General features: G+C 65.4%; 106 protein-coding genes, 1 tRNA gene, 2 pseudogenes and 1 riboswitch (1 of these 110 only partly in view). Of the genes and pseudogenes, 41 read left to right on the plus strand and 68 right to left on the minus strand.

Going from position 1 to position 113136, the window contains the following annotated elements:
• Window positions 1-183: hypothetical protein (locus M3I54_RS14320; RefSeq protein ID WP_254336883.1), on the plus strand; the 183-nt coding region annotated here is incomplete at its 5' end.
• A gap of 219 nt (window positions 184-402) precedes the next feature.
• Here M3I54_RS14320 and M3I54_RS14325 read toward each other — a convergent pair.
• Window positions 403-1179, minus strand: coding sequence for an enoyl-CoA hydratase (locus M3I54_RS14325; protein WP_254336885.1), 777 nt, complete (start codon window positions 1177-1179; stop codon window positions 403-405).
• Window positions 1180-1317: 138 nt separating this feature from the next.
• Between M3I54_RS14325 and paaN the strand changes: the two genes are divergently transcribed.
• The 5 genes from paaN (at window position 1318) to paaK (ending at window position 7015) form a co-directional block, all read left to right on the plus strand.
• A complete protein-coding gene (paaN, locus tag M3I54_RS14330; protein WP_254336887.1) occupies window positions 1318-3018 on the plus strand; it encodes a phenylacetic acid degradation protein PaaN in 1701 nt (566 codons plus the stop codon).
• Window positions 3019-3115: 97 nt separating this feature from the next.
• On the plus strand, window positions 3116-4324 hold the full coding sequence (gene pcaF, locus M3I54_RS14335; RefSeq protein WP_254336889.1) for a 3-oxoadipyl-CoA thiolase: 1209 nt from the start codon (window positions 3116-3118) through the stop codon (window positions 4322-4324).
• Between the two features lie 62 nt (window positions 4325-4386).
• Entirely contained in the window at window positions 4387-5178 is a 792-nt protein-coding gene (paaG, locus tag M3I54_RS14340) for a 2-(1,2-epoxy-1,2-dihydrophenyl)acetyl-CoA isomerase PaaG (RefSeq protein ID WP_254336891.1), read from the plus strand.
• Between the two features lies 1 nt (window position 5179).
• Window positions 5180-5650: a hydroxyphenylacetyl-CoA thioesterase PaaI gene (gene paaI / locus M3I54_RS14345; protein ID WP_254336892.1), complete on the plus strand. Its 471-nt coding sequence runs from the start codon at window positions 5180-5182 to the stop codon at window positions 5648-5650.
• 66 nt (window positions 5651-5716) lie between these two features.
• Entirely contained in the window at window positions 5717-7015 is a 1299-nt protein-coding gene (gene paaK / locus M3I54_RS14350) for a phenylacetate--CoA ligase PaaK (protein WP_254336894.1), read from the plus strand.
• A gap of 85 nt (window positions 7016-7100) precedes the next feature.
• Here paaK and M3I54_RS14355 read toward each other — a convergent pair whose 3' ends face one another.
• Window positions 7101-8369, minus strand: a complete 1269-nt coding sequence (locus M3I54_RS14355; RefSeq protein WP_375542144.1) for a murein transglycosylase A — start codon at window positions 8367-8369, stop codon at window positions 7101-7103.
• Here M3I54_RS14355 and M3I54_RS14360 point away from each other — a divergent pair.
• Window positions 8335-8478: a hypothetical protein gene (locus M3I54_RS14360; protein ID WP_165822966.1), complete on the plus strand. Its 144-nt coding sequence runs from the start codon at window positions 8335-8337 to the stop codon at window positions 8476-8478. The genes M3I54_RS14355 and M3I54_RS14360 overlap by 35 nt on opposite strands.
• Before the next feature lie 52 nt (window positions 8479-8530).
• On the opposite strand, the gene apaG is transcribed toward M3I54_RS14360, so the two are convergent.
• Window positions 8531-8905 (minus strand): Co2+/Mg2+ efflux protein ApaG, encoded by a 375-nt coding sequence (apaG, locus tag M3I54_RS14365; RefSeq protein WP_254336898.1) that lies wholly within the window; start codon window positions 8903-8905, stop codon window positions 8531-8533.
• 214 nt (window positions 8906-9119) lie between these two features.
• Between apaG and rpe the strand changes: the two genes are divergently transcribed.
• The 8 genes from rpe to M3I54_RS14405 all read left to right on the plus strand — a co-directional run bounded on the left by rpe (window position 9120) and on the right by M3I54_RS14405 (window position 16708).
• Window positions 9120-9818: a ribulose-phosphate 3-epimerase gene (gene rpe / locus M3I54_RS14370; RefSeq protein WP_254336900.1), complete on the plus strand. Its 699-nt coding sequence runs from the start codon at window positions 9120-9122 to the stop codon at window positions 9816-9818.
• The gene (locus M3I54_RS14375; RefSeq protein ID WP_254336902.1) at window positions 9815-10522 is read left to right on the plus strand and encodes a phosphoglycolate phosphatase; all 708 of its coding nucleotides are present in this window, start codon (window positions 9815-9817) and stop codon (window positions 10520-10522) included. The genes rpe and M3I54_RS14375 overlap by 4 nt, the downstream gene beginning before the upstream one ends.
• 476 nt (window positions 10523-10998) lie before the next feature.
• A complete protein-coding gene (gene trpE / locus M3I54_RS14380; RefSeq protein WP_254336904.1) occupies window positions 10999-12492 on the plus strand; it encodes an anthranilate synthase component I in 1494 nt (497 codons plus the stop codon).
• Between the two features lie 14 nt (window positions 12493-12506).
• Window positions 12507-13082 (plus strand): aminodeoxychorismate/anthranilate synthase component II, encoded by a 576-nt coding sequence (locus tag M3I54_RS14385; protein WP_254336906.1) that lies wholly within the window; start codon window positions 12507-12509, stop codon window positions 13080-13082.
• 13 nt (window positions 13083-13095) lie between these two features.
• On the plus strand, window positions 13096-14127 hold the full coding sequence (gene trpD / locus M3I54_RS14390) for an anthranilate phosphoribosyltransferase (RefSeq protein ID WP_254337086.1): 1032 nt from the start codon (window positions 13096-13098) through the stop codon (window positions 14125-14127).
• 29 nt (window positions 14128-14156) lie between these two features.
• The gene (gene trpC, locus M3I54_RS14395) at window positions 14157-14942 is read left to right on the plus strand and encodes an indole-3-glycerol phosphate synthase TrpC (protein WP_254336908.1); all 786 of its coding nucleotides are present in this window, start codon (window positions 14157-14159) and stop codon (window positions 14940-14942) included.
• Window positions 14943-14954: 12 nt separating this feature from the next.
• On the plus strand, window positions 14955-15581 hold the full coding sequence (locus tag M3I54_RS14400; protein WP_254336910.1) for a CYTH domain-containing protein: 627 nt from the start codon (window positions 14955-14957) through the stop codon (window positions 15579-15581).
• Window positions 15582-15937: 356 nt separating this feature from the next.
• Window positions 15938-16708 (plus strand): uracil-DNA glycosylase, encoded by a 771-nt coding sequence (locus tag M3I54_RS14405; RefSeq protein WP_375542145.1) that lies wholly within the window; start codon window positions 15938-15940, stop codon window positions 16706-16708.
• Between the two features lie 94 nt (window positions 16709-16802).
• Here M3I54_RS14405 and M3I54_RS14410 read toward each other — a convergent pair whose 3' ends face one another.
• The 4 genes from M3I54_RS14410 to M3I54_RS14425 form a co-directional block, all read right to left on the minus strand.
• A complete protein-coding gene (locus tag M3I54_RS14410; protein ID WP_254336914.1) occupies window positions 16803-17399 on the minus strand; it encodes an FMN-dependent NADH-azoreductase in 597 nt (198 codons plus the stop codon).
• Window positions 17400-17588: 189 nt separating this feature from the next.
• The gene (locus tag M3I54_RS14415) at window positions 17589-19379 is read right to left on the minus strand and encodes a M61 family metallopeptidase (protein ID WP_254336916.1); all 1791 of its coding nucleotides are present in this window, start codon (window positions 19377-19379) and stop codon (window positions 17589-17591) included.
• 135 nt (window positions 19380-19514) lie between these two features.
• Window positions 19515-20246 carry a DsbC family protein gene (locus M3I54_RS14420; RefSeq protein WP_254336918.1) on the minus strand — a complete coding sequence of 244 codons (732 nt, stop codon included), beginning with the start codon at window positions 20244-20246 and terminating at the stop codon, window positions 19515-19517.
• A gap of 187 nt (window positions 20247-20433) precedes the next feature.
• On the minus strand, window positions 20434-21606 hold the full coding sequence (locus tag M3I54_RS14425; RefSeq protein WP_254336920.1) for a UbiH/UbiF family hydroxylase: 1173 nt from the start codon (window positions 21604-21606) through the stop codon (window positions 20434-20436).
• A 282-nt stretch (window positions 21607-21888) separates the two neighbouring features.
• On the opposite strand from M3I54_RS14425, the gene ychF reads away from it, so the two are divergent.
• The 3 genes from ychF to M3I54_RS14440 all read left to right on the plus strand — a co-directional run bounded on the left by ychF (window position 21889) and on the right by M3I54_RS14440 (window position 25990).
• Window positions 21889-22983, plus strand: coding sequence for a redox-regulated ATPase YchF (ychF, locus tag M3I54_RS14430; protein WP_254336922.1), 1095 nt, complete (start codon window positions 21889-21891; stop codon window positions 22981-22983).
• Between the two features lie 37 nt (window positions 22984-23020).
• Window positions 23021-24685, plus strand: coding sequence for an energy-dependent translational throttle protein EttA (ettA, locus tag M3I54_RS14435; protein WP_254336924.1), 1665 nt, complete (start codon window positions 23021-23023; stop codon window positions 24683-24685).
• A 147-nt stretch (window positions 24686-24832) separates the two neighbouring features.
• Entirely contained in the window at window positions 24833-25990 is a 1158-nt protein-coding gene (locus M3I54_RS14440; protein WP_254336926.1) for a DUF748 domain-containing protein, read from the plus strand.
• Between the two features lie 26 nt (window positions 25991-26016).
• On the opposite strand, the gene M3I54_RS14445 is transcribed toward M3I54_RS14440, so the two are convergent.
• From M3I54_RS14445 to M3I54_RS14455, 3 genes are all read right to left on the minus strand, one after another.
• Window positions 26017-26640, minus strand: a complete 624-nt coding sequence (locus M3I54_RS14445; RefSeq protein WP_254336928.1) for an HAD family hydrolase — start codon at window positions 26638-26640, stop codon at window positions 26017-26019.
• Between the two features lie 43 nt (window positions 26641-26683).
• Window positions 26684-28498, minus strand: a complete 1815-nt coding sequence (locus M3I54_RS14450; protein WP_254336930.1) for an aminopeptidase P family protein — start codon at window positions 28496-28498, stop codon at window positions 26684-26686.
• A gap of 79 nt (window positions 28499-28577) precedes the next feature.
• A complete protein-coding gene (locus M3I54_RS14455; protein ID WP_254336932.1) occupies window positions 28578-28835 on the minus strand; it encodes a hypothetical protein in 258 nt (85 codons plus the stop codon).
• A 195-nt stretch (window positions 28836-29030) separates the two neighbouring features.
• Between M3I54_RS14455 and M3I54_RS14460 the strand changes: the two genes are divergently transcribed.
• The 7 genes and pseudogenes from M3I54_RS14460 to M3I54_RS14490 all read left to right on the plus strand — a co-directional run bounded on the left by M3I54_RS14460 (window position 29031) and on the right by M3I54_RS14490 (window position 35378).
• Complete coding sequence (locus tag M3I54_RS14460) at window positions 29031-29777, plus strand: response regulator transcription factor (RefSeq protein ID WP_254336934.1); 747 nt, start codon at window positions 29031-29033, stop codon at window positions 29775-29777.
• Between the two features lie 27 nt (window positions 29778-29804).
• Window positions 29805-31070 (plus strand): annotated as a pseudogene (hemA, locus tag M3I54_RS14465) (glutamyl-tRNA reductase); the annotation flags it as partial.
• Window positions 31071-31298: 228 nt separating this feature from the next.
• Window positions 31299-32381, plus strand: coding sequence for a peptide chain release factor 1 (prfA, locus tag M3I54_RS14470; protein ID WP_254336936.1), 1083 nt, complete (start codon window positions 31299-31301; stop codon window positions 32379-32381).
• A 13-nt stretch (window positions 32382-32394) separates the two neighbouring features.
• Window positions 32395-33264: a peptide chain release factor N(5)-glutamine methyltransferase gene (prmC, locus tag M3I54_RS14475; RefSeq protein WP_254336938.1), complete on the plus strand. Its 870-nt coding sequence runs from the start codon at window positions 32395-32397 to the stop codon at window positions 33262-33264.
• Window positions 33265-33348: 84 nt separating this feature from the next.
• The gene (grxD, locus tag M3I54_RS14480; protein ID WP_028208749.1) at window positions 33349-33660 is read left to right on the plus strand and encodes a Grx4 family monothiol glutaredoxin; all 312 of its coding nucleotides are present in this window, start codon (window positions 33349-33351) and stop codon (window positions 33658-33660) included.
• A gap of 150 nt (window positions 33661-33810) precedes the next feature.
• Complete coding sequence (locus tag M3I54_RS14485; RefSeq protein ID WP_309249611.1) at window positions 33811-34434, plus strand: UbiX family flavin prenyltransferase; 624 nt, start codon at window positions 33811-33813, stop codon at window positions 34432-34434.
• A 149-nt stretch (window positions 34435-34583) separates the two neighbouring features.
• Window positions 34584-35378, plus strand: coding sequence for a class III extradiol ring-cleavage dioxygenase (locus M3I54_RS14490; RefSeq protein WP_254336940.1), 795 nt, complete (start codon window positions 34584-34586; stop codon window positions 35376-35378).
• Between the two features lie 92 nt (window positions 35379-35470).
• Here M3I54_RS14490 and M3I54_RS14495 read toward each other — a convergent pair whose 3' ends face one another.
• Window positions 35471-37066 (minus strand): APC family permease, encoded by a 1596-nt coding sequence (locus M3I54_RS14495; protein WP_254336942.1) that lies wholly within the window; start codon window positions 37064-37066, stop codon window positions 35471-35473.
• A 433-nt stretch (window positions 37067-37499) separates the two neighbouring features.
• Here M3I54_RS14495 and M3I54_RS14500 point away from each other — a divergent pair, with 433 nt between their 5' ends.
• On the plus strand, window positions 37500-37703 hold the full coding sequence (locus M3I54_RS14500; RefSeq protein ID WP_027797379.1) for a cold-shock protein: 204 nt from the start codon (window positions 37500-37502) through the stop codon (window positions 37701-37703).
• A 157-nt stretch (window positions 37704-37860) separates the two neighbouring features.
• Here M3I54_RS14500 and M3I54_RS14505 read toward each other — a convergent pair whose 3' ends face one another.
• The 3 genes from M3I54_RS14505 to M3I54_RS14515 form a co-directional block, all read right to left on the minus strand.
• Entirely contained in the window at window positions 37861-39120 is a 1260-nt protein-coding gene (locus M3I54_RS14505; protein WP_254336944.1) for an Hsp70 family protein, read from the minus strand.
• 191 nt (window positions 39121-39311) lie between these two features.
• On the minus strand, window positions 39312-39914 hold the full coding sequence (locus tag M3I54_RS14510) for a nitroreductase family protein (protein ID WP_254336946.1): 603 nt from the start codon (window positions 39912-39914) through the stop codon (window positions 39312-39314).
• A 173-nt stretch (window positions 39915-40087) separates the two neighbouring features.
• Window positions 40088-41371 (minus strand): MFS transporter, encoded by a 1284-nt coding sequence (locus tag M3I54_RS14515; protein ID WP_254336948.1) that lies wholly within the window; start codon window positions 41369-41371, stop codon window positions 40088-40090.
• Window positions 41372-41545: 174 nt separating this feature from the next.
• On the opposite strand from M3I54_RS14515, the gene M3I54_RS14520 reads away from it, so the two are divergent.
• Window positions 41546-42202, plus strand: coding sequence for a TetR/AcrR family transcriptional regulator (locus M3I54_RS14520; protein WP_254336950.1), 657 nt, complete (start codon window positions 41546-41548; stop codon window positions 42200-42202).
• 4 nt (window positions 42203-42206) lie between these two features.
• A complete protein-coding gene (locus M3I54_RS14525) occupies window positions 42207-42776 on the plus strand; it encodes a DUF1415 domain-containing protein (RefSeq protein ID WP_254336952.1) in 570 nt (189 codons plus the stop codon).
• Between the two features lie 19 nt (window positions 42777-42795).
• Here M3I54_RS14525 and M3I54_RS14530 read toward each other — a convergent pair whose 3' ends face one another.
• Complete coding sequence (locus tag M3I54_RS14530; RefSeq protein WP_254336954.1) at window positions 42796-43659, minus strand: SAM-dependent methyltransferase; 864 nt, start codon at window positions 43657-43659, stop codon at window positions 42796-42798.
• A gap of 371 nt (window positions 43660-44030) precedes the next feature.
• On the opposite strand from M3I54_RS14530, the gene M3I54_RS14535 reads away from it, so the two are divergent.
• Window positions 44031-44351 carry a DNA-binding protein gene (locus M3I54_RS14535; RefSeq protein WP_254337090.1) on the plus strand — a complete coding sequence of 107 codons (321 nt, stop codon included), beginning with the start codon at window positions 44031-44033 and terminating at the stop codon, window positions 44349-44351.
• Window positions 44352-44474: 123 nt separating this feature from the next.
• Here M3I54_RS14535 and M3I54_RS14540 read toward each other — a convergent pair whose 3' ends face one another.
• Complete coding sequence (locus tag M3I54_RS14540) at window positions 44475-45623, minus strand: class I SAM-dependent methyltransferase (protein WP_254336956.1); 1149 nt, start codon at window positions 45621-45623, stop codon at window positions 44475-44477.
• 257 nt (window positions 45624-45880) lie between these two features.
• Here M3I54_RS14540 and M3I54_RS14545 point away from each other — a divergent pair, with 257 nt between their 5' ends.
• Together M3I54_RS14545 and M3I54_RS14550 are read left to right on the plus strand one after the other, a co-directional pair.
• Window positions 45881-48661 carry an Eco57I restriction-modification methylase domain-containing protein gene (locus M3I54_RS14545; RefSeq protein WP_254336958.1) on the plus strand — a complete coding sequence of 927 codons (2781 nt, stop codon included), beginning with the start codon at window positions 45881-45883 and terminating at the stop codon, window positions 48659-48661.
• A 69-nt stretch (window positions 48662-48730) separates the two neighbouring features.
• Window positions 48731-49681 (plus strand): cation diffusion facilitator family transporter, encoded by a 951-nt coding sequence (locus M3I54_RS14550; RefSeq protein WP_254336961.1) that lies wholly within the window; start codon window positions 48731-48733, stop codon window positions 49679-49681.
• 85 nt (window positions 49682-49766) lie between these two features.
• On the opposite strand, the gene M3I54_RS14555 is transcribed toward M3I54_RS14550, so the two are convergent.
• The 7 genes from M3I54_RS14555 to M3I54_RS14585 form a co-directional block, all read right to left on the minus strand.
• Window positions 49767-49842 (minus strand) — tRNA-Thr (locus M3I54_RS14555).
• 18 nt (window positions 49843-49860) lie between these two features.
• On the minus strand, window positions 49861-50376 hold the full coding sequence (locus tag M3I54_RS14560) for a ClpXP protease specificity-enhancing factor (RefSeq protein ID WP_254336963.1): 516 nt from the start codon (window positions 50374-50376) through the stop codon (window positions 49861-49863).
• A gap of 79 nt (window positions 50377-50455) precedes the next feature.
• Complete coding sequence (locus M3I54_RS14565) at window positions 50456-51067, minus strand: glutathione S-transferase N-terminal domain-containing protein (protein ID WP_027797364.1); 612 nt, start codon at window positions 51065-51067, stop codon at window positions 50456-50458.
• Window positions 51068-51181: 114 nt separating this feature from the next.
• Entirely contained in the window at window positions 51182-51967 is a 786-nt protein-coding gene (locus M3I54_RS14570) for a cytochrome c1 (RefSeq protein WP_375542146.1), read from the minus strand.
• 18 nt (window positions 51968-51985) lie between these two features.
• Window positions 51986-53374, minus strand: coding sequence for a cytochrome bc complex cytochrome b subunit (locus tag M3I54_RS14575; RefSeq protein WP_254336965.1), 1389 nt, complete (start codon window positions 53372-53374; stop codon window positions 51986-51988).
• Window positions 53374-53994: a ubiquinol-cytochrome c reductase iron-sulfur subunit gene (petA, locus tag M3I54_RS14580; protein ID WP_254336967.1), complete on the minus strand. Its 621-nt coding sequence runs from the start codon at window positions 53992-53994 to the stop codon at window positions 53374-53376. Before petA ends, M3I54_RS14575 begins: the two co-directional genes overlap by 1 nt.
• A 237-nt stretch (window positions 53995-54231) precedes the next feature.
• Entirely contained in the window at window positions 54232-54978 is a 747-nt protein-coding gene (locus M3I54_RS14585; RefSeq protein ID WP_254336969.1) for a Nif3-like dinuclear metal center hexameric protein, read from the minus strand.
• A 19-nt stretch (window positions 54979-54997) separates the two neighbouring features.
• On the opposite strand from M3I54_RS14585, the gene M3I54_RS14590 reads away from it, so the two are divergent.
• Window positions 54998-56212, plus strand: a complete 1215-nt coding sequence (locus M3I54_RS14590; protein WP_254336971.1) for a Do family serine endopeptidase — start codon at window positions 54998-55000, stop codon at window positions 56210-56212.
• 108 nt (window positions 56213-56320) lie between these two features.
• Here M3I54_RS14590 and tatC read toward each other — a convergent pair whose 3' ends face one another.
• The 28 genes from tatC to M3I54_RS14730 all read right to left on the minus strand — a co-directional run bounded on the left by tatC (window position 56321) and on the right by M3I54_RS14730 (window position 78273).
• Window positions 56321-57103 (minus strand): twin-arginine translocase subunit TatC, encoded by a 783-nt coding sequence (gene tatC / locus M3I54_RS14595; RefSeq protein WP_254336974.1) that lies wholly within the window; start codon window positions 57101-57103, stop codon window positions 56321-56323.
• A 45-nt stretch (window positions 57104-57148) separates the two neighbouring features.
• Window positions 57149-57709: a Sec-independent protein translocase protein TatB gene (gene tatB / locus M3I54_RS14600; RefSeq protein WP_254336976.1), complete on the minus strand. Its 561-nt coding sequence runs from the start codon at window positions 57707-57709 to the stop codon at window positions 57149-57151.
• Between the two features lie 94 nt (window positions 57710-57803).
• Window positions 57804-58046: a Sec-independent protein translocase subunit TatA gene (gene tatA / locus M3I54_RS14605; RefSeq protein WP_254336978.1), complete on the minus strand. Its 243-nt coding sequence runs from the start codon at window positions 58044-58046 to the stop codon at window positions 57804-57806.
• Window positions 58047-58193: 147 nt separating this feature from the next.
• Window positions 58194-58562 carry a histidine triad nucleotide-binding protein gene (locus tag M3I54_RS14610; RefSeq protein ID WP_254336980.1) on the minus strand — a complete coding sequence of 123 codons (369 nt, stop codon included), beginning with the start codon at window positions 58560-58562 and terminating at the stop codon, window positions 58194-58196.
• Window positions 58563-58603: 41 nt separating this feature from the next.
• Window positions 58604-58996 (minus strand): membrane protein, encoded by a 393-nt coding sequence (locus M3I54_RS14615; protein ID WP_028206579.1) that lies wholly within the window; start codon window positions 58994-58996, stop codon window positions 58604-58606.
• A gap of 98 nt (window positions 58997-59094) precedes the next feature.
• Complete coding sequence (locus M3I54_RS14620; protein WP_254336982.1) at window positions 59095-59463, minus strand: phosphoribosyl-ATP diphosphatase; 369 nt, start codon at window positions 59461-59463, stop codon at window positions 59095-59097.
• Window positions 59460-59897, minus strand: coding sequence for a phosphoribosyl-AMP cyclohydrolase (gene hisI / locus M3I54_RS14625; RefSeq protein ID WP_254336984.1), 438 nt, complete (start codon window positions 59895-59897; stop codon window positions 59460-59462). Before hisI ends, M3I54_RS14620 begins: the two co-directional genes overlap by 4 nt.
• 4 nt (window positions 59898-59901) lie before the next feature.
• Window positions 59902-60675, minus strand: coding sequence for an imidazole glycerol phosphate synthase subunit HisF (gene hisF / locus M3I54_RS14630; RefSeq protein ID WP_254336986.1), 774 nt, complete (start codon window positions 60673-60675; stop codon window positions 59902-59904).
• Window positions 60676-60898: 223 nt separating this feature from the next.
• The gene (gene hisA, locus M3I54_RS14635) at window positions 60899-61651 is read right to left on the minus strand and encodes a 1-(5-phosphoribosyl)-5-[(5-phosphoribosylamino)methylideneamino]imidazole-4-carboxamide isomerase (RefSeq protein WP_254336988.1); all 753 of its coding nucleotides are present in this window, start codon (window positions 61649-61651) and stop codon (window positions 60899-60901) included.
• Between the two features lie 174 nt (window positions 61652-61825).
• The gene (gene hisH / locus M3I54_RS14640) at window positions 61826-62467 is read right to left on the minus strand and encodes an imidazole glycerol phosphate synthase subunit HisH (RefSeq protein ID WP_254336990.1); all 642 of its coding nucleotides are present in this window, start codon (window positions 62465-62467) and stop codon (window positions 61826-61828) included.
• Window positions 62468-62723: 256 nt separating this feature from the next.
• Window positions 62724-63311 carry an imidazoleglycerol-phosphate dehydratase HisB gene (gene hisB / locus M3I54_RS14645; RefSeq protein WP_028218451.1) on the minus strand — a complete coding sequence of 196 codons (588 nt, stop codon included), beginning with the start codon at window positions 63309-63311 and terminating at the stop codon, window positions 62724-62726.
• Window positions 63312-63365: 54 nt separating this feature from the next.
• Complete coding sequence (hisC, locus tag M3I54_RS14650; protein WP_254336992.1) at window positions 63366-64442, minus strand: histidinol-phosphate transaminase; 1077 nt, start codon at window positions 64440-64442, stop codon at window positions 63366-63368.
• A gap of 211 nt (window positions 64443-64653) precedes the next feature.
• Entirely contained in the window at window positions 64654-65973 is a 1320-nt protein-coding gene (gene hisD / locus M3I54_RS14655) for a histidinol dehydrogenase (protein ID WP_254336994.1), read from the minus strand.
• 119 nt (window positions 65974-66092) lie between these two features.
• Complete coding sequence (gene hisG / locus M3I54_RS14660) at window positions 66093-66791, minus strand: ATP phosphoribosyltransferase (protein ID WP_254336996.1); 699 nt, start codon at window positions 66789-66791, stop codon at window positions 66093-66095.
• Window positions 66788-68050 (minus strand): UDP-N-acetylglucosamine 1-carboxyvinyltransferase, encoded by a 1263-nt coding sequence (gene murA / locus M3I54_RS14665; RefSeq protein WP_254336998.1) that lies wholly within the window; start codon window positions 68048-68050, stop codon window positions 66788-66790. The genes hisG and murA overlap by 4 nt, the downstream gene beginning before the upstream one ends.
• A gap of 108 nt (window positions 68051-68158) precedes the next feature.
• Window positions 68159-68398: a BolA family protein gene (locus tag M3I54_RS14670; protein ID WP_028206568.1), complete on the minus strand. Its 240-nt coding sequence runs from the start codon at window positions 68396-68398 to the stop codon at window positions 68159-68161.
• Window positions 68399-68413: 15 nt separating this feature from the next.
• Entirely contained in the window at window positions 68414-69169 is a 756-nt protein-coding gene (locus tag M3I54_RS14675; RefSeq protein WP_042269663.1) for an ABC transporter permease, read from the minus strand.
• Window positions 69166-70092 carry an ABC transporter ATP-binding protein gene (locus M3I54_RS14680; protein ID WP_254337001.1) on the minus strand — a complete coding sequence of 309 codons (927 nt, stop codon included), beginning with the start codon at window positions 70090-70092 and terminating at the stop codon, window positions 69166-69168. The genes M3I54_RS14675 and M3I54_RS14680 overlap by 4 nt, the downstream gene beginning before the upstream one ends.
• A gap of 278 nt (window positions 70093-70370) precedes the next feature.
• Window positions 70371-70643: an STAS domain-containing protein gene (locus M3I54_RS14685; protein ID WP_254337002.1), complete on the minus strand. Its 273-nt coding sequence runs from the start codon at window positions 70641-70643 to the stop codon at window positions 70371-70373.
• Window positions 70640-71272: a phospholipid-binding protein MlaC gene (locus tag M3I54_RS14690; RefSeq protein WP_254337004.1), complete on the minus strand. Its 633-nt coding sequence runs from the start codon at window positions 71270-71272 to the stop codon at window positions 70640-70642. The genes M3I54_RS14685 and M3I54_RS14690 overlap by 4 nt, the downstream gene beginning before the upstream one ends.
• Before the next feature lie 178 nt (window positions 71273-71450).
• Window positions 71451-72446 (minus strand): VacJ family lipoprotein, encoded by a 996-nt coding sequence (locus M3I54_RS14695; RefSeq protein WP_254337006.1) that lies wholly within the window; start codon window positions 72444-72446, stop codon window positions 71451-71453.
• 14 nt (window positions 72447-72460) lie between these two features.
• Window positions 72461-73042: an outer membrane lipid asymmetry maintenance protein MlaD gene (mlaD, locus tag M3I54_RS14700; RefSeq protein ID WP_028206562.1), complete on the minus strand. Its 582-nt coding sequence runs from the start codon at window positions 73040-73042 to the stop codon at window positions 72461-72463.
• A 73-nt stretch (window positions 73043-73115) separates the two neighbouring features.
• Window positions 73116-73892 (minus strand): lipid asymmetry maintenance ABC transporter permease subunit MlaE, encoded by a 777-nt coding sequence (mlaE, locus tag M3I54_RS14705; protein WP_254337008.1) that lies wholly within the window; start codon window positions 73890-73892, stop codon window positions 73116-73118.
• Window positions 73889-74710 (minus strand): ABC transporter ATP-binding protein, encoded by an 822-nt coding sequence (locus tag M3I54_RS14710; RefSeq protein WP_254337010.1) that lies wholly within the window; start codon window positions 74708-74710, stop codon window positions 73889-73891. The genes mlaE and M3I54_RS14710 overlap by 4 nt, the downstream gene beginning before the upstream one ends.
• 169 nt (window positions 74711-74879) lie before the next feature.
• Entirely contained in the window at window positions 74880-75992 is a 1113-nt protein-coding gene (gene thiE, locus M3I54_RS14715) for a thiamine phosphate synthase (protein ID WP_254337012.1), read from the minus strand.
• Entirely contained in the window at window positions 75989-76804 is an 816-nt protein-coding gene (locus M3I54_RS14720) for a thiazole synthase (protein ID WP_254337014.1), read from the minus strand. The genes thiE and M3I54_RS14720 overlap by 4 nt, the downstream gene beginning before the upstream one ends.
• 80 nt (window positions 76805-76884) lie before the next feature.
• Window positions 76885-77082, minus strand: a complete 198-nt coding sequence (thiS, locus tag M3I54_RS14725) for a sulfur carrier protein ThiS (protein WP_028206558.1) — start codon at window positions 77080-77082, stop codon at window positions 76885-76887.
• Window positions 77083-77124: 42 nt separating this feature from the next.
• Window positions 77125-78273, minus strand: a complete 1149-nt coding sequence (locus tag M3I54_RS14730; protein WP_254337016.1) for an FAD-dependent oxidoreductase — start codon at window positions 78271-78273, stop codon at window positions 77125-77127.
• Window positions 78274-78530: 257 nt separating this feature from the next.
• Window positions 78531-78645: riboswitch (TPP riboswitch) on the minus strand.
• A 308-nt stretch (window positions 78646-78953) separates the two neighbouring features.
• On the opposite strand from M3I54_RS14730, the gene M3I54_RS14735 reads away from it, so the two are divergent.
• The 4 genes from M3I54_RS14735 (at window position 78954) to M3I54_RS14750 (ending at window position 84459) form a co-directional block, all read left to right on the plus strand.
• Complete coding sequence (locus tag M3I54_RS14735) at window positions 78954-80711, plus strand: ABC transporter ATP-binding protein/permease (protein ID WP_254337018.1); 1758 nt, start codon at window positions 78954-78956, stop codon at window positions 80709-80711.
• On the plus strand, window positions 80708-81475 hold the full coding sequence (locus tag M3I54_RS14740) for an SDR family oxidoreductase (protein WP_254337020.1): 768 nt from the start codon (window positions 80708-80710) through the stop codon (window positions 81473-81475). The genes M3I54_RS14735 and M3I54_RS14740 overlap by 4 nt, the downstream gene beginning before the upstream one ends.
• Before the next feature lie 274 nt (window positions 81476-81749).
• A complete protein-coding gene (locus M3I54_RS14745; protein ID WP_254337022.1) occupies window positions 81750-83045 on the plus strand; it encodes an MFS transporter in 1296 nt (431 codons plus the stop codon).
• 49 nt (window positions 83046-83094) lie between these two features.
• Window positions 83095-84459 (plus strand): D-amino acid dehydrogenase, encoded by a 1365-nt coding sequence (locus tag M3I54_RS14750; RefSeq protein ID WP_254337024.1) that lies wholly within the window; start codon window positions 83095-83097, stop codon window positions 84457-84459.
• Between the two features lie 33 nt (window positions 84460-84492).
• Here the strand turns inward: M3I54_RS14750 and thpR are convergent, their stop codons facing one another.
• From thpR to M3I54_RS14770, 4 genes and pseudogenes are all read right to left on the minus strand, one after another.
• The gene (gene thpR, locus M3I54_RS14755; protein ID WP_254337026.1) at window positions 84493-85053 is read right to left on the minus strand and encodes an RNA 2',3'-cyclic phosphodiesterase; all 561 of its coding nucleotides are present in this window, start codon (window positions 85051-85053) and stop codon (window positions 84493-84495) included.
• A 421-nt stretch (window positions 85054-85474) separates the two neighbouring features.
• Window positions 85475-86941, minus strand: coding sequence for a glutamate synthase subunit beta (locus tag M3I54_RS14760; protein WP_254337028.1), 1467 nt, complete (start codon window positions 86939-86941; stop codon window positions 85475-85477).
• Between the two features lie 119 nt (window positions 86942-87060).
• Window positions 87061-91761, minus strand: a complete 4701-nt coding sequence (locus tag M3I54_RS14765; protein WP_254337030.1) for a glutamate synthase-related protein — start codon at window positions 91759-91761, stop codon at window positions 87061-87063.
• A 652-nt stretch (window positions 91762-92413) separates the two neighbouring features.
• Window positions 92414-93103: pseudogene (locus M3I54_RS14770) on the minus strand (transposase); the annotation flags it as partial.
• A 189-nt stretch (window positions 93104-93292) separates the two neighbouring features.
• On the opposite strand from M3I54_RS14770, the gene M3I54_RS14775 reads away from it, so the two are divergent.
• The gene (locus M3I54_RS14775) at window positions 93293-94012 is read left to right on the plus strand and encodes an OmpW family protein (protein WP_254337032.1); all 720 of its coding nucleotides are present in this window, start codon (window positions 93293-93295) and stop codon (window positions 94010-94012) included.
• Window positions 94013-94388: 376 nt separating this feature from the next.
• Window positions 94389-94763, plus strand: a complete 375-nt coding sequence (locus M3I54_RS14780) for a YqjD family protein (RefSeq protein WP_028206548.1) — start codon at window positions 94389-94391, stop codon at window positions 94761-94763.
• 36 nt (window positions 94764-94799) lie between these two features.
• Here M3I54_RS14780 and ugpQ read toward each other — a convergent pair whose 3' ends face one another.
• The 8 genes from ugpQ to pilM form a co-directional block, all read right to left on the minus strand.
• On the minus strand, window positions 94800-95555 hold the full coding sequence (gene ugpQ, locus M3I54_RS14785) for a glycerophosphodiester phosphodiesterase (protein ID WP_375542147.1): 756 nt from the start codon (window positions 95553-95555) through the stop codon (window positions 94800-94802).
• Between the two features lie 52 nt (window positions 95556-95607).
• The gene (locus M3I54_RS14790) at window positions 95608-96834 is read right to left on the minus strand and encodes a deoxyguanosinetriphosphate triphosphohydrolase (RefSeq protein ID WP_254337036.1); all 1227 of its coding nucleotides are present in this window, start codon (window positions 96832-96834) and stop codon (window positions 95608-95610) included.
• Window positions 96835-96868: 34 nt separating this feature from the next.
• Window positions 96869-97951, minus strand: coding sequence for a 3-dehydroquinate synthase (aroB, locus tag M3I54_RS14795; protein WP_254337038.1), 1083 nt, complete (start codon window positions 97949-97951; stop codon window positions 96869-96871).
• Window positions 97952-98026: 75 nt separating this feature from the next.
• On the minus strand, window positions 98027-98581 hold the full coding sequence (gene aroK, locus M3I54_RS14800) for a shikimate kinase AroK (protein ID WP_254337093.1): 555 nt from the start codon (window positions 98579-98581) through the stop codon (window positions 98027-98029).
• 131 nt (window positions 98582-98712) lie between these two features.
• Complete coding sequence (gene pilQ / locus M3I54_RS14805; protein WP_254337040.1) at window positions 98713-100338, minus strand: type IV pilus secretin PilQ; 1626 nt, start codon at window positions 100336-100338, stop codon at window positions 98713-98715.
• Window positions 100335-101210 (minus strand): hypothetical protein, encoded by an 876-nt coding sequence (locus M3I54_RS14810; RefSeq protein ID WP_254337042.1) that lies wholly within the window; start codon window positions 101208-101210, stop codon window positions 100335-100337. The genes pilQ and M3I54_RS14810 overlap by 4 nt, the downstream gene beginning before the upstream one ends.
• Complete coding sequence (locus M3I54_RS14815) at window positions 101207-101896, minus strand: hypothetical protein (RefSeq protein WP_254337044.1); 690 nt, start codon at window positions 101894-101896, stop codon at window positions 101207-101209. The genes M3I54_RS14810 and M3I54_RS14815 overlap by 4 nt, the downstream gene beginning before the upstream one ends.
• A complete protein-coding gene (gene pilM / locus M3I54_RS14820) occupies window positions 101893-102873 on the minus strand; it encodes a type IV pilus biogenesis protein PilM (RefSeq protein WP_254337046.1) in 981 nt (326 codons plus the stop codon). Before pilM ends, M3I54_RS14815 begins: the two co-directional genes overlap by 4 nt.
• A 276-nt stretch (window positions 102874-103149) precedes the next feature.
• Here pilM and M3I54_RS14825 point away from each other — a divergent pair, with 276 nt between their 5' ends.
• Window positions 103150-105594, plus strand: coding sequence for a penicillin-binding protein 1A (locus M3I54_RS14825; protein WP_254337048.1), 2445 nt, complete (start codon window positions 103150-103152; stop codon window positions 105592-105594).
• Window positions 105595-105678: 84 nt separating this feature from the next.
• On the opposite strand, the gene cyaY is transcribed toward M3I54_RS14825, so the two are convergent.
• Window positions 105679-105996 (minus strand): iron donor protein CyaY, encoded by a 318-nt coding sequence (cyaY, locus tag M3I54_RS14830; protein WP_254337050.1) that lies wholly within the window; start codon window positions 105994-105996, stop codon window positions 105679-105681.
• A gap of 35 nt (window positions 105997-106031) precedes the next feature.
• Between cyaY and M3I54_RS14835 the strand changes: the two genes are divergently transcribed.
• Both M3I54_RS14835 and lysA read left to right on the plus strand, forming a co-directional pair.
• Window positions 106032-106391 (plus strand): lipoprotein, encoded by a 360-nt coding sequence (locus M3I54_RS14835; protein ID WP_254337052.1) that lies wholly within the window; start codon window positions 106032-106034, stop codon window positions 106389-106391.
• A 9-nt stretch (window positions 106392-106400) separates the two neighbouring features.
• Window positions 106401-107672 carry a diaminopimelate decarboxylase gene (gene lysA, locus M3I54_RS14840; RefSeq protein ID WP_254337053.1) on the plus strand — a complete coding sequence of 424 codons (1272 nt, stop codon included), beginning with the start codon at window positions 106401-106403 and terminating at the stop codon, window positions 107670-107672.
• Window positions 107673-107749: 77 nt separating this feature from the next.
• Here the strand turns inward: lysA and msrQ are convergent, their stop codons facing one another.
• The 4 genes from msrQ to M3I54_RS14860 all read right to left on the minus strand — a co-directional run.
• Window positions 107750-108475, minus strand: coding sequence for a protein-methionine-sulfoxide reductase heme-binding subunit MsrQ (msrQ, locus tag M3I54_RS14845; RefSeq protein WP_254337055.1), 726 nt, complete (start codon window positions 108473-108475; stop codon window positions 107750-107752).
• A gap of 12 nt (window positions 108476-108487) precedes the next feature.
• On the minus strand, window positions 108488-109489 hold the full coding sequence (gene msrP / locus M3I54_RS14850; RefSeq protein ID WP_254337057.1) for a protein-methionine-sulfoxide reductase catalytic subunit MsrP: 1002 nt from the start codon (window positions 109487-109489) through the stop codon (window positions 108488-108490).
• A gap of 206 nt (window positions 109490-109695) precedes the next feature.
• The gene (gene ccsB, locus M3I54_RS14855; RefSeq protein WP_254337060.1) at window positions 109696-110940 is read right to left on the minus strand and encodes a c-type cytochrome biogenesis protein CcsB; all 1245 of its coding nucleotides are present in this window, start codon (window positions 110938-110940) and stop codon (window positions 109696-109698) included.
• Between the two features lie 46 nt (window positions 110941-110986).
• Window positions 110987-113136: the 3' portion of a cytochrome c biogenesis protein ResB gene (locus M3I54_RS14860; protein ID WP_254337062.1), read on the minus strand. It continues 88 nt past the right edge of the window; the window shows 2150 of its 2238 coding nt (coding positions 89-2238); its start codon lies off the right edge, out of view; the stop codon is at window positions 110987-110989.

Here is a 113136-nt window from a genome sequence, read left to right on the forward strand (position 1 = left end):
GCTGCTCCCGACAATGCTCCGAAGAACATCATCAGGCCGCCACCGCATCAAGCGCCCACACTTATCGGCTGTAAATTTTTAAAGATCGATCGCGAAGTTGCCGCGCAGTTTCGTTCAGACAACCACTTAACTACCGGCTTCTTTCTGCGTTGCTGCGTCTGCAGCAGAGAAACGAGATTATGAAGAATCTTTTTCGCTTCGTCAACCCCTTTTTTTCGCTCACCGCTTAAAAAAGCTGCCGACTCCTGCATCCGCCGGTTTCCGCGGCGGTCCTCGCTGCCTGACGTCAGAGACATCGAACTGCGAAGGGGGCGAATCTTATCGCCCCCGCCGGCGCTGTGCAAGGGGCTGGCGAAACATAATTTCGACCGCCGCTCGCGGCGATCGAAATCTGTCGAGCCGTTACTTGTTCTTGAACGCGGGCTTGCGCTTCTCGACGAAGGCCGCCATCCCTTCCTTCTGGTCTTCCGTCGCGAAGAGCGAATGGAACATGCGGCGCTCGAAGTGCACGCCTTCCGCGAGCGTGGTCTCATAGGCGCGGTTCACCGACTCCTTGGCCATCATGACGGCGGGCAAGGAGAATTCACAGATGGTCGCCGCCGCCGCTAGCGTTTCGTTCAGCAGCTCTGCGGCCGGAATCACTCGTGATACGAGCCCGGCGCGCTCCGCTTCTTCCGCACCCATCATCCGCGCGGTCAGGCACAGGTCCATCGCCTTCGCTTTCGACACCGCGCGCGGCAGACGCTGCGTTCCGCCCGCACCCGGAATCACGCCCAACTTGATCTCGGGCTGGCCGAACTTCGCCGTATCGGCGGCGAAGATCATGTCGCACATCATGGCCAGTTCGCAGCCACCACCGAGTGCGAAGCCGGCGACCGCAGCGATGATCGGCTTGCGAATCGAGCGGATCGTTTCCCAGTTGCGCGTGATGTAGTCGCCTTTGTACACATCCATGAAGGTGTAGCTCGCCATCATCCCGATGTCCGCGCCCGCAGCGAACGCCTTTTCGCTACCTGTGATGACGATCGCGCCAACCCCCTCGTCGGCGTCGAACGCCTTGAGGGCCGCGCCCAGTTCGTCCATGAGCGCATCGTTTAGTGCGTTGAGCGCCTTCGGCCGGTTCAGCGTGATCAGTCCGACCTTGCCACGCGTCTCGACCAGGATGTTTTCGTACCCCATAGCTCCTCCTTTCATCAAAAAAAAGTCCCCAAAAAAATTTTTTACGCCGAACTTTGACTAATGCTAACATTGGCCAACCAACCGGTCGGTCAATTAATTGACACGAGCCCCGTCCAACCTCTCAGTCAACGTTGAGCCATGACACATTCGCTGTTCGCCAAGCATGAGGGCGCGCTTCAAAAAGCGCTTGCCGCCATCGAGACCCGCGGCTACTGGAGCCCGTTCGCCGAAATGCCTAGCCCCAAAGTGTACGGGGAAACCGCTAGCGCAGACGGCGAAGCCGCGTTCAAGGCCCACCTGAATCGCACCTTCGAACTCGACCAACCGTCGACGGGCGAAACCGTCGGCAGCGAGGCCTCGCCGTTCGGCTTCGCGCTCGGCGCGCGCTATCCGAAGTCGACGCCGGACCAGTTGATCGAAGCCGCGCAGCAAGCCCAGCTCGGCTGGCGCGCCGGCGGCCCGCAGGCATGGGCCGGCGTGAGTCTCGAGATCCTGGAGCGCTTGAACCGCGCGAGCTTCGAGATCGCCTTCAGCGTGATGCACACGACCGGCCAGGCGTTCATGATGGCCTTCCAGGCCGGCGGCCCGCACGCTCAGGACCGCGCGCTGGAAGCCGTCGCCTACGCATACGACCAGCTGCGCCGCATTCCCGCCGATGCGCACTGGGAAAAACCGCAGGGCAAGAACCCGCCCCTCGCGATGCAAAAGCGCTTCACCATCGTGCCGCGCGGCACCGGCCTCGTGCTCGGCTGCTGTACGTTCCCGACCTGGAATGGCTACCCGGGCCTTTTCGCGGATCTCGCGACGGGCAACACGGTCATCGTCAAGCCGCACCCGGGCGCGATCCTGCCGCTCGCGATCACCGTGCGTATTGCGCGTGACGTGCTGCGCGAAGCCGGCTTCGATCCGAACGTCGTGACGCTGCTCGCCACCGATCCCAACGACGGCGCACTCGTGCAGCAGCTCGCACTGCGCCCCGAGATCAAGCTGATCGACTTCACGGGCAGCACGCAAAACGGCGACTGGCTCGAGCGCAATGCGCATCAGGCGCAGGTCTACACGGAAAAGGCCGGCGTGAACCAGATCGTGATCGACTCCGCGGACGACCTGAAGGCCGCCGCCCGCAACATTGCATTCTCGCTCTCCCTTTACTCGGGCCAGATGTGCACGGCCCCGCAGAACATCTATGTGCCGCGCGACGGCATCCGCACCGCTGAAGGCCAGGTGAGCTTCGAGGCCGTCGCCCAGGCGATTGCTGGCGCCGTGCAGAAGTTCGTCTCCGATCCGGCGCGCGCGGTCGAAGTGCTCGGCGCGATCCAGAACGAAGGCGTGACGGCTCGCATCGACGAAGCCCGCAAGCTCGGCACCGTGCTCGCCGACAGCCAGACGCTGGAACACCCGCAGTTCGCCGGCGCGCGCGTGCGCACGCCGCTCGTGCTTTCGCTCGACGCCGCCCGCGACGCCGCCCAGTTCACGCGCGAGTGGTTCGGGCCGATCTCGTTCGTGATCGCCACGGATTCGACCGCCCAGTCGCTCAAGCTGGCCGGCGAGACCGCGCGCGACCACGGCGCGCTCACGCTTTCCGTATACAGCACGGACGACGCCGTGATCGAAGCCGCGCACGAAGCCGCCATCACCGGCGGCGTGGCGCTCTCGATCAACCTGACGGGCGGCGTATTCGTGAACCAGTCGGCTGCGTTCTCGGACTTCCATGGCACCGGCGCGAACCCCGCGGCAAACGCCGCGCTCGCCGACGCCGCCTTCGTGGCGAACCGCTTCCGCGTGGTTCAGAGCCGCGTTCATGTTGAACCGAAAGCGACCCCCGCGGTAGCCAGCTGAACGGCCTATGCCGTTCGGCCGAATGGCGCCCGATTGCCCATCCCACTAGCATGCAAGGCGTGAGCGCACTTTTGCGTTCGCGCCCCAGGAACCCGAGATGACCGAAGCCTATATCTGCGACGCGATTCGCACCCCGTTCGGCCGCTACGGCGGCGCCCTCAAGGACGTCCGCGCGGACGACCTCGCCGCGGTGCCCATCCGCGCGCTCGTCGAGCGCAATCCCGGCGTGGACTGGAGCGCGCTCGACGACGTGCTCTACGGCTGCGCCAACCAGGCCGGCGAAGACAACCGCAACGTCGCGCGCATGGCCGCGCTGCTCGCAGGCCTGCCGACCGACGCGCCGGGCGGCACGCTCAATCGCCTGTGCGGCTCAGGCCTCGACGCCGTCGGCAGTGCGGCGCGTGCGATCAAGGCAGGCGAAGCGCGCCTCATGATCGCAGGCGGCGTGGAAAGCATGACGCGCGCGCCGTTCGTCATGGGCAAGGCGGCTTCGGCGTTTTCGCGTGAAGCGGCCATCTACGACACGACCATCGGCTGGCGTTTCGTCAACGAGCTGATGAAGCAGCAGTACGGTGTCGATTCGATGCCGGAAACGGCGGAAAACGTCGCGGAAGAATTCAGAATCAATCGCGCCGATCAGGACGCGTTCGCGCTGCGCAGCCAACAGAAAGCGGCCCGCGCGCAGAAGGACGGCACGCTCGCGCAGGAGATCGTCGCGGTCGAGATTGCGCAAAAGAAGGGGGACCCCGTGCGCGTGACGCTTGACGAGCACCCGCGCGAGACTTCGCTCGAATCGCTCGGCAAGCTCAAGGGCGTCGTGAAGCCGGACGGCACGGTCACGGCGGGCAACGCCTCAGGCGTCAACGACGGCGCCTGCGCCCTGCTGCTCGCCAATGAGGAGGCCGCAAAGCAGTATGGCCTGCGTCGCCGCGCGCGCGTGCTTGGCATGGCGACCGCTGGCGTCGCGCCGCGCATCATGGGCATCGGCCCCGCACCCGCTACGCAAAAACTGCTCAAGCAGCTCGGCATGACGCTGGATCAGTTCGATGTGATCGAACTCAATGAGGCATTCGCCTCGCAAGGTCTCGCCGTGCTGCGTGCACTCGGCATTACCGACGACGATCCGCGCGTGAACCCGAATGGCGGCGCGATTGCGCTGGGCCACCCGCTCGGCGCTTCGGGCGCACGTCTCGTCACGACGGCGCTCCATCAGTTGGAGCGCACGAACGGACGCTTCGCACTTTGTACGATGTGCATCGGCGTCGGCCAGGGTATTGCCCTCGCGATCGAACGCGTCGAGGCATAACGCGCACAGTATCGACCGGCCGCCGGGCGACGCGTTCGGCGGTTTCAGACAGGAGACAACCGATGCCCTACGATGCGATCCGCGTCGAAATCGACGCATCCACCCGGGTGGCCACGATTACGCTGAACCGCCCGGACAAGCTCAACAGCTTTACGCGCGCCATGCACCGCGAGCTTGCCGCAGCGCTCGACGAGATCGCCGCAGCCGGCGCGCGGGCCCTTGTGCTGACGGGCGCGGGCCGCGGCTTCTGCGCGGGCCAGGATCTCGCCGATCTCGACTTCACGCCGGGTGCGATGAGCGATCTCGGCGACCTCATCGATGAGCATTTCAATCCGCTGATCAAGCGCCTGCAGGCGCTGCCGATGCCCGTGATCGCCGCCGTCAACGGCACCGCGGCCGGCGCTGGCGCCAATCTCGCCCTCGCCTGCGACCTCGTGCTCGCCGCACGCTCCGCAAGCTTCATCCAGGCGTTCGTGAAGATCGGCCTCGTGCCCGATTCTGGCGGCACGTGGTTCCTGCCCAAGCGCGTGGGCATGGCGCGCGCACTCGGACTCGCCATGACCGGCGAAAAACTGAGCGCGGAAAAGGCGGAGACCTGGGGCCTCGTCTGGCAAGTCACCGACGACGCGGAACTCGCGCAAACGGCCGGCGCGCTCGCCGCGCGCCTCGCGCAGCAACCCACGCGCGCCATCGTTGCCACGCGCGAAGCGCTGCGCGCATCGGCCACGAACTCGCTCGACCAGCAACTCGATCTCGAACGCGATCTGCAGCGCGAACTGGGCGCTTCGTACGACTACGCGGAAGGCGTCCAGGCCTTCATCGAAAAACGCGCACCACATTTCGAGGGCCGCTGAGATGTCCACGCAAGTTTCGCAACTTCCGGAGGACAACAGCTTGTCGCCCGACGAACTCGCTCGCGCGGCCGCGCAAGCGATGTACGAATCCGACGGCTGCACTCGCGCGCTCGGTATGGAACTCCTCGAAGTGCGCGCTGGTTACGCGCGCCTGCGCATGGCCGTGCGGCCCGAGTTCCTCAACGGCCATCAGACCTGCCACGGCGGGATGATTTTCTCGCTCGCGGATTCGGCGTTCGCCTTCGCGTGCAATTCATACAGCATCAACACCGTAGCGGCCGGCTGCTCGATCGAGTTCCTGCGTCCGGTCCTGCGCGACGAGGTGTTGACTGCCGAAGCCGTCGAACAGGCGCTATCGGGACGCAACGGGGTCTACGACATCCGCGTGACGAACCGGGCAGGCGAAACCGTCGCGCTATTCCGAGGCAAGTCCGCGCAGATTCGCGGCAATGTCATTCCAGTCGCAACGTGAAGCGGGTTTCCCCTTCTCGATTCCGCACGCGTCACGAGTAAAGTTATTAAGATCCAGGAGACACCCATGAGTACCACGCTGCCGCTCGAACCCATCGAAAAGGCGAGCCGCGACGAGCTTGCTGCTCTGCAGCTCGAGCGTCTGAAATGGTCGCTGAACCACGCTTACGAGAATTCGCCGGTCTATCGCCGCAAATTCGACGAAGCAGGCGTGCATCCGTCCCAGGTGCAGTCGCTCGCCGACCTCGCGCGCTTCCCGTTCACTACGAAGAAGGATCTGCGCGACAACTATCCCTTCGGCATGTTCGCGGTGCCGCAAGACCAGATTTCGCGCATCCATGCGTCGTCGGGTACGACGGGCAAGCCGACCGTAGTGGCCTACACGGCGCGCGACATCGACACCTGGGCGAACCTCGTCGCGCGTTCGGTGCGCGCAGCGGGCGCCAGGCGCGGCGACAAGGTGCACATCAGCTATGGCTATGGACTCTTTACGGGCGGCCTTGGCGCGCACTACGGCGCGGAACGCGCGGGTCTCACCGTCATTCCGTTTGGCGGCGGCCAGACCGAGAAGCAGGTCCAGCTGATCCAGGACTTCCGTCCCGACATCATCATGGTCACGCCGAGCTACATGCTCGCCATCGCCGACGAAATGGAGCGCCAGGGCATTGATCCGGCCACCTGTTCGTTGCGCATTGGCATCTTCGGCGCGGAGCCGTGGACCAATGAAATGCGCAAGGCCATCGAGCAGCGCATGGGCATCACGGCCGTCGACATCTACGGTCTTTCGGAAGTGATGGGCCCGGGCGTCGCCTCGGAGTGCGCGGAGACGAAAGACGGCCCGACGATCTGGGAAGACCACTTCTACCCCGAGATCATCGACCCGGAAACCGGCGAAGTGCTGCCCGATGGCGAATTGGGCGAGCTCGTCTTCACCTCGCTCACGAAGGAAGCGCTGCCCATCGTCCGTTACCGCACGCGCGACCTCACGCGTCTCCTGCCAGGTACGGCGCGCACCATGCGCCGCATGGAAAAGATCACGGGCCGCTCGGACGACATGTTGATCATCCGCGGCGTGAACGTGTTTCCCACGCAGATCGAGGAACTGCTGCTGAAGCAGCCGGCGCTCGCACCGCACTATCAGATCATCCTGACGAAGGAAGGTCCGATGGACGTGATGTCGCTCAACTGCGAACCGTGCCCGGAAGCCGCACCCGACTACGGCGCACTCGACGCGGCAAGCAAGGCGCTCGCTTACGACATCAAGGCGCTCATCGGCGTGACGTGCAAGGTGAACGTGCTGGAAGTGAACGGCATCGAGCGCTCTGTTGGCAAGGCCAGGCGAGTCATCGACAAGCGGCCGAAGTAGCAGCGGCCCGCAACGCGTAGCAAAAGAAAAAGCCGGCAAGCGCCGGCTTTTTCGCTTCACGTGTACAGCGCAAGCGCCACTACGATCAGGAATTCGGGAACAGCAGCCACATGCGGCCGCCCTGCTTCATCTTGCCGGCCAGATCGCCAGCGTCGTCGCCAAGTCCCCAGAAGTAGTCGGCGCGCACGCCGCCCTTGATCGCCGTGCCCGTGTCTTGCGCGAACACGAGCCGGTTGAGCGGCGTATTCGTGAGCGGGCGCGTGGTCTGAAGAAACACCGGCGTGCCAAGCGGAATCGACGACGGATCGACGGCAATTGAGCGTTCCGGCGTGAGCGGCACGCCGAGCGCACCGATCGGGCCATCCGCGCCGCCCTGCGCGTCGCCTTCGGAGCCCGCCATCTCGCGGAAAAACACGAAGCGCGGATTGGTGTCGAGGAGCGCGTCCACGCGCGTCGGGTTCGCGCGTGCCCATGCCTTGATGCCCTGCATGGTCGCCTGCGCGGACGTAAGTTCGCCGCGGTCGAGCAGCCAGCGCCCGATCGACTTGTACGGCTGGTTGTTGGTGCCGCCAAAGCCCACGCGCATCACGCTGCCGTCTTCCATCACGACGCGCCCGGAGCCTTGCACCTGGAGGAAGAACGCTTCGATTGGATCGTCCACCCACACGAGTTCGTTGCCGCCCAGCACGCCCGAACGTTCGAGCTGCGCGCGCGGCGGCATTGCGGTACCCGGACGATTGCCGGACGGCCAGCGATACAGCGCGGTCTGATAGATGCCGTGACGCGTGCGCGAACCATGCAGTAGCGGTTCGTAGTAGCCGGTCACGAGGCCGTCGAGCGTGCCGTCGTTGTTGGCGAACTGATAGGGCGTGAAATACATTTCGAAGAATGCGCGTGCGCTCGACGCGTCCAGGTCGTCGAGCTGCGAGGCTGCAGAGCACGCGCGCTGCCAGCGAGGATCCCGCGCGAGGCGCGTGCAGTTCGCGCGCAGCGCCGCGGTCACGCCGATCAGCGAGTCATCCTGCCAGCCCGGCACCTGCTGCCAGGCGACCGGCGTGAGACGTTGCGCGGCGAGCTGCGAGGGCAGCGTGGGCGCACCCTTGGGCGGCGCGTTGTGCACGTAGCTCGGGCCACCGCATGCGGCAAGCAAAGCCGCCAGCGAAACAGCGCCCAACCAGCCGCCTAACCGGACACCCCCTCGCCGAAGCGCGGCCCCCGCGCAATATCGCACCTTTGTGAATCCCGGCATCACCGGGACATCGAGACCAGAATCGACGTCAAAATCACGCCTACAATATTGGCTCTCGATGGATGCCGCCATGTCAGAACTGCTCGACGAATACCCGATGCTCATGTTTGGTCTGGAAGCGCTCCTTGCGCTGTTCCTGCTGATTTTCATCGTTGTGTGGACCGCGTCGGGCAGGAAGAAGCAAGCCTCGCGCGACGATCGCCGTCAGGACTAGCAGACCCCGAATTCTCGCGGCAGTTCAATCCCCGCAGTTCAATCACGTCACTTCAATGCAGCGTGCGCGGCATGCGCAGCACGAACTCGGGCACGGGCGCCTCGAAGCGCTCGGCGTCCTCGGCCACACAGAAGTACTCGCCGCGCATGGTGCCCACCGGGGTCGCGATCACGGCCCAGCTCGTGTACTCGAACTGCTCGCCCGGCTTCAGAAGCGGCTGATGGCCGACCACGCCCAGCCCCTTCACTTCCTGCACGTAATTTTCGCTGTCCGTGATCACCCAGTGGCGCGCGATCAGCTGTGCGCTCACCTGACCGGTATTGCGAATGGTCAGCGTGTACGCGAAGGCATATTGCCGGCGCTCCGGATCCGATTCTTCGGGCAGGTAGCGCACCTGCGACGTCACGCTGAATTCGTACTGGCTCATCCTTGTTCCATTCGCCCGGGTGCGGCTGCTGAGTCCGTTGACTGAGACGCCCGCGCGGCGCGCTCGCGAGCGCGCCGCGAGGCGCGGCACATCGTTTCGCATTCTGCTTGATGCAACGGACACCCGCAACCCGGCGCGGTCCGTGACGCCCGCCGCGAAACGCTCTCCTACTGACGGTAAAATACGGTTTTCCGACAGTTTTTCGATGGCCGCCATGACGCAATTCCGCATCGCCCCCAGCATTCTCTCCGCCGACTTCGCGCGTCTTGGCGAGGAAGTCCGCAACGTCGTCGCTGCCGGCGCCGACTGGATCCACTTCGACGTGATGGATAACCATTACGTGCCGAACCTCACCATCGGCCCGCTGGTGTGCGAGGCGATCCGCCCGCACGTGAGCGTGCCCATCGACGTGCATTTGATGGTGCGCCCGGTCGACCGTATCGTGCCCGACTTCGCCAAGGCCGGCGCGAACCTCATCAGCTTCCACCCGGAAGGCTCGGACCACATCGACCGCACGCTCTCGCTGATCCGTGACCACGGCTGCAAGGCGGGCCTCGTGTTCAACCCGGCCACGCCGCTGAACTACCTCGACCACGTGATGGACAAGCTCGATCTCGTGCTCATCATGTCGGTGAATCCGGGCTTCGGTGGCCAGTCGTTCATTCCCGAGGCGCTCAACAAGCTGCGCGAGGCGCGCGCGAAGATCGACGCCTACACGGCGCGCACGGGCCGCGAAATCCACCTCGAAGTGGACGGCGGCGTGAAGGTCGACAACATCGCCGAAATCGCGGCGGCTGGCGCGGACACCTTCGTGGCCGGCTCGGCGATCTTCGGCAAGCATGACTACAAGACCGTGATCGACGAGATGCGCGCGCACCTCGCGACCGCAACAAGCGCTGCAAACGCAAAATGAACGCCCCGATCAAGTTCACCGCGCCGCGCATCGAAGCGGCGCTGATCGACCTCGACGGCACGATGGTCGACACCGCAGACGACTTCGCCGCCGGCCTGAACGGCATGCTCGCGCAGCTCGACGCCGAGGAAACCACGCGCGAGGAAGTGATGGGCTACGTGGGCAAGGGCTCGGAGCACCTGATCCGCAGCGTGCTCGCGCCGCGCTTTCCCGCGGGCAACGTGGAGGCGCGCTTTGACGAAGCGCTCGCGCTCTACCAGGATGAGTACGCGAAGATCAACGGCCGCCACACGCATCTGTACCCGGACGTCGAAGCGGGCCTCGCCGCACTGCGCGACCAGGGCATCAAGCTCGCGTGCGTGACCAACAAGCCGCACCGCTTCGCGGTCGAGCTTTTGCAGCAATATGGCCTCGCGCACTACTTCGAAGTGGTGATCGGCGGCGACAGCCTAGCGAAGAAGAAGCCCGACCCGCTGCCGATGCTCACCGCCTGCGAGCGCCTGGGCGTGAAGCCCGCGGCGGCGGTTGCGATCGGCGATTCGGAGAACGATGCGATTGCGGGCCGCGCGGCCGGCATGGCCACGCTCACGGTGCCCTACGGCTACAACCACGGCCAACCTGTACAAAAAATTGAATCGGATGGTATAGTTGCCTCGCTGTTCGACGCCGCCAAGGCGGTCGCAGCGCACAATGATCTGACTTAAGTTCTCAACTGAACGTCAACTATCCTCATGTTTCTGAATAAAAAACGGAGTCTGAGCACGATCGACCGGGGAGCCTGGCCCTGGCGTCGCTGGTCGCGCTAACCTCACCCGAGGTTCGCTGAAGATTGTCTTCGGCACCGTTTTTTACTTCGCTGCGCACTCGCGCGTGTCTCGACTCTAAACTGTTGCAGTAACCCGTCGGCTGGTCTGGCCGTTGGCTTTCGTTGTCCTTGCGTGTCGTTTCGCCGTTCGCGGCGAGGGGCGCGAGGCGCGAGCGGCTACGCCTCACCTTCCGTCGATGTACTGCACGCCGGCCCGGCAAGCGCTTGATCATGAGCGCGACCTCGGGCCGCACGAGCGAGCGCCAGCGGCCATCAAGCACTCAAAAACAAACGCCTCGCGCTCACCGCGCGCCCCGTTTTGAGCCGCACTGGGCCCGCACCCGCCGCGACCGGCAGCACGAACAGGATCGGAACATGACCGAACTCGAATTTCAGTCCCTCGCCAACGAGGGCTACAACCGTATCCCGCTGATCGCCGAAGCGCTCGCCGATCTCGAAACGCCGCTCTCGCTGTATCTCAAGCTCGCGCAGCCCGAGCGCGGCGGCGCCAATTCTTTCCTGCTGGAGTCCGTGGTGGGCGGCGAGCGCTTCGGGCGCTACTCGTTCATCGGCCTGCCGGCGCGCTCGCTGATCCGCACGCGCAACGGCGTTTCGGAGGTCGTGCGCGACGGCCAGGTGATCGAGACGCATGACAGCGATCCGCTCGAATTCATCGCGACGTACCAGGCGCGCTTCAAGGTCGCGCAGCGTCCGGGCCTGCCGCGCTTCTGCGGCGGTCTCGCGGGCTACTTCGGCTACGACGCGGTGCGCTACATCGAGAAGAAGCTCGCCGATACCTGCCCGACCGACGACCTCGGCCTGCCCGACATCCAGTTGCTGCTGACCGAAGAAGTCGCGGTCATCGACAATCTCGCGGGCAAGCTGTATCTCATCGTCTACGCCGATCCGCAAACGCCCGAGGCCTACACCAAGGCCAAACATCGCCTGCGCGAACTCAAGCAGCGCCTGCGCACCACGGTGCAGCCGCCGGTGACTTCGGCGAGCGTGCGCACCGAAACGTTCCGCGAATTCAAGAAGGACGACTACCTCGCCGCCGTGCGCAAGGCGAAGGAATACATCGCCGCGGGCGAGTTGATGCAGGTGCAAGTGGGCCAGCGCCTCACCAAGCCGTATCGCGACAATCCGCTTTCGCTCTACCGTGCGCTGCGCTCGCTCAACCCGTCGCCGTACATGTACTACTACAACTTCGGTGAATTCCACGTGGTGGGCGCGTCGCCGGAGATTCTGGTGCGCCAGGAGAAGCGCGGCGAAGACCGCATCGTGACGATCCGCCCGCTCGCGGGCACACGGCCGCGCGGCAACACGCCCGAGCGCGACGCCGAACTCGCAACCGAACTGCTCAACGACCCGAAGGAAATCGCCGAGCACGTCATGCTGATCGACCTCGCGCGCAACGACGTGGGCCGTATCGCCGAGATCGGCTCGGTTACGGTGACCGACAAGATGATCATCGAGAAGTACTCGCACGTGCAGCACATCGTGAGCTCGGTGGAAGGCAAGCTTAAGCCCGGCATGAACAACTTCGACGTGCTGCGCGCCACGTTCCCAGCCGGCACGCTCTCGGGGGCGCCGAAGGTTCGCGCGATGGAACTGATCGACGAACTGGAGCCGGTGAAGCGCGGCCTCTATGGCGGCGCGGTCGGCTATCTCTCGTTCAACGGCGAGATGGACCTCGCGATCGCGATCCGCACCGGCCTCATCCACAACGGCAATCTGTATGTGCAGGCCGCCGCGGGCGTGGTTGCGGATTCGGTGCCCGAATCCGAATGGCAGGAAACCGAGAACAAGGCGCGCGCCGTGCTGCGCGCCGCCGAGCAGGTGCAGGACGGCCTCGACAGCGACTTCTGAGCGGAGAAAAGACCATGTTGCTCATGATCGACAATTACGATTCGTTTACCTACAACATCGTCCAGTACTTCGGCGAGCTCGGCGAAGACGTTCACACGTATCGCAACGACGAAATCAGCATCGACGAAATCGCGAAGCTCAACCCCGCGCGCATCTGCCTCTCGCCCGGACCGAGCAACCCGCAGCACGCCGGCATCACGCTCGACGTGCTGCGCGAATTTGCAGGCAAGACGCCGATTCTCGGCGTGTGCCTCGGCCATCAGGCGATTGGCGAAGCGTTCGGCGGGCGCGTCGTGCGTGCGAAGACCATCATGCACGGCAAGGTCAGCCAGATCGAAACCGACTGCAAAGGCGTGTTCGCCGACCTGCCGAAGCACTTCAACGTCACGCGCTATCACTCGCTCGCCATCGAGCGCGAGTCGCTGCCGGACTGTCTCGAAGTGTCGGCCTGGACCGACGACGGCGAAATCATGGGCGTGCGTCACCGCGAGCTTGCGGTGGAAGGCGTGCAGTTCCATCCGGAATCGATTCTCTCGGAGCACGGCCACGCGCTGTTCGAGAATTTCCTGAAGCAAACCAAGAGCGCTTAACCCCGAGGCAACCATCATGATTACCCCGCAAGAAGCGCTGCAACGCACGATCGAGCACCGCGAGATTTTTCACGACGAGATGCTGCACCTCATGCGCCTGATCATGCGCGGCGAGCTCTCGCCCGTGCAATCGGCGGCCATCCTCACCGGCCTGCGCGTGAAGAAGGAAACCATCGGCGAGATCACCGCCGCCGCGACGGTGATGCGCGAATTCGCGAATCACGTTGAGGTGCAGGACAACTCGAACTTCATCGACATCGTCGGCACCGGCGGCGATGGCTCGCACACCTTCAACATTTCCACTGCTTCGATGTTCGTGGTCGCGGCTGCCGGCGCGAAGGTCGCGAAGCACGGCAACCGAGGCGTCTCCAGCAAGTCGGGCAGCGCGGACGTGCTCGAAGCGCTCGGCGTGAACATCGACCTGCAGCCGGACCAGGTGGCGGCCTCGATCGCCGAAACGGGCATGGGCTTCATGTTCGCGCCCAACCACCATCCCGCGATGAAGAACATCGCCGCCGTGCGCCGCGAGTTGGGCGTGCGCACGATCTTCAACATCCTCGGGCCGCTCACGAATCCGGCCGGCGCGCCCAATCAGTTGATGGGCGTGTTTCATCCGGACCTCGTCGGCATTCAGGTGCGCGTGATGGAGCGTCTCGGCGCAAAACACGTGTGCGTCGTGTACGGCAAGGACGGCATGGACGAAGTCTCGCTCGGTGCGGCCACGCTCGTCGGCGAACTGAAGGACGGCCAGATTCGCGAGTACGAGATTCACCCCGAAGACTTCGGCATGCAGATGGTGTCGAACCGTTCGCTCAAGGTCGAAAACGCCGACGAGTCGAAGGCGATGATGCTCGGCGCGCTATCGAACGAGGCTGGCACCGCGCGCGAGATCGTCGCGCTGAACGCGGGCACCGCGCTCTACTCGGCGAACGTGGTGGACTCGATCGCAGAAGGCATCACGCTCGCGCGCGAGACTCTCGCAAGCGGGCGCGCGCGCGCCAAAGTCGACGAACTGGTACGCTTCACGCAACAGTTCAAACGCTGATCCAGCACCGTTTTTTGCCTCCGAACATCATGAGTGACATCCTCGAAAAGATCATCGCGGTCAAGCGCGAAGAAGTGCGCGCCGCCGAGCAGAGCGCCCCGCTCGAAGAATTGCGTCTGCAGGCGAGCACGCGTGACCTGCGCGATTTCGTCGGCGCATTGCGCGCGAAGCACGACAACGGCCAGGCCGCCGTGATCGCCGAAGTGAAGAAGGCTAGTCCGTCGAAGGGCGTGCTGCGCGAAAACTTCCAGCCCGCCGAAATCGCGCGCTCGTACGCCGAGGGCGGCGCGGCCTGTCTCTCCGTGCTCACCGACGTACAGTTCTTCCAGGGCAGCGCCGCGTACCTCGAAGGCGCGCGCGCCGCGTGCGATCTGCCGGTGCTGCGCAAGGACTTCATTGTCGATCCGTACCAGATCGTCGAAGCCCGCGCGATGGGCGCCGACGCGATCCTGCTGATCGCCGCCGCCCTCCAGCCCGGCGAAATGCGCGACCTCGAAGCGCTTGCGCATTCGCTCGGCCTTGCGGTGCTCGTCGAAGTGCATGACCGTGAAGAACTCACGCACGCGCTCACGCTGAAGACGCCGCTCATCGGCATCAACAATCGCAATCTGCGCACGTTCGAAACGACGCTGGATACGACCATCGGCATGCTCGACGATGTGCCTGAAGACCGCATCGTCGTGACCGAGTCGGGCATTCTCTCGCGTGCGGACGTCGAGAAAATGCGCGCGCTTTCCGTGCACACGTTCCTCGTGGGCGAGGCGTTCATGCGCGCCGACCAGCCGGGCGCGGAACTCGCCCGCATGTTCTTCTGATCGCGCGGCACGATGGGTATCGAACGCGAAATCAAGCTCGCGCTGCCGCGCGACCAGGTGGACGTGGCGCTGCGTCTCTTCGAGACGCGCGCCGGTAAGCCGGGTCGCGCCATCAGGCTCGAGAACATCTACTTCGACACGCCGGCGCTTGCGCTCGCCCGCGCAAAGAGCGCGCTGCGCCTGCGCCGCGCGCCCGAAGGCTGGCTGCAGACGTTCAAAACTGTGGGTGTGGCGCAAAACGGGCTGCACGCACGGCACGAGTGGGAAATGCCGGTGGCGGGCGAAGCGCTTGAAATCGACAAGCTGCTACATGAGTGCGACGAAGCCGGTGTTTCGACGGCGCTCTCGGATGCCGCCGCGAACCTGATCCCCCTCTTTCGCACCGACTTCACGCGCACGCTGTGGACGCTCGAAGTCGACGGCGCGCAAGTGGAAGCGGCCATCGATCAGGGCGAAGTCATCGCGGAAGTGAACGGCGAAACGCGGCGCGCACCCATCTGCGAAATCGAACTCGAACTGAAGTCGGGCGACGAAGCGGCGTTGCACACGCTCGCCGCGGAACTCACGCAGGCGCTGCCAGGCCTCGCGCCGGACGACATCAGCAAGGCCCAGCGCGGATACAAGCTGCGCGAAGGCTGAGAACGAAGCGGCGCGTCTTCGGAGCGCCGCGCAAAAGCGCCCAATCACTCGAGAAAAGCTCGAAAATGGCGCTGTTAGTTGCAACATCGGCACCGATGCCGCAAAAGGCCGCCCTGTCGGGCGCGCCGGATTGAATCGCCACGCAATTGCTGCGACACTTGCCGCCCATGACCTCCACGAAACGCCCGCGCGTCGCGATGCCGGTGCAAGCCTCGCTGTTCGACGACGATCTGTCCGACACGGCGCAAGCCACGCTCGACGAGCCGCCGCTGCCCGAAGTCGACCCGCGTCAGATCACGATCTTCTCGCTTTTCGGCGCCAACGAATTCCCGGCGCCCGAGCGCACGCACGGCGTTATGTCCGCCCCCGCCATGTCCAACCAACCCGCCATGCCCCAGGCCGCAATCGACACCACTCGCCTCGAAGACCAGTTCGATGCGCTGCCCGCCGCCTGGCGCGAGCTGCTCGCGCCTTTCATCGCGAGCGACGCCTACGCGCCGCTGTGCCGCTTCGTCGACGACGAGCGCGCCGCTGGCAAGACCGTCTATCCCGCAGACGTGTTCCGCGCGCTGCGCCTCACCTCGCCCGACGACGTGAAGGTCGTGATCCTCGGCCAGGACCCGTACCACGGCGACGATCGGGGCACGCCGCAGGCGCACGGCCTGGCGTTCTCGGTGCCACCCTCGGTGCGCCCGCCGCCTTCGCTGCGCAACATCTTCAAGGAGATCGCGGCGAGCCTCGGCATTCAAGCGCCGGCGCACGGCTGTCTCGACGCCTGGGCGCTCCAGGGCGTGCTGCTGCTGAACACGGTGCTGACCGTCGAGCGCGCGAGCGCTGCGAGCCACGCGAAGCGCGGCTGGGAGCGCTGCACCGACACACTGATCCAGGAACTCGCTGCGCGCCACGAGAACCTCGTGTTCATGCTATGGGGCGCGCACGCGCAGAACAAGCGCGCGCTGCTCTCGGGTGCGCATTGCGTGCTGGAAGCGCCGCATCCGTCGCCGCTTTCCGCGCATCGCGGCTTTCTCGGCTGCGGGCATTTTGCGCAGGCCAACGGCTATCTGCAGGCGCACGGCCGCCAGCCGATCGACTGGCGTTTGCCGGAGGAAGGCCTCGTGCTCGCTTGAGCCTCGCGGCGCGACGCGCAATGAAAAACGCCACGAGATCGCTCTCGTGGCGTTTTTGCTTTTACAGCCGTCAAACAGCCGTCAATCGCGAACTTTACGCTGCAGCGATCGCCTCACGCGCGCCCGCGAGCGCTGCGTTTGCCGCGTCCGGGCCCATGTTCAGGCCTTCGGCGTAGATGAAGTTCACGTCGGTCATGCCGAGGAAGCCGAGGAACGACTTCAGGTACGGCGTCTGGCTGTCGTGCGGGGTGCCTTGATACTTGCCGCCGCGTGCCGAAACGACATGCACCTTCTTGCCGTTCACGAGACCTTCGGGGCCATTCGCGGTGTAGCGGAACGTGATGCCGGCACGCGCGATCCAGTCGAAGTACGTCTTGAGTTGCGACGAGACGCCGAAGTTGTACATCGGCGCACCGATCACGATGACGTCTGCTGCCTGCAGTTCCGCGATCAGCGCTTCGCTGCGTGCGGCGATGGCCTGCTGCTCCGGCGTGCGCTGCTCGGCCGGAGTGAAGAACGCGCCGAGCACGGCGTCGTCGAGGTGCGGCAGCGGATCGGCTTGCAGGTCACGCGTGACGATTTGCGCGCCCGGATTCGATTGTTGCAGCCTGGCCGTCAATTCGTTGACGAGCAGCGTCGATTGGGCGCCTTGCGAGCGGGCGGCGGAATTGATTTGCAGGATGGTGGTCATGGTGGCTCCTTCGGGTCTCAGTTGCGCAACGTTGCGCGAGTGAAGCCATTGTGTTTATTTACCGCGCCCCGAAAAAGTAGTCCGCCGATGACGGATTGTTGCAGTGATAGAACAATCGCCCGCATGAAAAAACGGCGCGGGATCAATCACCCACGCCGTTTTTGGTGCCGCCGCGCCCCGCCCCGCGGCTTACGCCGCCAGCCAGCGCTCGCGCAAGCCGCGCGCGGGCGCACGCTTGTCGGAGGCCGCGAGCTTGTAGCGCGCGACTTCGGGCATGTCGAGGGTCAGACGCGCCACACGAAGCTCGTCGCGGCGGAACGCGTGGATATCGACCTTCGTACCCGGCTGGTAGCGCGAGAGCAGCGCGTCGAGATTCGAACCCGTCACGCGCAGGCCGTCGAGCGCTACAAGCGCGTCGCCAGCCGAAAGCCCCGCCTTCTGGGCCGCGCCGCCTTCGTAGACCACGGCAAGCGTCGCTTCGGCGCCGCCACGCAGCCGCGCGCCGAGCGACGGCCTCGCGCCGCGCTCAGGCTCCCCATCGAGCGTCACGCCGAACGGCTCGAACAGCGCCGCGAGCGGCAGGTCGCGCGTGCCGCGCACGGCGTCGCTAAAGAGCGCGCCCAGTTCCACGCCCGTCGCCTCGGCAATCAGCGCCTCGACATCGTCCTCGCCCACGCCCACCGGCTTGCCGCGATAGAAGTCGCGCCCATAGCGCTGCCACAGGAGGCGCATGACGTCGTCGAGCGATTTGCGGCCGTTCGTCTGCGCGCGAATCGCGAGGTCGAACGAAAGCGCCACGAGCGAGCCCTTGGTGTAGTAGCTTACGATCGCATTCGACGCGTTCTCGTCCTGGCGGTAGTACTTCACCCACGCGTCGAACGAGCTTTCCGCGACGCTCTGCTTCAGGCGTCCTGCCCCGCGCAGCACGCCGGCGATCGTCTTGCCGAGCAGGCCGAAGTATTCATCTGCGGAAATGAGCCCGCTGCGCACGAGCATGAGGTCGTCGTAGTACGACGTGAAGCCCTCGAACAGCCACAGCAGCGACGTATAGTCCTCGCGCGTGAGGTCATACGGCACGAACGCCGCGGGCTTGATGCGCTTCACGTTCCAGGTGTGGAAGTATTCGTGGCTGCACAGACCGAGATAGGTGCGATAGCCGTCCGACGTCTCCGGCTTGCCCTTCACCGGCAGATCGGTGCGATTGCAGATAAGCGCCGTCGATGCGCGATGCTCGAGGCCACCGTAACCGTCGCTCACGGCCTGCGTCATGAACACGTAGCGCTCCATTGGCGCGCGCTTCGTGCGTGGCTCGAACAGCGCGATCTGCGCCTCGCAGATCTTCTTCAGGTCGGCGGCGAGACGCTCGGTGTCGAGCGCGACCACGCGGCCAGCGATCACGATGTCGTGCGGCACGCCGTGTGCCTTGAAGCTCGCGAGCGTGAACTCGCCGAGCGTGACCGGATGATCGATCAGTTCGTCATAGTTCGTGGCCGTGTATTCGCCGAAGCCGTAACGCTTGGTGCCGCGCGCCTCCGTGAGCGCCGTGCCCACGCGCCAATGGCGGTACGCGTGCCCGTCCGGACGCTGAATATCGACCGCGTGCTGCGCCTCCTCATGGCCGAGCGCCGCGAGAAACACGCTCGTGCCGTTGAAGAAGCCCACCGTGTCGTCGAGATGCGCCGCGCGCACCGACAGGTCCCACGCGTAGACCTCGTAGCGCAGCGTGAGCGCGCCCTTCACGGGCGCGGCCTGCCACGAGTGCTTGTCGGTCTTCGTCACGCGCACCTTGCGGCCCGCGTCGTTGAAAGCGCGCAGCGTGACGATGTTGCGCGCGAACTCGCGCACCATGTAACTGCCCGGAATCCAGACGGGCAGCATGAAGCGTTGGCCGTCCGGCGCGGGGTCTTCCACGGTGAGCGTCACCTCGAACAGATGCGCGGCGGGATTCTTCGGGACGATGGTGTATCGGATCGGCTTCATCGGCGGGATCGGTGAGAGATTCGGTCAGCAGACGCGGATTGCAAATTCAGTATGCCCGGCAGACAGAAACGGACAAAAAGCGCCGGGCAAAAAAAGCACCGGCCGCGAAAGCGGCCGGCGGGTTTGGGAGAGGCGTCAGTGAGCGCCGTTCAGTCCGCGTTCGAGCCGGTCGGCGCTGACTGCGCCCGGCAGGCGCGTGCCGTCGGCGAGGATCACGGTGGGCGTGCCGGTCACGTTCATCTTCTGGCCGAGCGCGAGATTGCTGTCAATGGCGGCCGTGTCGCACGTGCCGGCTGCCGTGGGTGCCTTGCGGTCCACCATCCACGACTCCCACGCCTTCGCGCGGTCGGACGAGCACCAGATCTGCTTGGCCTTCGCCGTCGAATCAGGCGAGAGCACCGGATACAGGAACGTGTAGACCGTCACGTTGTCCACGGACTTCAGCGTGTTTTCGAGCTGATGGCAGTACGGGCAGTTCGGGTCGGAGAACACGGCCATCTTGCGCTTGCCGTCGCCCTTCACGACCTTGACCGCGTTCTCGAGCGGCAGCTTCGCGAAATCGACCTTGTTGATTTCGTTCAGGCGCGCCTCGGTCAGATTGCGGTGCGCCTTGGTGTCGATGAGTTCGCCGTTGAGCACGTAGTCGCCGTTGGCGTCGCTGTAGACGATCTGCGTGCCGAGGTTGATCTCGTAAAGGCCGGGCATGGGCGCTTTGGTGATGCCCTTGATGTCCCCGGCGTCGATGCCGAGGCGCGTCTGCAGCGCCGACTTGATCTTGTCGGTGGTTTGGTCGGCCTGGGCCGAGCAGCCGAGCGCCGAGGTGGCTACCGCGATCACGAGCGCGGCAAATCGAATACGCGTTTGCATGGGATGCATTCCTGATTCGGGCGCGCCGCGCAGGGGCGACGCGCGCAGAGTTCCGTTGAATGGCCGGGGCGGCATGCGCTGCGGGCGCGGCCAATACACCCATTCTAAGCTGCACCGGGCCTCAAGCAACCGAAATGCCTGCTTGAGCGGCAAATGGGGGGTAAATGAACGATAAAGCCCGGGGATATTATCCGAGCGCCGAGGCCACGAGCCAGCGCTTGAGCAGCGGCTGCGCGCCCACGAATGCCATACCTGTATTGCGCACTGCGCGAGCGAGGGTGCCGGGGAACGAGAAGAGCCGCTGCAGACCGTCGGTGGCAACGACGAGCTTCTGGATGTCCTCACGGCGGCCGCGTTCGTAGCGGCGCAGCAGCACGATGTCGCCGAGATCGCGGAACGCCTCTTTCTTCGTGACGACATCGACGAGCGCGGCAACGTCGCGCAAGCCGAGGTTCACACCCTGGCCCGCAAGCGGGTGAATCAGATGCGCGGCATCCCCAACCAGGGCGACGCGCGGCGCAACGAGCTGGTCGACGGTTTGCAGCGATAGCGGAAAGCCGCGCGCGGGGGTGACGCATTTGAGCGCGCCCAGCTGGCTTTGGGAGACACGCTCGACTTCGGCGGCAAGCTGCTCCGGTTCGAGCTTGAGCAGTTCGTCGGCATGTTCGGTCTGCGCCGACCAGACGAGCGACACGTGCTGATCCGGCAGCGGCAGCAAGGCGACGATCTCGCCCTCGCGGAACCACTGGTACGCCGTTTCGCCGTGCGGCTTTTCCGCCCGGAAATTGGCGACCACCCCGGTTTGCCGGTAATCGCGCCGCTCGACCTTCGAGCCGATCTGCGCACGCACCCACGAATGCGCGCCGTCCGCGCCGATCGCGAGGTCGGCTTCGATCGCGCGGCCATTGGCGAGGCCGATCACGGCCGCGTCGGGCTGCACGTCGAGCGTCTGTGCATGCGTGTCGATCCACGTGAGATTGGGCTGGAAGTGCAGCGCGGCGTCGAGCGCGCGCTCGACGACCGACGACTCGGCAATCCAAGCAAGCTGCGCAACCGACGCCTGGTATGCCGAGAAGTGCAGCTCCGCCGCGGCGTCGCCGAACACCCGCATGTCGTAGACGGGCGTGAGGCGCGCGGCGTCGGCGGCCTGCCAGACCCGCAGCCGCTCGAATAGCGCCTGCGAGCTGCGCGAAAAGGCGTACACGCGCGCGTCGAACACGGCGCCCCCGGGCAGCGGCGCGCACGGCTGCGCGAGCAGCGCCACGCGCAGGCCGCTCTGGGTCAGCGCCAGCGCCGCCGACTTGCCGACGAGCCCGCCGCCGATCACGGCGACATCAAAGGTCTGGTTGCTTGCAGTCATGCGCGCATTATAGCCGCGAGCGCTTGTGCGACCGGGCCGGACGGGCGCGGTGTTGCGGCGCAGCAAGGCGTTGCAGGAAGACCGCCCGGGGGCCCGGCGACGCCCGCGGCTAACCCTCACCCGGACGAGGTTACAATTACGGTTTTCGTGACTCCCCGTCACGTCCCCCGACGTGCCACCTGCGCCGCCCCGCCCGCCGCTTCCGCTTGCGCGAGACGCCCGGCCCCGGGCGCTTCGCGCGCGGCGAGCCGCACGTCACCACCCTGACATGCAGAGATTTACATGAGCCTCCAATGCGGCATCGTCGGCTTGCCTAACGTCGGCAAGTCCACCCTCTTCAACGCGCTGACCAAGGCGGGCATCGCGGCCGAAAACTATCCGTTCTGCACGATCGAGCCCAACGTCGGCGTGGTCGAAGTGCCCGATCAGCGCCTGAAGGCGCTTGCCGAAATCGTCAAGCCCGAGCGCGTCGTGCCGGCCGTGGTCGAATTCGTCGACATCGCGGGTCTGGTCGCGGGCGCGAGCAAGGGTGAAGGCCTCGGCAACCAGTTCCTCGCGAACATCCGCGAAACGGATGCGATTACGCACGTCGTGCGCTGCTTCGAAGACGAAAACGTGATCCACGTGGCGGGCAAGGTCGATCCGCTCTCCGACATCGAAGTCATCAACACCGAACTCGCGCTCGCCGACCTCGCCACCGTCGAAAAGTCGCTCACGCGCTATTCGAAGGCCGCCAAGTCGGGCAACGACAAGGAAGCCGCGAAGCTCGTCGCCGTGCTCGAAAAAGTGCGTGCGCAGCTCGACCTGGCCTTGCCCGTGCGCGCGCTCGACCTGAACGAAGACGAACAGGCGCTCCTCAAGCCCTTCTGCCTGATCACCGCAAAGAAGACGATGTACGTCGCGAACGTGAAGGACGACGGCTTCGAGAACAACCCGTACCTGGACGCCGTGCGCAAGCACGCCGAAGCCGAGGGCTCGCCGGTCGTGGCCGTGTGCGCGGCGATCGAAGCGGAAATCGCCGATCTCGACGATGAAGACAAGATCGCGTTCCTCGCCGACATGGGCATGAACGAGCCGGGCCTCGACCGCGTCATCCGCGCGGGCTTCAAGTTGCTCGGCCTGCAGACGTACTTCACGGCGGGCGTGAAGGAAGTGCGCGCGTGGACGATCCATGTCGGCGATACGGCCCCGCAAGCCGCGGGCGCGATCCACACCGACTTCGAGCGCGGCTTTATCCGCGCGCAGACCATCGCGTTCGACGACTACATCCAGTACAAGGGCGAAACCGGCGCGAAGGAAGCCGGCAAGATGCGCGCCGAAGGCAAGGAATACGTCGTGCACGACGGCGACGTGATGAATTTCCTGTTCAACGTGTAAGCGACACCTTTTTCTTCCCGTTTCCAGAGACACTCTTATGGCCCAATACGTCTTCACCATGAACCGGGTCGGCAAGATCGTGCCGCCCAAGCGTCAGATCCTGAAGGACATCTCGCTGTCGTTCTTCCCCGGCGCCAAGATCGGCCTGCTCGGCCTGAACGGCTCGGGCAAGTCCACGCTCATCAAGATCATGGCCGGCGTCGACAAGGACATCGAAGGCGAAGCCACGCCGATGCCGAATCTGAACATCGGCTACCTGCCGCAGGAGCCGCAGCTCGATCCGGAAAAGACCGTGCGCGAAGCGGTCGAGGAAGGTCTGGGCGACGTGTTCAACGCGCAGAAGAAGCTCGACGAGATCTACGCCGCCTACGCGGAGCCGGACGCCGACTTCGACGCGCTGGCCGCCGAGCAGGCGAAGTACGAAGCGATCCTCGCGACGACCGACGGCAGCGCGGAACAACAGATCGAAATCGCCGCCGACGCACTGCGCCTGCCGGCCTGGGACGCGAAGATCGGCAACCTCTCGGGCGGTGAAAAGCGCCGCGTCGCGCTGTGCAAGCTGCTGCTCGAAAAACCCGACATGCTGCTGCTCGACGAGCCGACCAACCACCTCGACGCCGAATCGGTCGAGTGGCTCGAGCAGTTCCTCACGCGCTTCCCGGGCACCGTGGTCGCCGTGACCCACGACCGCTACTTCCTCGACAACGCCGCCGAGTGGATTCTCGAACTCGACCGCGGCCACGGCATTCCCTGGAAGGGCAATTACTCCAGCTGGCTCGACCAGAAGGAAGAGCGCCTGAAGCAGGAAGAATCGTCGGAATCCGCTCGCCAGAAGGCGATCAAGAAGGAACTGGAGTGGGTGCGCCAGAACCCGAAGGGCCGCCAGGCGAAGTCGAAGGCGCGTATCGCGCGTTTCGAAGAACTGTCGAGCCTCGAGTACCAGAAGCGCAACGAAACGCAGGAAATCTTCATTCCGGCGGGCGAGCGCCTGGGTAACGAGGTCATCGAGTTCAAGAACGTCAGCAAGTCTTATGGCGACCGTCTGCTCATCGACGACCTGAGCTTCAAGATTCCCGCGGGCGCGATCGTCGGCATCATCGGGCCGAACGGCGCCGGTAAATCGACTCTCTTCCGCATGCTCACGGGCAAGGAGCAGCCGGACTCGGGCGAAATCGTGCAAGGCCCGACCGTCAAGCTCGCCTACGTGGACCAGAGCCGCGACGCGCTCGTCGCCGGCAAGACCGTGTTCGAAGAGATCTCGGGCGGCGCGGACGTGCTGACCGTGGGCAAGTACGAAACGCCTTCGCGCGCGTACATCGGCCGCTTCAACTTCAAGGGCGGCGATCAGCAGAAGATCGTCGGCAACCTCTCGGGTGGTGAGCGTGGCCGTCTGCATCTGGCCAAGACGCTGATCTCGGGCGGCAACGTCCTGCTGCTCGACGAACCGTCGAACGATCTGGACGTCGAAACGCTGCGCGCGCTCGAAGACGCCCTGCTCGAATTCGCGGGCTCGGTGATGGTGATTTCGCACGATCGCTGGTTCCTCGACCGTATCGCCACGCACATCCTCGCGTTCGAGGGCGACTCGCAAGTCACGTTCTTCGACGGCAACTATCACGAGTACGAGGCCGACAAGATCAAGCGTCTTGGTGAAGAAGCCGCGCGTCCGAAGCGTCTGCGCTACAAGCCGATCAGCCGCTAATCAGGCGAGATCGATAGCAAACAACGGCGGCCCGCGGGCCGCCGTTGTCGCTCTGAAAGCACGCGCGGCATGGCAGTTGCTCGAAAGCCGCTACGTTTAGGGTCACCTGGGGCCTGAGTTTTGCCCTGCTCCCGCGAGGAATGCCGTATGGCGATACCGCTGCGCAACCGTGTTCTCCTCATCGTGGCGATCGTCGTCGCGCTGCTCGTGCTCGCGGTGCTCGGCACGCTCTACGCGCTGCAGCGCGAGGCGAAGGCGTACGTGGAGCGCGCGCTCGCGCCCGTCGGCACGGCCGCGAGCGTCAACGTCGCGTTCAATCTCTCATCCGTCGAACTCACCGACGTGCGCCTGAAGCCGCCGCCCAACTGGCCCACTGCCGACACGTTGCGCGCCGCGCGCATTACGATCACGCCCGACTTGCGCGCGCTACTCTCGCACCGCGTGCATATTCGCGACGTCACCGTGAGCGATTTCACGATGACGGTGCTGCGCCGGGAAAGCGGCTCGATCCTGCTCCTGCCGAATCTGCGCGAAGAGATGACGCAAAGCGCCACGCCCACGAGCGGCGCGCAGGGAGGAAGCGGCCTGCCGCAGGAAAAGGTCATCGACCATATCGGCTTCGAAAACGGCACATTCGACTTCTACGACCGGGCGATTAGCAATCCGCCGTGGCGCGTCACGGTGAACCGCGCGCAGGCGAGCGTCGACAACGTCCATCTGCCGGCGCTCACGGAGCCGACGCGCGTTTCGGTCGTGGGCAACGTCGTCGGTCCGGAGCACACAGGACGCATGACCTTCAACGGCTGGGTGCAGATCGCGAACAAGGACTCGCAGCTCCACACGACGCTGCGCGGCGTGGATGTGCGCACGATCGATCCCTATCTGCTGAAAAAGGCCGGCGCGAAGGCCAACGTGACGGGCGGCACGCTCGACCTCGATCTCACCTCGACCGTACGCGGCTATCACCTGCACGCGCCGGGCACGGTCACGCTGCACAACCTGCAACTCTCGGAAAGCGGCGACGCGGTGGACACCTTCCTGTCGATCCCGACGCGCGCGGCGGTGGCCGCATTGAAGGCGCACAAGGGCGAGATCACGCTGCATTTCGTGCTCGACGGCAACCTGCGCGACCCGAAGTTCAAGCTCAACGAAAACATGATGACGGAGTTGCGCGCAGGCTTCGCGCAGGCGCTCGGGGTGAGCGCGGAAGGGATGGCGAAGGGCGCCGGGCAAACCGCGAAGGGTATCGCCGACGCGCTGCGCAGCTTGCTGCAGCCGGTGGCGCCGGCGCCCGCTTCGAAATAGCGCGCGGGGCGCCGACTTCCGCCTGGTTAGACCGGCAGGCCGAGCTCGCGCAGCCTGGCGTCGGTGGTGGCGTTGCTCGTGTGGTGCACGCCATGCCAGCCGAGCGCCGTGGCCGCTTCGGCGTTGCCCGCGTTGTCGTCGATGAAAACGAGTTCCTCGGCCTTCACGCCCGGCAACTGTGCCTCGATGCGGCGGAACATCTCGTGGAAGATCTCCGGATCGGGCTTCACGAGCTTCACGCGGCCCGATACGACGATATCGCGGCAGCGCCGCAGGATGCCGAAGCGCTCCCACGCCCACGGAAACGTCTCGGCCGACCAGTTCGTGAGGCCGAAGATCGGCATGCCCGCCGCCTCCAGGCGCTCGAACGTCGCGACGCCCCCGGCGAGCAGTCCGCCGATCATCTCGTGCCAGCGCTCGTAGAACGCGCGTATGAGCGCTTCGTGCGCGGGAAACGCCGCGACCAGTTCCTCAGTGCCCACGGCAATGGGCTCGCCGCCGTCCTGGCGGACCACCCAGTCCATCTTGCAGACGTGCGTGAGAAACCAGCGGCGCTCGTCGTCGTCGGGAATCAGCTTGCGATAGAGATACTCGGGACTCCAGTCCACGAGCACCCCGCCGAAATCGAACACCACTGCCTTGATCGTCATGCGCTTCTCGCTCCGCTTGATCGCTATCTGGATACCGGGGAAATCAGATCGGCTGCGTGCGCTTTTCGAGCCACTCGAGCGCTTCGCCGCTCACGTGCGGCGCCACGCGCACGCGCACCGTCTGGTGGTACGCATTGAGCCACTCGCGCTCGTCCGCACGCAAGAGCGCGAGATCGATGCAACGCGTGTCGATCGGGCAGAGCGTGAGCGTCTCGAAGCTGAGGAAGTCGCCGAATTCGGTGGTTTCAGCGCGCTGGTTGAGCACGAGATTCTCGATACGCACGCCCCACTTGCCCGGCCGGTAGATGCCCGGCTCGACCGAGGTGATCATGCCCTCTTCCATCGCGGTCCAGGGCTCGGCCGGCGCGTAGTGCGAAATGACCTGCGGACCTTCGTGCACGTTCAGGAAGTAGCCCACGCCGTGGCCCGTGCCGTGGCCGTAGTCCGCGCCCGCTTCCCAGATCGGTGCGCGCGCAATGGCATCAAGCATCGGCGAGCGGATGCCGCGTGGGAACTTCGCGCGCGAGAGCGCCATCATGCCCTTGAGCACGAGCGTGAAATCGCGCTTTTGCTCCGCACTCGGCGTGCCCACGGGCACGACGCGCGTAATGTCGGTGGTGCCGTCGAGGTACTGGCCGCCCGAGTCGATGAGCAGCAAACCATTGCCTTCGATCACGCTGTGCGACTCGGGCGTGGCGCGGTAGTGCGGCATCGCGCCGTTCGCGTTGAAGCCCGCGATGGTCGCGAACGAGAGCGACTTGAAGCCCGCGCGGCGCGCACGCGCGGCGGAAAGCTTTTCGTCGATGGTCAGCTCGGTGATGGCATCGCGGCCAAGCGCCGCCTCGAACCACGCGAAGAACTCTGCAAGCGCCGCACCGTCCTGCTCCATGGTCGCGCGCACATGGTCGGCTTCGGCCGCTGTTTTGCGCGACTTGAAGAATGTGCTCGGATTAACCGATTCCACGAGCTTGACCGCCGGCGACACCGCCTGCAGCAAACCATACGTCACGCGGCGCGGATCGACGAGCAGCGCGGCCTTCGCGGGCAGCGCCGCGAGCGCGGCGGCGGCCTCGGCATACGGCGCGACGCGCACCTCGTCTTTCGCGAGCGACTGCACGAGCGCCTCGCTCACCTTGCCGTCGGCGACGAAGAGCGTCGCGTCGTCCGGCCCGATCAGCGCGTGCGCGACGAACACCGGGTTGTAGTTCACGTCCGCGCCGCGCAGGTTGAAGAGCCAGGCGAGGTCGTCGAGCGTGGAGATGAAGTGCCACTGCGCGCCCTTCTCCAGCATCGCGCGGCGCACCTGGTCGAGCTTGCCGGCGCGGCTCGTGTCGGCGTGCGGCGCGACGTGCTCGTACACGGGCTCGAGCGGCAGCGACGGGCGGCCTTGCCAGACATCGTCGAGCAGATCGAGGTCCGTGCGCAGCGCGACCTCGCGCGCCTTGAGCGCCTCGGCCAGCGCGCGCGCCGAGGCTACGCCGAGCACCGCGCCATCCACGGCCACCGCGCCGCCCGCATTCACGTTCTGCGCGAGCCAGTCAATGTGCGGCGCGCTCTGCTGGCCGCCCATCATCTTCATGAGCTGGATGCCGGTGCCGGCCAGCTGCTGCTCGGCCTGCACCCAGTAGCGGCTGTCCACCCACACGCCCGCGAAGTCCTTCGTCACCACGAGTGTGCCCACCGAGCCGGTGAAGCCCGAGAGCCACTCGCGCCCCTGCCAGCGGCGCGGCAAGTATTCGGACAGATGCGGATCGGCGGAGGGTACGAGGGCGGCATCCACGCCAGCGCGCGTCATCGCAGCGCGCAGGGCGGCAATGCGTTCGGGAATCGAGGATGTTTCGGGGAGTCGGGCGTTCATGTTTTCACCTGCGAAGAATTCGAAGCGGAAGATCTGGGTTCGGTCAAAGGCTGCGCCTCGGAGGACCGGCCGCGCGCGACTAGCTCCGCCGCGCGCGCAGCGCCACGCACACGCCTACGAATACGAGCGCGAGCGCCGTGCAAAGCGGCCACTGGAGCAACTCGCCATCGTAGAAAAGACCGGTCGCGCTGCCCGCCGCGTTCGCGAGCGCCGCGCCGAGCACGCCGGCCACGACCGCCAGCGCAAGTCCGTGACGTGCGGCACGGCGCAAGGGATGGAGCCACCATCCCGCACAGCCCACCACCAGACCAAGAATGAGGATACCGGGCCAGCCCATTAAAGACTTGTCCGATAGGTTTTCGGATAAGTCCGATAGGACCACCGAAGCGCGAGAGCTAGCATTTGTAACCTGGTTAGTCTCTTTTAAATCTGGAAAACGGTCGGCTCGGCGCTTCCCGCGTAGCGGTTGAGTGTAGGGGGCAGGATTGCGCAAGGCAAGCGCGTCCGGACCGCCCCGGCCGCACTCTCTCGTATGCGAATCGCCCTTGTCGAACCCGACGCCCGTCAGGCCGAAATCCTCGTCCGCCTGCTCATTGCGGGCGGGCACGCATGCCACCACTTCCCGGTTGGCGCGCAACTTTTCGAAACCCTCGAAGACGAAACCTTCGACCTTCTGATCGCAGCCTGGTGGTGCGGCGACGCCGGCGCCGACGACCTCATCCCCCAAGTGCGCAAGCTGCTCCCGGGTCTGCCCGTCATCGCGCTAATGCTCGCGCCCCATGAAAGCGAAATCGTCACGAGCCTGCAGGCCGGCGCGGATGACTGCATCGCCAAGCCCGTGCGCGGCCCAGAAATGCTCGCGCGCATCGATGCGCTCCTGCGCCGCGCCGGCGTGCGCCGGCCGCGCAACCGAGCCCGTCATGGCTTTGGGGACTACGTCTTCGATTCCGGGCGCTACGAAGCGTCGTTTCGGGGTCACACCGTCACGCTCACGCCCAAGGAATTCCGGTTCGCGCTGCTGCTCTTCACCAATGCATCGCGCCCCGTTTCGCGGGCGCGCATCCTCGAAACCGTGTGGCATTTGACCCGCGACGTTCGGTCGCGCACGCTCGACACGCACGCCTCCCGGCTGCGCAGCAAATTGCAGCTCTGGCCCGAGCACGGCTGGCGTTTGACCACTTTGTACGGTTTTGGCTACCAGCTCGAAAGACTCCCCATATCACCTACCGGAGTGTCGGACTCTGTCGGCGCGAATGTCGGAAGCGAGGAAAAGTTATAATATCCGCCTAAATCTCGCCCCCATGGTATGCAGCTTCTAACGATCGGAATCAATCACCACACCGCGCCCGTCGCCTTGCGCGAACGCGTGGCGTTTCCGCTCGAGCAGATCAAGCCCGCACTCGCCCTGTTCAAGGAAGCGTGGTCCGGCAAGCGTTCGCTGAGCGCGCCGGAAGCCGCCATTCTCTCCACCTGCAACCGCACCGAGCTCTACTGTGCGACCGACGCGCAAAGCTCGCGCGACGCCGCCGTGAGCTGGCTCTCGCACTACCACGGCATCCGCGAAGAGGAACTTGCGCCGCACGTCTATACGCTGCCGCAGTCCGAGGCGGTGCGTCATGCGTTCCGGGTGGCTTCGGGGCTCGATTCGATGGTCCTGGGCGAGACACAGATCGTCGGCCAGATGAAGACTGCGGTTCGCACCGCGACCGAGGCCGGTGCGCTCGGCACCTATTTGAACCAGTTGTTCCAGCGCACCTTCGCCGTGGCGAAGGAAGTGCGCAGCACGACCGAAATCGGCGCGCAGTCGGTTTCGATGGCCGCCGCCGCCGTGCGCCTCGCGCAGCGCATCTTCGACAAGATCGCCAACCAGCGCGTGCTCTTCATCGGCGCGGGCGAGATGATCGAGCTGTGCGCCGCGCACTTCGCCGCGCAGCAGCCGCGCGAACTCGTGGTCGCAAACCGCACCGCCGAGCGCGGGCGCTATGTTGCGGAGCGTTTCGGCGGCCGCTCCATTCCGCTCTCCGATCTGCCCGCGCGCATGCACGAGTTCGACATCATCGTCTCGTGCACGGCGTCCACGCTGCCTATCATCGGTCTCGGCGCTGTGGAGCGCGCGGTAAAGGCGCGCCGTCATCGCCCCATCTTCATGGTCGACCTCGCGGTGCCCCGCGACATCGAGCCCGAAGTCGCCCAACTCGAAGACGTGTTCCTCTATACCGTCGACGATCTCGGCACGATCGTGCGCGAAGGCAATGCCTCGCGCCAGGCTGCGGTCGCGCAGGCCGAGACGATCATCGAGTCGCGCGTGGCGAACTTCATGCAGTGGCTCGACTCGCGCAGCATCGTGCCGGTCATCCGCCACATGCATACCCAGGCCGACGCGCTGCGTCGCGCCGAGCTCGAACGCGCCCGCAAGATGCTCTCGCGCGGCGACGACCCGTCGGCCGTGCTCGAAGCGCTGTCGCAGGCGCTCACCAACAAGCTGATCCACGGCCCGACGCATGCGCTCAACACGTCGAGCGGCGATCAGCGCGACTCGCTCATCGAACTGATGGGCGGCTTTTACCGCCACGGCCAGCCGGTCCGGGCAGACGACGCCGCGCAGCCCGCGGCGGACGTCACGGTCTCGCCGCGTTCCGCCGGCTCTTCCGGCTCTTCCGACTCGTCCGACTCGTCTGGTAGTTCGGACCGTTAGCGACGTTCGGGCTCGGGCGCGCGCCATGCGTGCCCTGCACGACCGGGCCGCACGCCCGCCTCTTCTCTCTCGCAGTCCTATCCGGAGCCCGCTCCGCACCGCCCGATGAAAACGAGCATGCAATCGAAGCTCGACCAGCTGACTACGCGCCTGGCCGAGCTGAACGACCTGTTGAGCCGTCCCGACGTGACCTCGAACCGCGACCAATACCGCAAGCTCACACGCGAGCATTCGGAGCTGGGGCCTGTGGTCGAGCACTACGGGCAGTGGCGTCAGGCAAAAGACGATGAGGCCGCGGCGAAAGACCTGCTCTCCGACGCCTCGATGCGCGACTTCGCCGAAGAAGAGGTGAAAGCCGCGCGCGAGCGGATGGCGCAGCTCCAGCACGAATTGCAGATGATGCTGCTGCCAAAGGACCCCAACGACGACCGCAACGTGTTCCTCGAAATCCGCGCGGGCACGGGCGGCGACGAGTCGGCCCTCTTCGCGGGCGACCTGCTGCGCATGTACCTGCGCTACGCGGAGCGTAGCCGCTGGCAGATCGAGATGATGTCGGCGAGCGAGTCGGATCTGGGCGGCTACAAGGAAGTAATCGTGCGCATTGCGGGCGAGGCGGCGTACTCGAAGCTCAAGTTCGAGTCGGGCGGCCATCGCGTGCAGCGCGTGCCCGCCACCGAAACGCAGGGCCGCATCCACACGTCGGCCTGCACGGTCGCGGTGATGCCGGAAGCCGACGAAATCGGCGAAGTGGAGATCAATCCCTCCGACCTGCGCATCGACACCTTCCGTGCCTCGGGCGCGGGCGGCCAGCACATCAACAAGACCGATTCGGCCGTGCGCGTGACGCACCTTCCGACCGGCATCGTCGTGGAATGCCAGGACGACCGCTCGCAGCACAAGAACAAGGACCGCGCGCTCAAGGTGCTCGCCGCGCGCATCAAGGACAAGCAGTACCAGGAGCAGCACGCCAAGGAAGCGGCTACGCGCAAGAGCCTCGTGGGCTCGGGCGACCGCTCGGAGCGCATCCGCACCTACAACTTCCCGCAGGGGCGACTCACCGATCACCGCATCAATCTCACGCTCTATCGCCTCGAAGCGATCATGGACGGCGACCTCGACGAACTGATCGGCGCGCTCGTCTCCGAGCATCAGGCCGAGCAGCTCGCCTCGCTCGGCGACGCGGATTAAACGCGCACCAGACATGAGCGAAGCCGTTACCGCCGAGGCGCTGCTGCGCGCCACGCCGCTGTCCGCGCTCGAAGCGCGCATTCTGCTGATGCACGTACTCGGCTGGCGCCGCACCGAACTCATCACGCGCGGCGATCAGGCGCTCGAAGCGGCCCGCGTGGACGCTTACCGCGCGCTCGAAGCGCGCCGCGTGCAAGGCGAGCCGATCGCGCAGCTCGTGGGCGCGCGCGAATTCTACGGCCTCGACTTCGACGTGACGCCCGACGTGCTGATTCCGCGCCCCGATACCGAGCTGCTGGTGGAAACGGCGCTCGCGGCGCTCGAAGGCGTCGCACAGCCGCGCGTGCTCGACCTCGGCACCGGCAGCGGCACGATTGCCGTGGCGCTCGCCTCGGCACGCTCCGATGCGCGCGTCTGGGCCGTCGATCGCTCGGCGGCCGCGCTCGAGGTGGCTGCGCGCAACGCCGCGAAGCTGCTCGACGCGCAGCGTCCCGGCGGCCCGCTCGCGTTCGTGGCGGGCAGTTGGTACGACACACTCGATCCGGCGCTGCGATTCGAGGCGATCGTGAGCAATCCACCGTATATCGCGAGCGGCGATCCCCATCTGGAACAAGGCGACCTGCGCTTCGAGCCGCGCGGCGCGCTCACCGACGAAGCCGACGGCCTCACCGCCCTGCGCGCGATCGTCGCGGGCGCACCCGCCCGGCTCGCGCCGGGCGGCGTGCTCTGGATGGAGCACGGCTATGACCAGGCGGCCGCTGTTCGGGCGTTGCTGGAAAACGCCGGTTTCAAGGAGGTGCGCTCCGAGCGCGATCTGGCCGGGATCGAACGCATCAGCGGGGGCTGTCTGCCGCAGCCGGCCGGCCAGGAACGCTCCCGGTAACGCCGGGCTCGCACCGGCGAAATCCGCTATCATTTCATCCTGCATTCCAACGTATTCAGCATCAATTCAATCGCAAGGTCAGTCATGGACACCCAACAACGCATCAAGCAGATCGTCGACGAAAACGCCGTCGTCCTCTTCATGAAGGGCAACGCGCAGTTCCCGATGTGCGGCTTCTCGGGTCGCGCGGTGCAGATCCTGAAAGCCTGCGGCGTCGATCAGTTCAAGACCGTCAACGTGCTCGAGGACGACGCGGTCCGCCAGGGCATCAAGGAATTCTCGAACTGGCCGACCATCCCGCAGCTCTACGTGAAGGGCGAGTTCGTCGGCGGCTCGGACATCATGATGGAGATGTACCAAAACGGCGAGCTGCAGCAGCTTTTCGCCGCGGCGTAATTGCCAGCCACGGGGCGGCATCGGGCGCACGACGTTGCGTCTGTTCCGTCCCGAGCGCGCGGCACGCTACGCCGGCGCTTTTTCACGAGGCGGTGCACGCCTCGGCTTCGCTTCGACCTCGCCTCGCCTACGCTACGACTCCCGCCTGACGTGAATACCGCCTCCCCTGCCTCGTCCGCTATCGCACAACTGCCGAAACGCCGGCTGATCGTCGCGATCACGGGGGCCACGGGCGCGATCTACGGCGTGCGCATGCTCGACACGCTGCGGCGGCTGGGCGGCGTCGAAACGCATCTGCTCGTTTCGGCGGCGGGCTGGCTCAACATCCAGCACGAACTGCAGCTCAGCAAGGACGATCTGCACGCGCGTGCCGATGTCGTGCATTCCGTGCGCGACGTCGGCGCGACCATCGCTTCGGGCTCGTTCGCGACCCACGGCATGATCGTCGCGCCCTGCTCGATGAAGACGCTCGCGAGCGTCGCCCACGGTCTCTCCGACAACCTGATCGCGCGCGCTGCCGACGTCACGCTCAAGGAACGCCGCCGTCTCGTGCTGCTCGTGCGCGAAACGCCGTTCAACCTCGCGCATCTGCGCAACATGACGGCCGTGACCGAAATGGGCGGCGTGATCTTCCCGCCGCTGCCGGCCTTCTACAACCAGCCGGCTTCGATCGACGAGATGGTCGATCACACGGTCGCGCGCGTACTCGACCTGTTCGCGCTCGGACCCGCGCTTTCGCCCGCCTGGCCGGGGCTGCGCGGCACGGACCAATAAGCGCCGACCGCATCTTCGCGCGCCGAGCCGATTATCAATAACGGCGACACAATCAATTCCATTTCGCCCCGTTTAATTCGCGACGGTAGGGTCTTATATTGATCGCAATACGATACTTTCGGACCGCTCCGCGCGGTCAGCCCACGATCATGACCACCCGCACGCCTACCCTTTTCCTCTCGCACGGCGCTCCTACGCTGCCGATCGACCCGTCGCTGCCTTCTGGCGGCTTCGCCGTGCTCTCGGAGCATTTGCCGCGTCCGCAGTCGGTGCTCATGCTCTCCGCGCATTGGGGCACGATGCGCCCCGTGGTGAGCACCGCCACGCAGCCTGAAACGATCCACGACTTCTACGGTTTTCCGCGCGCGCTCTACGAGATCCAGTACCCCGCGCCGGGCGCGCCCGAGATGGCGCAGCGCGCAGCAGCGCTGCTGCGCGAGCAAGGCGTTCCCGTCGATGAGGAAGCGCACGGCCTCGACCATGGCGCGTGGGTGCCCATGCTGCTGATGTTCCCCGACGCGAACGTGCCCGTCGCCCAGCTTTCGATCCAGCCGCGCGCCAACGCCGCCCATCACTTCGCGCTTGGCCGTGCATTGCGCTCGCTGCGCGACGAAGGCGTGATGGTGATCGGCTCCGGCCAGATCACCCATAACCTGCGCGAGGCGGACTTCTCGGCGCGGCCGGAAGACGCCGATCCGCGCGTGGCCGAGTTCACACAATGGTTCGAGAATCACCTCGCCGCGCGCGACATCGACGCGTTGCTCGACTACCGCCAGCGCGCCCCGCATGCGGCGCTCATGCACCCGACCGACGAGCACCTGCTACCCATCTTCGCGGCGCTCGGCGCAGCCGACGACGACTACACGCTCGGGGTGCAGTCGCTCGGCACCTACCAGCGCGCGCTCGCGATGACGAACTACGTGTTCGGCAGCGCCGTGCAATAAAGCCGCCGCGTCCGCTTTGGCTCTAAAGGAAAAAAGCCCGCCTGAATCGCTTCAGGCGGGCTTTTTGTATTGCGCGTCGCTTAGTTCGACACTTAGTGCGCGCCGATACCCTCGAGGACTTCGTCGTGCTCCTGGCGTTCCGCGAGGTACGGCGAGCGGTAGCCCGAATTCACGCCCCAGTAATAGAACACGAGCGCGATCAGCGCGACGATCAGCATGTCCCAGCCGTAGGGCAGCAGACCGGCGCCGCCGAACTGCTTGCTGCCGATCAGCGAGAGGAGCGCCATGATCGGCAGATATGCACACAGCCACCATGCGGCCTTCAGATCCTGGCCCCAACCTTCAAAGCCTTGCTTGCGCTGGAAGTAGAAGTACACCGGCAGCGCGACGACCATCAGCAGAATGATTTCGCCGGTCAGCGGCCACTTCGCCCAGTACAGGATCATCGACGCGCAGACGAATGCGAACGGCGCAATCACTTTCATGAACGGCACGGAGAGCGGGCGCTCGATCTCCGAGGCGGCGCGCTTGAGCGCCATCAGGCTGATCGGACCCGTGAGGTACGAAATCACCGTCGCCACCGAGATCACCGCCGCGAGCGAACTCCAACCGCGGAAGAAGAACATGAAGATGAACGAGACGAGCAGGTTGAACCACATCGCGTTACGCGGCACGCCGTAGAACGGGTGCACGTTGCCGAACATCTTCGGCATCGTGTTGTTGCGCTCCATCGCGTAGATCATGCGCGAGGTCGTCGCCATGTAGGTCGTACCGGTGCCGCTCGGGCTCACGAATGCGTCGACGTAGAGCAGGATCGCGAGCCAGTTCAGGTTCAGCGCGATCGCGAGCTCCGCGAACGGCGACTTGAAGTTGAACGTGTTCCAGCCCTTCGCGACGTCGGCCGGATTGACCGCGCCGATATAGGCGATCTGCAGCAGCACGTAGATCACGAGTGCGCAGAGGATCGAGCCGATCACTGCGAACGGCACGCTCTTGGCGGGATTGCGCGCTTCGCCCGCGAGGTTGATCGGGCTCTGGAAGCCGTTGAACGCGAACACGATGCCGCTTGTGGCAACCGCCGTGAACACCGCCGACCAGCCATACGGCGCGAACGTGGTCGTTTCGCCGAAATTCTCATGGTGGAAGCTTCCAGACATCAGGCCAATGATCGTCAGACCCGGGATGATGAACTTGAAGATCGTGATCGCGCTGTTGGCGCGCGCGAACAGCTTCACGCCCCAATAGTTGAGCATGAAGTAGATGATCACGAGTATCGCGGAGAGCCCGAGCCCTGAATGGGTTAATGACCCGTCGACGAAGAGCGCGTGCGCCCACGTATAGGGCCAGGTGCTCATGTACTGGATCGAGGCTTCGGCTTCGATCGGGATCACCGAGACAATGGCGATCCAGTTGGCCCACGCGCTGATGAAGCCCACGAGTGCCCCGTGCGAGTAGCGGGCGTAACGGACCATCCCGCCCGACTCCGGGAACATCGCACCGAGTTCGGCGTAGGTGAGCGCGATAGCCAGAATGACCACAGCGCCGATAATCCAGGCGCAAACGGCCGCCGGACCTGCAATTTTCGCCGCCTTCCACGCGCCGAACAGCCAGCCCGAACCGATGATTGAGCCGAGGCCGGTGAACATCAGCGCGAATGGGCCGATGTTCCGTTGAATAGAACTTTTCACGTCTTCTCCTGTTTCAAGAGCTGCGCGACACCGCCTCTATCCCGTCTGTTGTGCGGGCGGGTTTCCTGCGGTTGTCGTACCTCCACACGAAAGATTGCGCCTGTAGGCGCAACTTCCGCGCGGCGCGTAGTTTAACCGGTTGCACCATGGAAGGGCTTCAAAAACGCCCGCCTAATATAAAAAAGTCATTTGCTTATCAAGCTTTGTAAGGGTTCATTTGGACCCTGTAGCAAAAAAATAGGAACTTTCCGGGACCCCTAGTTGACCTTCCTCGCATTTAGCCGTATAAAGTTCGGGCAGGATTTCAAGCGGCGAGTGTGAATTGGTCTTTCGTAGTTCGCCCATCAACGGTACTCCGGCTGGTCCCATACCCCTTCCTTGATTTTCGTGCACCTCTCGGGCTTCGGCCTTCATTCATTTTTAGGAAAGTAATATGGAAACCGGTACCGTCAAGTGGTTCAATGACGCAAAGGGCTTTGGCTTCATCACTCCGGACGGCGGCGGCGAAGATCTGTTCGCGCACTTCTCGGAAATCAAGGTTGACGGCTTCAAGACGCTGCAAGAGAACCAGAAGGTTCAATTCGAAGTCCGCACGGGCCCGAAGGGCAAGCAAGCTGCCAACATCAAGCCGGTCTAAGTACTGCGCTCATTGGTCTGCTACGGCTTTTAGGATCTGAACGCAGCTTCAGCGCGGTCCTGACTAGCAAGCTTACCGAAAAACCCCACGCTTCTTCCGGAAGGTGGGGTTTTTTCTTGTCTGGCGCTTTCCAACGGGGTTTAGGCGCCCCGCGCGGTTAGACGAATAAGCGCTGTGCGTGAATGCCCAGTCCCGTCGCCACGCTGGCAAGACGGTCGCCGAACACGGCCTGCGACTGCGGAAACGCCTCTGCCAGCGCCTGCGTCAGGAACAAGAGGCCAGTCGAGCCACCCGTGAAGTAAAGCGCGCTCACCTGCCCCGGCGCGACACCCGCCGCCTGCACCGTTTCACGCGCGGCCTGCACGATGCGCCGCGTCTCCTCGCGACCCGCCTCGACGAGTTGCGTGTCACCGAACGCCAGACGCAAGTCCGCCTCGACGGCTTCGAGGTCGATCATCGTCTCTCCGCCCGCCGAAACGCCGATCTTCGCCTCCTCGGCGCGCGCCGTGAGCGCATGCCCCAGACGCTCGTCGACCACACGCATCAGCCGGTCGTGATGGCGCGTGTCGGGGTAAAGATGGCGCATGAGCTTCAGCTCGGTTGCGCGCTTGGGCGTGTAGATCGTGTTGATGAGGTGCCACGTCGCCAGATCGAAATAGATGCGGTTCGGCACCTCGCGGCCTTCGGGGTCGAGCGACTGGTAGCCCAGTTCGCGCAGGATGGTCGCGAGTTCGACGCGGCGATCGAAGTCGGTACCCGCCACGTGCACGCCGTGGTGCGCGAGCACGTCGTCCTTGCGTTCGAGCCGTGTCGCCCGATCAGGCCCCACGCGCACGAGCGAGAAGTCCGACGTACCACCGCCAATGTCGGCGACGAGCACGAGCCCTTCTTGCGCGAGGCGCGACTCGTAGTCGAACGCCGCCGCGATCGGCTCGTACTGGAACTCGATCTCGCGAAAGCCCACACGGCGCGCTGCGGCTTCGAGCTGGTCCTGGGCGAGCCGGTCGGCGCGCGGGTCTTCATCGACGAAGAACACCGGACGGCCCAGCACCGCGCGCGTGATCGGCGTACCGGAGCAACGCTCGGCGCTGCGCTTCAGGTGCTCCAGAAAGATCGTGATGATCTCGGTATAGGGCATCGCGCTGCCGTCGCCGAGGTCGGTCGTGCTCTCGGCGAGCGGCGAGCCGAGGATGCTCTTCATCGAGCGCATCAGCCGGCCGTCGAAGCCGTCGATATAGGACGCGAGCGCCGCACGGCCGAATTCGCGCGTGTGCTCGTCGACGTTGAAGAACACCGCCGTGGGCAAGGTGGTGTGTGCGCCTTCCACCGGCGCGAGGCGCATCGCGCCGTCGGCCGCTGCCGGGAGCGCCACCGCCGAATTGGAGGTTCCGAAGTCAATCGCGCAGAAGCTGGTCATGGCAAGAGCGCGCCGCAGTGAAAGCGCGCGCAAGTGAGGAAAGGTCGGGGGGATCGGCTTTGTAGCACGAAAGCGCGGCGCGGGGCAACCGCGGGCCCATGATGCGGCCCCGCAAGAAAAAAACGCGCGGGCCGTGCCGCGCGTTTTTGCTGAAGCTCGCAATCCCTGATGGGCGCGGGGCTTCCCCCGACTCAGCCCTTGAACGGCTGCTTCCAGGCGTTCGCGTAGGCGATCTCGCCCACCGCCGAGCGCGTGCGCTCCGCCTTTTCACGGTCGCGCAGCACGGGCTCCAGCTTCTCGAGTTCGCCATAGTGGCCGAGCGAGATGAACGAGAGCGGCTCCACGTCGTTCGGCAGCGCGAATTCGGTGCGGAATGCCTGCACGTCGAAACCGCTCATCTGGTGCGCCGCAAGACCCAGCGCATGCGCCTGGAGCACGAGCGACATGGCCGCGGCGCCCGCATCGTATTGCGCCGTGCGATTCACTTCGCCCTTCGCGTTGAGCGTTTGCGCCGTTACCGCGATCAGCACCGGCGCCGGCGCATTCCACTGCTGGTTGAACGGCACGAGCGTCGCGAATGCGCGCTTGAACGCGATTTCGTCGGCGCTGCGGTCGAACACGATAAAGCGCCACGGCTGCAAGTTGTAGCCCGAGGGCGCCCAGCGCGCCGCCTCGATCACCGCGTGCAGCGCCTCACGGCTCACCGGCTCGCTCGAATAGGCGCGCGGGCTCCAGCGGCCGGCGATGAGTTCGTGAATGGGCACGGCTGTCGGTGCGGGTTTGTGCTTCGTCATGCCTTGTGTGTCCTTGGGGTGGCGGGCGACTTGCCCGGGGGTCACTAGAATAACCGCAGCGTGTGAAATACGCTCAAGCGCAACGGGCGACGCTCACGCGTCGCCCGTCAGGGTGCGAAAAAGTGCGAACCGGCGCTGTAAAGTCGCGGTGGGCGCGGTGGGCGGGCGCCTCGTCAGGCCGTTTGCACGCCCACGGCGCGCGGCCCGCGGTTGATGCGCAGCACGAGGAACGACGCCACGAGACACAAGCCGCCCGAGATCATCGACGCCACCGTATAGGTGCCGAGGCTCGAGCGCAGCAGGCCCGCGCCGAACGCCGCAAACGCCGCGCCAAGCTGATGGCCCGCCACGACCCAGCCGAACACGATCGGCGCGCGCTCCTTGCCGAAGACATCGGTGGCGAGCCGCACGGTAGGCGGCACCGTCGCGATCCAGTCGAGGCCGTAGAATACCGCGAAAATCGGCAGCCCAAAGAAGTCGATGCCGAACGCGTGCGGCAAATAGATCAGCGAAAGTCCGCGCAGCCCGTAGTACCAGAACAGTAGCAAGCGGCTATTGAAGCGGTCCGAGAGCCAGCCCGAGAGTGTCGTGCCGAACAGGTCGAAAATGCCCATCGTCGCGAGCAGCGAGGCGCCCTGCACTTCGGTCATGCCGTAGTCGCCGCACATGGCGATGAGGTGCGTGCCCACATAGCCGTTCGTACTCGCGCCGCAAATGAAGAAGCTGAAGAACAGCAACCAGAAGTCGCGCGTGCGGCTCGCCGAGAACAGCGCGTCGAACGCGATCTTCAGGGGATTTTGATGCGGCGCGGGCGGCGCGACGGGGGTGCTCTCGTCCTCGCCGAACGGACGCAGATTCACGCTCGCGGGCCGCTCGGGCAGCAGGAGCAGCACGAGCGGCAGCACCGCGGCGGCGGCCACCGCGACCACCAGCACCACCGACTGCCAGCCGTGTTTCTCCACGATTGCCGCAAGGAGCGGCAGGAACACGAGCTGGCCCGTGGCCGAACTCGCGGTGAGGATGCCCATGGCCAGCCCGCGGTGCGAGCTGAACCAGCGCGTGACGACGGTGGCCGAAAGCGAGAGCGCCGCGACGCCGGTGGCGCCGCCCACCATCACGCCCCAGATCAGGATCATCTGCCACGGATGCGTCATCAGCGCGGAAAGCGCCACGCCCGCCGCCATGGTGCCGAGCGCCGCGAGCAGCGTGGGCCGCACGCCGAAGCGCTGCATGGCCGCCGCCGCAAACGGGCCCATGAGGCCATAGAGCGCGATGTTCACCGAGATGGCGAGCGAGATCGTCGCCCGGCTCCAGCCGAATTGATGCTCGAGCGGCACCATCATGACGCTCGGCGTCGCGCGCGTGCCGGCCGCCGCCAGCAGCACCAGAAACACCACTGCCACGACGAGCCATCCGTAGTGGAAACGCCCAACTATTCGCCTCGCTGCCCAGTTCATTGGCGCTCCTGTCACGGCGCGTCTGGTTCGACACGCCGATGTTTTCGTTGGTATGACCGCTAGCTGCGACGATTCGCCATCGCTCGATTGTTACCGATCGGTCACAAGTGTGTTGCGATAGTAGTTACCGCTCGGTAACATGTCAAGCAATCACCCTGATCGCGAGATGCCCTCATGAAACACGAAGGCCACGACGAAACCTCTACTGCCGCTGCGCGCACGACCCGACCCCGCGCGCAGACGGCTGGGGCGCGCGCGCACGAGCACCTGCTGCGCGCCGCCGACGAGCTGTTCTATCGCGAGGGCGTGCGCGCAGTCGGCATCGAAGCCGTGGTCGAGCGCGCTGGCGTCAACAAGATGAGCCTGTACCGGCAGTTTTCGTCAAAGGACGATCTCGTCGTCGCCTACCTGCAGCGCTGCGACGTGCGCTTTTTCGAGCGCTTCGACGAAAGTCTCGCGAAGCATCCCGGCGAGCCGGCCAGGCAGTTGGTGCAATATTTCGAGGACCTCGCGCGCCGCGCCTCGGTGCCGGACTATCGCGGCTGTCCGTTCGTCAACGTCGCGACCGAATTTCCCGACGCCACGCACCCCGCGCGGCGCAGCGTCGACAACAACAAGACGCGGCTCATGGCGCGGCTCACCGCGCTCGCGCAGGAAGCGGGAGCCCAAGATCCGGTCGCGCTCGCCGAGGAACTCGCGCTGCTCGTCGAAGGCGTCTATGCCGCAAGCCAGACTTACGGCCCCGGGTGCGGCGCGATTCTCGCGGCGCCACGCATGGCAAAGCTGTTGATCGAGGCGGCATGTCCCGGGCCCTACCCGCCCGTAAAATGACACGATGAACGAAACCGCTGCTCTGTCCCCCGACCACGCCGCCATTCTCGAAGCGACCCGCCACTGGCTCGCGCGCGCCGTGATTGGCCTGAACCTCTGCCCGTTCGCGAAAAGCGTGCACGTGAAGAATCAGATTCGCTATGTGATCAGCGAGGCCACCGATCTGGAAGGCATCCTCACCGATCTCGAACGCGAGCTGCAAACGCTGGCTCAGGCAGATGCCGCGGAGATCGACACGACACTCCTGATCCTGCCCCGCGCGCTGGCCGACTTCGCCGATTTCAACGAGTCGACCTGGTTTGCCGAGCGCCTCGTGCAGCAGTTGCGGCTCGAAGGCACACTCCAGGTCGCGAGCTTTCACCCGCATTTCCAGTTCGAGGGCACCGAGCCCGACGACATCGAGAACTACACGAACCGCGCGCCGTATCCGATCCTGCATCTGCTGCGGGAAGCGAGCATCGAGCGCGCAGTCGAGGCATTCCCCGACGCCGCCGACATCTACGAACGCAACCAGGAAACGCTGCGCAAGCTCGGGTTCGAAGGTTGGCAAGACTGGATGAGCAAGCGCGACTGACGCCGCGCCGCCCACAAGTTCAGCCTTCGGTTGCCGCTTCGGAGGGCGCCTCGCCCTCGTCGGCGAAAAAGCGCTCGCGCAGGTCCGCCAGCCCGAAAGTATCGAGAATCTCGGTGAGGCGCGCCGCCGGACGACCCCGCGGCAAATCCTTGTACTGGGCGATGATGAGTTCGTTCTTCATCGAGTGCTCCCAGCCCACCAGTTCCGTCACGCTCACCTGATAGCCGTGCGCCTCGAGTTGCAGACAGCGCAGCACGTTGGTGATCTGGCTCCCGAATTCGCGCGTATGCAGCGGATGGCGCCAGATCTCCGTGAGCGCCTGGCCGAGCGACTTGCCTTTATTCCGGCGCAGCACACCCGCCACCTCGGCCTGGCAGCACGGCACGACCACGATGTAGCGTGCGTGCTTCTTGAGTGCGAAGCGCAGGGCGTCGTCGGTGGCGGTGTCGCAGGCATGCAGCGCAGTCACGATATCAACGGTCGGCGGCAGTTGCGGCGAGGTGATCGAATCGGCGACCGAAAGGTTCAGGAACGACATCCCGCCAAAGCCCAGCCGTTTGGCCAGCTCCTCCGAGTGCTGCACAAGCTCGTCGCGCGTCTCGATGCCATAAATGTGTGACCTGTCGCGCTGATCCTTGAAGAACAGGTCGTAGAGAATGAAGCCCAGATAGGACTTGCCCGCACCGTGATCGACGAGGGTCACGTCGCGGCCATCCTGCTTGAGGTCCTTGAGCAGCGGCTCGATGAACTGGAACAGGTGATAGACCTGTTTCAGCTTGCGGCGGCTGTCCTGGTTCATCTTGCCGTCGCGCGTCAGGATGTGGAGCTCCTTGAGGAGTTCGACGGACTGGTTCGGACGGACTTCGTAAGTCTTGCTGGACATCGGCGTGGTCAGATGAAAGGCGTGGTATGTCGCGAAACGTGCGACAGGCGACAGACGGGCTGCAGTAATTCTGTCATTTTACGAAAAAAGCTAGTCCAGGCTGCCGAACCCACAAGAGCAGCCAGTGTCGTAATGGCGTCCAGGCACGCTGACCCACGTGCGGACACCAGGGAGGGGTTGAATAGAAGAGACACGAGGATTTTCGTCCCCGATGCCCAAAAAGGACCAAAACGTAGCGCGACCGGCCGGCAACGAATCGACAGGCGCGCATTGGGAGGTCGCACCGAGTGCCGGTTGCGATGAATCAGGCTGGCGCAGTCCTCGCTGCGCGAAGAGCGCACGACGCTGTACGGCCTTGCATGGGGCATGCAATGAATACGATTCCTGACGGAAACGCAGAGCAAAAATTCCAGGAACTGCTTACGAAACTCGTCACGGTTCCCGACTGGACGGAAAAGCAGCAACTGGAGCTGGAAATGGCGCGCGAAATCTCGGTGCAGATGCTGCGGGTCGCGGAAAGTATGCGCGACGGCCCTTCGGATCTCGAGACCTGCCTGATTCTGCTGAAGTACGCCAAGGTGCTCGATTTTGTGATGTCGGCGCTGGCGTCGCGCCGCGATATCAAGCCGCAAACGCTGCGCGTGATTTTCAAGCTGGCAGGCCTAAAGGTCGACGAGGCCTATCCGGGGTGAAGCCGATGTGAACCCGACGCACACCCGGCGCGGCAGCTACGCCGCCGACGCCGTCGCTCGACACCCACACGGGCCGTTAGCGGCCCGGCTTCTTTTTTGCCAACGCTCTTGCCCGCCGCCGGCTCACTGTGCGCGCACCTTGAGGCGCCACAGCGACGTCAGTTCGGCCGCACGCGCACGATAGAGCGGATCGCCGGGATCCGAAGCTTTCGGGTGCCGTGGGCGAATGTCCTCCCGGCCCGCCACTTCGAGTCCCGCCTGCACGATCATCTCAACGAGCGATTCGCGCGTGCGCAGCCCGAGATGCTCCGCGAAGTCGGACAGAATCAACCACCCCTCGCCGCCCGGCTCGAGATGATCCTTGAGACCGCCGAGAAAGCCGCGCAGCATGCGGCTCTCGGGATCGAACACGGCGTACTCGATGGGCGACGCGGGACGCGCCGGCACCCACGGTGGATTGCAGACAATAAGCGGCGCGCGCCCCGGCGGAAACAGATCCGCCTCGACGACTTCGACCTGCGCTGCGTAGCCGAGGCGCGCAAGGTTCTCGTGCGCGCAGGCCAGCGCGCGGGCGTCCTGATCGGTAGCGACTATGCGCTTCACGCCGCGCGAGGCGAGCACGGCGGCGAGCACGCCCGTGCCCGTGCCGATATCGAACGCATTTTCGAGCGACGGGAGCGGCGTGCGCGCGACGAGGTCGACGTATTCGCCGCGCACCGGCGAGAACACGCCGTAGTACGGATGAATGCGCGCCCCGTTCAGCGCCGCGATCTCGACGCCCTTCTTGCGCCATTCGTGCGCACCGACAAGACCGAGAATTTCACGCAGTGACGCCGCAGAAGCTTCGCCATCGGCCGCGCCCCACGCCTCTTCGCACGCGAGCCGGACGTCGGGCGCGCGGCGCAGGTTGATGCCGTAATCGCCTTCGAGCGGAATCAGCACCATGCCGAGCGTGCGGGCGCGCTGCGCCTGCGCCTGGCGATGCAGATGAAACGCTTCGAGCGGTGAAGCGGGCGCCGTGGGCGGCTCAGCCTTGCGGGGCTTGCGCTCGGCACGGCGCGCCATGGCCTGCAGCAGTTGACGCGCGTTCTGATAGTCGCCGCGCCACAGCAACGCGGTGCCTTCGCAGGCAAGGCGGTACGCGGCGTCCGCAGTCGTGCGATCGTCGGCGATGACCACGCGTTTGGGCGCCGGCACGCCAGCCTCGGAGCGCCAGCGCATCGTGCGCGGGCCTTCGGTGTCGGGCCAGGTAAGAGTGGGATGTTCGGTCATAGGTCGGATATTCGATGCGGCGGGCCAGTTCGTCGATTCGTACCCGGCCCGCGGGTTGGCGCCGCGGGGCGCCTCGAGCGGCGCCATCATATAGCAGAGCGATGCCGCGCGTTCCGCCGCATCGCCTTTGCAACGATGATCGCTCAGACGGGCGGGCGCGTCGACACGGCCAAACGGCGTAGGACGAAACGCGCGCGGGCGGCAGTAAAATGTGCGCCGACCGCCCCCCGCCAGGCCATGCTCATCCGAACGAAACCATGCCAGAAACCACCCAGCAGACACGCCGCGCGCACAAACCGCGTACGCGCCGCGCTAGCGCCGGAGGGGGGCTCGACGAAGGCTTTTATGCCGAACTGTTGCATATCGTAGGGTTGCGGGAGAGCGTTTCCGGCGTAAGGCGTACCGTCGCACGACTCGCGCCGCACGAGCGCTTGCGCGGCGCGCTGATCGAACTCGCGCTGTCGCGCCTCGCCGCCCGCGAGGGCGAGAGCAAGAGCGAGTGGCCGGAGGCCGACCACTTCGAGCTCGCGCTGCGGCTTAGCATCGCATGGATCAGCCGCCTCGTTTTTCTCAAGGTGCTCGAAACGCGTCTGCTGACGCTCCATGGCGGCGATTCGACCTACGCGTTTCTGAATGCCCAGAACATCGGCTCGTTCAGCGATTTCGACGCGCTGTGTGACGCCGTACTAGGCGCCGGTGATGACACGCCACCGGCTCGCTTCGCTCACCTTCCCCGCTTCGACGGTTCGCTTTTCCGGCCGCAAGACCTGGACCGAAGCCTGCTCGGCATGAGCGCGCTCGACGATCGCGCCACGCTGCCGCCCTTCAGGGCGACCCTTCTCCCCGATGCGAGCGGCGAGCGGCACACGCTTGCGTATCTGCTCGATTTTCTCGCCGCGTTCGACTTCTCCGCCGGTTTGGTCGCGCGAGCGCCAACCGTGGTGAACAGGCGTTGCCTCGACGCCTCCGCGCTCGGGCTCGTCTTCGAAAAGCTCAACGGTTACCGCGACGGCGCCTGGTACACGCCGGGCAGCGTCGCGATGCAGCTTGCCCGTCCCGCCATCACGCATGCGGCGATCAATCGCTTGAATCGCGCCAAGGGGTGGCGCTGCACGAATGTCGATCAGCTATCCGAATTGATCGGCGAATCGATCGAAACCCGCGACGAAGCTCGCGCGATTCTGGACTCGCTGCGCATCTGCGATCCCGCCGTGGGCTCAGGGCATCTGCTCGTTTCAGCGCTCAACGAGTTGCTGGCGCTGAAAGTGCGCCTCGGCTTGCTGAGCGCGCGCGACCGCGAAGCGCTCAGCGCTTGCCGCATCGACGTCACCGCGGACCGGCTTTGCGTCACGCACGCGAATGGCGAACCGCTCAGCCGCGAGCGCGATGGCACGACCATCTGCATGATCGAAGCCGCGCTCTTTCGCGTAAAGCGAGACATCGTCGAGCATTCGCTTTTCGGTGTGGATATCCATGCGGATTCGGTCGGCATGGCGCGCCTGCGGCTGTGGATCGAACTGCTCGAACACGCGGATTTCACCGTTTCGCTGCCGAACCTCGAGACCAACCTCAAAGCAGGCAACGCGACGCTCAGCCGTTTTGACTTCCATACGCCCCTGCGCGACTACGCTGAGCTAGTGGCGAACTATCGCGCGAGCGCGGCAAGATTGCGGGCGACAGCCACACCCGCCACACGGCGCGCCGAAATCGCTCGCTTCGCACAACTGCGCGACGCGTTGCTCAACGCCTTCGCGAACAACCAGGCCGAAACGCCACCCGAAGACGCCACGGCGTTCGAATGGCGCATCGAATTCGCCGACCTCCTCACCGACGAAGGCGACTTCGAGCGCTTCGACGCCGTCATCGCGAACCCGCCCTATATCGACTCCGAGCGCATGATCAACCAGGGCCAGCGCGCGCTGCGCGAGCGGCTGGCGCGGCGCTGGCCGAGCGCAAGGGGCAACTGGGACCTCTACATCGTGTTCATGGAGCTGGGCCTCGCGCTCCTGAGGCCCGGCGGCGCGATGGCGTATCTCACGCCCGACAAGTGGCTATCGAAGCCCTTCGGCAATGCGTTGCGCGCACGGCATCTGGGCAAGATCGAACGCATCGTCGGGCTCGGGCGCGATGTGTTCGAGCAGGCGCGTGTGGATTCGATCATCACGGTCTTTCACGAGTCCGGCACGCCCGCCATCGCGACCGCGCGCATCGACGGCGAGACGCTCACCGAGCTTGCGCAAACCGACAAACGCACGCTCGAGACGCCGTGGCCGCTCGACGCATTGCTCTCGCCGCACGCCGCGTTCGTGCAGCGGTTCACCGGTGCGCATCCCACACTCGGTTCGCTGCTGCCCAGCGAAAACGCATGCGCGACGTCGGACGCCTATCGGCTCGCGCCCCTCGTCGAAGTGGCAGAAGGCGGCTTCCGGCCGGACCATCACTACCGCGTGGTGAACACCGGCACGCTCGGGCGCTACGTCTCGCGCTGGGGCAGCAAACCGATGACCTATCTCGGGCGACGCTACGAGGCACCCGTGGTCGAGCGCGAGCGCTTCGCATCGACCTTCGCGAACGGCTACGGCGCGAAAGCCAGGGCAAAAAAGGTGATCGTGAAAGGCCTCACACGGCTCGACGCGGCACTCGATCTCGCAGGCGACACGATCCCTGCCAAGACCACGCTGATCCTGCGCTCGGACGACGAGAACCTGTTGAAGTTCGCCGCCGCGTTGCTCAATTGCCCGCTCTCGGTTTTCCTGATCCGCGCGAAGTACGGCGCGTCGAGCTACAACGGCGGCGTGGCATTCACGAGGGCGATGATCGACGCCTTGCCCGTGCCGGGCAGCGCTTTGGTACGCAGCGAGATCGCCAACTGCGTGACCCGGTTGCTGCGCGCTGAGCAGTCCGGATGCGACTCCCCGGAAGTGGACGACATCGCGCGCGAGATAGATCGGCACCTCTACCAGGCGTTTGGCCTGTCGCCACAGGAGATTGACCTCGTGGAAGGCCGCGCCGGCTCGATTGCGCGCGAGGCAAGCTGAGCGGGCAGCCCGGCGACGGCGTCCCGGCGAGTCGGCTAGTCTTGCTCATCCTCGCGCAGAGCAGACATCATGGAACGGCTTCGATTCTTCAGTGCTTCCGACGAGAGCACCGTGCTGACGCTATCGATCGCCACGACGTTGGTGATCGCCCTCATCGGCATTCTGTTCGGCCTGATCTCCGGCTCGTTTTCCATTGTGTTCGACGGCGTTTATTCACTCGTCGACGCGAGCATGAGCGCGCTCGCGCTCGCCGTTGTGCGCCTGATCACCTCCTACGCGGTCAACGTCGACCTGCCGCGCAAATGGCGCGAGCGCTTCACCATGGGCTTCTGGCATCTCGAACCCATGGTGCTCGGGCTCAACAGCACGCTGCTCGTGGGCGTGGCCGTCTACGCGCTGATCAACGGCGTCACCAACCTGCTCTCCGGCGGCCACGAGCTGCACTTCGGCCCTGCTCTCGTCTACGCCGTGCTCACCGTAAGCGCCTGCGCGGCGATGGCGGTGTTCGAATCGCGCGCGAACCGCCGGATCCACTCGGATTTCGTGCGTCTCGACATCAAGTCATGGATCATGTCCGCGGGCATCACCGCGGCGCTCCTCGTCGCCTTCAGCGTCGGCTATACGATTCAGGGAACGGCGTGGGAGCACCTCACGCCCTACGTCGACCCGGCGGCGCTCGTGGTGGTGTGCGTCGTGATCATTCCGATTCCGCTCGCGGAAATCCGCCAGGCCCTGCTGGACGTGCTGCTCGTGGCGCCCGCGGATCTCAAGCAGCATGTCGATGCCGTCGCGAAACGCTTCGTCGAGCGCTACGCCTTCGAGTATTACCGCGCTTATGTCGCGAAAGTGGGCCGCTCCCGCGAGATCGAGCTGTATTTCGTCGTGCCGCCCGATATGCCACCCAAGCGCATCGCAGAATGGGATGCGATCCGCGACGAAATTGGCCGGGCCATAGGCGGGGACGAGTCGCATCGCTGGCTCACGATCATGTTCACGAGCGATCCGGAATGGGCAGAGTGAGGTGGTCCAAGAGGCGCCACGCGCAACGAGGCCCCAGAAAGCACAAAGGGTTACGTGAACTTCACGTAACCCTTTGTCTCGAATGTGGTGCCGGCTGCAGGACTCGAACCCGCCACCTGATGATTACAAATCAACTGCTCTACCAGATGAGCTAAGCCGGCGTAGCCCGCTATTCTACTTCATTTCACGATCTTGAGGTGGCCCTTGCCGCCCTTATTGCCGCCTTCGTCATCTTTGTCGGCGGCGCGCGTCGCAACCGGCGCAACCGGCGCGAGCGGTGCAGCGGGTTCCTCGGCAGGCTCGTCGCGCACTGGATGCGCCTCATGCGCGTCCGCGTCTTCGTGGTCCTCTGAGGACAGCACGTCGTCGGCGTCGCCCGGCGGCGACTCCACCGGGAACGCCATGCCCTGGCCGTTCTCGCGCGCGTAGATCGCGAGGACATTCGGCACCGGCACCTCGATCTTGTGCGACTTGCCCGAGAAGCGCGCGTGGAACTCGATCATCTCGTTGCCCATCTGCAACTGGCTCGTCGCCTCGAAGCTGATGTTCAGCACGATCTCGCCGTCACGCACGAACTGGCGCGGCACGCGCGTGCTGTTGTCGACCCGCACCGCGATATGTGGCGTGAAGCCGTTGTCGGTGCACCACTCGTACAGCGCGCGCAGCAAATACGGCTTGGTGGAAATCTCTTGCATCAACAATCCTTTCACGAGGCGGCATCCACACCCACGCTGTGCACGCCGCCTCTGTTACCTGCAACCGCCAGGATACTGCTTAACGGCGCATGACCTTTTCAGACGGCGTCAGCGCTTCGATGTACGCCGGACGGCTGAAAATGCGCTCGGCATACTTCATGAGCGGCGCGGCATTCTTCGAAAGCTCGATGCCGTAGTGGTCCAGACGCCAAAGCAGCGGCGCAATTGCGACGTCGAGCATCGAGAACTCTTCGCCCAGCATGTACTTGTTCTTCAGGAAGATCGGCGCGAGCTGCGTGAGGCGGTCGCGGATCGCGAGGCGCGCCTTCTCGTGGTTCTTCTCGGCGGCCTTGCCCTTCTCGTTTTCGAGCGTGCTCACGTGCACGAACAGTTCCTTCTCGAAGTTGAGCAGGAACAGACGCGCGCGGGCGCGCTGAACCGGGTCGGCCGGCATCAGCTGCGGATGCGGGAAGCGCTCGTCGATGTACTCGTTGATGATGTTCGACTCGTACAGAATCAGGTCGCGCTCGACCAGAATCGGCACCTGACCGTACGGATTCATCACGGCGATGTCTTCCGGTTTATTGAACAGGTCGACGTCGCGGATTTCGAAGTCCATGCCCTTTTCGAACAACACCAGCCGGCAACGCTGGGAGAACGGGCAGGTAGTGCCGGAGTACAGAACCATCATGATTTACATTTCCTCAATAAACCCAAAAGGCCAGCGGGCGAAAAAACCGTCTGACGGTCCCTGAACCGTCAGACGGCTTCTCGACGCACCGGCCCCACGTCGGTCAGGACGTGCCTATTTGATATCTTTCCAGTACGCGGCGTTCAATCGCCACGCGAAAAAGCTCAAGACGCCGAGGAACAGGAGCACCCACACGCCAAGCTGCCTGCGGGTTTTCTGCTCGGGTTCGGCCATCCAGCCGAGGTAGGCCACCAGGTCGGCCACGTCGGCATCATAATCCACAGGCGAGAGCGTTCCGGGCGTGACCTGCTGGAACCCGGTAAAGCGACGGACTTTTTCCCCGGTTTCCTCGTCCGTCGTGTCCTCGAACTTCGCCGTGCGGATGCCCTGCAACTGCCACAGCACGTGCGGCATGCTCACGTTTTCGAACACCAGATTGTTCCAGCCAGTCGGCCGCGTGTCGTCGCGGTAGAAGCTGCGCAGGTACGTGTACAGCCAGTCGCGCCCTTTCGCCCGCGCTTCCACGGAGAGGTCCGGCGGCGCTACGCCGAACCACGACTTCGCGTCGTCCGGGCGCATCGCGATGGACATCGTGTTTCCGACCTTATCGGTCGTGAACAACAGATTATCTTCGATTTGCTTCTGCGGAATGCCGAGATCCTGCAATCGGCTGTAGCGCATCAAGTTCGCACTATGGCAATTCAGGCAATAGTTTACAAACAATTTGGCGCCGTGCTGCAGCGAAGCAAGATTTTCGCCGTTATCGGGAGCGCGGTCGAGCGGAATGTTTTCCTGCGCCGCGGCAGATCCAACCCCAAAGGCGCAGGAGAGCGCCAGCGCGGCCAAGCCGGCCCGGACGCTCACCTTCGCGAGCGTCGAAAAAAAAGAACTTTTCGTCATATCTTCCTCGCTCGGCAATTAATGGGGCTTGAACCGCACGCGCTCGCGCGGCTGCTTGAAGGTGCCAAGCGGCGTCCAGAACGGCATGCCGAGGAAGAAAGCGAAATAGACGAGCGCGCAGATCTGGGCGATCAGCGTGGCCGCCGGCGATGGCGGCTTCGTGCCGAGGAACGCGAGCGTCAGGAACGCCAGCACGAAGATGCCGAGAAACACCTTGTGGAAGAACGGCCGGTAACGGATCGATTTCACCGGCGAGCGGTCGAGCCACGGCAGGAAGAAGAGCGAGATCACCGCCGTGCCCATCACCACCACGCCCCAGAACTTCGACTCGGTGAAGTACATGGCGAGGATCACGAGCACCGCCAGCACCGGCAGCCCGGCGCGCCATTTGCCGCGGGCGCGCACGAGCGCGAGCAGACCGAGCAGCGCGATCACGATCATCAGCACGATCTTGAACGGGTCGGTGGTGGCGCGCAGCATCGCGTAGAACGCCGTGAAGTACCAGACCGGCGCGATTTCGGGCGGCGTCTGGAGCGGGTTGGCCGGCACGAAATTGTTCGACTCCAGGAAGTAGCCGCCCATTTCCGGCGCGAAGAACACGATCGCCGCGAAGATCAGCAGGAAGATGCACACGCCCATGAAGTCGTGCACGGAGTAGTACGGATGGAACGGGATACCGTCGAGCGGCACGCCGTTCGCGTCCTTCTTCTCCTTGATCTCGATGCCGTCCGGGTTGTTCGAGCCCACTTCGTGCAGCGCGATGATGTGACAGATCACGAGCCCGACCAGCACCAGCGGAATGGCGATCACGTGGAACGCGAAGAAGCGGTTCAGCGTGACGTCCGACACCACGTAGTCGCCGCGAATCCACAGCGAGAGGTCCGGGCCGATGAAGGGAATCGCCGAGAACAGGTTCACGATCACCTGCGCGCCCCAGAACGACATCTGGCCCCAGGGCAGCAGGTAGCCGAAAAACGCCTCGGCCATCAGGCACAGGAAGATCGCGCAGCCGAAGATCCACACGAGTTCGCGCGGCTTGCGGTACGAGCCGTACAGAAGCCCGCGGAACATGTGCAAATACACCACCACGAAGAACATCGAAGCGCCCGTGGAGTGCATGTAGCGGATGAGCCAGCCCCACGGCACCTCGCGCATGATGTACTCGACCGATGCGAACGCGAGCGTCGCATCGGGCTTGTAGTTCATCGTGAGAAAAATGCCGGTGATGATCTGGTTCACCAGCATGAGCAGCGCGAGCGAGCCGAAGAAGTACCAGAAGTTGAAGTTCTTCGGCGCGTAGTACTCGGAAAGGTGCGCGCGCCAGGTCGCGGTCATCGGAAAGCGTTTGTCGATCCAGCCTTGCAGGCCGGCCGTCTCCACCCCATTCTTTTCGGTTCCCGTCGCCATCACGCTTCTCCTTTTTCGTCCTTGCCGATCACGATCTGCGTCGGGGACGCGAACATGTAGCGTGGAATGTCGAGGTTTTGCGGCGCCGGCTTGTTCTTGAAGACGCGGCCGGAGAGATCGTAGGTGGAGCCATGGCACGGGCACAGGAAGCCGCCTGGCCAACTGTCGGGCAGGTTCGCCTGCGGGCCCTCCTGGAAGCGCGGTGTCGGCGTGCAGCCCAGATGGGTGCAGACGGCCACCGCCACGAGAATGTTCTGATGCTCGGCGCGCGAACGGAATTCGTTCATGCAGTACTCCGGCATCGGCATCGAGAACGGGCGCTCGGAGTTCGGGTCGGCCAGATCGGGATCGGCCTTCTTGACGTCGGCCATCATGCGATCCGTGCGGTTCAGGATCCACACGGGCTTGCCGCGCCAGGCCACGGTCATCATCGAGCCGGGCTGCAGATTCGTGATGTCGGCTTCGACAGGCGCGCCGGCGGCGCGGGCTTTTTCGGATGGTGCAAAAGAACCTACGAAAGGTACGACAGTGGCCACGCCTCCAATGCCACCTGCTACGGACGTCGCAATCAGCCAGGTTCGGCGGCTGCCATCGACGCGGTCATTCTCGTTGTCTCGCATCACATCGCCCCACTTCTGAGTTGGATTTTTCCGTCACGCCAGCTTACCCGCGGTGCTGCCGAACGCTAGTTTGCTCGAATGGAGTTGGCATTTACAAGGGGCGTTCTCCAAAAAGCTTCGGAAGTCCTTGATATCTCGGGGTTTTCCCGCAGAAAAGAGGGCCACTTTCTTTTCAGTTTGTAAATGCCTCATGAATAAAACGACGCTGCGCCACGACAATTTGTGTTGCATGCTCAATCAAACGGGATTGTCGATATCGATGAAAAGATGCTCGATGTCGAAGGCTTCCGAGAGATGCGCGCCCACCGCCTGAACGCCGAAGCGCTCGGTCGCGTGGTGGCCCGCGGCGACGAACGCCACGCCGCTTTCCGCCGAGGTGTGCGTGGTCGGCTCGGAGATTTCGCCAGTGAGGAAGACGTCGGCGCCGGCTTCGATCGCGGCGTCGAAGAGACTTTGCGCCGCGCCCGTGCACCAGGCTACGCGGCGCAGTTGCCAGTCGGGGTCGCCGAGCACGAGCGGCGTGCGGCCGAGCGTCTGCTCGACCTCGGCGGTGAAGTGCGCGAGCGTGATCGGCATGGGCAGCGTGGCCATCCAGCCAAGCTCCTGTTCGCCGAAGCGTTGTTCGCCGATCCAGCCGAATCTGGCACCCAACTGCGCGTTATTGCCCAGTTCGGGATGGCAATCTAGCGGCAGATGATAAGCGAACAGGTTGATATCGTTCGCGAGCAGCGTCTTCAAACGCCGGTATTTGCGGCCCGTAATTTGCGGCGCTTCGTTCTTCCAGAAGTAACCATGGTGCACGAGCACGGCGTCGGCGCCCCACTCGAGCGCGGCTTCGAGGAAGGCGAGCGAAGCGGTCACGCCCGTGGCGATCTTCTCCACGCGCCGCCGCCCTTCGACCTGCAGGCCATTGGGGCAGTAGTCCTTGAACCGCGCGGATTCCAGAAGATTGTTCAGATACAATTCCAGTTCGATCCGATCCATATAATCCTCTAATCTTCAGATGCTTAGACGCTTTTGGCTGTTCTTCGCCCAGGCGGTGACGGTCCTGCTGGCGTTGATGTTCATCATCGCCACGCTCAAACCGCAGTGGCTGCAGCACCAGGGGCAGTTCGGCAAGCAGCTTGCCGAACCGATCGTCGCACTACGGGAAGTGGCGCCAGGTATCGGTCGAGGCGCCGCCCAGGGCTCCTATGCGGACGCCGCCCAGAAGGCAATGCCCGCGGTCGTCAACGTGTTCTCGAGCAAGGATGGGTCGCTGCCGCCCGATCCTCGCCAGAACGATCCGCTATTTCGCTACTTCTTTGGCGATCGCAACAAAAACCAGAAGCAGCAGGAGCAGCCTGCCGCCAACCTCGGCTCGGGCGTCATTGTCAGTCCGGACGGTTACATTCTAACGAACCAGCACGTAATCGACGGCGCGGACCAGATCGAAATCGCGCTTTCCGACGGCCGCACCACCAACGCCAAGGTGATCGGCATCGACCCGGAAACCGATCTCGCGGTGCTCAAGATCAATCTGCCGAACCTGCCCACCATCACGCTCGGCCGCATGGACCAGACGCGCGTGGGCGACGTCGTGCTCGCCATCGGCAACCCGTTCGGCGTGGGCCAGACGGTCACGATGGGCATCATCAGCGCGCTGGGCCGCAATCACCTTGGCATCAACACGTTCGAGAACTTCATCCAGACCGATGCGCCGATCAATCCGGGCAACTCGGGCGGTGCGCTCGTCGACGTAAACGGCAACTTGCTCGGCATCAACACGGCCATCTACTCGCGCTCGGGCGGCTCGCTCGGCATTGGCTTCGCGATTCCCGTTTCCACGGCGCGCAGCGTGCTGGAGAGCATCATCACCTCGGGTTCGGTCACGCGCGGCTGGATCGGCGTGGAGCCACAGGACGTGACGCCGGAGATCGCCGACTCGTTCGGGCTGAAGGAGAAGTCGGGCGCGATCGTCGCGGGCGTGCTGCAGGGCGGCCCCGCCGACAAGGCCGGCATCAAGCCGGGCGACGTCCTGACCTCGGTGAACGGTGAGGCCATCACCGATACCACACGCCTCCTGAACGTCATCGCGCAGATCAAGCCGGGCACCGACGCGAAGATCCACCTCGTGCGCAAGAACAAGGACATGGATCTCGACGTGCTGATCGGCAAGCGCCCGCCGCCGCCGAAGCAGCCGGCCCAGGAAGACGGCGAAGGCGACGACGGAGGTTGATGTCACGCCGCAGGCGGGGCATCGCGCCCTGCCCGCAACCAGCAAACGAAAAGGCCGCAAACCTGGGTTCGCGGCCTTTTGCTTTTCAGCGCTGCGCCAGCAGCGGGGCTAGCTCGCCGCCTGACTCTCGTCCGCAGGCTTCTTCTCGCCAGTGCCGACGAAAATACGTGCCGCGATAATCCCCAGTTCGTACAGGATGATGAGCGGCAACGCGAGGATGAGTTGCGAGAATACGTCCGGCGGCGTCACCACGGCCGCGACGATGAACGCACCGACGATCACGTAGGGCCGGACCTGTTTGAGCTTCTTCACGGTGACCATGCCCATGCGCACGAGCAGCACGACGATGATCGGCACCTCGAACGTCACGCCGAACGCAATAAACATGGTGAGCACGAAGCTCAGGTAATTGTTGATATCGGTCGTCATCTCCGCGCCCAGCGGCGCGTTGTAGTGCGCCATCACGCGGAAGATGGTCGGGAACACCACGAAATACGCGAACGCCATGCCGCACAAGAAGAGCGTGTAGCTACTCGCCACGAGCGGCACGACGAGCTTCTTTTCATGCTGGTAAAGGCCGGGTGCGACGAACGCCCAGATCTGGTAGAGCACGACCGGCAGCGCGATCACGAAGGCCACGAGCATCGTGACCTTCATGGGCACGAAGAACGAGCCGGTCACGTCGGTGACGATCATCTTGCCGTCGCGCGGCAGGTTCTGCATGAGCGGACGCGCGAGCAGCCTGAATATGTCGGGCGCCCAGTAGACGAGTCCGACGAACACGACGATCACGGCGATGCCTGCGCGAATGATGCGGTCGCGCAATTCGACGAGATGGGAAATGAAGGTCTCTTCGGAGCCTTCTTCCAGTTTTTGCTGGGGGTCGCTCACACCGGCCCTCTGTTGGAAATGGACGTGCGCAAAGGCGGATCCGCGTCAGAAGAACCGCGTGGGACGGCGCAGGCTCGCCGGCGTGTGCTGCGCCACGCGCGCAGCGCCCGATTGCACCCGCGTGCGGCGCAGCGTGGCGCGTTTGTACCAGACAGGCGCGGCGCTTTGCTTCACGCGCCAGTTCTTGCGCTTGGCGCCGCTCGCACCCGCGTTGCCGGAGCGCCAACCCGATTGCGTGGCGCCGCCGTCCAACGCATTGGCGACAGCGCCTTCCACGCTGGCAGGATCCGCGCCGCCTGCGATGCTCGGCGACACCGACGTGCCCGCGTTCCACGCGTCGTTCAACTCGGTTTCATGCTTGCGCAGGTTGTCCTGAACGTTCTTCTCGACGTTCTGCGCCGCCGTTTCGAACTCGGTCTTCATGCGGCGCAACTCGTCGAGTTCGATCTCGCGCGTGACTTCCGCCTTGACGTCGTTGATGTAGCGCTGCGCGCGCCCGAACAGCGCGCCCGCCGTGCGTGCTACACGCGGCAGCCGCTCCGGCCCGAGAACGACCAGCGCGACCACGCCGATCAGCGCCATCTTGGTTAAACCGAGATCGAGCATGAATGGAGTTTTCCGTCAGCCTTGGCTGCCTTGATGAAAACAAGCTGGAAACAAGCGGGAAAACAAGTGGCGGCGATAACGGCCGCCACGCGTTTTAGCGGAGGTCGTTCGAACGCTGCGTCTTGTCCTTGGCTTCGACGTCGACTGCACCGCCGTCGGCAGGGAGCTCGCGCTTTTGCGTGTCGGCACCGGCACCTTCGCTCTCGCGCATGCCTTCCTTGAAACCCTTCACCGCACCGCCCAGATCGCTACCGATGTTGCGCAGCTTCTTTGTGCCGAAGACGAGCGCAACGATCAACAAGACGATCAGCCAGTGCCAAATGCTCAACGAACCCATGATTGACTCTCTCCTTAACCCCGCCGCCGCGCGAACTGCGCAACGCGATAAATTGTGCCTGTTCGATGTTGCATGGACGTGGCGTGCGACCCTTTAGCGCGACCCACGCCATCCGTCATTTATACCGATTTTCACCGCCGCCGGCACTCAGCCCATGCGGTGCCACGGACGCGGCCCAGCCAGCAAATGCGCGTGCAGATGGTAGACCTCCTGCCCGCCGCCCGGCCCCGTATTCACCACCGTGCGAAACCCGGTTTCACCGCCCGTGTACGAGACGCCCAGTTCCTTGGCGAGCCGCGCGACCAATACAAACATTCTACCAAGCAGCAGTGCGTCGTTTTCACCGCAATCGGCGAGGGTGGAAATATGCTGGCGCGGAATCACGAGGACGTGTGTTTCGGCTGCAGGCCGGATATCGCGGAAGGCGACGAACTCGTCGTCCTCGTACACCCGCGTGCTGGGAATATGGCCATCGGCGATCTTGCAGAAGAGACAGGTGCTGCGGTCGTGACTCATGGTGCTCCTGGTGAACAAAGCCGCACGCGCACCCGGGGCCCTCAAAACCAGGCGCGCGGGTTGTGCAGCGGCTTGTTGTCGTACAAGTACAGCCAGCCTTTGATGATACGGTACAACGTCCAGATTGCGACAGCCCACAAAATTGGAATGCCGACCAGCACGAAGATGAGCACGCCGCCGATCAGGTGGCCGGCCAGCCCGAGCCAGAACGTGCGGATTTGCCACGTGAAGTGCTGCTCATAGGGCGTGCCGAGCGCTTCGTCGCGTTTGAGGTAATTCAGGATGATGGCCACCAGCACCGAAATGCCGCCGGTGAGCCAGTACACCGCATAGAGCGCGTACAGCACGTGCGTGAAAGTCCGCAGGCTGCGCAAACGGTCCGCGTCAACGCCGTTGCGGTACGAAGGGGGCGGATAGTCGCCGGACGTGGACATGTGTTCATCTCCTGTCGATCCGGAGTTAGGGCTTCAGCCCTTACTCCGGTCCCATGCAAAGCCATTGTTCTGTTAATGGGTGCGCCGCGCGGCAACCTTCACTCGCCGCTCTCTTCGCGCTCGCGGCTCTTGCGCAGCGCCTTTTCCTCGAGACCCGAAAGGCCTTCGCGACGCTCCAGTTCCGCGAGCACGTCGGCGGGACTCAGATCAAAGTGCGAGAGCGTGACGAGGCAATGGAACCACAGGTCGGCCATCTCGCCGACCAGCGCCTTCGGTGCGCCGCCCTGGCGCACGTCCTTCGCGGCCAGCACGACTTCAGTCGCCTCTTCGCCGACCTTCTTGAGCACCGCGTCGTCGCCCTTGTGAAAGAGGCGCGCGACGTAGGAGCCGTCCGGATCGCCGCCCTTGCGGCTGTCGATCACCGCCGCGAGGCGCAGCAGGGTGTCGTTGGTGTTCAATTGCGTCATTTGTAGATGTGTTCGGGGTCTTTCAGTACAGGGTCGACGGCGACCCAGCGACCTTCGTCGACGGTGCCTTCGAATTGCTGGAAAAAGCACGAGTGGCGGCCGGTGTGGCACGCAATGCCCGAAACCTGCTCGATCTTGAGCAGGACGACGTCTTCGTCGCAGTCGAGACGGATGTCGCTCACGTGCTGCACGTGGCCCGACTCCTCGCCCTTGAACCACAGGCGCTGGCGCGAGCGCGAGAAGTACACGGCACGGCGCAGCACGACCGTCTTGGCGAGCGCTTCGCGGTTCATCCACGCGAACATGAGTACGTCGCCGGTGGTGGCTTCCTGCGCGATCACGGGCACGAGGCCGTTGGCATCCCAGTTGACCTTGTCGAGCCAGTTGGCATTGGCGAGGTCGTTGGCGGGTTTGCCGGTTTCAGCGTTGCTCATCGCGTCACATCCTCACCGAAATGCCCTGGTCAGCCATGAAGCGCTTCGCCTCGCCCACCGTGTGCTCGCCATAGTGGAAGATGCTCGCCGCCAGCACGGCGTCGGCATGGCCCTTGACGATGCCGTCCGCGAGATCCTGCAGGCCGCCCACGCCGCCCGAGGCGATCACGGGAATCGGCACAGCGTCGGACACCGCGCACGTGAGCGCGAGGTCGAAGCCGCTCTTCGTGCCGTCGCGGTCCATGCTCGTGAGCAGGATTTCACCCGCGCCCAGCTCGGCCATCTTGCGCGCCCATTCCACGGCGTCGATGCCCGTGGCCTTGCGCCCGCCGTGCGTAAACACTTCCCAGCGCGCGGGTTCGCCCGGCGCCGAAGTCCGCTTCGCGTCGATGGCGACGACGATGCACTGCGAGCCGTATTTGTCGGCGGAATCGCGCACGAGCTGCGGATTGGCGACCGCGGACGAGTTCATGCTGACCTTGTCGGCACCGGCGTTGAGCAGGCGCCGCACGTCCGCTACGGCGCGCACGCCGCCGCCGACGGTGAGCGGAATGAAGACCTGCGAAGCCACCGCCTCGATGATCGGCAGGATCAGGTCGCGCTGGTCGGAGGTCGCGGTGATGTCGAGGAACGTGAGTTCGTCGGCGCCCTGGTCGTCGTAGCGGCGCGCGATTTCGACGGGATCGCCCGCATCGCGCAGTTCGACGAAATTGACGCCCTTGACGACGCGCCCGGCGGTTACGTCGAGGCAGGGGATGATGCGTTTGGGTAGAGCCATGATCTTGCCGAAGTTGCCAGTCGGTGTGTGTGCGGCGAGCACCTTTCGCGAGAAGGCTGCCGGACCCGGTTCGGGCGTGGCGCGCAGCCCATTGTCGCGCGCTTTGCGCCTTGCCTTGCGCCCTGAGGCGAAATTATCCCGCGCGAGCGCCAGCCCCCATGGAGATGGCGGCGCAGCGCCAAAAACAAAAGGCCTCCAGTTACGGAGGCCGGCATACGACGCTTTACGCGTCGTCCGATTCGCGCAGGCTGTCTGCGCGGGTTTGCGCGGCAGTGAAATCGAGGTCGCCCGAGTAGATCGCGCGGCCACAGATCACGCCTTCCACGCCTTCGTCCTCGACTTCGCACAGCGCGTCGATATCGGCGAGGTTCGAAAGCCCGCCGCTCGCGATGATCGGAATCTTCACCGCACGCGCGAGGCGCACCGTCGCTTCGATGTTGATGCCCTGAAGCATGCCGTCCCGGCCAATGTCGGTGTAGATGATCGACTCGACGCCGTAGTCCTCGAACTTGCGCGCGAGGTCCACGACTTCGTGACCCGTGAGCTTGCTCCAGCCGTCGGTCGCGACCTTGCCGTCTTTCGCGTCGAGGCCGACGATGATATGGCCCCCGAATGCGGTGCATGCTTCCTGGAGGAAGCCCGGATTCTTCACGGCGGCGGTGCCGATGATCACATAGGACAGGCCGTCGTCGAGATAACGCTCGATGGTGTCGAGGTCGCGGATGCCGCCGCCAAGCTGCACGGGGATCACGTCGCCGACTTCGCGGATGATCTCGCGAATCGCGTCTTCGTTCTTCGGCTTGCCGGCGAACGCGCCGTTGAGGTCGACGAGGTGCAGGCGCCGCGCGCCGCGCTCGACCCAGTGTCGGGCCATAGCCGCCGGTTCCTCGGAGAAAATCGTCGCCTGGTCCATATCGCCCTGTTTGAGGCGCACGCAGTGACCGTCTTTGAGATCGATGGCCGGAATCAGCAGCATAGCTTCGGATGTGTCTGGGAATGAGGTTGAAGTCGGCAGCGCCGGCGGAAAAAAGGCCCGATCCGACGCCGTTTCGCTAGTTTAGTACAACTCTTTCGGCGGCCTTGCTGGCGCAAATCGAATGCCGCGGCGCTCGTACGCGAAGGCGGCTGCGAGCGTCAGCGCCGCAGGAAATCAGGGGGTCCAGTGGACGAAGTTGCGATAGACGCGCAAGCCCGCAGCGGCGCTCTTTTCCGGGTGGAATTGGGTGGCGAAGATGTTATCCCGCGCCACTGCCGAGGTAAAGGCCGCGCCGTACGGCGTTTCGCCCACGGTGTGCGCCGCATCCGCCGGAACCACATAGTAGCTGTGCACGAAGTAAAAGAAGCTTTCGTCGGGCACACCGTCCCACAACGCGTGCGCGCGAGCCTGCCGCACGCGGTTCCAGCCCATTTGCGGGACTTTGAAGCGCGAGCCGTCGTCCTGCAACTGGCCTTCCAGATCGAAGCGCACGACCTTGCCGGGCAGCAGGCCCAGGCCCTTCGTGTCGCCTTCCGCGCTCCAGTCGAACAGCATTTGCTCGCCGACGCACACGCCCATGAGCGGCTTCGTGCGCGAGGCTTCGAGCACGGCGTCCTGCAGGCCCGACTCGGCGAGGCTGCGCATGCAGTCGGGCATTGCGCCCTGCCCCGGCAGCACCACGCGGTCGGCAGCACGGATAGCCTCGGGACGCTCGACGATGGCCACGTCGGCTTCCGGCGCGGCCTGCCTCAGTGCCTGGGCCACCGAACGCAGGTTGCCCATTCCATAATCAACAATCGCAATTGAAGTTTTCATCTCGAATCCGGCCTGCTCAAAAGGCCTTGCCCTTGGCTGTGTGGGCGCATATGCGCCGCGATGTGCCCTGATCTGCCTTCGAAGCCGTCAATGTACGCCAGTCGGAGCGTGCAAGCCCATAAGCCGAACGGCTAATGTGGCGCGCATGCCGCATGTGGGCGACGGCCCCGGCGCGGCGCGCTCGAAGTCCTGCCCAGATACGCGCCTGCACCGTCCGCGCAGCGCGGGCCGCCTTCTGGTCGGTGATAGGCGTCGCTTAGAGGCTGCCCTTCGTCGACGGAATCTTGCCCGCCTGACGTTCGTCCAGTTCGGCGGCCTGGCGCAGCGCGCGGCCGAATGCCTTGAATACGGTTTCCATCTGATGGTGCGCGTTGAGGCCGCGCAGATTGTCGATGTGCAACGTCACGCCGGCGTGGTTCACGAAGCCGCGGAAAAATTCGATCGACAGGTCGACGTCGAACGTGCCGATGCGCGCGCGCGTGAACGGCACGTGGAATTCGAGGCCCGGACGGCCCGAGAAGTCGATCACGACGCGCGAGAGCGCTTCGTCGAGCGGCACATAGGCGTGGCCGTAACGGCGAATGCCCTTCTTGTCGCCAATGGCTTGCGCCACCGCCTGGCCGAGCGTGATGCCGACGTCTTCCACCGTATGGTGGTCGTCGATATGCGTGTCGCCATGCGCCTCGACCTCCAGATCGATCAGACCGTGTCGTGCGATCTGGTCGAGCATGTGGTCGAGAAACGGCACGCCGGTCGCGAGCTTTTGCTCGCCGGTGCCGTCCAGATTAAGTTTCACGCGGATTTGCGTTTCGCTGGTGTTGCGAACGACTTGCGCGACGCGCATGGCAATATCCTTCAAACAGCCCGTAACAGGAGAGTGGGAGAACGAAGCGTCGGCCTAACGGAGCACGAGCTTCAGGGCAGCGAGCAATTGCGCGTTTTCGTCGGGGGTGCCAACGGTCAGGCGCACACAGTTCGCAAGCAATGGGTGCATTTTACCCACGTTTTTGATCAGAATCCGCGCAGACAGCAGCGTGTCAAAAACCGCCGCCGCGTCGGGCACCCGCACGAGCAGGAAATTGCCCGCGCTTTCGAAGACCTGGGCGCCCGGCAGCTTCGCCACTTCGGCGGCCAGCGCCGCGCGTTGCGCGCGCAACTGCGCGGCCTGCGCATCGAGCACGTCGACATGGTCGAGCAGCAGATCCGCCGCCGCCTGCGTGAGCACGTTCACGTTGTAGGGCGGACGCACCTTGTCGAACTCGTTGAGCCACGACGGACGCCCGGCCAGATAGCCGAGGCGTATGCCCGCGAGCCCGAGCTTCGACATCGTGCGCATCACGACCACGTTGTCGAACTCGCCCGCGCGCGGCATCCAGCTTTGCATCGCGAACGGCTGGTAGGCCTCGTCGATCACCACGAGGCTCTTCGCCTGCGCAGCCGCCGCGATCACGCGCTCGATGTCGGCGTCGTCGAACAGCGTGCCCGTAGGGTTGTTCGGGTACGCCAGCCAGATCACGGCAGGCGTGTGCTCCGCGATGGCCGCGAGCGTCGCTTCGAGGTCGAGCGTGAAGTCGGTCTTCAGCGGCACGCCGACGAACTCCAGCTGCGCGAACTTCGCCGACATTGCATACATGACGAAGCCCGGCACCGGCGCGAGCACCTTCGCGCCCGGCTTCGCGCACGCCATGGTGATCATGCTGATGATCTCGTCCGAGCCGTTGCCGAGCAGCACGTCGCAGTCGGCGGGCACGCGCATCGTCTGCTTGAGCTTTGCGATCAGCGCCTCGGGGCGCGGCGCGGGGTAGCGGTTGAGCGCGACCGCCGCGAGGCGTTCGCCCAGTTGCGCGGCAAGGTCGGCGGGCAGGGCAAACGGGTTCTCCATGGCGTCGAGCTTCACGAAACCGGAAGCGTCGGGCACGGGGTAACTCGTCATCGCGAGCACGTCGCGACGGATGATGTCTTGTGGTGTCGTCATGTCGAAAGGCGGCTCGCGAAAAGCGGGGCCGCCAGCACGGGCAGCTCGGCGAGCCGGCTGCCCTGGTTATCGTCGTGGTCTCTGTTGCGCGTGGGTCAAACTGAAGGTCAAACTGCTGCGCCCCACGCACTCGCGGGGCTTGCTGTCGCGCAACGTCTCCGTGCTGCGCGGCGGCTCATTCAACCAGTTTCTGCCAATTGCCAGGCGTGCTTTACACCTGCTTCATGCGGAATTCGGCGCTGCGCGCATGGGCTTGCAGGCCTTCGCCGTAGGCCAGCTCGGCCGCGATTTCGCCGAGCGTTTGCGCGCCTTCCGCGCTCACCTCGATGAGGCTCGAGCGCTTGATGAAATCATAGACGCCAAGCGGCGACGAGAAACGTGCGGTACGAGACGTAGGCAGCACGTGATTCGGCCCCGCGCAGTAGTCGCCGAGGCTTTCGCTCGTGTAGCGGCCAAGGAAGATCGCGCCCGCGTGGCGGATTTCGGCGCCCCACTTCTGCGGCTCCAGCGCCGAGATTTCGAGGTGCTCCGGCGCGATGTCGTTGGCGATGGCGCAGGCCTCGGCCATGTCGCGCACCTTCACGAGCGCGCCGCGGTTCGTGAGCGACGTGGCGATGACTTCGGCGCGCGGCATGGCGGGCAGCAGCTCGTCGATGGCGTCTTCCACGCGCTTGATGAAGCCCGGGTCCGGGCACAGCAAGATGGACTGCGCGAGCTCGTCGTGCTCGGCCTGCGAGAACAGGTCCATGGCCACCCAGCGCGGATCGGTCGTGCCGTCGCAGATCACGAGGATTTCCGAGGGGCCCGCGATCATGTCGATGCCGACCGTGCCGAACACGCGGCGTTTGGCCGAAGCGACATAGGCATTGCCCGGTCCGCAAATCTTGTCGACGGCCGGGATCGTATTCGTGCCGTACGCGAGCGCCGCCACGGCCTGCGCACCGCCGATCGTGAACACGCGATCGACGCCGCCGAGCAGCGCCGCCGCCAGCACGAGCGGATTCTTCACGCCATCGGGCGTGGGCACGACCATGATGATTTCGCGCACGCCCGCGACCCGCGCAGGAATGGCGTTCATCAGGACGGACGACGGGTACGCGGCCTTGCCGCCGGGCACATAAAGGCCCACGCGGTCGAGCGGCGTGACCTTTTGGCCGAGCACCGTGCCGTCGGATTCGGTGTATTGCCAGCTATGCGAGCCGCACTCGATGCGCTGCTTCTCGTGGTAGCCGCGCACGCGCGCCGCCGCCGCTTCGAGCGCCGCGCGCTGCTTGGGCTCCAGGCTCTCCAGCGCCGCTTCGAGTTCGCTGAACGGCAGCTCGAGCGCCGCGACGCTCGAGGCGGCAAGGCGGTCGAAGCGGTTCGTGTAGTCGAGCACGGCGGCGTCGCCGCGCGCCTTCACGTCGGCGAGAATCTGCGCGACGGAGCGCTCGATGGCCTCGTCCTCGCTCGCCTCGAAGGCGAGCACCGCGTGCAGCGCCTTCTTGAAGCCTTCGGCGCTGGAATCGAGTTTGCGCATCGTGATAGCCATGCTGGTATCCATCCGTTACGTTGTGCGCGCCGCGCCTTTTGAGACGCACTGCGCGCGAGGCGGCGCGTCATTGCGCCAGCCCTTTGCTACAACTCGGTCAGCCTGAACAGGCCGACTCGTCAGACTGCCTGCGCGCCGCGGGACGCGCGTTCGAACGCGTCGATGATGGGCCGCAGCGCGGCGCGCTTGAGCTTGAGCGCTGCCTGATTCACGACGAGGCGCGACGAGATCTCCATGATCTCCTCGACCTCGACCAGATTGTTCGCGCGCAGCGTGCCGCCCGTGCTGACGAGGTCGACGATCGCGTCAGCGAGGCCGACGAGCGGTGCGAGCTCCATCGAGCCGTACAGCTTGATGAGGTCGACGTGCACGCCCTTGGCCGCGAAGTGCTGGCGCGCGGCTTCCGTGTACTTGGTCGCCACACGCAGGCGCGCGCCCTGGCGCACCGCATTCGCGTAATCGAAGCCGCCCTTCACGGCCACCGAAAGACGGCAGCGCGCGATATCGAGATCGATCGGCTGATACAGGCCGCCGCCGCCGTGCTCGTTAAGCACGTCCTTGCCCGCCACGCCGAAGTCGGCCGCACCGTACTCCACGTAGGTGGGTACGTCGGTCGCGCGCACGATGATCACGCGCAGGTTCGGGTCGGTGGTCGGCAGGATGAGCTTGCGCGAGGTTTCCGGGTCTTCGGTCACATGCACGCCGGCCGCCGCGAGAAGCGGCATCGTCTCTTCGAAGATGCGGCCCTTCGAGAGCGCGAGCGTGAGCGGCGCGCTGGCCGCCGCCGCCGGCGTGGGCTTGGACTCGACCGTGCTCATGCCGCGCTCCCCTTGATCCGCTTCACGTTCGCGCCGATCTTCGTGAGCTTCTCTTCCATGCGGTCGTAACCGCGGTCAAGGTGATAGATGCGGTCGATCAGGGTCTCGCCGTCCGCGCACAGGCCCGCGATCACGAGGCTCGCCGATGCGCGCAGATCGGTTGCCATCACCTTCGCGCCCGAGAGCTTCTCGACACCGGCGACGAGCGCCGTCTTGCCGTCGATCGTGATGTGCGCGCCCAGGCGATTCAGTTCCTGCACGTGCATGAAGCGGTTTTCGAAGATGTTTTCGACCACTTGCGAGGTGCCGTCCGCGATCGTGTTGAGCGCCATGAACTGCGCCTGCATGTCGGTCGGGAACGCCGGGTATTCGGAGGTGCGCACGTTCACGGCGCGCGCGCGCTCGTGCATGCGCACGCGCATCCAGTCGTCGCCCTCTTCGATCGTCACGCCCGCTTCGCGCAGTTTGTCGGTGACGGCGTCGAGTGTGTGCGGACGCACGTGGCGCAGCGTGACGTCGCCGCCCGCGGCTGCGACCGCGCACAGGAACGTGCCCGCTTCGATACGGTCCGGAATGACGGTGTGGTGCGCGCCGTGGAGCTTGTCCACGCCCTGGATCACGAGGCGGTCGGTGCCGATGCCTTCGATCTTCGCGCCCATCGCCACGAGCAGGTGCGCGAGGTCGCCCACTTCGGGCTCGCGCGCGGCGTTCTCGATCACCGTTTCGCCATCGGCGAGCACGGCGGCCATCAGCAGGTTTTCCGTGCCGGTGACCGTGATCATGTCGGTGACGATGCGCGCGCCCTTCAGGCGCTTCGCGCGCGCCTCGATGAAGCCGTGCTCGATGTTGATCTCGGCACCCATCGCCTGCAGGCCCTTGATGTGCTGGTCAACGGGGCGCGCGCCGATCGCGCAGCCGCCCGGCAGCGACACCTTCGCCTCGCCAAAGCGCGCGACGAGCGGCCCGAGCACGAGGATCGACGCACGCATGGTCTTCACGAGCTCATACGGCGCGACGAGGTTGTTCACCTTCGAGGCGTCGAGCTGCACGCGCGCGCCGTGCTGCTCGGTACGCACGCCCATCTGGCCAAGCAGCTTGAGCGTGGTGCGCACGTCCTGGAGGTCGGGCACGTTGTCGAGATGAACGGGTTCCGCGCTCAGAAGGCCTGCGCAGAGAATGGGCAGCGCCGCATTCTTTGCACCGGAAACAGCCACTTCCCCTGCGAGCTTCTGCCCGCCGACGATGACGAGTTTATCCATGCCTGAGGTTTCCTGATCGGTGCGGCCGGCTTGCGGGGTCGCTTGATGTTGAGCTGCGCCGCTCGCGGCGGCGTCTTTGTCCTGGGTGATTCGCACTGAGATTCCAGATTATGCGTTCTGCCATTCGGCGGGCGTGAGCGTCTTCATGCTGAGCGCGTGGATTTCCTCGCGCATACGGTCGCCGAGCGCCGCGTAGACGAGCTGATGGCGCTGGATCAAGCGCTTGCCGTCGAATGCTGAGGAGACGATCGTCGCGAAGAAGTGCTGGCCATCGCCTTCGACTTCGAGGTGCTCGCACGCGAGCCCTGCCGAGATGTACTGCTTGATCTGTTCCGGAGTCGGCAACATGAGTATGGCTCCTGCTTAGTGACGCAGCTTGTACCCGCTCGCGAGCAAACGCATGGCGAGCGTGGCAAGCGCCACGAAAAACACGAAAACGATCGACAGGCTCACGAGCGGGTTGATGTCGGACAGGCCGAAGAACCCAAAGCGAAAGCCATCGATCATGTAGAAGAACGGATTGAGCCGCGACACCTCGCGCCACAGAGGCGGCAGCGTATGCGTCGAATAAAACACGCCCGAAAGAAACGTGAGCGGCATGATGAGAAAGTTCTGAAACGCCGCGAGCTGGTCGAACTTCTCCGCCCAGATCCCGGCGATCAGGCCGAGCGTACCGAGGATCGCCGAGCCGAGCACCGCGAAAGCGAGGATGTAGAACGGCGCGGCGAAGCTCATCGGAATGAACCAGATCGTCACGACGAACACGCCCGCGCCAACGGCGAGGCCGCGCACGATCGAAGCGAGCACGTAGGCTCCAAACATCTCCCATGCAGCGAGCGGCGGCAAGAGTACGAATACGAGATTGCCCGTGATCTTCGACTGGATCAACGACGACGAGCTATTCGCAAAGGCGTTCTGCAGCACGCTCATCATCACGAGGCCGGGAATCAGGAAGCTCGTATACTCCACGCCCGGATACACCTCCACGTGGCCGCGCAGCGCGTGGCCGAAGATCGTGAGATAGAGCAGCGCGGTGATGACGGGCGCGAGCACGGTCTGGAAAGCGACTTTCCAGAAACGCAGCACTTCCTTGTAGAACAGCGTACGGAAACCGCTCATGCGAGACCCTCGACCACTTCAGGACCGTTCATCACCTGCACGAAAACATCCTCCAGATCGGCCTTGCGCACTTCCACTTCTTCGAGCTTGCAGCCGTTCGCGCGGCACTTGGCCAGAATGCGCTCCACGTCGTCATAGCTCGCGAGGCGCAGCAGATGCTGGTGTGCGCTGGCGCCCGCCGGATCGACTTCGAGCGCGCGCAGATCGCCCGGCAGCACGCCTTCCGAGAAGCGCAGGAAGAGCTGCATGCCCGCGAAGCGCTGCAGCAGCGAACTCGTGCGCTCGAGCGCGACCATCTCGCCGCGCCGGAGCATGGCGATGCGGTCGCACAACTGCTCGGCTTCTTCGAGATAGTGCGTGGTGAGCACGATGGTGTGCCCTTCGCGGTTCAGGCGCGCGATGAACTTCCAGAGCGTCTGGCGCAGTTCCACGTCCACGCCGGCGGTGGGTTCGTCGAGCACGATCACGGGCGGTCGGTGCACGAGCGCTTGCGCCACGAGCACCCGGCGCTTCATGCCGCCGGACAGCGCGCGCATGTTCACGTCGGCTTTCTCGGTGAGATCGAGATTGGCCATGACTTCGTCGATCCACGCGTCGTTATTGCGCAGACCGAAGTAGCCGGACTGGATGCGCAGGGTCTCGCGCACGGTGAAGAACGGATCGAACACCAGTTCCTGCGGCACGACGCCCAGATTGCGGCGCGCGTTGCGGTAGTCGGCGACGACATCGTGGCCGCGTACGGCGATCGAGCCCTCGTCAGCGCGCGCGAGGCCGGCAAGAATGCTGATGAGCGTCGTCTTGCCCGCGCCGTTCGGGCCGAGCAGCCCGAAGAACTCGCCGTCTTCGACCGTGAAGCTGACGCCCTTGAGCGCCTGGAGCGACTGGTAGCGCTTCTTGACGTTGCGGATTTCTATGGCTGGCATGACTAATACGCCGCCCGTTTGCGAACGGCGCGGCTCAAGAGTGCATCAATGCTGCGGGGAACACCGGAATTGGGGACGGCTTACGAGGCCGGCTTTGCTGTCTCAGTGCACGCTTTCTACATACCAGGCGGTGCATTTTGCGCCGAGGCAGCGCCCAAAAAACGGTTGATTATAGGCCAAGTCGGAAAGCGCGGCCTGGCCTTGAAGGGGGAACTGCGTCGGCCTGGCAGTGCGGCGTGACACCGCTCGAACGCCAGCGTCCGGCCAGGCGACGCGGGTCAATGTCGCTCGTTGAGAAGCGAATCGACGCCGTAGGCGCGCGCGAGAGAGGCGAGCGCGGGGGGCAAGTTGAGCACGGCGAGGGAAGCGCCGCGCTCACGCGCGGCACGCTGCCACGCGATCAGCACTGCGAGCGCCGATGAATCGAACTGGGTGAGCGCCGCGCAGTCCACAGCGGTTGCGCCCGCCGAGATCTGTGCGAACCCGGTCGAGAGCGCGGCCTTTGCGCTCTCGTGGGTCAGGTTTGCGCCGGTGGCGAAACGCTCGCTCACGAGGTCGCCTTGCCCGATGCGAGTTGCTGGTTACGTTGCGTGAGGAACTGGATCAGGCCGTCCACGCCGCCTTGCTGGATCTTTTCCTGGAACTGCTGCTGGTACGCCTGGATGAGCCACGCGCCAAGCACGTTGATGTCATACACGCGCCAGCCTTGCGGCGTCTTGTAGAGGCGATAGTCGAGCTCGATCGGCTGGCCGCCGTTCATAACCGTCGAACGGACCACGACGTCGGTGTCGTCCGGGTTCGCGCGGAACGGCTTGTACTGGATCTGCTGGTCGCGCACCTGGGCGAGCGCGCCCGAGTACGTGCGAATGAGCAGCGTCTTGAACTGTTCGATGACCTGTTGCTGCTGCTCCGGCGAGGCCGTGCGCCAGTTGCGGCCCATCGCGAGCTGCGTGGTGCGGCGGAAGTCGGTGTACGGCAGGATCTTTTCGTTCACGAGCTGCGAGATCTTGCTGATGTCACCCGACTGGATGGATTTGTCGCCTTTAATCTGGTCCATGACTTGCGTCGTGATCATCTGGATCATCGCGTCGGGATTGCTGGTGTCTACCGTCTGGGCGAACGCGCCGCCGGCAAACGAAAGAAACATGGCGAAAAACGGGTACAGAAAGAATTTCTTCATATCGAGTCCTGCTAGTTGGGGGACATCGCCCCGTTGGAGCCAACGATATCACGCGAGATCTATCTCGCTATGTCAAAAACTGCCAGCAAAGTGCGACAAGCGTTTCTGCTTGTTACGTCAGACGTATATGTCAGACGAACGCTCCGGTGAGGCGTTGCGCCCCGCCGGAGCGCGGCGCTCAGCGCAGACGCAGCATGCTCGGGAAGCCGATGCGCGCGGGCGGGATCATCTGGTCGCCCGGCACCGTGGTTTCCGACGCGCCCATGGGCGCCGCGGCGCCAGCCGGGCCTTCCAGCGTGGCCGGAGCGGTCGTTGCACCCTTGGGGTTTGCGGGCACCGTGCTGGCCGCATTCGGCGTGGCCGCAGGCGCGCTGCCCGAAGCGGGGACCGCTGCGCCGGCAGCCGCGCCAGGCGCCGTGCCCTCGTCGGTGTCGTCGTACTTCGGCAGCGGCGCGCCATCGCCGTAATCCGGCAGGTTGTTGTCAGACGCGCGGCCATCCGAAAGCAGATAGCGGCGGCGCTGCAAATAGGCGTTGCGGATGAACGAGTACTTGTCGATCGCCGCGCCTTCGAGCAGGTCGCTCGCGCCCAGCAGGTTGGCGCGCGTGCTCACCACGTTCAGGCCGTAAAGGCCCCACGACAGCGCGGCCGGATCCACATAGGTAAGCGGATTGATGAAGTAGTTGGGCACGAGGCCCACGCCGTCACGCACCGTGCTCGGACCGAACAGCGGCAGCACGAGGTAAGGGCCGGGCGGCACGCCATAGTGACCGAGCGTGAGACCGAAGTCCTGGTTGTGCTTGGGCAGCTTCGCGAGCGTCGCGACGTCGAACAGGCCACCCAGGCCGAAGACCGTGTTGATCACGATCCGCATGATGTCCTCGACACCATCGGTGATCTTCAGCTGCAGGAAGTTGTTCGCGGCGTTGTACACGTCGCCGATGTTCGCGAAGAAGTTCGTCACGCTGTCGCGCACGGGCTGCGGCGTAACCTTGACGTAGCCCTGCGCCACCGGCTTGAGCGCGTACGTGTCAACCTTGTCGTTGAAGGTGTACACCGTGCGGTTGAACCCTTCCCATGGATCGTCCTTCGACGGCGTCTGCACCGTCGAACAGCCCCCGAGTGCAAGCGCTGCGACGCCAAGCGTAATGGCGCGCATGCGTATGGTCGTCATTCTTTTTCTCCTTCTTATTGGGCCGCTGAAGCCGCCGGTGCCGCCGAAGCAGCCGGCGCAGGGGCCTGAGCTGGTGCGGGCGCGGGTGCTGCAGCAGGCGCCGCATCCGTACTCGCGCCGCTGGACGGCTTCGCGGCGCCCGAATCGGCCGCCTTGCTATAGAGGAACTGGCCGATCAGGTTCTCGAGCACGATGGCCGATTGCGTCATCGAAATGGTGTCGCCGGCCTTGAGCATTTCCGAATCGCCGCCCGGCTCGAGGCCGATGTACTGCTCGCCGAGCAGACCGGACGTCAGGATCTTCGCCGACGTGTCCTTCGGAAACTGGTATTGCTGGTCGAGGTTAATCGTCACCAGCGCCTGATAGGTGTTGGAGTCGAAGCCGATCGAAGCCACGCGGCCCACGGTCACGCCTGCGCTCTTCACCGGCGCGCGCGGCTTGAGGCCGCCGATATTGTCGAACTTGAGCTTCACCGGATAGGTGGACTGGAACGACAGCGAACTCATGTTGCCGGCCTTCAGCGCAAGAAACAGCAGCGCGATGAAGCCCAGCACCACAAACAGGCCGACCCAAAAGTCGAGAGCATTCTTTTTCATCGTCATCCCAATGAGAATCCGTTGCGGCGTCGCTCCTATGCGCGCCGCGCAGCCGGGTCACTGCCCGGCGTCTTTAGCTGAACATCAGCGCGGTGAGCAGGAAGTCGAGGCCGAGCACCGCGAGCGACGCGTACACGACCGTCTTGGTGGTCGCGCGCGACACGCCCTCGGGCGTGGGCTTCGCTTCATAGCCCTGATAGAGCGCGGTGAACGTCACGGCGAAACCGAACACGATGCTCTTCATCACGCCGTTGCCCACGTCTGTCCAGACGTCCACGCCGCCCTGCATTTGCGACCAGAATGCGCCGGCGTCCACGCCGATCAGCAGCACGCCCACCACGTAGCCGCCCAGAATGCCGACCGCGCTGAAGATGGCCGCGAGAATCGGCATGGCGATCACGCCCGCCCACATGCGCGGCGCGACCACCACGCGCACGGGGTCCACCGCCATCATCTCCATGGCCGTGAGTTGCTCGCCCGCCTTCATGAGGCCGATCTCGGCGGTGAGCGAGGTGCCCGCGCGGCCAGCGAACAACAGCGCGGTGACGACGGGCCCGAGCTCACGCACGAGCGAGAGCGCGACCAGCAGCCCGAGCGCCTGCTCGGAGCCGTAGCGGTTGAGCGTGTAATAGCCCTGCAGCCCGAGCACGAAGCCCACGAACAGGCCCGACACGGCAATGATCAACAGCGAATAATTGCCGACGAAGTGGATCTGCTTCGTGACAAGACGCGGCCGGCGCAGCAGCGGGAAGAATTCGAGGACGAGGCGCACGAAAAAGCGCGTGGCATGCCCCGCGCGCGCGATCGTTTCGAGCGCGGTGCGCCCGATCGAGCTGATGGCGCCGATCATGAGCGGCCTCCGCCAATGCCGAAGTCCGCTTCGAGCGGCAGGTTCGAGGGGTAATGGAACCGGAACGGACCGTCCGGCGCGCCGTCGATGAACTGGCGCACGGTCGGGTCAGTCGAGGCGCGCAGCTCGTCGGGCGTGCCCTGCGCCTGCACCCGGCCGTTCGCCATGAAGTACACGTAGTCGGCGATCGCGAACGACTCGGGCACGTCGTGCGTGACGAGGATCGAGGTTGCGCCGAGCGCGTCGTTGAGCGTGCGGATGAGGTTCGCGGTGATGCCGAGCGAAATCGGGTCGAGACCCGCGAACGGCTCGTCGTACATCATGAGTTCAGGGTCGAGCGCGATGGCGCGCGCGAGCGCCACGCGGCGCGCCATGCCGCCGGAAATTTCCGAAGGCGCGAGATCGCGCGCGCCACGCAGGCCGACGGCGTTGAGCTTCATGAGCACGAGGTCGCGGATCAGCTCTTCAGGCAGATCGGTGTGCTCGCGCAGGGCGAAGGCGACGTTCTCGAACACCGACATGTCGGTGAAGAGCGCGCCGAACTGGAAGAGCATGCCCATCTTGCGGCGCAGGGCGTAGAGGCCGTCGCGCGATTGCGCGCCGACGTCCTGGCCGCCGAACAGCACCTGGCCGCGCTGCGCGCGAACAAGGCCGCCGATCAGACGCAGCACTGTCGTTTTTCCGCCACCGGAACCGCCCATGACTGCCACCACCCGACCGCGCGGGAAGCGCATGTTCAGGCCGGACAGGACGAGCCGGTCGCCGTAGCCGAAGTCGACGTCGCGCAGCTCCAGTAGGGTCTCAGAGGTTGAGGGCACGTGGCTGACAGTCCATTTACACGAAGGCGGGATTATAGGGCCATCGTGGAAAACCTGCCGTGACGCCCCTAGTCCCGATGATGTAAGCCGCAGTCGCCCGCTGCTGCGGGTTGCGGCCCCCTCGGCCTCGGGTCGCGCACGCGGCGCAGCCCGAAGCCAGGGCGGACCATTATTGCGTAAACGCGTTGCGCAATGCAGCAACCGCGACAGCCGGGTCGGCCGCCTCGGTCACGGCGCGCACCACCGCCGCGCTGCCCGCGCCCGTCGCGAGGACCTCGGGCAGCACATTGCCGTCGATGCCGCCAATCGCCACCATCGGCACGACGCCGTCCAGCAGCTTCACGTAGCGGGCGAGACGCGCGAGGCCCTGGGGGGCCGTGGGCATCGCCTTGGTCGTGGTGGCGAAGACGGCGCCGCACGCGAGGTAGCTCGGACGGAAATGAAGCGCCGTGAGCATCTCGAAGTAGCCGTGCGTCGAGAGGCCAAGACGCGCGCCAGCCGCCGCGATCGCGCCGAGGTCGGCTTCGCGCAGATCTTCCTGGCCAAGGTGCACGCCATAAGCGCCGGCCGCGACGGCCTCCTGCCAGTGATCGTTGATGAAAAGCTGCGCGTCGTGCTTGCGGCCCGCCGCGACGCAGCGCTCGATCTCTTGCGTGAGCGCCGCGGATTTCGGCTGCTTGCTGCGTAGTTGCACCGTCTGCACGCCATAGTCGAGCACGCGCTCGACCCAGTCCGCCGTAGGCAGCACCGGATACAGCCCAAGCTTCGCGGGACACGGCGCGAACGGCTGTGCGGGCGCGGCGGGCAGACCCAGCACGCGCGGAAAACGCTCGATGTCGACGGGCCAGGCATCGGCCTGCTGTTCGTCGCCGTCGCGCCAGGCAAGCGCGAGCACGAGCGCGTCGTGCGGATCGAAGCCGCAGTCGAGGAACGCCGCCAGCGCCGGGATCCAGTCTTCCGCCAGCTCGCCTTCGAGCGCGTAACGCTCGCCACCCAGATGCAGCGTGGCGCGCGCCGCCTTCGGGTTTTCGCCGGCGGCTTCGATCACGCCCGCGCCGTCGGTCATCCAGCGCGCGATGTTGGCCAGATGCGGCGCCGCGTCGGTCACGATGATCAGATCGCCGCCGTTGGGCGCGTCGGGCGGTGTAAGACAGATGCGCCACGGCGCATGCGTGGGCTGCCAGTCGCCCAGGCGCGCACGGATGCGCTCCGCCGTTTCGGTGAGTTCGTCGGCGGGCGGCCAGAACAGTTCGCGGTCCTGCAGTCGCAGCGTTTCAGTCATCGCTTGTCTCCATCCTGGTGCCAGAAAGGCATGCCGACCACGGGCGTGCTCGCGACCGCCACTTCGCGCTCGGCCATCGGTCCGGCGAGATACGCGGCGCGCCCCGCCTCGACGCCGAGCGCGAACGCGCGCGCCATCGCCTCGGGGTGCGTGGCCTGCGAAACGGCCGTGTTGAGCAGCACGCCGTCGAAGCCCCACTCCATCACCTGGCACGCGTGCGAAGGCACGCCGAGGCCCGCATCGACGATGAGCGGCACATCGGGCAAGCGCTCGCGCAGCACGCGCAAGCCGTAGGGGTTGATCACGCCCTTGCCGGTGCCGATCGGCGCGCCCCACGGCATGAGCGCCTCGCAACCCGCATCGAGCAGACGCCTGCCGATCACGAGATCCTCGGTGCAATACGGCAGCACCTTGAAGCCATCCTTCACGAGGCGCGACGCGGCCTCGATCAGGCCGACCGGGTCGGGCTGCAGCGTGTAGTCGTCGCCGATCAGTTCGAGCTTGATCCAGTCGGTTGCGAAGACTTCGCGCGCCATGTGAGCCGTCGTCACCGCCTCATTGACGGTGAGGCAGCCGGCCGTGTTCGGCAAGAGCGGCACGCCGTGGCGCTTGAGCAGATCGAAGAAGCCTGCCTCGGCGGTGCCGTCGTTCATCTGGCGGCGCAGCGCGACGGTGATCATGCCGGGGCGCGCGGCCGCCATCGAGTCGGCGAGCGACTGCAGCGACGGATAGCGCGACGTGCCGAGCAGCACGCGGCTCGCGAAGGTTTCGCCGTAGAGCGTGAGCGCGTCGGCGGTGGATGTGGTGGTCATGGGTTGGAATCCTTGGCGGTGTCGTGAAAGCGCTCGCCATGTATGCGATGCGCGCGACCGGTGGCTTGGCCGAGCGAGGCTCAGCCGCCGGCCACGGGGCTCACGACGTCGAGGCGGTCGCCCGCCTGGAGCGAGCGCGCGCCATGCTGGGTGCGCGCCACGAAATCGCCGTTCAGGGCCACGGCGAACGGCGGACGCGCGCCAAATGCGGCGAGCGCATCGGCGACCGTCGCGCCCTCGGGCAGCGTGATCGGCTTCTGGTTGATATGAATGTCCATGGCAAATACGTTCTCAAACTGCGGATTGTTTCTGGTGATGCTTCAAGCCGGCTCGTGCGCGCCCTGCGCGTGCAGCATGTCGCCCCATCGCGACGCGCGGCGCAGCGACTCGAAAGAATCGGCATCGCTCACGCGCGCCTCGAGCAGCGCTTGTGCGAAGCGCGCGGCTTCGTCGGCGACTTCCGGCGCGATCATGAAGCCGTGCCGATAGAGGCCGTTCACGCGCAGTGTGGTCTTCCCGTCCCAAATGAGCGCCGGGCGGTGGTCGGGCAGCGTCGGGCGGCACTGCGTGTTCAACTCGAGGATGCGCGCCTCGCCGAACGCCGGATGCACCGCAAACGCCGCGCTCAGCAGTTCGAGCGCCGAGCGCACGCTCACGGGCGAACGGTCCTCGCCTTCGATCTCGGTCGCGCCGATCACGAAGACATCGTTTTCCTTGGGCGCGATATAGAGCGGATAGCGCGGATGCAGGAGCCGCACCGGGCGGGTGAGCGTGATGCCCGGCGCGTGCACGCGCGCGACTTCGCCGCGAATGCCGCGCAAACCCGGCAGCGCAGCTTTGGCGCCCAGCCCGCGGCAGTCGATCGTCACGCGCGCGGGCGGCGGATTGGCCTCGTCGACCGTGGTATGCCAGTGGGTTTCCACGCCACGCGCGGCGAGCCCCGCCGCCAATGCGGCCAACGTCTGGCGATTGTCGAGCTGGCCCTCGCCTTCGAGCAGCCAGCCGCGCGCGAAGCGCCCGGCGAGCGCCGGTTCGGCGGCGTCGAGCTGTGCACCGGCGAGCGCGACGAAGTTTGCATCGGCGAGAGAACGCGGCGCGTTGGCGCGCACGCGGCGCTCGAAGAGCGGCGCTTCGGTGCGATCGGCGGTATGCCAGACGACGAGCGTGCCGTTGCGCTGGAAGAACACGGGCTCCGGCAGCTCGGCCAGGATGCGCGGCCAGGATTCGAGCGACGCGACGCCAAGCTCGGTAATGAGCAGTTCAGCGACAGCGGCCTCCGCGAGCGGCGCCAGCATGGCCGCCGCGACCCAGGCCGCGGCCTCGCCGCCTTCGGGGCCGCCACGCTCGTAAAGCGCGACGCGATGGCCCTCGCCAGCGAGACGCCATGCGACGAGCCGGCCGCTCAAGCCGCCGCCGAGCACAGCGAAGTCGGGCACGCTGCCCACGTTATGGTTGCGGGCGCGGCTCATGACGACGCTCCGTCACGCAAGGCGAACGCGATAAAAATCGGGGAACAAAGAGAATAGGCGGTCATCGTATCCTTTCCGTACGGCAGCAGCAGACGTACCCAAGGACGAAACCGGCTGGCAAGGCCGACCGTGGAGGCTATGCGGCGCAGACGGCCCTGTACAAAATTCGCGGAATTCGTACGAACCCATGCGCCCCAAGCGCAGCCCGGCGGGAATCCTGGCGCCCCCTCCTTGAAAAAACCAGGCTGGGCGCCGGCCAAGACTTTCTGGAAACTTCCCGCGCCGGTATTACCCGGATCGGGTGCGAAGGGTCTCTCTCAGCCTCACTGGCGGCATGCCCGGCATACCGGTGAAGCACCCCTGTTTCGTCAACGTCGATTAGACCACAAAACGCGCGCGGCTCGCAAACCTCGGCGGAACCGGCAGCCTGCTCTGGCACAATGCCCTGAACCCGCCGCTTTCGCCTCGCAAGCCCGCGCGGTGAGACAATGGGCGCCACGCTACGGCGGCGACGGCGTGCGCTTTTGTCTCCACGCCTGCCGCCGTTTTGACTCCGACTTTGACCCGTTAAGACTCACTTAAGCGCCCGACGACAGAATCGCTGCAAAATCGCTGCAACGCTGCCGCCGTGCGGCGCGCGGCGCATGCCCCCAGCGGGCCGCCACACCTTCAGGACGCACATGACCAACCAACCTGCCCGCGCCACGCCCGATCAGAACGAGCATCAGAAGATCACCGCGTGGAGCCTGATCAAGCCCTACTGGGTCTCCGAGGAACGCTGGATCGCCTGGGGGCTGCTCGTCGCGATCATCGTGATGAACCTGCTCGTCGTGTGGATCAACGTGCGCCTCAACGGCTGGAGCGCGGAGTTCTACAACGCGTTGCAGGCCAAGGACGTCAAGCGCTTCCCGCCTCTGTTGATGACCTTCACCGAACTGGCGTTCGGCTTCATCATCCTCGCAGTGTATGGCCGCTATCTGCGCCAGATGCTCGGCTTTCGCTGGCGCCAGTGGCTTACCACCCGCTTCCTGAGCGAGTGGCTCGGAAAGGGCGCGTTCTATCGAATCGAGCGCGACCGCCTCGCCGATAACCCCGACCAGCGGATCAGCGACGACCTCCAGTCGTTCGCCACGACCACGCTCTCGCTCACGCTCGACCTGCTCTCCACGGTCGTCACGCTGATCTCGTTCATCACGATCCTGTGGACGCTCGCGGGTGCGCTCACGGTCACGCTGGGCGGCACGCCGCTCGCGATTCCGGGCTACATGGTCTGGGCCGCCGCGCTCTATGCCGTGTTCGGCTCGCTCGTGATCCAGAAGGTCGGCCACCCGCTCGTGTCGATCAACTACCAGCAACAAAAGGTGGAAGCGGACTTCCGCTTCGGCTTGATCCGCCTGCGCGAAAACGCCGAGCAGATCGCCCTCTACGACGGCATGGACACCGAGCGCGGCAACGCGCAAGGCCTCTTCCAGCACATCCGCGACAACTGGTGGCGCGTGATGAAGTACACGAAACGCCTCACCTTCGTGCTGAGCTTCTACGGCCAGATCGCCATCATCTTCCCGCTCGTGGTGGCCGCGCCGCGCTATTTCGCGGGCGCCTTCACGTTCGGCGTGCTGATGCAGATCTCGCAGGCGTTCGGCACCGTGAGCGACTCGTTCTCCTGGTTCATCAACAGTTACTCCACGCTGGTCGAATGGCGCGCTACCGTGAATCGTCTGCGCGAATTCGTGCGTGTGATGCACTCGCCGCGCCTGAAGGAATCGGTCTCGCCCGCCACCGAGCACGGCGGCATCAACCTGCACTTCATCGACAACAACGAACTCGCCACCGAACATCTCAAGCTTTCGCTGCCCAACGGCACGCCGCTCTCCGAAGTGCGCGACATCGCCATCAAGCCGGGCTCGCGCTGGCTCGTGCGCGGCCCCTCGGGCGCGGGCAAGAGCACGCTGATGCGCGCGCTCGCGGGCCTCTGGCCGTTCGGCGAAGGCTCGATCGACGCCCCCGTGGATGCGCGCATGATGTTCATCCCGCAGCAGAGTTATCTGCCCATCGGCACGCTCAAGGCGGCGCTCACCTACCCCTCGCCCGCCGCCGACTACAGCGACGAAGACTGCCGCGAAGCGCTGCGCGCCTGCCGCCTCGGAGAGTACGCGGATCGTCTCGGCGAATCGGCACACTGGTCGCGCGTGCTCTCGCCGGGCGAGCAGCAACGCCTTGCGGGCGCGCGCGTGCTGCTGCACAAGCCCGACTATCTGTTCCTCGACGAAGCGACGAGCGCGCTCGACCCCGACAACGAAAATCGCCTCTACAAGCTGTTCGTGGAACGCCTGCCCAAGGCGGCGATCGTGAGCGTCGCGCACCGCGAGTCGCTTGCGGCGTACCACCACGAAACGCTCGAGATCGAGCGCATGCCCGAAGAGCGGGTTGCCGCGTGAGCGCAAGCGCGGCGCGCGTCGTGCTGATCACGGGCGCGGGCTCGGGTATCGGCGCAGCGCTCGCGCGCCGCATCGCAGCGCCTCATGTGGCGTTGATGCTGCACGCGCGCGGCGCGGATGAGGCGTCGCGCGCGCGGCTCGCCGCCGTTGCCGCCGAGTGCGGGCAGCGAGGCTCGAACTGCGCCACCGCGTACGGCGATCTCGCGCAGGCCGGCCAGGCGAGCGCGCTCGTGGACGCCACGCTCGCGCACTTCGGTGCGCTCGACCAGTTCGTCGCCAACGCCGGGCATGCGCAGCGCCAAACGCTCGCCGCGCTCGACGCCGCCTCGCTCGAAGGCGCATTCGCGGCCATGCCCGCCGCGTTCGCCGCGCTCGTGCAACGCGCGCAGCCGGCGCTGGAACGCTCGGCGCGCGCCCGCGTGGTCGCGCTGAGTTCGTTCGTCGCGCACCGCTACCGGGCCGGCGCGCCGTTCGCCGCCACCGCCGCCGCGAAGGCCGCGCTCGAATCGCTGGCGAAAACCGCCGCGGCGGAACTGGCGCCGCACGGCGTGACCGTGAACTGCGTCGCGCCCGGCTATACGCGCAAGGACAAGGGCCCCACGCCGGAAAACGCGCCGGTGTGGGAGCGCGCGGCGCAGGAAACGCCGCTCGGCCACGTGGCGGATCCCGCCGATGTCGCCGAACTCATCGCCTTCCTGCTCTCGGACGCCGCGCGCCACATCACCGGCCAGGTGATTCATGTCGATGGCGGGCTCACGCTCTAGCGCGCGGTCCCCGCGCGCCATCGTTCGCTTGCTATCGAACTAAACATCGGAATACAACGATAGCGGGCGCCCCTAATTGCCCCTCGCCTCAGCACGGTTTCGCACCGTAAAATACCCCTCCAGCACACCGGAGACGGGCGGCGTTGCACCGCGCAGCCCGTCAACGCCAAGCGTACACGCCACCCAACGCGTTTGCGCCAGCCGGGTCGCAAGCGCCGCACGCGCCGCTCACCCGGTTCGTTGTGTGCACAACAAATATGGGGGAAGACACGCGATGGGCTACTTTCAATGGTTCACCGAGTTGAACGCGCGCGAGCGGCGCACGCTCTACGCGGGATTCGGCGGCTACGCCGTCGACGCGTTCGACTTCATGATCTACTCGTTCCTGATCCCGACGCTCATCGCGACCTGGGGCATGACCAAGAGCGAGGCCGGCATGATCGCGACCAGCTCGCTGATCTCCTCGGCGATCGGCGGCTGGCTCGCCGGCATCCTCGCCGACCGCTACGGCCGCGTGCGCGTGCTGCAGTGGACCATCGCCACCTTCGCGGTCTTCACCTGCCTCTCCGGCTTCACGCATTCGTTCTGGCAACTGCTCGCCACGCGCACGCTGCAGGGCATCGGCTTTGGCGGCGAATGGACGGTCGTCACGATGATGATGGCCGAAACGATCCGCTCGCCGCAGCATCGCGCCAAGGCCGTGGGCACGGTGCAGAGCAGCTGGTCGTTCGGCTGGGGCGCGGCCGCCATCCTGTACTGGGCCTTCTTCGCCCTGTTACCCGAGGAATACGCGTGGCGCGCGTGCTTCTGGATCGGCATCGTGCCTGCGCTCTGGATTTTCTATGTGCGCCGCAACGTGAGTGACCCCGACGTGTTCGTCGCCACGCGCCGTGCGCGCGAAAGCGGCGCGATGCAAAGCCACTTCATGCAGATCTTCGCGCCCGCGCATCTGGCCACCACCCTGCTCGGCAGCGCGCTGTGCACCGGCATGCTCGGCGGCTACTACGCGATCACCACCTGGCTGCCCACCTACCTCAAGACGGTGCGCCACCTCTCGGTGTTCAACACGAGCGGCTATCTGATCGTGCTGATCGTCGGCTCGTTCACGGGCTATATCGTCGGCGCGATCCTCTGCGACAAGATCGGCCGGCGCGCCTCGTTCATCCTGTTCGCCATCGGCTCGTTTGTGCTCGGCATGGCCTACACAATGCTGCCGATCACCGACACCGCCATGCTCCTGCTCGGCTTTCCGCTCGGCATCGTCGTGCAAGGCATTTTCGCGGGCGTCGGCGCGTATCTCTCGGAGCTCTACCCGAACGCGATCCGCGGCTCGGGTCAGGGCTTCTGCTACAACCTCGGACGCGGGCTCGGCTCGTTTTTCCCGATTCTCGTGGGCACGTTCGCGCAAACCACCTCGCTCGTGAAGTCGATCGGCGTGGTGGCCGGCGCGGGCTATCTGCTCGTGATCGTCGCGGCGCTGTGCCTGCCGGAGACGAAGGGCAAGGCGCTGACCGAGGAAACACCTGCTGCTGCGAGCGAGCGCCCGTCTGCGGAGTCCACTGCACGATGAGCGCGAACATGCTGCAATACCGACCGTCCCTCCCTGTTGTGCGACCGGCATGAAAACGATCGTCCTCGGCGCCGGTGTGATCGGCGTCGCTACTGCGTACTATCTGAGCGAACGAGGCTGCGACGTCACGGTCGTCGAACGGGAACCGGGCGTCGCGCTCGGCACGAGCTTCGGCAACGCCGGTGTCATCGCGCCCGGCTATGTCACGCCGTGGGCTGCGCCCGGCATGCCCGCGAAGCTCATCAAATATCTCCTCAAGCCCACCTCGCCGCTCATTTTCCGGCCCACGCTCGACGCCGCGCAGTGGCGCTGGATCGCGCGCTGGCTGCGCGAATGCGATCTCGTGCGGTTTCGCGTGAACAAGCAACGCATGCAGCGCATCGCCTATTACAGCCGCGAATGCCTGCACGCGTTTCGCGCCACGCACGCGTTCGAGTACGGGCGCAGTCAGGGCTATCTCCAACTCTTTCGCAGCGAGTACGACGTCGAACTCGCGCAACCGGCGCTCGGCGTGCTGCGCGACGCGGGCATCGTCTTTCGCGAGCTCGATTCCGCCGGTTGCGCGCAGGTCGAGCCGGGGCTTGCCTGGTCGCGCGTGAAACCGGTGGCGGGCGTCTATCTGCCCGAAGACGAGGCCGGCGACTGCGCACGCTTCACGCGCGAACTGCGCTCCGTATGCGAAGCACGCGGCGTCACGTTTCTGTTCGATACCGAAGTGCTCGCGCTCGAAGCCGCGGGCGGCAAGGTGAACGGCGTGCGCGTGCGCGCGGTGCCCGGGCGGCGCACGGCGAACAACCGCAAGGACCGGCGCGAGCAGCGCCGCGCCCCGGCCGAAGTGCTGCGCCCGGCCGAGCGCAGCGAGCCCGCCGACGACACGCCCCATACGCTCGCCGCCGATGCCGTGGTGGTCGCACTGGGCGTGGAGAGCGCGGCGCTCGTCGTCCCGCTTGGCGTGCGGGTGCCGCTGTATCCGGTGAAAGGCTATTCGGCCACGCTGCCTGTGGTCGATGAGCAGAAGGCACCGCGCGCCGCGCTCATGGACGAGTCGCTCAAGACCGCGATCACGCGATTCGGCCCGTATCTGCGTGTGGCGGGGACGGCGGAACTAGGCGACCACCGCGCGACGCTGCGCGAGCAGGCACTGCAAACGCTCATGAAAGTGCTCGACGACTGGTTCCCGCACGCCGCGACGCCTTCATCGGCGCAATTCTGGGTGGGGCGCCGGCCGATGGTGCCGGACGGCGCGCCGCTTCTCGGCCCGTCGGGTGTGGATGGCCTGTGGCTGAACGTCGGGCACGGCTCGACGGGCTGGGCGATGTCGATGGGCTCGGGCCGCGTGCTCGCGGACCTCGTTACGCAGCGCTTGCCGGAAATCGATCTCGACGGCTTGACGCTGGCGCGGTATCGCCATTAAGCGTCGGTAGAGACGGCAACGCGCGACGACGCCTCAATCGAGCGCGACGCTCGCCAACGCCTCGTAGCGCGCGCCCTGCCTCGCGAGCGTGCTCGAATACAGCACCAGCGCCTCGAAGCGCAACGGCGGCAGCGCTTCCCCGCCGCTTGGCGCCGGTGCGCCCACGGCGTCGCGCGCGAAGCGCGCGAGCGTCACGTGCGGGCGGAACGCACGCGCGTCGAGCGGCAAGCCCACGTCTCCCATGAGTGAGCGCACGCGCCAGTCGAGCGCCGTGAACGCGTCCGACATCGCGAGCACGGCCACCATGAGGCGCGGATGCGCGCGTCCCGGCCAGCATTCGATATGCGTGACTTGCGCGGGCGGGAGGAGCGGCGCCTGCTCTGCGAGCCGCCGCGAGAGCACGTGGCCCTGGTCGAACGACATCGCGCCGATGAACGTCACTGTCAGATGAAGTTGCGCATAGGGCACGCGCCGCGCATTGGACGGCACGTCTAGCGCGGCGAGCGCATCGCGCGACGCCGCAGTGGGCGAAAGCGCGATGAAGCAGCGCCGCCATTGCTGCGTGTCACGATCGGTCTCGCGGGCTTCGGACATGATCGGCGGGCCTCGTTCGGTCGGGCAATCGCGTCATGGTAATCCTCCAGCACGAGGCGTGCTCCCATGCAAACCCGCAGCACGGACGTAAAAAAGCCGGGTCACCCTCGCGGGTGCCCAGCTTCTGTCGTGCGTCTCCTGCCGTCTCCCGTGCGTCCCAGCGAATTGCGGGACACACCGGATTTAGCGAGGCAACTCCGAGCTGCCCATCAGATACGCATCGACGGAGCGCGCGCACTGACGACCTTCGCGTGTCGACCAGAGTTAGCGCTTTAGCGCTTACTCTGGTCCCAATCCGCGGTTTAACGCGGCAACTCCGAGCTGCCCATCAGATACGCGTCGACGGAGCGCGCGCACTGACGACCTTCGCGTGTCGACCAGAGGTAGCGCTTTAGCGCTTACTCTGGTCCCAATCCGCGGTTTAACGCGGCAACTCCGAACTGCCCATCAGATACGCGTCGACGGAGCGCGCGCACTGACGACCTTCGCGGATCGCCCACACCACGAGCGACTGGCCGCGGCGCATGTCGCCGGCGGTGAAGACCTTGTCGACCGACGTGTAGTACGCCTTCTCGCCTTCGGTCGAGGCACGCACGTTGCCGCGCGCATCCTTCTCGACGCCGAATGCTTCCAGCACCGGCGAAACCGGCTGCGTGAAGCCCATGGCGAGCAGCACGAGATCGGCCTTCATTTCGAATTCCGAGCCCGGCACTTCGACCATCTTGCCGTCCTTCCACTCCACGCGCGCGGCGATCAGCTTCTCGATCTTGCCGTTCTTGCCTTCGAGGCGCTTGGTCGCGACCGCCCAGTCGCGCGAGCAACCTTCGTCGTGCGACGAAGACGTGCGCAGCTTGATCGGCCAGTACGGCCACACGAGCGGCTTGTTCTCTTCCTCGGGCGGCTGCGGCAGCAGTTCGAACTGCGTGACGCTCTTCGCGCCGTGGCGGTTCGAGGTGCCGACGCAGTCGGAACCCGTATCGCCGCCGCCGATCACGACCACATGCTTGCCCTTGGCGAGCAACTGGTTCGGCAGCTTGTCGCCGGCGTTGACCTTGTTCTGCTGCGGCAGGAACTCCATGGCGTAGTAGATGCCTTCGAGTTCGCGGCCCGGCACAGGCAGATCACGCGGCGTTTCCGAACCGCCTGCGATCACCACGGCGTCGAACTGATCCTTGAGCTCGTCCGGCGAGATCGTTTCCTTCGCCGTGTTGCCGAGGTACGCAGGCAGTTCGCCTTTGCCGATGAACACGTTGGCGCGGAACGTCACGCCTTCGGCTTCCATCTGGCGCATGCGGCGGTCGATCAGCCACTTCTCCAGCTTGAAGTCGGGGATGCCGTAGCGCAGCAGGCCGCCAACGCGGTCGTTCTTCTCGAACACCGTCACGTCGTGACCGGCACGCGCAAGCTGCTGTGCGGCGGCGAGACCCGCGGGGCCCGAACCGACCACGGCGACCTTCTTGCCCGTCTTGTGCTTCGCGACTTGCGGCGCGACCCAGCCTTCGGCCCAGGCCTTGTCGATGATCGCGTGCTCGATCGACTTGATGCCTACGGGATCGTCGTTGATGCCGAGCGTGCACGCCGCTTCGCAGGGCGCCGGGCAGATACGGCCCGTGAACTCGGGGAAATTGTTCGTGGAATGCAGGACGTCGATCGCGCTCTTCCAGTCCTGGCGGAACACGAGGTCGTTGAAGTCCGGAATGATGTTGTTGACCGGGCAGCCGTTATTGCAGAACGGGATGCCGCAGTCCATGCAGCGCGCGCCCTGGATCTTCGCGTCGGCGTCGGAGAGCGCCGCCACGAATTCCTTGTAGTGCTTCACGCGCGTGAGCGGTGCTTCGTACGCCTCATGCTGGCGCTCGAACTCGAGAAAACCGGTTGCCTTACCCATAGGGTTCTCGTCTATCTCTATCTATTCGGTGAGGGGACCGCGCCCGCCGCCGCGCCGGGTTTTCGCAACCCACATCGCGCGGCAGGCGCTTCGTCGTCTTGGAATCGTTTCGTCGCGGTTTAAGCGGCCAGTTCTTCCTGGTTCGCCTTCTTCGCGCCGAGTTCGGTCAGTGCGCGCTTGTATTCCGTCGGGAATACCTTCACGAACTGGCGGCGCGCCGCATCCCAGTTTTCGAGCAACGCCTTGGCGCGCGTCGAGCCCGTGAACTGGAAGTGACGCTCGACGAGTCCCTTGAGCAGTGCTTCGTCGGTCTGGCCCGTGTGCCACAGTGCGCGGTCCACGGTGCGCTCCTGTTCGGCCTGTTGCAGGACCGGGTCGAGCGCGACCATCGACTTGTTGCACTTGCCGCCGAACGTGCCGTCCGGGTCGTACACGTAGGCGATGCCGCCCGACATGCCCGCCGCGAAGTTTCGGCCCGTTTCGCCGAGCACGAGCACCGTGCCGCCCGTCATGTATTCGCAGCCGTGGTCGCCCGTGCCTTCGACAACCGCCGTCGCGCCCGAGTTACGCACCGCGAAACGCTCGCCCGCTACGCCGCGCAGGAAGGCTTCGCCTTCGAGTGCGCCGTACAGCACCGTGTTGCCGCAGATGATGTTTTCTTCGGACTTGCCGCGGAAGTCGTTGGTCGGACGGATGATGATGCGGCCGCCCGAGAGGCCCTTGCCGACGTAGTCGTTGCCGTCGCCCACGAGGTCCAGCGTGATGCCGCGTGCGAGGAACGCGCCGAAGCTCTGACCCGCCGTGCCCTTGAGCTGGATATGGATCGTGTCTTCCGGCAGCCCGTCATGGCCGTACTTCTTGGCGACGATGCCCGAGAGCATCGCGCCAACCGTGCGGTTCCCGTTGCGCACCGGCTGGATGAACGACGCGTGCTCGCCCGTTTCGATCGCGGCCTTGGCCTTTTCGATCAGCGTGTGATCGAGCGCGCGGTCCAGACCGTGGTCTTGCGACTCCACGTGCTTGCGCGCGACTTCGGCGCCCACTTGCGGCTGGTAGAACACGCGCGAGAAGTCGAGACCCTTCGCCTTCCAGTGCTCCACACCACGGCGCGTATCGAGCAGATCCGCGCGGCCGACCAGATCGTCGAACTTGCGGATACCCAGTTGCGCCATGATTTCGCGCACTTCTTCAGCGATGAAGAAGAAGAAGTTGACGACGTGCTCGGGCTGGCCCGAGAACTTCGCGCGCAGCACCGGATCTTGCGTCGCCACGCCGACCGGGCAGGTGTTCAGGTGGCACTTGCGCATCATGATGCAGCCCTGGACGACGAGCGGCGCCGTCGCGAAGCCGAATTCATCCGCGCCGAGCAGCGCGCCGATCACCACGTCGCGGCCCGTCTTCATCTGGCCGTCGGCCTGCACGCGAATGCGGCCGCGCAGCTGGTTCAGCACCAGGGTCTGCTGCGTTTCCGCCAGACCGAGTTCCCACGGCGTGCCGGCATGCTTGAGCGACGAGAGCGGCGAGGCGCCCGTGCCGCCGTCGTGGCCCGCGATCACGACGTGGTCGGCCTTGGCCTTCGCCACGCCCGCTGCCACCGTGCCCACGCCTACTTCCGACACCAGTTTCACCGAGATCGACGAAACCGGGTTCACGTTCTTCAGATCGTGAATCAGCTGCGCCAGGTCTTCGATCGAGTAGATGTCGTGGTGCGGCGGCGGGGAAATGAGGCCCACGCCCGGCACCGAGTAACGCAGCTTGCCGATGTACTCCGAAACCTTGTGGCCCGGCAGTTGACCGCCTTCGCCCGGCTTCGCGCCCTGCGCCATCTTGATCTGGATCTGGTCCGCCGACGACAGGTACTCCGCCGACACGCCGAAGCGGCCCGACGCAACCTGTTTGATCTTCGAACGCAGCGAGTCGCCATCCTTCAGCGGGATGTCCTTGACGACCTCTGGCCCGATGATCGACTGCATCGTGTCGCCGTTCTTGATCGGAATGCCGCGCAGTTCGTTGCGATAACGCTTCTCGTCTTCGCCGCCTTCACCCGTGTTCGACTTGCCGCCGATGCGGTTCATCGCGACCGCCAGCGTGGCGTGCGCTTCCGTCGAGATCGAGCCGAGCGACATCGCGCCCGTGGCGAAGCGCTTGACGATTTCCTTGGCCGGCTCGACGTCGTCGATCGAAATCGCGCGCGCCGGGTCGAGGCGGAATTCGAACAGACCGCGGAAGGTCATGTGGCGCTTCGTCTGATCGTTGATCAGATGCGCGTATTCCTTGTACGTCTGGTACGAGTTGCTGCGCGCCGAGTGCTGGAGCTTGGCGATCGCGTCCGGCGTCCACATGTGGTCTTCGCCACGCACGCGGTACGCGTATTCGCCTCCCGCGTCGAGCATGTTGGCGAGAACGGGGTTGTCGCCGAATGCGTCGCGGTGCAGACGGATCGCTTCCTCAGCCACTTCGAAGAGGCCAATGCCGCCCACCTTCGAGGCCGTACCCTTGAAGTACTTGGCGATGAGATCGTCAGCCAGACCGACGGCTTCGAAAATCTGCGCGCCCGTGTACGACATGTACGTGGAGATTCCCATCTTCGACATCACCTTGAGCAGGCCCTTGCCCACGGCCTTGGTGAAGTTGTAGACGGCCTTCTCGCCCGACAGATCGCCCTTCAGGCCCTGCGCCATTTGCGCGAGCGTTTCCATCGCGAGGTACGGGTGCACGGCTTCCGCGCCGAAACCGGCGAGCAGCGCGAAGTGGTGCGTTTCACGCGCCGAACCCGTTTCCACGACAAGACCCGTGCTCGTGCGCAGACCGTGCTGCACGAGGTGCGAGTGGATCGCCGAGGTGGCGAGCAGCGCCGGAATCGCGACGTTGTCGCGGTCCGCGCGGCGGTCCGACACGATCAGGATGTTGTAGCCCGACCTGACCGCATCGACGGCTTCCGCGCACAGCGACGCGAGGCGCGCTTCGATGCCTTCCTTGCCCCAGGCCACGGGGTAGCAGATGTTCAGTTCGTAGCTGCTGAACTTGCCGCCCGTGTACTGCTCGATCGCGCGGATCTTCGCGATGTCCTTGAAGTCGAGCACCGGCTGCGACACTTCGAGACGCATCGGCGGGTTGATGTTGTTGGTGTCGAGCAGGTTCGGCTTCGGGCCGATGAACGACACGAGCGACATCACCAGGTTTTCGCGGATCGGGTCGATCGGCGGGTTCGTGACCTGGGCGAACAACTGCTTGAAGTAGTTGTAGAGCGTCTTGTTCTTGTTGGACATGACCGCCAGCGGCGAGTCGTTGCCCATCGAACCGACAGCCTCTTCACCCGACATCGCCATCGGCGCCATGAGGAACTTGAGGTCTTCCTGCGTGTAGCCGAACGCCTGCTGACGGTCGAGCAGCGCGGCGGCTTCGGCGCGCGCGGTCGCGACGTCTTCCGCCTTCGGCTCGATCTCGTCGAGCTTGATGCGCACGGCGTCGATCCAGCTCTTGTAGGGCTTGGCGTTGGCGAGGTTGTCCTTGAGTTCCTTGTCGTCGATGATGCGGCCGTGCTCCATGTCGATCAGGAACATCTTGCCCGGCTGCAGACGCCACTTCTTGACGATCTTCGACTCGGGAATCGGCAGCGTGCCGGCTTCTGAAGCCATGATGACCAGGTCGTCGTCCGTGACGATGTAGCGCGCCGGACGCAGACCGTTACGGTCTAGCGTCGCGCCGATCTGACGGCCGTCGGTGAACGCGATCGCGGCGGGGCCGTCCCACGGCTCCATCATCGCTGCGTGATATTCGTAGAACGCCTTGCGGTTCTCGTCCATCAGCGTGTGCTGTTCCCAGGCTTCCGGGATCATCATCATCATCGCGTGGACGAGCGGATAACCCGCCATCACCAGCAGTTCGAGACAGTTGTCGAACGATGCGGTATCGGACTGGCCCGGATAGATCAGCGGCCAGAGCTTGGGCAGGTCGTCGCCGAGCACGTGCGAGGCGATCGCGCCGGTACGGGCGTTCAGCCAGTTCACGTTGCCCTTCACGGTGTTGATTTCACCGTTGTGGGCGATCATGCGGTACGGGTGAGCCAGTTCCCACGCCGGGAACGTGTTCGTCGAGAAGCGCTGGTGCACAAGCGCCAGCGCCGAGACCACGCGCTCGTCCTGCAGGTCGCGGTAGTACACGCCAACCTGGCCGGCGAGCAGCAGGCCCTTATAGACGACCGTGCGCGCCGAGCACGACGGCACGAAGTATTCCTTGCCGTGCTTGAGCTTGAGCGCCTGAATGCGGTGGCTCGCGGTCTTGCGGATGATGTACAGCTTGCGCTCGAGCGCGTCCGTGACCATCACATCCTTGCCGCGGCCGATGAAGATCTGGCGGATCAGCGGCTCGCTCGCCTTCACCGTGGGCGAAATCGGCATGGCGTGATCGACCGGCACGTCGCGCCAGCCCAGCACGACCTGGCCTTCGGCGCGCACCGTGCGCTCGAGCTCCTGCTCGCATGCGAGACGCGAGGCGTGTTCCTTCGGCAGGAAGATCATGCCGACGCCGTATTCGCCGAATGGCGGCAGCGTCACGCCCTGCTTGGCCATCTCTTCGCGGTAGAACGCGTCCGGAATCTGGATCAGGATGCCCGCGCCGTCGCCCATCAGCGGATCGGCACCCACGGCGCCCCGATGGTCGAGGTTCTCGAGAATCTTCAGGCCTTGCTGAATGATTTCGTGGCTCTTCTTGCCCTTGATATGGGCGACGAAGCCGACGCCACAGGCGTCGTGTTCGTTTTGCGGGTCATAGAGACCTTGCGCGGCGGGCACCGCGGCGCGCTGCTGGTGATCGTTCATGGGGACACCGTCAGAGTGGGGGCCGTTGCCAGCCGTTGAATCCATTTTCTTGATTTACGCCGCTTGCGTGACCGCTGTACGGCGTTTCGCGGGGTATTACGTGCTTCCCGCGTTATGCGCCCAGGAGAGCCGAAAGGCGAATATACGCGACGAATCAAGGGGATGCAAATAAAAGGTGATGTTCGAACCCCAATTATCGAGTTGGTGCATTCGCACATTTTTTTATTGGGGACATATTAAATTCGGGCGAAAGAAAACGGCATCCGGAGAGGCCGTTTATCTCGTAAACATTTGATCCGAAAAGCAATCAGTGGGTGCCCGTGCCCGGCTTGCGCTCGTCGTGGTCCGAACTCGAGCCGGAGGAGCCACCGCTGCCGGAACCCTGCGAACCACCGGAATGGCCGCTCGAGCCACCCGGATTTCCACCCGGTGTTGTAGTTGAACCACTCCCGGCGTGGCCGCCTCCATGCGTCGAGGTCGAGCCGGGCGGATTGGTGCCTGGGTGCGAAGTTGAATGGGGGCCAGATTGACCGGCGCCGTGACCAGCTGACTGACCGCCGGGCCCACCTGATCCCGCCGCAGGCGTCGAAGCCGCGCTCGCTGTGGCCGCCGCGCCAATTGCGCCCGGAGTTGCTGCGGGCGTGCCCGGCGCTTCGCGCACCTTGCGCGGGCGCCCGCGCGGCAGCGGCGAGACGCGCCGGTTCGCCGTGCGCGACGCCCAATCGCGGTAGGTGTCGCTGCCGAGCACCCAGCCCTTGAGCGTGGCCTGCATGAGCTGCGTCGTTTCGCGTTCGTCGAGCGCCTGCTCGCAGAGTTCGCGATAGGCGCGCTGACGCTCGAATGGCGTATTGCCGAGCGCCCAGTAGAGCGGATGGTCGGTGATGAGGCTGTCGACGGTGAGGCCGATGTGATGCCGGTAGCTCGACCATCGATAGTCTTCGGGCGCCGTCACGAGGTGGCCGCGCACCGGTGCGAGCTCGACGACGCGGCTCGCCAGCAGGAAGAAGCGCTCGCCCTCGATGACCGTCGCGCGGTAACGCCCCTCCCAGAGCGTGCCGCGACGCGCATAGCGCCGGTTGAAATGCGCCACGTAGCGCCGCCCGACCGCCTGCATTGCCTTAGGCAGGCTGGATTCGTCGGAGGGCGTGACGAGCAGTTGCACCGCGCCGGGCATCAAAACCCACGCATGAACCGCCAGATGATGATCGCGCGCCGCGGCCTTCAGGCAGTCGATGAACAGTTCGTAGTCCTGGTCATCGACGAACGCGGGCTGCTGATCGAGTCCGCGCAGGATCACATGCTGTGGCTGATCGGGAACATAAAGACGTGCAAGCCGTGCCATGCTCGATTTTCCTGGTTCCGTTGGTGAATACCCGCAGACCCGCCAGGCCCCACCAGCGCTAGTTCTCGCTGGCATGCGGCTTCGGCGGAAAGCTCGCGGCGCCTAGTAAAAAAGCTCTAACGGTCGCGTCTGGTTTGTTGCAAACGTTGTGTTCATAATGAGCGGGCCTTTCATGGAGGAGCAATTAATATGAAATTAAAACAGGCGCTGGCAGGGGTCGCCGCGCTCGCCAGTTTCACGGCAGCACACGCACAATCCGCAAACACGTTCTACGTCACCACCGGCTGGTTCCGCTTCATGCCGCAGGACACCAGCGACGCACTCAAGATCGACAGCGTCGGCGGCACGCCCGTCAACATGGCTATCCCGGGCACGGGCGCCAGTGTCGGTGCAGCCGACACCGTGGGTTTCTCCCTCGGCTACTACATTACCGACCACTTCGCTACCGAAGCCGAACTGGGCATTCCGCCGAAGTTCGATATTTCCGGCGGCGGCACCTTTAGCAGCTTCGGCAAGGTCGGCTCGGCGAAACTGTGGAGCCCTGCGCTGCTGTTCAAGTACTACTTCAATAGCCCTGACGCAAAATTCCGTCCTTACCTCGGCGTCGGCGTGACCTACGCCTGGTTCACCGACGCGAAGATTACCAACGGCTCCTTCGAACAGGGGGTGCTTGGGGGTCCGACCAGTGTTTCGACGGATCGTTCCTGGGCCCCCGTGTTTAACCTGGGCTTCAACTACAACTTCACGAAGCACTGGTTCGCCGGTTTCTCGCTCTCGTACATTCCGATCAACGTGACCGCGACGTACAACACGACGCTGAACAACCAGTTCGGCACCCAGCGCGTCGCGGAATCGAAGATTCACCTGAACCCGCTCGTAACGTACCTGAAGGTCGGCTACAACTTCTAACGCGCTGCGGCGCCCCGCACTACCTCGCGGCAGCCCTTCGCCTCGCCCTTGCGGCGTCTGGCGGAGGGCGGCATTTCCCGCCCGACCGTTCCCTTCCCGCCTTAGCGTCTCCATCGAATTTTCCCCACCTTCGCATGGGCTTATCCTGATTCTATGCCTCTGCGAAAAAGCGTGCTGTCCCCGTAATCACCTCTTTTGTCACCAGAGAGCGAAGCCCCGCCTGGCGGGCGTTTGCGCCCAGCTCACTGCGCTCGTTCAAGCCTCGGGCACCGGAATTGCGCAATACTTGCACTCCGGCTCTCGCCTTTCCGCGCCCCTTTTTCGTGCGCGCCGCGGCGAGCCTTTTACCTGTGATTTTTCAACGACGGAGCCATACATGAGCGCCTTTCCGAACACGCGAGAAGCCCTCGGAGATTCCTGGACGCGCACGAGCCGACACGCGCGGCGCATCGCGCGCCGCGGCCGCAGCGCCGCCGCCGATATCACCGACGAGTTGCGTGATCTGCTCGCCGAGCTGGAAAACACGCTGGGCGAAGGAACCCAGGCCGATGCCGCCGCGCTGCGCGACGACATCCGCAAGCGTCTCGACGCCGCCCGCGAGCGGCTCGAAGTGGCGCGTGCAGCCGCGCGTGACCATACTGACGCGGCCATCGCCAGCGCAGACGACTACGTGCACCGCAATCCCTGGCAGGCCGTCGCGATCGTCGGCGGCGTGGCGCTGGTAGTGGGTGCGCTGCTCGCGCGCCGCTGAATGAGGATCCGGGCGCTGGCCGCCCGGCTTGGGGCCTCAGGCGTCGAACGCGTGCGGCCCGATCAGGTCGATACGGTCGGTACAGACCGTATCGACGCCCCAGCTCACGAGCTGGCGAGCGCGCTCGAGGTCGTTCACCGTATAGGCGAGGATGAAAAGCCCCGCCGACTTGATGCGCTCGACGAGCGCCTCGTCCAGATGGCGATGGCTCGCATGGAGCGACACACACTCCAGCGCCGCGGTCTGCTCGCGCCAGTCGGCGGGCACATGCTCGAATAGCAGTCCGCGCGGCAGTTCCGGCGCGCTCTCGCGGGCCGCCTCAAGAGCCGCATAGGAGAACGACGAGAGCAAAGGCGGCACGCCTGCGCGCGTTTCTTTCTCCCATAGGCGCGCCGTTTCGGCACCGACAATGCGTCCGGTCTCCACGTCGCGGCCCGTGCAGGGCTTGATCTCGACGTTCGCCGCAAGCCCCAGCTCACGACAACACGCTGCGACTTGAGCGAGCGTAGGCATCGGCTCGCCCGCAAACCGCGCATCTCGCCAGTTGCCGGCGTCCAACGTGGCAAGTTCCGCGTAGCGCATGCATGCCGCCTCGCCGTGCCCGTTCGACGTGCGGTTCACCGTGTCGTCGTGCAGCAGGAACGCGACGTCGTCGACGGACAGCTTGGCGTCGAACTCGACCATCGCATGCCCGAAGCTCGCGCCGATGCGCAAACCCGCCAGCGTGTTCTCGGGCGCGAGCGTGCCACCCCCCCGGTGCGCGGCAACTCGCGGATACGGCCAGGACTTGATCAAATGGGCTCCCGAAATCGGCAGGGGCGGTGAGATGGGGCGAGTCGCGTCCTCAAACGTCGTCGGCGACGACGAAGAGGCGGCGGTACTCCTTCAGGGCATAGCGGTCCGTCATGCCCGCGATGTAATGCGCGATCAGCCGCGGCTGCACGGCGGCGTCCTGCATCTGGTACGGGGGCGGCAACAGGCGCGAGTCTTCGCTGAAGGCCTCGAACAGCCCCTTCACCACGCGACGCGCCTTGTTGGCCATGCGCATCACGCGATAGTGGCGGTACAGGTTGCGGTAGAGGAAGCGCTTGAGCGCAGCCGCCTGCGCGGCCACGCGCTCACTGTGCGCGACGAGCGCAGGCGCCGCGCGCACGTCGTCGAGCGACTGCGGCGCGCACTCGGCGAGATTACGCTGCGTCTGCCCGATCAGATCGACGATCAGCGTGTTGATGATGCGCCGCACCGTCTCGTGAATCAGCCGGCGGCCCTCGATCTGCGGATATTCGGCGCATGCGGCGTCGTAGTGCGTTTGCCAGAGTTCGACCTCGGCGAGCTGCTCGATGGTGAGCAGGCCCGAGCGCAAGCCGTCGTCGACGTCGTGGTTGTTGTAGGCGATTTCGTCGGCGATGTTGGCGATCTGCGCTTCGATAGACGGCTGCCGGCCGAGCAGAAAACGCTCGCCCAGATCGCCCAGATGCCGCGCATGCTCGCGCGAGCAATGCTTGAGAATGCCTTCGCGCGTCTCGAAGCACAGGTTCAGGCCGTCGAACGCGCCGTAGTGCTCTTCGAGCTCGTCCACGACTGCGAGGCTCTGCAGATTGTGCTCGAAGCCACCGTGCTCGCGCATGCACTCGTTGAGCGCGTCCTGGCCCGCATGGCCGAACGGCGTATGGCCGAGGTCGTGGGCGAGCGAGATCGCCTCGACCAGATCCTCGTTCACGCGCAGGTTGCGGGCGACCGAACGCGCGATCTGCGCGACTTCCAGGCTGTGCGTGAGCCGCGTGCGAAAGAGATCGCCTTCGTGATTCACGAACACCTGGGTCTTGTACTCGAGGCGGCGAAACGCCGTGGAATGGACGATGCGGTCGCGGTCGCGCTGGAACTCGCTGCGCGCAGCGGGCGGCGGCTCGGGATAGCGCCGCCCGCGCGAGCGCGAGGCGTGCGCCGCGTAAGGCGCGAGGCCCGCCTCGAATGACGCGACTAGCGCGGCGCTGGCGTCCCCGCCATGCGCATCGCTACGTTCCTGAACACTACGGGGATCACTACGGTTATCGCTGCGGGTGTCGCTCACCGTTCCTCCGCAAGGGGTTATCGCCGGCAGCGCGTCAGCTCTGCGTCGCGGCGGCGAGCGTGGCCTGCACCGCTTCGTCGGGCGCGCGGCCGATGTGCGTCTCGCCAAAGCGCTTGAGCAGGATGAACTTGATTGTCCCGCCCTCGGCCTTCTTGTCGACCTGCATCAGCTCGACGTAGCGGTTGGCGCCGAGCGCGGGCGCACGCACCGGCAGCTTCGCGGCCTCGACCACGCGCACGAGGCGCGTGCGCGAGGCTTCGTCCAGCATGCCCATGCGCACCGAGAGGTCCGCCGCCATCACCATGCCGCAGCCCACCGCCTCGCCATGCAGCCATTCGCCGTAGCCGAGCCCGGCCTCGATCGCATGGCCGAACGTATGGCCGAAGTTGAGGATGGCGCGCAGGCCGCCCTCGCGCTCGTCGGCGGCCACGACCGATGCCTTGATCTCGCACGAGCGCTTGACCGCGTGGGCGAGCGCTTCGGGCTCGCAACGGTTGAGCGCTTCGACGTTGGCTTCGATCCAGTCGAAGAATTCGGCGTCGGCAATCGCGCCGGTCTTGATGACCTCGGCAATGCCCGCCGCCAGTTCGCGCTCCGGCAGCGTGGAAAGCGCGCCGATGTCGGCGATCACGGCCTGCGGCTGGTAGAACGCGCCGATCATGTTCTTGCCGAGCGGATGATTGATGCCCGTCTTGCCGCCCACCGACGAATCGACCTGCGAAAGCAACGTGGTCGGCACCTGGATGAACGGCACGCCGCGCATGTAGCAGGCGGCCGCGAAGCCCGTCATGTCGCCCGTCACGCCGCCGCCCAGCGCAATGAGCGTAGTCTTGCGATCCGCGCGCGAGGTGAGCAGCGCGTCGAAGATCGCGTTGAGTGTTTCCCAGTTCTTGTGCGCCTCGCCGTCGGGCAGCACCACCGTGTTGACGTCCTTGCCGAGCGGCGCGAGCGCGGCGCGCAGCGTCTCGCCGTAGAGCGGGTCGACGACGGTGTTCGTCACGATCGTCACCGACTTGCCGGCGATATGGGGCGCGAAGAGCGCCGTCTGACCGATCAGGCCGGAGCCGATATGGATGGGGTAGGCGCGGTCGCCCAGTTCGACGTTGACGGTAATCATGCTCTGAATCTTATGGGTTTCCGATGCACTGCCTGCTTCACGACTCACCGCGCGACTCATCGCGCGACCTGCGCCCTACTCGCGCGCCGTGGCCCGCGCGACGCCGGCCATGTCGAGCTGCATCAGCACCATGTTGACGAGTCCGTTGACTGAGGGCCGGCCGGTTTCGATCACGAAGTCCGCGACTTCGCGATACAGCGGGTCGCGCACTTCGTACAGCGCTTCGAGCCGCGCCTTGGGGTCTTCGGTTTGCAAGAGCGGGCGATTCTTGTCGCGCCGCGTGCGCAGCCACAGGTCGTGCGGATGCGCGCGCAGATACACGACAAAGCCGCGCGCCTTGAGCGCCGCGCGATTCTCGGGCCGCAGCACCGCGCCGCCGCCGGTCGCAAGGACGATGCCTTCGCGCCCTGTGAGCTCTTCAATCATCTGGGCCTCGCGGTCGCGAAAGCCCGCTTCACCTTCGAGTTCGAAGATCACCGGGATGCGCGCGCCCGTGTGCGCCTCGATCTCGTGATCGGAGTCGAAGAACGGACGCTCCAGCCGGCGCGCGACCGCCCGGCCCACGGTCGTCTTGCCGGCGCCCATGAGCCCTACGAAAAATACATTGGCGTTTGCGTCCCGCACTTGCAGCGTTTCCTACGAAAGGTTGGTGCCGCAGCTTACTGGCAAAGCGGCGGCGTTGTCGAGCCTGCGGCCCCGTCGTTCCGGCCCCGCAAGCATGCGGCTGCGCGCTTGCGGCCGGTTTACCGGATGAATGAGGGTCAATTCGACTCCACGACACGCGGCGTGATGAAAACCACCAGCTCGCTGCGCTGATCCCGGTGCGCGCGATGCGAAAAAAGCGCGCCCAGAACCGGTATTTTGCCCAGGAGTGGCACTCGCGTCACATCATCGCGGTCATCCGTCGCGTCGATGCCGCCAATCGAGACCGTACCGCCGTCCTCGATTTCCACGCGCGTCTGCACGTGTTTGGTGTTGATCGCAGGCCCGGCGGCCGTTTGCTCGCCGACACTGTCCTTCGCCACATCGAGGTCGAGTATCACGCGGCCATCGGGTGTGATCTGCGGCTCGACTTCGAGTTTCAGGCTTGCGCGCCGGAACTGCACGCCCGAAACGCCCTGCCCGACCTTGGCCTGATAAGGCAGCTCGGTACCCTGCTCGACGACGGCCTTCGTGCGGTCGGCGGTGACAACGCGCGGACTCGACACCACACGCCCGCGCCCTTCGGCCTCGAGCGCGCTCAACTGGATGTCGAGCAGGCGCGTGGCGCGCGCGGCCAGCAGCGTAAGCCCAAGGCCCGCGGCCTCGAAGCCGGAGATCGGGCCCGCCGCGAGGTCGTACACCGTGCCGTCCGCTCTCGTTGTCAGGCCACGGGCCGTCGTGCCGTCCACACTGACCGGCGTCACGCCAAGACGCACGCCCAGCTCGCGCGACAGCCCTTCGCGTCCCTCGACGATGCGCGCCTCGATCAGCACCTGACGCGCGGGCGCGTCGAGCCGCCGCACGAGATCGCCGATCTGGTCGAGTCGGGCCGGCAGGTCGGTGACGAACAGGAGGTTCGTGCGCGCGTCCGCCACCGCTGTGCCGCGTTTCGACAGTGCGCGCTGTGTCCCTGCGCCGGTCAGGAACCGGCGCAAATCCTCGGCGCGCGCGTAATGCAACTCGAACGAGCGGCTGGCGAGCGGCTCCAGCTCCGCGGCCCGAGCGTGCGCCTCGTAACGCTGCCGCTCGCGCGCCGCCACCTCCGCGGCGGGCGCGACCCAGATTACGTCGCCGATGCGCGACATCGCAAGGCCGTTTGCCTCCAGCAGCAGGTCGAACGCGGTACGCCACGGCACGCGGTCGAGACGCAACGTCACCTGGCCGCGCGCACGTTCGCTTGCGACGATATTGAGCTTCGTGAACTGGGCGAACGCATGCAGAACGGCCGTGAGCTCAGCGCGCTGGAAGTTGAGCGTGATCGGCCGGTCCGGCGGCAACCCGTCGTTTGCGGCCGCGGCGTCGCCAAGGCGCATCGGCGCGCGCATGGGTACGGGCGGCCCTTCGAGCGGCCCGGCCGCTGGCGCGTCGCTGCCGGGTTCGCGCGAAGGTTGGGCGGCGGGTTGGGACACGCCAGCGTCGCCGTCCGCGGGTGCCCGCGAAACGTCTTCGGGCGCGAATTCGGGCGTAGGGGCATCGCTGCCTCCCATGAACGGATTGGCGATCCACTGTTTCGCTGCTGGCTCGCCCGCCCCATCGGGCAAGGGCGGCACTTCGTAGCGCGCGAGCGCCACCGGCGGTCGTACCCACCCAGGTTGAGGCGACGGCACTGCGGCCCATGCAGCGCACGCGGCAGCGCTTATCATCAACGCGCCGAGGACAGCAGCGTTCTGCTTGAGCACGCTCATTTCGCTGCCTCAGCCCAGCCGAGCGCGCGCGTCGTGCCACCCGCCGCGACGACGACCCGCGCCGGCCCGATTTCCAGCACGCGAGCGTCGCCGATCGCCTCGCCCGCCTGCGCGGTCACGACGCCTTCGGGCGTTTCCACGAGCGCGACGATGCGCTGCCGATCCTGGAGGATGCCGGCAAGGCGCCACCGGTCTTCCGCCCTCCCGGCCGTAGCCGCGTGAGTGAAGGGATCGGGAGCCGCCGCCGCGGGAGACGCCACCGCCAGCGGCACAGCAGGAAGCGCATCGTACACATGCAACGTTGCCGACACCGACAAACCGGTTCCCGTGCGCCGGATTGCCAGCTCGGATGGGACCGTGAGCGCCGGCTCGCTCGCCAACCCTTCGAGCAGCCCGCGCAGTTGCGCGAAGTTGCCTTGCGCGGCCAGCCTGATCGACCGGAACGCCTCGGCTTGCGCGCCGCCCACGGCGCCTGGCTCCAGCGCGTGAAGGACGAGGCCCGATTGCGCGGCAAGCTGAGAGATGCGGCGAATGTCGTCGGCGGAATTGCCAGCACGCGGCGCACGCGGGGTCGTTCGCGCCGCAGCTGCGCGCAGCGCGGGCAGGCGCGCCAGGACTTGCCGGGCGTCGCCGTTGCGCTTTTGAGCGGCTTGCAGCGCGGCGCGTGCTGCATGCACACCAAGCGGATCGCCGACGATGCAGGCACCGCTCGCGGTGGCGAGAGCCAGCACGGCAATCGTCAGCGCGACAGCCATGCGGCGGCGCGTGCTCCACGCGTGAAGCGGCGGCCATCCGCGCAATGCGTTGCCCGCGCCTGACTGTGGCAAAACGAGCACCCGCTCCTGTCCAGCTTGCGCAGGCATCGTGCTCATGTCGCCTCCGTCGCTGCGGCGCCGCTCGATGCTCGGGAGGCCTCGCGCGCTCGCGGTGCGCCGGCCCGCGGCACAGTGCTCGCGCCTTGCCAGACGAGATGAGCCGCTACGCGAATCGGTTCGCCGTCGGATGCACTCTCGCGTGCAGCGCCAGCCGGCGCGCCGCGCTTGAGTTCGCGCACGCTCACGGTCTCGACATCGGGCAGCGAGCGCAGCCGTCCGAGCCAGGCCGCAGCCGCCGATTCGTCCGCCGCGCTCGCCTGCAGATCGGCTTCATCGGCGAACTGCGCGAGCTGCTGCAGGCCGACGCCCGGCGGAACGTCGCTCGCCAAGGCGTCCGCGAGGGCGAAAAAGCGCGCCGTGGCCCGCGCGTGCTGCCGGGCGAGTCGATCGCCGACGCGGCGCGCTTCGCTCTCCCGCGTGAGGCGCTGCGCCTCGGCGAGCGGTGCGCGCCACTGCGCCAGCGGCCGTTCCAGCGCCTCGCGCCGAGCCTCGAGCGCGCTGCATTCGACGCGCTGCCAAAGCACGACACCCAGCGCACACACGCACCCGCCAAGCGCCGCGGCGCCCCATTCGAGCAGGCGCCAGCGAAGCCGCCTGCGAATGGCGCGCTGCCGCCACGGCAGCAGATTGAATCCGCCGATGGCCCGGCGCGGAAATACGCGCACGGCGCGCGCGAGCGTCATTCCGCCACCCCGCGCAACGCGAGTCCGAACGCCACCGCGCACGCCGGATCATGCAACAGCGTCGCCGCGAGCGGCCACTCGATGTCGGCCAGCGGCCCGCATTCGAAGGGCAGCACTGGCGCGCCCAGCGCGTCGCCGATGTCGGCCAGCGTGAAGTTCGCGCCGCGCAGCATGGCAAGCTCGCCCGAGACCTGCACGCATCCGGCCTGCTCACCGTCGACGAGGTCGCGCAGCGCCTCCACGAGATCGGCATGTTCGAGCGCGGGAAAGCGCATGCGCCGGATGACCGAGTCGTCGACGAGCAACCAGCCGTGCAAACCTTCCGGGCCGACCCAGATCGCCACCCAGGGTTCATGCGGCGGCAACTCGTACACCGCCGCGTGCCGCATGGCGCGTAACGCGGCGTGCGCCTCGTCGTCCACGGCGCACAGCGTGATGCCCGCCATTGCCGCGCATTCGATGCGCGCTTCGAGATGCTGCCGCGCCGTCGCCGCGATCGTCACCTCCGCTTCGTGGCTGCGCGGCGTGGCCGGCAGCACGCTCCAGTCGACCGCCAGTTCGCCGCGCTCCACACCCGCCACGCGCTCCGCCTCAGCCAGCACGAGCGGCTCAAGCGCCGCGTGAATACCCGACTCGTCCGTCGCGCCCGCCGGCGCAAGATGCGCGAGCGGCACGGTCGAGACGAGCGTCGCGCTCGCGGGCAGCGCCATGGCACAACGCAGCGACGCCGCGGCGCTCGCGCGCGGCAACTCGCCAAACACGCTGCGAAGCGCCGCGACGATGGCCGCCCGGTCGACGATCTCCGCGCCTGCGAGCGCCTCACGCGCGAGCGGCGCGCTCGCCAGCCATTCGAGGCGGACCGGCCCGGCCCCGAGAATGCGCCGGCTCAACACCACCAGCGTGACCCCGCGCGCGCTTAGATCCACACCCGCGCCAAAGCGGCGCGCACCCAACAACACCGGATTCCCTAAACCCATCGCATCCCTCCCGTTCGCCCGCGCGCCGCAAACCGTTCGCAGCGCGTCGATGGAGAAATTGTGCGAAGCGGGGCGGCGCACGAATACTCGGCCGAACGGCCAACGGTCGCCGCAAGCGCTATCCACGCGCGAGGGGCGCGTCTACAGTGCCAATATCAGCAGAAGCGTCGACAGAAACAGCGGGTTGCGTGCTCGCTTGCGCCGTCCATGTAAGCATCCCGAAAGCCCGCGAGCGAGCGGCGGCTATAATCGCGGGACCGTTTTTCTGGTGTTCGTATGCAAGATCAGCTTCCTTCGGCCGTACCGCCTTCCACCCCGCCCGAGCCGCCCCGGCGGCGCAAGCGCCCGTGGTGGGCCACGCTGCTGATCGCCTTTTTCGGCCTCATCTTCGCCGGCGTGGTGTGCGTGGCGCTGGTGCTCGGCTACGCGCTCGTCGTGGCGACGCCCAACCTGCCGTCGCTCGAGGCGCTCACCGACTATCGTCCGAAGGTGCCGCTGCGCATCTACACGCGCGACCACGTGCTGATCGGCGAATTCGGCGAGGAGCGGCGCGACGTCGTCCATTTCAAGGACGTGCCCGACAACCTCAAGAAGGCCATTCTGGCCATCGAAGACGCGCGCTTCTACGATCACGGCGGCGTCGATCTCGCCGGCATCGCGCGCGCGGGCTTCGTCGCGCTGACCAATGGCCACGCCACCCAGGGCGCCAGCACGATCACCATGCAGGTGGCGCGCAACTTCTTCCTTTCGAGCGAAAAGACCTACACGCGCAAGATTTACGAGATGCTGCTCGCCTACAAAATCGAGTCGAAGCTCTCGAAGGATCAGATTCTCGAGGTGTACATGAATCAGATCTATCTGGGCCAGCGCGCGTATGGCTTCGCGAGCGCCGCGCGCGTGTACTTCGGCAAGGATCTGAAAGACCTCACGCTCGCCGAGTGCGCGATGCTGGCCGGGTTGCCCAAGGCGCCGTCGGCCTACAACCCGGTCGTCAATCCGAAGCGGGCGAAGGTGCGCCAGGAGTACATTCTCCAGCGCATGCTCGAGCTGCACTACATCACGCAGCAGCAGTACGACGAGGCTGCGGCGCAGCCGCTCGTCGTCAAGGGCGCGGGCAAGGAATTCAGCGTCCACGCCGAGTACGTCGCGGAAATGGTGCGCCAGATGATGTACGCGCAGTACCACGAAGAGGCGTACACGCGCGGACTGAACGTCGTCACCACCATCGACTCCGCCGATCAGGACGTCGCCTATCGCGCGCTGCGCAAGGGGCTGATGGACTACGAGCGGCGCCACGGCTACCGCGGGCCCGAGGCGTTCATCGACCTGCCCACGGACAGCGACGAGCGCGAGCAGGCCATCGACGACGCGCTCGTCGAGCACCCCGACAACGGCGAACTCGTGGCGGCAGTGGTGACGGCGGCGAGCCCGAAGGAAGTGAAAGCCACCCTCATGGACGGCAACACCACGAGCATCACCGGCGACGGGCTGCGCTTCGCGCAGTTCGCGCTCTCCGCGCGCGCGCAGCCGTCGCAGAAAATCCGGCCGGGCGCGATCATCCGCATCGCGCGCAACAACGCGGGCGAGTGGTCGATCACGCAGCTGCCGCAAATCGAAGGCGCGTTCATCTCGATCGTGCCGCAGGACGGCGCGATCCGCGCGCTCGTGGGCGGCTTCGACTTCAACAAGAACAAGTTCAACCACGCCACCCAGGCGTGGCGTCAGCCGGGTTCGAGCTTCAAGCCGTTCATCTACTCGGCGTCGCTCGACAAGGGGCTCGGGCCGGCGACCGTCATCAACGACGCGCCGCTCTTCTTCAGCGCCGCCGAAACGGGCGGCCAGCCATGGGAGCCGAAGAACTACGGCGGCGGCTTCGACGGCCCCATGAGCATGCGTACGGCGCTCATGAAGTCGAAGAACCTCGTGTCGATCCGTATCCTCAACCACATCGGCACGAAGTACGCGCAGCAGTACATCACGCACTTCGGCTTCGACGCCGACCGGCATCCCGCCTACCTGCCGATGGCGCTCGGCGCGGGTCTCGTCACGCCGTTGCAGATGGCCGCCGGCTACTCGGTGTTCGCCAACGGCGGGTATCGCGTGAATCCGTATCTGATCGCCGAGGTCACCGACCAGCGCGGCATGGTGGTCGCCCAGGCACAGCCGCTCGTGGCCGAGCAGAACGCGCCGCGCGCCATCGACCCGCGTAACGCGTACATCATGAACAGCCTCTTGCAGAGCGTCGCGCAGCGCGGCACGGGCGCAAAGTCGAACGTCCTCAAGCGCACCGACCTGGGCGGCAAGACCGGCACGACCAACGACTCGCGCGACGCGTGGTTCGCGGGCTTTCAGCACACGCTGGCCGCGATCGCGTGGATCGGCTACGACAACCCGCGCAGCCTCGGCGACAAGGAAACGGGCGGCGGTCTCGCGCTGCCGGTCTGGATCGACTACATGCAGAAGGCGCTCAACGGCGTGCCCGAGTACAAGATGGCGATGCCAGACGGCATCGTCACGCTCGGCGACGAGCTCTACTACGCCGACGCCACGCCGGGCCACGGCTTCGTCTCGACGGTGGGCATCAGCCAGGCGGCGCTCGAAGCGTCGGCTAGCGGCGCATCGGGCGCGGGCGACGCTGACAATCAGGGCGCCGCGCCAACGCCCGAGCACGTGAATGCGAAGGAGAAGGAAGACATCATGAATCTGTTCCGCGGGCACTGAGGCTCGCCGCAACGGTGGCAATGAAAAACGGGCGCCAGTTTTTCAACTGGCGCCCGTTTCCTTTACGAACTCACGCTTGCGCGTTCACGGCTCGAACCGCACCGGCTCACCCGCCTGCTCCGTTGCATAGGCCGTGAGCGCCGAGAAGAATTCGGTTCCCGAGCGCGTGTCGCGCCATGCGCCGTCGATGAAGCGATAGTGGAAACCGCCTGCCTTCGCCGCGATCCAGATTTCGCGCATCGGCGGCTGCAAATTCACGATGATCTTCGTGCGATTCTCGAATTCGAGCGTCAGAACGTTGCCGCTGCGCTCCAGTTCGATGTCCGCTTCGGCCTCGTCCACGGCCCGCTCCACGGCCGCCAGCACGGCCTCCGCGAGGCTCAGGTAGTCATTGTCTGGCATGCTAAACTCCACCGGTTATTCATTCAGGGACAATTATGCGTGTCATTTCCCGGACGCGCGCAGCGGCCCCCAGCGCATGGACGCCCCGCGCGATTCTAGCGGCTTTTGCGATCAGCGCCGTCGCGCTCGCAGGCTGCGGCCAGCGCGGCGCGCTCTATATGCCCAACGTGCCGCCGCTTCCGCCCAAGCCCAATTTCGAAACCGCGCAGCCGGAAACCGGCGCGACGCCTGCAACCGCGCCCGCGAGTGCTCCCGAGTCGGCTTCGGCACCGGTCGGCACGATTCCGGACACCTCCGGCACGCCGCTCTCGTTGTCCCCGGACACCGAACTCAGCACGACACCCGCGACCACCGGCAGCCCGCAACCGGCTTCCGACGCCACGCCAACCCAGTAAAACGCTCGCATGACCCAGTCCGCTTTTCACCGCGATAACGGCACGCTCTTCGTAGAAGGCGTCTCGGCCGCAGATCTCGCCGCACAGTACGGCACGCCGCTCTATGTATATTCGCGCGCGGCGCTCACCGCCGCATGGCACGCCTACGCCGACGCCTGCGCCGGCCGCCGCGCCAAGGTGCACGTCGCGGTCAAGGCGAACAGCAACCTCGCCGTGCTCAACGTGTTCGCGCGCGAAGGCGCGGGCTTCGACATCGTTTCGGCAGGCGAGCTCGCCCGCGTGCTCGCCGCAGGCGGTAAAGCGCAGGACGTGGTGTTCTCGGGCGTCGGCAAGACCGCCGGCGAAATGCGCGAGGCGCTCGAAGCGGGCGTGAAGTGCTTCAACGTCGAATCGATTCCCGAACTCGACCGCCTCAACGACGTGGCGGGCAAGCTCGGCAAGAAGGCACCGGTTTCGCTGCGCGTGAACCCGGACGTCGATCCGAAAACGCATCCGTACATTTCCACCGGCCTGAAGGCGAACAAGTTCGGCGTGGCATTCGAGCAAGCGCGCGCGACCTATCGCGCCGCCGCGGCCATGGCACATCTGGACGTGGTCGGCATCGACTGCCACATCGGCTCGCAGATCACCGAAATCGCGCCGTATCTCGACGCCATCGACAAGCTGCTCGAACTCGTCGACCAGATCGAAGCCGACGGCGTGAGCATCCGCCACATCGACGTGGGCGGCGGCCTCGGCATCACCTACGACGACGAAACGCCGCCCGACATCGGCGAGTTCGTGCGCACGGTGCTCGACCGCATCGAGGCGTATGGCGCGAAAACGGGCAAGACGCGCGAGGTGTACTTCGAGCCGGGCCGCTCGCTCGTGGGCAATGCGGGCATCCTGCTCACCACGGTCGAGTTCCTGAAGCCGGGCTCGGAAAAGAACTTCGCGATCGTCGACGCCGCCATGAACGACCTCGCCCGTCCCGCCATGTACGACGCGTATCACGCGATGGAGCCGGTCGTTGCGCGCCAGTCGCCGCCGCAAACATACGACGTGGTCGGCCCGGTGTGCGAAAGCGGCGACTGGCTGGGCCGCGCACGCTCGCTCGCGATCGAACCGGGCGACGTGCTCGCGATCCGCTCCGCGGGCGCATACGGCTTCGTGATGAGCTCGAACTACAACACGCGTGCACGCGCAGCCGAGGTGATGGTCGACGGCAAGCGCGTGCATCTCGCGCGCGAGCGCGAAAACGTGGCGCAGTTGTTCGCGAGCGAGCGCGTGCTGCCGGACTGAGTGTTTCGTCCGCTCGCCCATGTAAAAAAGCGACGCCACGGCGTCGCTTTTTATTTGCCTTCCTGCGCGCGCTGCACCTACGCGGCGCCCGCGCCCGAGCGCGAGGCACGCCATCGCGCAAGCAGCCACACGGCCACGCGCCAACCGAGCAGCGCCAGCATGATCGCACCGTAGAGCTTGGGCAGCACGAGGTCGTGCTTGCCCGCCTTCATCCACCAGAAGTGCAGGATCGCCAGCACGCCGATCGCGTAGATGAGCCGATGCAGCGTCTGCCACCGGCGTCCGAGCCGGCGCGCCATCGCGCGCGTGGACGTCACGGCGAGCGGAATCAGCAGCACGAACGCCGCGAAACCCACCGTGATGAACGGCCGCTTGCCCACGTCCTTGAACATCGCCGCGACGTCGAACCACTTGTCGAACCAGATGTAGGTCGTGAAGTGCAGCATCGCGTAGAAAAACGCGAACAGGCCCAGCATGCGCCGAAAGCGGATCAGCGTATTCCAGCCCGTGAGCCGTCGCAGCGGCGTGACCGCAAGCGTGATGCAGAGGAACACCAGCGTCCACAGGCCCGTGGACCGCGTGATGAACTCGATCGGATTCGCACCGAGCCCGTCTGTGAAGCCGAACAGCACGAGGCGCGCGAGCGGATACAACGCCGCGACGAACACCGCCGCCTTCGCCCACGGCAGCCAGCGCGGGCCCGTCACGCTTGCCACCCCCGCCTTTCGCGCAGGACGCGCCTGGCCCGCCCCCACGCGCGCGGCGGCCTGCGGTGTCGTCGTCGATTCCATCTCTCGCTCCATCAAGCTCGTCGCTCAGAAGTTCTTGCGCAGATCCATGCCCTGATACATCGACGCCACGAGGTCGCCGTAGCCGTTGTACATGAGCGTCTTGCGCTTGGGCTGGAAGAAGCCGTCCTCGCCGATGCGCCGCTCCGTGGCCTGGCTCCAGCGCGGGTGATCGACGTTCGGATTCACGTTCGAATAAAAGCCGTACTCGCTCGGTGCGTACTTGTTCCAGCTCGTGGGCGGCTGGTTCGCGACGAAGCGGATCTTCACCAGCGACTTCGCGCTCTTGAAGCCGTACTTCCACGGCACGATCACGCGCACGGGCGCGCCGTTCTGGTTCGGCAGCACCTGGCCGTAGAGGCCCACCGTGAGCAGCGTGAGCGGATTCATCGCTTCGTTCATGCGCAGGCCTTCGGAATACGGCCAGTCGAGAATCGGCTCGGCGAGGCCCGGCATCTGCGAGGGGTCGGCGAGCGTGATGAACTGCACATAGCGCGCGTTGCCCGTGGGCTGCGCGCGGCGGATCAGTTCGGAAAGCGAAACACCGATCCACGGCACGACAATCGACCAGCCCTCCACGCAACGATGCCGGTACACGCGCTCTTCGAGCGGCGCGAGCTTGAGGATCTCGTCGATGTCATAGACCTTCGGGTTCTTCACCTCGCCCTCGACGCTCAGCTTCCACGGACGCGGCCGCAGCGTGTGCGCGTTTTGAGCCGGATCGCCCTTGTCGGTGCCGAATTCGTAGAAGTTGTTATAGGTCGTGATGTCCTTGTAGGGCGTGACCTTGTCGAGCGCGACGAATTTCGTGTTCGTCTGCGCGGCGAGCTTCTGCGCCTTCGGATCGCCGGGGGCGTATTCCGCAAACGCATCTCTCGCGCCGAACGGCCCCGCGATGCCGCCGAGCGCGAGCGCGCCCGCGGCCCGCAGAATGCGCCGACGCTGTTCGTACACCGTTTGCGGCGTGATTTCGCTCGCGGGGATGTCGTCGCCGTTGAGCAAGATCCTGCTGCTCCGCTTGATCCACATATCGCTGCTCCTGCTACTTGCGTGGCGTGCGCCGCCAGCACATTGATCGTATCTCGACCCGCCCTGCCGCGCTGTGCACGACGTGGATCGACTGGATGACCTCAAGCGGGCAAACGCGCAATTCGCAGAAAACTTCCCGGCGGACCAAAAAAAACCGTCGGAGCGCGAGGCATCCGACGGTTAGTTCGTCTTGCAGGCTGATTCGGTTACAGCTTGCCGTAACTGTGCAGGCCCGACAGGAACATGTTCACGCCAAGAAACGCGAAGGTCGTGACGAGCAGACCCGTGAGCGCCCACCAGGCCGCCACGCCGCCTCGCAGGCCCTTCATGAGGCGCATGTGCAGCCAGGCCGCGTAGTTGAGCCACACGATCAGCGCCCAGGTTTCCTTCGGGTCCCAGCTCCAGTAGCCGCCCCAGGCCTGCGCCGCCCACAATGCGCCGAGGATGGTCGCAATGGTGAAGAACGCGAAACCCACGGCGATCGACTTGTACATGACGTCGTCGAGCACCTCGAGCGCGGGCAGGCGGTCCGCCAGTACGCCCCGCTCCTTCATGATGTACGCCACGCCCACCATGGCCGAAAGCGCGAAGCTGCCGTAGCCGATGAAGTTCGCCGGCACGTGGATCTTCATCCACCAGCTCTGCAGCGCGGGCACGAGCGGCTGGATCTGCTGCGCGTCGCGCGAGATCGAGTACCACATCAGAAAGCCCACGGCCGCGCTGATCACCAGCAGCACGAACGCGCCGAGCGCACGCGTGTTGTAGTGCTTTTCGTAATACAGATAGAAGAGCGCGGTGATGAGGCTGAACAGCACGAATACTTCGTAGAGGTTCGAGATGGGAATGTGCCCGACGTCCGCGCCGATGAGGTAGGACTCGTACCAGCGCACCATCAGGCCGACAAAACCCATGAGCACCGCCGCCCACGTGAGCTTCGAGCCGATCGAGCCGCCCGAGGGCGAGCGCGAGAGCAGGCCGATCCAGTAGAACAGCGTGGCGAGCACGAACAGCGCGCTCATCCACAGAATGGCCGACTGGCTGGAGAGGAAATACTTGAGGAAGAACGCCTGGTCCGCGCGCGCGAGGTCGCCCTGGTAGATCTGGAGCGCGAAAAGCGCGAGCACCGCGATACCGGCCATGAGCAGCCGCGCCGGCTTCCAGCGCCAGCCCAGTACGACGAGGGCCGGCGTCGTGCCGCAGAGCACCAGCTTGTCGTAGTAGTTCATGTGCGCGTGGTAGCGCGAGAGCGCGAAGCCCGCGCCCGCCACGAGCGCCAGCGCGAACAGCCAGTCCACCACCGTCAGGCGGCGCAGCAAGGGGCGTTCGTCGAACAGGGCGTCGGCGAGGAGATCGCGCTCGCTCGCGGCGCCGTGCGCCACAGCGGCATTGGCCACCAGCGCACGTTCGGCGCGGCGGGCCTTCGCGGAGGAGGAAACCTGAGACAAGTCCATGGGCTTACCGATGTTGATCGTGAGTGGCTGTAATCACGTGCTTGAATCAGGGCGCACGGTCCGTGCCGCTGCCGTTCGTGTCGCCCGCATCGTTCGTGGCGCCGGTTTGCGGCGCCGCGCCTAGCGCACGGCCGACCGCGGCGCGGGTACGGGCAAACTCCTTCTCGAAGTCGAGGGTACGGCGGGCAGTCGACATCGCCATGATGACGTCGACGCCGTGGTCCTGACCGTCCCGACCCTTCCGGTCCTTCAGCCAGAACCACAGACGCCGCTCACGCACGTAGAACATCGAGAAGATGCCGAGCACGAGCAACAGGCTGCCAAGATACACGACTTTCTTGCCCGGCGCGCGCGTCAACTGAAATACCGAAGCTTGCACCTGCTTGAATGAATCGAGCTGTAGATAGACAGGAGATCCATACAGGAAGCTGTCGGATATCGCGTTGATCGAGTCCTGTACGAAGCGCGCGGCGTCGGCATCGGGCTTCAGGTCGGGCTCGCCGGCCTGCTCGCGCGCGAGCTGCCAGAGATCCCATGTCGCACCCTCGAGCATGCGCAGCAGGAGGCTCGCCGCCTTTTCCTGCTGCTCCTTCGGCACCGACTTGTCGATGAACGCGGCCACGGCCTGGAAGCCGCCTGCGGCCCCTGCAGCACCCGCAGCGCGTGCCTGCGGTGCGTCCGAGCCCGCGAAAAGCGTCAAGACGCGCTCGGCGCTGTCCTCGAGATGCTGTTGCAATTCGCGGTTCGAAGCGGGGACCGAGCGCGCGGCGAAACGCTTCGCCGCCTGCGCGCGCAGTGCGGGGTCCTCGAAGGCCGCGCGCAGCATCATCCACTCCTTCGGCGTGCCGCCGCTGTCGGCGGGAATACGCAGGTAGCGGAACGGATCGTCGGGATTCTCGCGCATGCCCGCGAGGAACATGCGATCGCCGCCGCCCACGTCCACGGGCAGCATGTAGTTGTTGTACTCGCGCGCCTGGCCGTCCTTGTCGCGCACCTTGTACTGCACCGAGGGGCCGACGTTATGCAGGTCGAGCGGCTTCGAGCTCTTCGCACCTGAGCCGAGGCGCTCGTCGAACGCTTCCTTGAGCGACTGGTGCGCCACGCCACGTGCGTCGTTCGCGCCACCGCCATTCGAGATGTTCTCGACGTTGATCGCGCGGAAGTCCGCGAACTCGATGGTTTGCCCATCCACGCCCGGCACCGCCTGGCCGGCGGGCACCGCGAGCGGCGCCGAATTGCCAATCGTGCCGCCGAACGGGAAGCTCTTCGCGCCTGCGCCCGACATGGGCCACGCCGTCATCGACATCTGCGAGCCACCGTCCTGGAAGCTCGACTGGTAGATCGACACGCCGTCGTACTCGAACGGCTCGTTCACCTCGATGCGCGCCGGAATGCGCTGGCCCGTCTTGTGGTCGATCACGACGATGTCGCTCGCGAACAGCTTGGGCATGCCGGTCGAGTAGTAATCGACGATGAACTTGTTGAGCTGGATCGAGAACGGCAGGTCCTGGATCAGCGAGCCGTCGGGCTGGTTGAGGATGGCCGTGGAAACGAACTGGCCCTCGGGCACCCAGGCGTAGCCGCGGAAAGTCGGGTTCGACTGCGAGAGCCGGTGCTCAGGCGGAATGTCGTTGATGACTGCGTTGCTGCGGATGGGCGTCTTGTCGAAGAGCCACATCTGGAATTTGATCGGCAGATTGCTGTCGAGCAGGCCGCCGATACAGATGATCACGATCGCGAGGTGCGCGAAGATGTAGCCGATCTTCGTGAGCGCACCGCGCTTGGCCGCGATGAGCGTAGCGCCATCGCTCTCGCGCGTGACGAACCGGTAGCCCATGCGCCCCGCCAGCTTGCCGAGCGTGGCGGCCGTTTGTTCGCGCGTGCCGCCCTCCACCGCGAACTCGCCCTTGTGATGGAACGCGCGCAGGCTGCCTTCGCGGACCTTGACCTTCCAGCTCTTCATGTCCGCGAGCATCTTCGGTGCGTTGCGGATCACACACAGCGAGACCGACACCACGAGAAAGCCGAGAATCGTCATGAACCACCACGCGCTGTAGACCGTGTAGAGGCTCAGCGAGCGGAAGATGTCGGCCCAGAAGGGGCCGAACTGATTGACGTAGTTCGGGTACGGGTCGTCCTGCGTGAGCACCGTGCCGATGATGCTCGCAATGGCGAGCACGACGAGCAGCGCAATCG

Source organism: Paraburkholderia sp. CNPSo 3274 (assembly GCF_024206475.1).
Classification (GTDB): domain Bacteria; phylum Pseudomonadota; class Gammaproteobacteria; order Burkholderiales; family Burkholderiaceae; genus Paraburkholderia.

Bases quoted from the DNA above. Each gene is read 5' to 3' on its own strand.
- M3I54_RS14540 (WP_254336956.1), bottom strand. From the start codon at position 45,623: ATGACCGAACATCCCACTCTTACCTGGCCCGACACCGAAGGCCCGCGC.
- M3I54_RS14420 (WP_254336918.1), bottom strand. From the start codon at position 20,246: ATGCAAACGCGTATTCGATTTGCCGCGCTCGTGATCGCGGTAGCCACC.
- M3I54_RS14825 (WP_254337048.1), top strand. From the start codon at position 103,150: ATGCAAGATCAGCTTCCTTCGGCCGTACCGCCTTCCACCCCGCCCGAG.
- M3I54_RS14355 (WP_375542144.1), bottom strand. From the start codon at position 8,369: ATGAGCATCGGGTATTCGTCGAGCAGTTCTGACATGGCGGCATCCATC.
- M3I54_RS14360 (WP_165822966.1), top strand. From the start codon at position 8,335: ATGTCAGAACTGCTCGACGAATACCCGATGCTCATGTTTGGTCTGGAA.
- mlaD (WP_028206562.1), bottom strand. From the start codon at position 73,042: ATGAAAAAGAATGCTCTCGACTTTTGGGTCGGCCTGTTTGTGGTGCTG.
- M3I54_RS14690 (WP_254337004.1), bottom strand. From the start codon at position 71,272: ATGAAGAAATTCTTTCTGTACCCGTTTTTCGCCATGTTTCTTTCGTTT.
- petA (WP_254336967.1), bottom strand. From the start codon at position 53,994: ATGCGAGACAACGAGAATGACCGCGTCGATGGCAGCCGCCGAACCTGG.
- M3I54_RS14440 (WP_254336926.1), top strand. From the start codon at position 24,833: ATGGCGATACCGCTGCGCAACCGTGTTCTCCTCATCGTGGCGATCGTC.
- M3I54_RS14735 (WP_254337018.1), top strand. From the start codon at position 78,954: ATGACCAACCAACCTGCCCGCGCCACGCCCGATCAGAACGAGCATCAG.
- hisF (WP_254336986.1), bottom strand. From the start codon at position 60,675: ATGGCTCTACCCAAACGCATCATCCCCTGCCTCGACGTAACCGCCGGG.
- msrP (WP_254337057.1), bottom strand. From the start codon at position 109,489: ATGTGGATCAAGCGGAGCAGCAGGATCTTGCTCAACGGCGACGACATC.
- M3I54_RS14585 (WP_254336969.1), bottom strand. From the start codon at position 54,978: ATGGATCGGATCGAACTGGAATTGTATCTGAACAATCTTCTGGAATCC.
- M3I54_RS14680 (WP_254337001.1), bottom strand. From the start codon at position 70,092: ATGCCAGCCATAGAAATCCGCAACGTCAAGAAGCGCTACCAGTCGCTC.
- hisB (WP_028218451.1), bottom strand. From the start codon at position 63,311: ATGCGCGTCGCGCAAGTCGTTCGCAACACCAGCGAAACGCAAATCCGC.
- thiE (WP_254337012.1), bottom strand. From the start codon at position 75,992: ATGACTGAAACGCTGCGACTGCAGGACCGCGAACTGTTCTGGCCGCCC.
- M3I54_RS14810 (WP_254337042.1), bottom strand. From the start codon at position 101,210: ATGAGCACGATGCCTGCGCAAGCTGGACAGGAGCGGGTGCTCGTTTTG.
- pilQ (WP_254337040.1), bottom strand. From the start codon at position 100,338: ATGAGCGTGCTCAAGCAGAACGCTGCTGTCCTCGGCGCGTTGATGATA.
- M3I54_RS14385 (WP_254336906.1), top strand. From the start codon at position 12,507: ATGTTGCTCATGATCGACAATTACGATTCGTTTACCTACAACATCGTC.
- msrQ (WP_254337055.1), bottom strand. From the start codon at position 108,475: ATGGAGCGAGAGATGGAATCGACGACGACACCGCAGGCCGCCGCGCGC.
- pilM (WP_254337046.1), bottom strand. From the start codon at position 102,873: ATGGGTTTAGGGAATCCGGTGTTGTTGGGTGCGCGCCGCTTTGGCGCG.
- ccsB (WP_254337060.1), bottom strand. From the start codon at position 110,940: ATGGACTTGTCTCAGGTTTCCTCCTCCGCGAAGGCCCGCCGCGCCGAA.
- prmC (WP_254336938.1), top strand. From the start codon at position 32,395: ATGAGCGAAGCCGTTACCGCCGAGGCGCTGCTGCGCGCCACGCCGCTG.
- M3I54_RS14535 (WP_254337090.1), top strand. From the start codon at position 44,031: ATGAATACGATTCCTGACGGAAACGCAGAGCAAAAATTCCAGGAACTG.
- M3I54_RS14620 (WP_254336982.1), bottom strand. From the start codon at position 59,463: ATGACGCAATTGAACACCAACGACACCCTGCTGCGCCTCGCGGCGGTG.
- M3I54_RS14720 (WP_254337014.1), bottom strand. From the start codon at position 76,804: ATGACCACCACATCCACCGCCGACGCGCTCACGCTCTACGGCGAAACC.
- M3I54_RS14760 (WP_254337028.1), bottom strand. From the start codon at position 86,941: ATGGGTAAGGCAACCGGTTTTCTCGAGTTCGAGCGCCAGCATGAGGCG.
- M3I54_RS14590 (WP_254336971.1), top strand. From the start codon at position 54,998: ATGCTTAGACGCTTTTGGCTGTTCTTCGCCCAGGCGGTGACGGTCCTG.
- ychF (WP_254336922.1), top strand. From the start codon at position 21,889: ATGAGCCTCCAATGCGGCATCGTCGGCTTGCCTAACGTCGGCAAGTCC.
- rpe (WP_254336900.1), top strand. From the start codon at position 9,120: ATGACGCAATTCCGCATCGCCCCCAGCATTCTCTCCGCCGACTTCGCG.
- hisG (WP_254336996.1), bottom strand. From the start codon at position 66,791: ATGAGCACGGTCGAGTCCAAGCCCACGCCGGCGGCGGCGGCCAGCGCG.
- M3I54_RS14730 (WP_254337016.1), bottom strand. From the start codon at position 78,273: ATGAGCCGCGCCCGCAACCATAACGTGGGCAGCGTGCCCGACTTCGCT.
- pcaF (WP_254336889.1), top strand. From the start codon at position 3,116: ATGACCGAAGCCTATATCTGCGACGCGATTCGCACCCCGTTCGGCCGC.
- lysA (WP_254337053.1), top strand. From the start codon at position 106,401: ATGACCCAGTCCGCTTTTCACCGCGATAACGGCACGCTCTTCGTAGAA.
- M3I54_RS14780 (WP_028206548.1), top strand. From the start codon at position 94,389: ATGAGCGCCTTTCCGAACACGCGAGAAGCCCTCGGAGATTCCTGGACG.
- M3I54_RS14750 (WP_254337024.1), top strand. From the start codon at position 83,095: ATGAAAACGATCGTCCTCGGCGCCGGTGTGATCGGCGTCGCTACTGCG.
- thpR (WP_254337026.1), bottom strand. From the start codon at position 85,053: ATGTCCGAAGCCCGCGAGACCGATCGTGACACGCAGCAATGGCGGCGC.
- M3I54_RS14415 (WP_254336916.1), bottom strand. From the start codon at position 19,379: ATGAAGCCGATCCGATACACCATCGTCCCGAAGAATCCCGCCGCGCAT.
- hisA (WP_254336988.1), bottom strand. From the start codon at position 61,651: ATGCTGCTGATTCCGGCCATCGATCTCAAAGACGGTCACTGCGTGCGC.
- M3I54_RS14615 (WP_028206579.1), bottom strand. From the start codon at position 58,996: ATGTCCACGTCCGGCGACTATCCGCCCCCTTCGTACCGCAACGGCGTT.
- M3I54_RS14675 (WP_042269663.1), bottom strand. From the start codon at position 69,169: ATGAGCGGTTTCCGTACGCTGTTCTACAAGGAAGTGCTGCGTTTCTGG.
- M3I54_RS14610 (WP_254336980.1), bottom strand. From the start codon at position 58,562: ATGAGTCACGACCGCAGCACCTGTCTCTTCTGCAAGATCGCCGATGGC.
- M3I54_RS14445 (WP_254336928.1), bottom strand. From the start codon at position 26,640: ATGACGATCAAGGCAGTGGTGTTCGATTTCGGCGGGGTGCTCGTGGAC.
- mlaE (WP_254337008.1), bottom strand. From the start codon at position 73,892: ATGATCGGCGCCATCAGCTCGATCGGGCGCACCGCGCTCGAAACGATC.
- M3I54_RS14525 (WP_254336952.1), top strand. From the start codon at position 42,207: ATGAACGAAACCGCTGCTCTGTCCCCCGACCACGCCGCCATTCTCGAA.
- trpC (WP_254336908.1), top strand. From the start codon at position 14,157: ATGAGTGACATCCTCGAAAAGATCATCGCGGTCAAGCGCGAAGAAGTG.
- hisH (WP_254336990.1), bottom strand. From the start codon at position 62,467: ATGAAAACTTCAATTGCGATTGTTGATTATGGAATGGGCAACCTGCGT.
- M3I54_RS14400 (WP_254336910.1), top strand. From the start codon at position 14,955: ATGGGTATCGAACGCGAAATCAAGCTCGCGCTGCCGCGCGACCAGGTG.
- M3I54_RS14425 (WP_254336920.1), bottom strand. From the start codon at position 21,606: ATGACTGCAAGCAACCAGACCTTTGATGTCGCCGTGATCGGCGGCGGG.
- ettA (WP_254336924.1), top strand. From the start codon at position 23,021: ATGGCCCAATACGTCTTCACCATGAACCGGGTCGGCAAGATCGTGCCG.
- M3I54_RS14450 (WP_254336930.1), bottom strand. From the start codon at position 28,498: ATGAACGCCCGACTCCCCGAAACATCCTCGATTCCCGAACGCATTGCC.
- M3I54_RS14545 (WP_254336958.1), top strand. From the start codon at position 45,881: ATGCCAGAAACCACCCAGCAGACACGCCGCGCGCACAAACCGCGTACG.
- paaG (WP_254336891.1), top strand. From the start codon at position 4,387: ATGCCCTACGATGCGATCCGCGTCGAAATCGACGCATCCACCCGGGTG.
- hisI (WP_254336984.1), bottom strand. From the start codon at position 59,897: ATGAGCAACGCTGAAACCGGCAAACCCGCCAACGACCTCGCCAATGCC.
- M3I54_RS14765 (WP_254337030.1), bottom strand. From the start codon at position 91,761: ATGAACGATCACCAGCAGCGCGCCGCGGTGCCCGCCGCGCAAGGTCTC.
- M3I54_RS14375 (WP_254336902.1), top strand. From the start codon at position 9,815: ATGAACGCCCCGATCAAGTTCACCGCGCCGCGCATCGAAGCGGCGCTG.
- apaG (WP_254336898.1), bottom strand. From the start codon at position 8,905: ATGAGCCAGTACGAATTCAGCGTGACGTCGCAGGTGCGCTACCTGCCC.
- cyaY (WP_254337050.1), bottom strand. From the start codon at position 105,996: ATGCCAGACAATGACTACCTGAGCCTCGCGGAGGCCGTGCTGGCGGCC.
- M3I54_RS14410 (WP_254336914.1), bottom strand. From the start codon at position 17,399: ATGACCACCATCCTGCAAATCAATTCCGCCGCCCGCTCGCAAGGCGCC.
- thiS (WP_028206558.1), bottom strand. From the start codon at position 77,082: ATGGACATTCATATCAACCAGAAGCCGATCACGCTGCCCGAGGGCGCG.
- aroB (WP_254337038.1), bottom strand. From the start codon at position 97,951: ATGATTACCGTCAACGTCGAACTGGGCGACCGCGCCTACCCCATCCAT.
- M3I54_RS14460 (WP_254336934.1), top strand. From the start codon at position 29,031: ATGCGAATCGCCCTTGTCGAACCCGACGCCCGTCAGGCCGAAATCCTC.
- M3I54_RS14670 (WP_028206568.1), bottom strand. From the start codon at position 68,398: ATGTTGCCGACTCCGGAACAGATCAAGCAGTACATCTCGGCAGGGCTC.
- M3I54_RS14325 (WP_254336885.1), bottom strand. From the start codon at position 1,179: ATGGGGTACGAAAACATCCTGGTCGAGACGCGTGGCAAGGTCGGACTG.
- tatA (WP_254336978.1), bottom strand. From the start codon at position 58,046: ATGGGTTCGTTGAGCATTTGGCACTGGCTGATCGTCTTGTTGATCGTT.
- murA (WP_254336998.1), bottom strand. From the start codon at position 68,050: ATGGATAAACTCGTCATCGTCGGCGGGCAGAAGCTCGCAGGGGAAGTG.
- M3I54_RS14550 (WP_254336961.1), top strand. From the start codon at position 48,731: ATGGAACGGCTTCGATTCTTCAGTGCTTCCGACGAGAGCACCGTGCTG.
- M3I54_RS14505 (WP_254336944.1), bottom strand. From the start codon at position 39,120: ATGACCAGCTTCTGCGCGATTGACTTCGGAACCTCCAATTCGGCGGTG.
- paaK (WP_254336894.1), top strand. From the start codon at position 5,717: ATGAGTACCACGCTGCCGCTCGAACCCATCGAAAAGGCGAGCCGCGAC.
- grxD (WP_028208749.1), top strand. From the start codon at position 33,349: ATGGACACCCAACAACGCATCAAGCAGATCGTCGACGAAAACGCCGTC.
- M3I54_RS14500 (WP_027797379.1), top strand. From the start codon at position 37,500: ATGGAAACCGGTACCGTCAAGTGGTTCAATGACGCAAAGGGCTTTGGC.
- M3I54_RS14835 (WP_254337052.1), top strand. From the start codon at position 106,032: ATGCGTGTCATTTCCCGGACGCGCGCAGCGGCCCCCAGCGCATGGACG.
- M3I54_RS14560 (WP_254336963.1), bottom strand. From the start codon at position 50,376: ATGCAAGAGATTTCCACCAAGCCGTATTTGCTGCGCGCGCTGTACGAG.
- M3I54_RS14695 (WP_254337006.1), bottom strand. From the start codon at position 72,446: ATGACGACCATACGCATGCGCGCCATTACGCTTGGCGTCGCAGCGCTT.
- hisC (WP_254336992.1), bottom strand. From the start codon at position 64,442: ATGACGACACCACAAGACATCATCCGTCGCGACGTGCTCGCGATGACG.
- hisD (WP_254336994.1), bottom strand. From the start codon at position 65,973: ATGGCTATCACGATGCGCAAACTCGATTCCAGCGCCGAAGGCTTCAAG.
- M3I54_RS14815 (WP_254337044.1), bottom strand. From the start codon at position 101,896: ATGACGCTCGCGCGCGCCGTGCGCGTATTTCCGCGCCGGGCCATCGGC.
- prfA (WP_254336936.1), top strand. From the start codon at position 31,299: ATGAAAACGAGCATGCAATCGAAGCTCGACCAGCTGACTACGCGCCTG.
- trpE (WP_254336904.1), top strand. From the start codon at position 10,999: ATGACCGAACTCGAATTTCAGTCCCTCGCCAACGAGGGCTACAACCGT.
- M3I54_RS14405 (WP_375542145.1), top strand. From the start codon at position 15,938: ATGTCCGCCCCCGCCATGTCCAACCAACCCGCCATGCCCCAGGCCGCA.
- paaI (WP_254336892.1), top strand. From the start codon at position 5,180: ATGTCCACGCAAGTTTCGCAACTTCCGGAGGACAACAGCTTGTCGCCC.
- M3I54_RS14565 (WP_027797364.1), bottom strand. From the start codon at position 51,067: ATGATGGTTCTGTACTCCGGCACTACCTGCCCGTTCTCCCAGCGTTGC.
- tatB (WP_254336976.1), bottom strand. From the start codon at position 57,709: ATGCTCGATCTCGGTTTAACCAAGATGGCGCTGATCGGCGTGGTCGCG.
- M3I54_RS14520 (WP_254336950.1), top strand. From the start codon at position 41,546: ATGAAACACGAAGGCCACGACGAAACCTCTACTGCCGCTGCGCGCACG.
- M3I54_RS14455 (WP_254336932.1), bottom strand. From the start codon at position 28,835: ATGGGCTGGCCCGGTATCCTCATTCTTGGTCTGGTGGTGGGCTGTGCG.
- M3I54_RS14490 (WP_254336940.1), top strand. From the start codon at position 34,584: ATGACCACCCGCACGCCTACCCTTTTCCTCTCGCACGGCGCTCCTACG.
- M3I54_RS14570 (WP_375542146.1), bottom strand. From the start codon at position 51,967: ATGACGAAAAGTTCTTTTTTTTCGACGCTCGCGAAGGTGAGCGTCCGG.
- M3I54_RS14515 (WP_254336948.1), bottom strand. From the start codon at position 41,371: ATGAACTGGGCAGCGAGGCGAATAGTTGGGCGTTTCCACTACGGATGG.
- M3I54_RS14510 (WP_254336946.1), bottom strand. From the start codon at position 39,914: ATGACGAAGCACAAACCCGCACCGACAGCCGTGCCCATTCACGAACTC.
- paaN (WP_254336887.1), top strand. From the start codon at position 1,318: ATGACACATTCGCTGTTCGCCAAGCATGAGGGCGCGCTTCAAAAAGCG.
- M3I54_RS14575 (WP_254336965.1), bottom strand. From the start codon at position 53,374: ATGGCGACGGGAACCGAAAAGAATGGGGTGGAGACGGCCGGCCTGCAA.
- M3I54_RS14745 (WP_254337022.1), top strand. From the start codon at position 81,750: ATGGGCTACTTTCAATGGTTCACCGAGTTGAACGCGCGCGAGCGGCGC.
- M3I54_RS14775 (WP_254337032.1), top strand. From the start codon at position 93,293: ATGAAATTAAAACAGGCGCTGGCAGGGGTCGCCGCGCTCGCCAGTTTC.
- M3I54_RS14530 (WP_254336954.1), bottom strand. From the start codon at position 43,659: ATGTCCAGCAAGACTTACGAAGTCCGTCCGAACCAGTCCGTCGAACTC.